The organism is Methylobacterium durans, assembly GCF_003173715.1.
GTDB lineage: Bacteria > Pseudomonadota > Alphaproteobacteria > Rhizobiales > Beijerinckiaceae > Methylobacterium > Methylobacterium durans.
This window is the reverse complement of record NZ_CP029550.1, coordinates 3,881,554-3,992,605: the sequence shown is the minus strand read 5'-3', so window position 1 is coordinate 3,992,605 and position 111,052 is coordinate 3,881,554. Positions and strand designations below refer to the sequence as shown.

Sequence of the window (111,052 nt, the reverse complement as noted above, 5' to 3'; positions counted from 1 at the left end):
ATGGACCTGCGGATCGGCCTCTTCCAGTGCCTCGCCATGATCCCGGGGGTCTCACGCTCGGGCGCCACCATCGTCGGCGCGATGCTGATGGGCGCCGACAAGCGGTCGGCGACCGAGTTCTCGTTCTACCTCGCGATGCCGACCATGGCGGGTGCCTTCGCCAAGGACCTCCTCGACAATTACAAGAACCTCTCGAAGGACGATGCCGGCCTGATCGTGATCGGCTTCGTGGTGGCGTTCTTCTCGGCGCTCTTCGTGGTGCGCACGGTGCTCGATTACGTCTCCCGCCACGGCTTCTGGTTGTTCGCGTGGTGGCGCATCATCGTGGGCTCGCTCGGCTTCGCGGGGCTGATCATCCTCGGTTGAGCGCGCGATCCGCCTTCATGGCGATTGCCTCGGCTGAAAGCTCGTGCCAGGGCTCTGCCCGAGACTTGGCAGGATGACATGGCGGGCGCGCTGTCACGCCCATGCGCCTGCCCCAGACCGCGCAGGGACTTTCGATGGAAGACAGACCGCTCGCCGACCTCTTCGAGCCCGCGACCCGCGAACGCTGGCTCGGCCTCGTCGAGGGCGTGCTCAAGGGCGCCGATTTTGAGAAGCGCCTCGTCGCCAAGACCGCGGACGGCATCCGGATCGATCCCCTCTACGAGCCGGCCAAGCCCACCGCGCAACCGACCCGCGCGCCCGGACCCTGGCGGATCGCGCAGCGCGTCGACCATCCCGACCCGGCGACTGCCAGCGGCCAGGCTCTCGCCGATCTCGAAGGGGGTGCCGACGCCCTCACCCTCGTCTTCGCGGGTGCGCCCGCTGCCCGCGGTTACGGCATCGCCGCGACGCGCGTCGAGGATCTCGACGCTGCGCTGACGGGCGTGATGCTGCCGCTGATCGGGCTGCGCATCGATGCCGGCGCCCGTGGCCTCGAAGCCGCCGCTCTCGTGAAGAGCCTTGCCGAACGCCGGGGAGACGCGCTCGCGGATCTCGACCTCGACCTCGGCATCGACCCGATCGGCACGCTCGCTGCCACCGGCACCCTCGGGGCGGTCTGGGGCGAGGTCGCGCCTAAGCTCGCGGCGACGCTAACGGATTTCGACGCCGCCGGCTTCAAAGGCCGCGCCCTCCTCGCCGACGGGCGCCCCTACCACGAGGCGGGCGCCAGCGAGGCCGCGGAGCTCGCCGCAACCCTCGCGACGGCGGTGGCCTACCTGCGCGCGCTGGAGGCAGGCGGCCACGAACTCGCACGGGCGCGCGACGCGATCGGCGTCCTGCTCGTGGCGGACGCAGACGAATTCCTGACGATCGCGAAGTTCCGCGCGATGCGGCGCCTCTGGGCTCGCGTCGAGGCGGCGTGCGGCCTGGAACCGAAGGCACTGCGCATCCATGCCGAGACGGCGTGGCGGAACATGACCCGCCGTGACCCCTTCGTGAACATTCTGCGGGTGTCGATGGCCACGTTCGCTGCCGGCATCGGCGGGGCCGATTCTGTGACCGCCCTTCCCTACACGCAGGCGCTCGGCCTGCCGGACGGGTTCGCCCGCCGGGTCGCCCGCAACAGCCAGATCGTGCTTATCGAGGAATCGAGCCTCGCCAAGGTTTCCGACCCGGCCGCCGGGGCCGGCGGCTTCGAAGCGCTGACCGCCGAACTGACCGAGGCAGCCTGGGCCGCCTTCCAGGCCATCGAGCGCGAGGGCGGCATCGTCGCCAGCCTCAGCCTTGGCAAGCTGCAGGGTCGGATCGAGGAGACGCGCGGGGCCCGGGTTCGCAACGTCGCGAACCGCCGCGAGGCGCTCACGGGAGCCACCGAGTTCCCCTTCCTGGCCGAGAAGCCGGTGACGGTCCTCGACGTGGCGCCGGTCGCTGCGCCGCCCGCCTCCGGATTTGGCGCGGGCGCTGCGGTCGCCTGCGAGGCCCTGCCCTCCGGCCGGCTCGCCGAGCCCTACGAGGCGTTGCGCGACGCCTCCGACGCCCATCTGGCGAAGACCGGGCGCCGCCCGGCCGTGTTCCTCGCCAATCTCGGCCCGCTCTCCGCGTTCAACACGCGCGCGACCTTCGCGGCGAATGCCTTCGCGGCGGGCGGCATCGAAGCGCTGGGCAATGACGGCTTTTCCGATGTGGACGCGTTGGCCGAGGCTTTCCGGGCATCCGGTACGTCTCTCGCCTGCCTCTGCTCGTCGGACAAAATCTACGCGGATCATGCCGTCGCTGCCGCCGAGGCGCTCTTACGGGTCGACGGTGCGACCATCTACGTGGCGGGCAAGCCGGGCGAACTCGTCGATCCCCTGAATGCCGCCGGCGTCCAGGCATTCGTGCACGCGGGCTGCGATCTCCAAACTCTGCTGAGCGAGGCGCTGAAGCGTGCGACGCGGGGGTGAAGCTCGGCGGGCAACTTCTCGGACGCTGACGAGTTTCTCAAACGTTCAGGCGTCACGCCGGGACGCACCGCGGCAGGGCAGTTCGCGGCAACGTATTTAAGCACGAACCGGGTGAGCGCCCGCGCCGCCCTCGGACATGGGGAATCATGAGAACAGCGATCTTCGCCGCGGCCGCCTTAGCCGTCGTGGCCGCCGGTATCGGTACGGCCGAGGCAGCCCGCAAGAAGGTGCAGGTGCCCAACCGCTACGACGGCAGCTGGAGCATCGAGGTCATCACGCTCGACGGCCCATGCGACCGGGCCTACCGCTACGGCGTCCAGATCGAGCGCGGCGAGGCCCGCTACGCCGGAGGCGACTTCCAGATCTCGGGCCGTGTCACCCCGAACGGCGCCGTGCGCGCGGTGATCGCGCGCGGCACCGATAGCGCCAGCGTGGTCGGTCGGCTCGGCCGCGACGGCTACGGCAACGGCACCTGGACGACGAATGGCGGCATCGCCTGCCGTGGCCAGTGGAATGCCGAACGCCGCGGCTGAGGCAGGCGACGACACGGAGCACTTAACGGAGGGTTTCGCCTGCCAAGGACACGGCGTCGCATGTGATCGTCCGGCGACAGAAGCGCACCAAACGTGATTGTGGTCTCGCTGCGCCGCGCAAAGCCCTGTTCGTGACGCAATCGGGTGGGAATACTGCCGACAGTCTGGTTCGCATCTCAGGCTCGTCCCCATGAAGGCACTCTTTCTCGGTCTCGTCGCAGCCATCGCCGCCTCGGCAACCTATGCCGAAGCGCGCCCGCACGCGCGCAGTCGTGCGGACGCGGCCCAGGTTCTCGCTCCTCTGGAGAAAGCAGCGACGGACTGCTTCGCCGAGACCGTGATGGCCAATCCCGGCGCGATGAACTTCGCGCGGGCGGGCCAGTGGTATCGGGCCGCGGGCGTCATCGGATTTCTCTGCCGACCCGAGGTCGACGCGATGACGGCGGCCCACGACCGCTTGTTCGGGCCGGGCTCCGGAACGCGCTATTTCAAGAGCGGATACGCCAAGCATCTCGACCGGACCCTCGCCGAACGCCTGCAACCGCTCCTGGAACGCAAGGCCGTGGCGAGCGCCGAGCCGGCCGCGGATCGGGCCGCTCCCGGAGAGGTGGAGCAGCACTGAACTCGGGCGTCAGGCCCCTTTGAACCCATCGCGGCGGCGCCTCTTGTCTTCAGGACGGGAGGAACCGCGATGGCCTACGAACTCCATTACTGGCCGATGCTCCAGGGACGCGGCGAGTTCGTGCGCCTCGCCCTTGAGGAGGCGGGCGCCCCCTACATCGACGTCGCGCGGGGCAAGGGCGACGACGGGAGCGGGCTGGAGGCGATGATGCGGATCCTGGAGGATTCGAGTCTCTGCCGCCCGCCCTTCGCCCCTCCCTTTCTGAAGGACGGCGCCGTCGTCGTGGCGCAGACCGCTGCGATCCTCCTCTATCTCGGTCCACGCCTCGGCCTCATCGGGACGACCGAGGCCGATCGGATCTGGGCTCATCAGATCCAGCTCACCATCGCGGACATGGTGACGGAGGTGCACGACACCCATCATCCGGTCGCCGTGAGCCTGACCTACGAGGAGCAGAAGCCGGAATCCGCGCGCCGGGCCGCGGACTTTCGCGCTCATCGGATCCCGAAATTCTTCGGTTGGTTCGAGCGCATCATCGGCCGCAACGGCGGACATCACCTCGTCGGCCGCACCGTCACCTACGCGGATCTGTCCCTCTTCCAGCTCCTCGACGGGCTCCTTTACGCCTTTCCGAACGCCACCCACGCCGCCCTGAAGGATCATCCGCGCCTGGAGGCCCTGCATCTAGCGATCCGCGAGCGCCCGCGGATCTTCGCCTATCTCGTCAGCGAACGGCGCATTCCCTTCAACGAGCAAGGCATCTTTCGACGATATCCCGAACTCGATGCCTGACGGAGGGGTGGCCGCGAGCCGTCACGCTGCCGCCGCTCTCCCCTCCGCCCGCGCCCGGTAGGAGAGCGCTTCGGCGAGATGCGCGCGCCGAACCTGTACCTCTCCGTCGAGGTCGGCCAGCGTGCGAGCGACCCGCAGGGTCCGGTGGAAACCGCGGGCCGACAGCCGCATGGTCTCGGCCGCGCCCCGAATCAGCGCCGCCCCCTCCGCATCCGGCGTAGCGACCTCTTCGATGACGGGGGCCGGACAGGTGGCATTCGTGGTCGCGGGCGCTAGACCGCGCGCGGCATAGCGCGCCGTCTGAACGCTTCGTGCCGCCGCGACCCGCGCCGCCACTTGCGCCGAGCCTTCGAGGGGCGGCGGCAGGATGAGATCGGCGGCCGTCACCGCCGCGACCTCGATGCGCAAGTCGATCCGGTCGAGGAGCGGACCCGAGATGCGGGCGCCGTACTGCGCCAGGCAACGCTCGTTCGGCCCCCTCCGGCAGGCATAGCCGGGCTCCAGCGCCTGTCCGCAGCGGCAGGGATTCATGGCGGCGACGAGCTGAAACCGGGCCGGGTAGGAGACCCGGTGGTTTGCCCGCGCGATCATCACTTCACCCGTCTCCATCGGTTGGCGGAGGGAATCGAGGGTCTGCGGGTTGAACTCGGGCAATTCGTCGAGGAACAGGACGCCGCCGTGGGCGAGGGAGATCTCGCCCGGCCGCGCGGCGATACCGCCTCCGACCAGGGCCGCCGTTGAGGCCGAATGGTGCGGCTGGCGGAACGGGCGCCGATTCGAGAGGGCGCCCTCCTTCAGTTCGCCCGCCACCGACTGGATCATCGATACGTCGAGGAGTTCGCGTGGCGACAGCGGCGGGAGGATCGAGGGGAGCCGCGCCGCGAGCATCGACTTGCCCGCACCGGGTGGCCCGTTCATCAGCAGGTTGTGGCCACCCGCCGCCGCGATCTCCAGGGCACGCTTGGCGCTCTCCTGGCCCTTGATGTCGCGCAGATCCGGCATTGCGCCGGACGGCGCGGCGAGTGCCGGCACAGGACGGGCCATCACCTGGGCGCCCTTGAAATGGTTTGCGAGCTGGATGAGCGAGCGCGGCGCCAGCACGTCGAGATCGCCGCCGGCCCAGGCCGCTTCGGGACCCGTCGCCGCGGGGCAGATCAGGCCGAGGCCGCGCGTATTCGCGGCCATGGCGGCCGGCAATACGCCGTTCACCGCGGTGATCGAGCCGTCGAGGGCGAGCTCGCCCAGCACGCAGTAACCGCCGAGCGCGTCGACCGGCAGCGCACCGATCGCCGCCATCACGCCGAGCGCGATCGGCAGGTCGTAATGCGAGCCCTCCTTCGGCAGGTCGGCGGGCGCGAGGTTCACGGTGATGCGCTTGGCCGGCAGCGCGAGGCCGGAGGCGATCAGCGCCCCGCGTACCCGGTCTCGCGATTCGGCGACCGCCTTGTCGGGCAGTCCGACGATGGTGAACGTGACGGAGCCCGGAACGATCTGCACCTGCACGTCCACGGCGCGCGCCTCGATCCCCTCGAAGGCGACGGTGGCGACGCGGGTGACCATGGGCGAACGTCCTCGGAAAGCGTCGCCGAAGGTAGGCAGCGTTCGTTGCGGACGCAACGACGGAACTGCGGTACGGCTGGGCGGTTCCTCGCCCGTCGATCAAGAAAGGATTCCGCCATGCGCCTCACTGCTGCTGCCCTCGCCCTCGGCTTCGCGACCGCCGTCTCGGGTGCGGTCCTCGCCGACGAGAAGCTGCCGCCCGACCAGCAGACCAAGGTCGAGGCTCTGCTGAAGCAGGAGGGCTTCACCAAGTGGAAGGAGATCGAGCTCGACGACGGGATGATCGAGGTCGACGATGCGATCGATGCCAACGGCAAGAAGTTCGACCTGAAGCTCGATCCGAAGACGCTGGCCATCGTGAAGCGCGAGGCCGAGTGAGGCTGCGGGCGCCGCTTGCGTTCGCCGCGGTGCCCGGCCATATAGGCGGCGGGAGGTTGGTGAGGGACGTTTCACTCGCCAACCGGGTCAGGTCCGGAAGGAAGCAGCCCTAACGAGACCGAGCGGGTCTTTGTCAGCCTCCCACCCGTTTTCACCGTCGATGCGTCGCGGCCGTGCCGTGACCGGACGGTCAACAGCCCCCAGCCAGACCGCATGGACGTGAGCACCGGCACGCAGGACGACGAGCCGGGTCTTCCGGGCTTTCCCGCCGTCGCAGCGCCCTCGCCCTATCGGGTGCTCGCCCGCAAGTACCGTCCCCAGACCTTCGACGACCTGATCGGCCAGGGCGCCATGGTGCGCACGTTGGCGAACGCCTTCGCGGCCAATCGCATCCCGCAAGCCTGGATGCTGACGGGCGTGCGCGGGGTCGGCAAGACGACGACGGCCCGCATCCTCGCCCGCGGCCTCAACTACGCGCGTAGCGGCGAGCCGGAGGGCGGCCCGACCATCTCGATGCCGGAGCTCGGCCTCCACTGCCAGGCGATCATGGAGTCCCGGCACATGGACGTGCTGGAGATGGACGCCGCCTCGCACACGGGCATCGACGACGTGCGCGGCATCATCGACGGCATTCGCTACGCTCCGGTCTCCGCCCGCTACAAGGTCTACATCGTGGACGAGGTCCACATGCTGTCGGAGAAGGCGTTCAACGCCTTCCTGAAGACGCTGGAGGAGCCGCCGCCCCACGCCAAGTTCGTGTTCGCGACGACCGAGATCCGCAAGGTCCCGGTCACGATTCTCTCCCGCTGCCAGCGCTTCGACCTGCGCCGCGTCGAAGCGGAGACTCTCTCGGCCCATCTCGCCCGGATCTGCGAAGCGGAAAGCGTGAGCACGGAGCCCGAGGCGCTTGCCGCCATCACCCGCGCCGCCGAGGGCTCGGTGCGCGACGCACTCTCCCTCCTCGATCAGGCGATCGCCCACGGGGCCGGTGCCGTGACCGCGGAGAGCGTGCGGGACATGCTCGGACTCGCCGACCGCGGGCGCATCGTCGACCTGTTCGAGGCGGTGATGCGCGGCGACATCCCGGCGACTTTCGCGGAACTGCGCGGCCAGTACGAGGCCGGCGCCGACCCGTCGATCGTGCTCGCCGATCTCGCCGGCTTCACCCATCTCGTCACGCGGCTGAAGCTCGTGCCCGAGGCGGCGGCCGCCGACCCCACGCTCAGCGAGGTCGAGCGGAGCCGTGGAGCCGCCTTTGCCGGCAAGCTGTCCGTACGGGCGCTCTCGCGGGCGTGGCAGATCCTGCTCAAAGCGGTTCCCGAGGTGCAGGCCGCCAGCCGACCGCTGGCCGCGGCCGAGATGGCGCTGGTGCGCCTCGCCTACGCGGCCGATTTGCCGACGCCGGACGAGGCCCTGCGGCAGCTGAGATCCGATGCGCTCGGCCGTTCCGAGGCACCGTCCCAGCCGTCCGTGCAGGCGGCCCCACCGCGTCCCGCCTCGTCGTTCGCTCAGGCCGTCGCCATGGAGCCCGTGTCCCGCGCCGCGCCGATTCCGGCACAAGCGCCCGCGATCGCGCCCGGACCGCGCCTCGCCCGCTTCGAGGATGTGGTGGCGCTCGCGGGCGAACGGCGCGACATCGCCCTCCAGATCGCCTTGCGGCGCGACGTGCATCTCGTGCGCTTCGAGGAAGGCCGGATCGAGTTCCGGCTCGCGGAGGGCGGGCGGCAGACGATCGCCAACGATCTCGCCCGCGCCCTCGACGCGTGGACCGGTCGGCGCTGGATCGTCGCCCTCTCGAAGGAGGGCGGCGCGCCGACGCTCGATGCCAGCGCGAAGGCGGCCACCGAGACGCGCCACCAGAACGCGGCAGCCCATCCGCTCGTGCGCGAGGTGCTGACCCGGTTTCCCGGCGCCCAGATCGTCGACGTCCGGGAGAAGGCGCACGAGGAGGCGGCCGCCGAGGTCGAGATCCTCGGGGTCGAGGACGCGGCACAGGCCGAGTCCGGTGAGGACGAGCCGTAGCGCTCGGCCCTCGCCCTGCCTACATCACGCGAGACCGACACTCGAACCGGGACCGATCCGATGCGCGACCTCATGGGCATCATGAAGCAGGCTCAGGCCATGCAGGAGAAGATGGCCAACCTGCAGAGCGAGCTCGACGCGGTCGAGGTCATGGGCGCCTCCGGCGGCGGTGCCGTGCGGGTGACGATGACGGCGAAGGGGCTCGTGAAGGGCGTCTCGATCGACCCGACGCTGATGGTCGCCGACGAGCGCGAGATCCTGGAGGATCTCGTCGTCGCCGCAATGAACGACGCCCGCGGCAAGGCCGAGCAGACGGCGCAGGAACGGATGGCCGAGCTGACCAAGGGATTGCCGCTGCCGCCGGGAATGAAGCTTCCCTTCTGACGGGATCTCGCCGACCCTCTTCAGGCCCGGATTGGTACGAAGTCCGGATCCAACGGATAATTCCGTCCGGTTCGTGCTGATTCGGTCATGTTGGACGCCCGCCATCCTCCCCCTCCTCAGGGCGCGGGCCCGAACGGCGCCGAGATGCGCCCGTTCAGTCTCGCTCCTCTCGTCGCGGGCTTCCTGCTCCTCGTCGCGGTGGTCGCCGCGACCGGCGGCCTCATCGCGATGCAGCGGGGCAACGTCGCCGATACTCGGCGCACGGTCGAGCTGCGCAGCTCGGTGCTCCGCCTGTTCTCGAACCTGCAGGACGCGGAGACGAGCCAGCGCGGTTACCTCCTGACCGGCGAGGACGCGTATCTCGGCCCGTTCCGCGAAACGGAAGGGCAGATCAGCGCCGCGCTCAATCAGATCGCCGCGAGTGCCGAGGCCGAACTTGGCTCGGCGCTACCCGATCTGCGCACCGTCGTGGCCGAGAAGCTCGTCGAGCTCCGGCGTACGATCGACCTGCGCCACTCCGGCGAGACCGAGGCGAGCCTCGCGGTCGTGCGGTCGGGTGAAGGCAAACGGCTGATGGACCGCGTGCGACGGATCATCGAGGGACTCGAGACCGAGATCGACGCGCGCCTCCGTACCCGCCAGGACAGTGCGGCCCGCACGGCCCGCTTCCTCCAGATCGCCATCGCGGCGGCCGTCCTGCTCGCCGTCTCGCTCGCGGCCTATGCCCTGTTCGATGCCGCGGCCCGCAATCGCCGGATCGCCGGCGCCCACAGGGAGCTCACGGGCGCCCACGAGGCGCTCCTGCGGGCTTCGGTCGCCCGCGAGCGGCTGGAGGACCAGTTGCGTCAATCCCAGAAGATGGAGGCGATGGGCCAGCTCACCGGGGGGCTGGCTCACGACTTCAACAACATGCTCGCCATCATCATGGGTAATCTCAACCTGCTGAAACGCCGGATCGAGCGCGGCGAGGGTCGGTTGGAGACCTACGTCCAGCAGGCGCTCGACGGCGGCGCACGAGCGGCGACCCTGACGCACCGCCTGCTCGCCTTCGCCCGCAAGCAACCGCTCAGCCCCGAAGCGATCGACTGCAACCGCCTCGTTCCCGGCATGTCCGAGATCCTGCGCCGCACCCTCGGTGAGCGCGTGCGCGTCGAGACGGTACTGGCCGGCGGCCTCTGGACGACGCGGGCCGACGCCAACCAGCTGGAGAACGCTCTCCTCAACCTCGCGGTGAACGCGCGCGATGCCATGCCGGAGGGCGGGCACCTGACGATCGAGACGGCCAACGCCCACCTCGATGACGCCTACGCGCAGGCGCATCCCGGGATTCCCGCCGGGCAGTACGTTCTGATCGCCGTCAGCGACACCGGCTCCGGCATGAGTCAGGAAATCGCAACCCGCGCCTTCGACCCGTTCTTCACCACGAAAGCGGTCGGACAGGGAACGGGCCTCGGCCTGAGCCAGGTCTACGGCTTCGTCCGGCAGACGGGCGGGCACGTGAAGATCTACACGGAGGCAGGACGCGGCACCTCGGTGAAGATCTATCTGCCGCGCCTCGTCGGCTCGGAGGCCGCACCGGCCCAGTCAGGGACCGTCGGCGCAAAGATCCCGGAGGGCGATCCGCGGGAGATCATCCTCGTCGTCGAGGACGAGGACGGGGTGCGGCGCATGGCGGTCGAGGCCTTGCGCGATCTGAGCTACACGGTCATCCACGCCACCGGCGGCACGCAGGCGCTACGCATCCTGGACGAGAACCCCGAGATCTCGCTCCTCTTCACTGACGTCGTGATGCCCGAGATGAGCGGCAAGGAACTGGCCGACGCGGCGCGCCTGCGCCGCCCGGACCTGCGCGTGCTCTACACGACGGGGTACACGCGCAACGCCATCGTCCACAACGGCGTCGTCGATGCCGACGTGCAACTCCTCGGCAAACCCTACACGCTGGAGCAACTCGCCCGAAAGGTCCGCCAGGTCATCGCCGCACAGGCGGCGTAAGCCCGGCCTCTCCCCTACCCGCAAGGGGAGAAGAGAGGCGAGACGGCCCTCAGGCCGCGATGGCTTGGTTCGTCGGCTCGGCGGCCTTCACGTCTGGCTCCACATGCGCCTCGAAGCGCTTGAAGTTCTCCTGGAACATGGTCACGAGCCGGGCCGCGGTCTCGGCGAAGGCGGTCTTGTTGTTCCAGGTCTTGACCGGCTCCAGCACATGCGGCTCGACGCCCGGCACCTCGACCGGGACCGCGAAGCCGAAATACGGGTCGCGGCGGAACTGGCCCTGGCTGAGCGTGCCGTCGAGGGCGGCCGCGAGCAGCCGGCGGGTAACGCGGATCGGCATCCGGCGCCCGGTGCCGACGCCGCCACCCGTCCAGCCCGTATTGACGAGCCAGCAATCAACCTCGTGCCCCGCGATGAGGTCGCGGAGCAGGTTGCCGTAGGTGCTCGGGTGGCGGGGCATGAAGGGGGCGCCGAAGCAGGTCGAGAAGGTCGCTTCCGGCGCCGTCAGGCCGCGCTCGGTCCCAGCGACCTTCGCGGTGTAGCCCGACAGGAAGTGGTACATCGCCTCCGCGCCCGAGAGCTTGGCGATCGGCGGCATCACGCCGAACGCGTCGCAGGTGAGCATCACGATGTTCTTCGGGTGCCCTGCCCGTCCCGTGGCGCTCGCATTTGCGATGAAATCGAGCGGGTAGGCGCAGCGGGTGTTCTCTGTGAGGGAGGCATCGTCGAAATCGGGCACCCGGGTCTCGGGGTTGATCACGACGTTCTCCATCACCGTGCCGAAGCGCTCGGTGGTGGCGTAGATCTCGGGTTCGGCGTTGCGCGAAAGCCGGATGGTCTTCGCGTAGCAGCCGCCCTCGAAGTTGAAGATTCCCTCCGGGCTCCAGCCATGCTCGTCGTCGCCGAGAAGCATCCGCGAGGAATCGTTCGACAGCGTCGTCTTGCCGGTGCCGGAGAGGCCGAAGAACAGGGCCGAGCCCCCCTCGGCATCGAGCGCGGCATTGGCCGAGCAGTGCATCGGCATGACGCCCTTCCTGGGCAGGATGTAGTTCAGATAGGTGAAGACCGACTTCTTCATCTCGCCCGCATAGGCCGAGCCGCCGATCAGAACGATCTTCCGGCTGAAGTCGATCGCGATAACCGTCTTCGAGCGGCATCCGTGCCGCGCCGGGTCCGCCTGGAAGCTCGGCAGGTCGATGATGGTGAGATCGGGCACGTAATCGGCGAGGTCGCCGCGCTCCGGCCGGATCAGCAGGTTGCGGATGAAGAGCGAGTGCCACGCGAGTTCCCCGAACACGCGGGCCTTGACCCGGTGGGCGGGGTCGGCGCCGCCGTACAGATCCTGCGCGAACAGCTCCCGGCCCTCGGCATGTTTCAGGAAGTCGCCGAGCAGCGTCTCGAATTGGTCGGGCGTGATGGCGCCGTTGTTCTCCCACCAGACCTCGTTCTCGGTGGAGGCGTCCCGCACCACGAACTTGTCCTTGGGCGAGCGGCCCGTATGGCTGCCCGTCGTCGCGACGAAGGCGCCGCCGCGGGCGAGCGTGCCCTCCCTCCGGGAGAGTGCCTCCTCGTAGAGACGCGGAGCCTCGAGGTTCCAGTGGACGGCCTTCAGGTTTCTCAGGCCGATCGCTTCGGCGCCGTGGCCCGCATTGAAATCACCGATGTTCGTCAAGAGCGTATCTCCCGGGCACCTGATCGCGCCGTTTTCCTCCACTCCGGCATCGGGCCGACGCCGGGCCTCGCGAGGCGACGTCCGTGCGGTCGTTCAGGCCCGCCGCACGCAGGTTCACCGCCTCTCGCGTAAGATCAATGTCGATAGGTGGCGAAGCTATCCCGTCAATCAGACTTGCGTACGATGTCGAGAAGGCACGCGAGGTTTGTCAGTCGCGACCAATGTTGGCGCGCCGCAAATGTCCGGTGGATGAACGGCCCTCGCAGCGGCCCAAGGCCGCGCGCGGGAGAAAAACCGGGTGCCGAGGCCCATCTTTACACGCGCGGACCCGATTTCCCGTTCGGCGTTTGCCCGCTATGCCCTGCGGGACCCGCCCGGACGCGCCCGCGTCCGGTCAGCCAATGGACGCACGATGCCCCAAGCCGTCGCCGGTCCCGAGATCGAGCGCCTGATCCAGCTCCTCGCCCGCATGCCGGGCCTCGGTCCGCGTTCGGCGCGCCGCGCCGCGTTGCAGCTCATCAAGAAGCGCGACACCCTGCTCGGCCCCCTCTCCGAGGCGATGCGGATCGCGGCCGAGCGCATCGTGGTCTGCCACGCCTGCGGCAACGTCGACACCAGCGATCCTTGCACGATCTGCCGGGACGCGAAGCGCGATCCGACCACCCTCGTCGTCGTCGAGGACGTCTCCGACCTCTGGGCGCTGGAGCGCTCGGGTGCCGTTCAGGCGCGCTACCACGTGCTCGGCGGCGTGCTCTCGGCCCTCGACGGGGTGCGGCCGGAGCACCTCAACATCGCGCGCCTCGTCGAGCGCGCCAGCGACCCGGCGGTCAAGGAGATCATCCTCGCGCTGAACGCCACCGTCGATGGCCAGACCACGGCCCATTACGTCACCGAGTCGCTCGCCCATCTCGGATTGACGATCACCCGCCTCGCCCACGGCGTGCCGGTGGGCGGGGAGCTCGACTATCTCGACGAGGGGACCCTGTCGGCGGCCATCCGGAGCCGGACGGCGTTCTGAGCCGTCAGTGCACGCAGAGCGTGCGCAGGTTGCCCTCGATCAGGTCGCGCATCAGGGCCATCACGTCGCGCTCATGGTCCGTGTAGACCTTTTCCACGAGATCGAGGACGCAGAGCGTGCCGAACAGGCTGCCGTCCGGCCAGCGGATCGGGTAGCCGAGATAGGTGAGCAGGCCGTGCTGCTCGAAGCACGGGTTGCCCGCCCAGGAACGGATGTCGGCATGGGCATTGCGCACGTAGAGATGCGTGCCCTGGCCGAGCACCGTCTCGCAGTAGATGCCCGAATCCTTGAGCACCCGGCGCTCCCCTAGCGCGTGCGGGTTCCGGGAATCGTCATTGGCAGCGATGACCTCGATCTCCGGACCGATCCACCCGCATGATCAGGCCGACCGGCACGTCGAGGCGCCGCGCGACCTCATTGACGATGTATTGCCAGCTCTCGACGACCTCTTCCGGAACCTCGGGCTTGACCGCCCGCGGGGTCGACGCACCGGCGCCGAGACCCTGCTCCACCATGTCGATCCCCCTTCCGCGTCCGGCGGCGTACTTAGGGCGGTGATCGAGCGAGTGCAATCTGAGGTAGAGTAAGCTTGGTCCGCCCGATGCCTGTGCGGAAGGTGCGCGACCCTGACGGGACGATTTGACCGGCCCCGTCCCACACCTTATCTGCGAAAATCTTTCGAGCGCCGCGGTTTGGCGCCGTCCTTCCCGGTTCCGCCATGGCCGTCAGACCCCTCGTCATCCTGCCCGATTCCCGCCTGCGCCTGAGGTCGGAGCCCGCCGGCCCCGTCACGGACGAGATCCGCAAGCTCGCCGCGGACATGCTGGAGACGATGTACGACGCGCCGGGCGTCGGCCTCGCCGCGATACAGATCGGCGTGCCGAAGCGTGTCGTGACGATCGACACCTCGAAGGACGAGAACGCCCGCGAGCCGCGGGTCTTCCTCGATCCCGAGATCGTGTGGTCGTCCGAGGAGAAGCGGGTCTACGACGAGGGCTGCCTCTCGATTCCTGAGTTCTACGGTGAGGTCGAGCGGCCGGATCGGGTGCGGGTGCGCTTTCGCGACCTCGACGGCAAGGAGCAGGAGATCGAGGCGGACGGGCTTCTCGCGACCTGCATCCAGCACGAGATCGACCACCTGAACGGCGTGCTGTTCATCGACCACCTGTCGAAGCTGAAGCGCGACCGGGTCGTGAAAAAATTCGCCAAGGCGGCCAAGCGCGGCGAGGCCGCCTGACGCCCCACGCCCGAGCGAGGGCCCAAGCTTGAGAATCGTCTTCATGGGCACCCCGGACTTCGCGGTGCCGACGCTGGCGCGCATCGCGCAGGACGGCCACACGGTGGCCGCCGTCTACACCCGCGCGCCCGCCAAAGCCGGCCGCGGCCTCGGCTTACGCCCCTCCCCCGTCCACGCGTTCGCCGAGGCGCTCGGCGTTCCGGTGCTGACGCCCGCTACGCTTCGCGACGCGGACGCCGCCGCGACGTTTCACCGGCACGCGGCCGACGTCGCGGTCGTGGTGGCCTATGGGCTCCTCCTGCCGCAGGCGATCCTCGACGCGCCGCGCCACGGCTGCCTAAACCTGCACGGCTCGCTGCTGCCGCGCTGGCGCGGCGCCGCGCCGATCCAGCGGGCGGTGATGGCGGGCGATGCGGAGAGCGGCGTCGGCGTGATGCGGATGGAGGCCGGCCTCGACACCGGCCCCGTCGCGATGGAGGCGAGGCTGCCGATCCGCCCCGGCATGACGGCGGGCGAGTTGCACGACGCGCTGATGCCACTCGGCGCCGACCTCATGGGTCGGGCGCTCGCCGAACTCGCCGTCGGCGGACTTGCCTTCACGCCGCAGCCGGAATCCGGCGTGGTCTACGCCCACAAGATCTCGAACGAAGAGGCGCGCATCGACTGGGCGCGCCCGGCCAGCGCGGTGGCGAACCATGTCAACGGGCTCTCGCCGTTTCCCGGTGCCTTCTTCGAGGCCGATCTCGGGAAGGGGCCGGAGCGCGTGAAGGTGCTGCGGGCCGAGCCCGCTGAAGGGTCGGGCGAGCCCGGCACGCTCCTCTCAGCGGACGGCCTCGTCGCCTGCGGCGCGGGCGCCGTGCGCCTGACCGAGCTTCGCCGGGCCGGGCGCGGCGGCACGGTCTCCGGCTCCGAGTTCCTGCGCGGCGCCCGGCTCGAGCCCGGCGCGCGCCTCCTCTGATGCCGCGCTACAAGCTCGTCATCGAGTACGACGGGGCTCCCTTCTGCGGCTGGCAGCGGCAGGCGGAGGATCTCACCGTCCAGGGCGCGATCGAGGCGGCGGTGACGCGTTTCACCGGTGAGGACGCCCGTCTCACCTGCGCAGGCCGCACGGATGCGGGCGTCCACGCCATTCATCAGGTTGCCCATCTCGACCTCACGAAGGATTGGCGAACGGACACGGTGCGCGACGCCCTGAACGCACATCTGCGCCCGCTGCCCGTGGCGATCCTCTCCGCCGAGATCGCGCGTGCCGGGTTCGACGCGCGTCATTCCGCGATCCGGCGCCATTACCGGTATCGGATCCTCAACCGGCGCAGTCCCGCGGCGTTGACGCGGGCGCATGTCTGGCACGTGCCCTGGGCGCTCGATCCCGATCTGATGCAGGCGGCCGCCCTACCCCTTCTCGGGCGGCACGACTTCACCGCCTTCCGCGCCGCCGAGTGCCAGGCGGCGAGCCCGGTGCGCACCCTGGAGCAGCTTGACGTCGCGCGGGTCTCGATGGGTCTGCACGAGGAGATCGTGATCGCGACTTCGGCCCGATCCTTCCTCCATCATCAGGTCCGCAGCATGGTCGGCACCCTGATGCTCGCGGGAAGCCGTCGCGTCACCGCCGACGACGTCGCCGACATCCTCGCCGCGCGCGACCGCAGCCGGTGCGGCCCGATGGCTCCGGCCTGCGGGCTGACCTTCGTCGGCGTGGATTACGCGGAGGGCGACGCCCCCGACGCTCCGGCCGGAAAATAGGCCTCCAGCACCCGCCTGTAGATCGCGGTCAGGCGCTCCAAGTCCGCCACCGGAACGCGTTCGTCCACCTGATGCATGGTCTCGCCGACGAGGCCGAACTCGACGACCGGGCAGGCGTCCTTGATGAAGCGCGCGTCGGAGGTGCCTCCGGTGGTGGAAAGCTCAGGGCGCAGGCCGGTCTCGGCCTCGATCGCGCCCGCGACGAGATCCACGAAGGCGTCGGGTCGCGTCAGGAAGGCGGGCGCGTTCGAGGGTTGCAGGTCCAGCGTGTAGCGCACCGTGTTGCCGGCCGCGACCTCCAGGCGCCGCCGGATCTCGGCGCCCAACGTCTCGGCGGACCAGCCCTCGTTGAAGCGGATGTTGAACACGGCCCGCGCGTCGGCGGGAATCACGTTGGTGGCCGCATTGCCGACGTCGATCGTCGTGAATTCGAGGTTCGAGGCGTCGAAATGCGCCGTGCCGCCGTCGATCGGCTCGGCGACGAGGGCCGAGGCGAGGCGCAGCATGCCCGGGATCGGATTCTCGGCCCGGTGCGGGTAGGCGACGTGACCCTGACGGCCGTGCACCGTGATCTTGCCCGTGAGCGAGCCGCGCCGGCCGATCTTGATCATCTCGCCGAGGCGGCTCGGGTTGGTCGGCTCGCCGAGCAGGCAATGGTCGAAGTGCTCGCCGCGCGCGCGCGCCCAGGTGAGGAGCTTCACCGTGCCGTTGACCGCAGGTCCCTCCTCGTCCCCGGTGATCAGGAACGCAATCGAGCCGCCGAAGGCCGGCCCCCGCGCGGCGAGGAGGTCGAGCGTCGCGGCCAGCAGGCAGGCGAGGCCGCCCTTCATGTCGACGGCGCCGCGCCCGTAGAGGATTCCGTCCGCCACGTCGCCCGCAAAGGGTTCGTGGCGCCACGCGCCCGTCTCTCCCGGGGGCACTACGTCCGTGTGCCCGGCGAGCAGCAGGCAGGGCCCCGCCGTCCCGATCCGCGCGTAGAGGTTGTGGATGTCGGGCGTACCCGCCTCGGAGAAGACCGGGCGCTCCACCGCGAACCCGGCCTCCGCGAGGATGCGACCCAAGAGGTCAAGTGCACCGCCCTCCTCCGGCGTCACGGAGGGGCAGCGGATCAGGGCCTGGGCGAGGTCGAGGGGCGAGTGCGGCACGGGGCAAGGCGGATCGGATGGCGGGGCGGCCACCCTAGTGAAGCTGCGCCGCGAACGGAACAGGGCCCCGGGGCTTCCGCCGACGCTGCCGCGGGTCTATGGGCCTCGCCATGGCCCTTTCCGCCGACGAAATCGAACGCTACGCCCGCCACCTCGTCCTGCGCGAGGTCGGCGGCCCCGGGCAGGCGCGCCTGAAGGCGGCACGCGTCCTGGTGATCGGCGCGGGCGGGCTCGGGGCGCCGCTGATCCAGTATCTCGCCGCCGCAGGCATCGGCACGATCGGCATCGTCGATGACGACACGGTCTCCCTCTCGAACCTGCAGCGACAGGTGATTCACGGCACGCCTGATATCGGCCGGCCGAAGGTCGAGAGCGCGGCGCAGGCGGTCGGGCGCCTCAACCCGCATGTCGAGGTTGTCGCGCACGCGACGCGGATCACCGCCGAGAACGCCCCCGGCCTCCTCGCAGCCTACGATCTCGTGGCGGACGGCTCGGACAATTTCTCCACCCGCTACGCCGTCTCCGACGCTTGCTTCCACGCGAAGCGCCCCCTCGTCACGGCCGCGCTCGGCCAGTTCGACGGCTCGCTCACGACGATCCGCGCGCACGAGACGGGGCCTGACGGGCGCCCGAACCCGACCTATCGCTGCCTGTTCCCGAGCCCGCCGCCGCCCGGCAGCGTGCCGCCCTGCGCCGAGGCCGGCGTGCTCGGCGCGCTCGCGGGCGTGATGGGATCGCTGATGGCGATGGAGGTGATCCGCGCGTTCGCCGGCTTCGGCGAGCCTCTCATCGGCCGTCTCCTCATGGTCGACGCCCGATCGATGCGCTTCGAGACCCTGTCCTACGGCTGGGACGAGACGAACCCGCTGAACGGACATGCGGCGACGGCCGATCTCGCGCAGCGCCCAGGCAGCACGTCCTGAAAGGTCCTCCTAGCCCCAAGGGCACGGAATGTTGCGGCCGACATCCCGTCGGGGTCGATCCCGGGCTCGCCAGCCTCTCGGCGTTTCGAACATTGCCCCCAAGCCGGGACCGTTCCGCAATGAGGATCGCTGATCAGAGAGCGCTCCGCTCAGACCATCGACGAAGGACGCCGCTCACCGTGAAGCCATCGTTGTGCATAAATTTTCAGCCTGTTTTCGTTCACACCATTGAAGCATCTCTGCCCACTCCGTTTGTTTCGACATCGTTCCTTCCGCGCATCTTGGTAACAATTTTGTCAGACCCGCGCGATTTTGTTGCCAATGGATCGTAATTGCTCATACAATTATCACAACTGAGCTATAATTGTTCTTAAATTTTGGGTTTAAAAGCGCAAACTGATGCAATATAGACCGAGACATCGCAATTTCGGTTCGTGATCAGACTCGAACGTCGTCACACCCCGCCAGGCGCCTCGATCGTAACGGGCGTCGCGGTACCTCGGACGATGGACGGCGCGGATCACGATATCGGCGCGCGCCGCCGCGTTGTCCGGAAATTGGGATGAACGCCCGCAATGGGTGATCGGCGCGATGGCAGCGCGACACATCGAGATCAGCTCATGCCGCACTTCTATCTTCACTTTCGGACACCGACGAACTTCCATCGCGACGAGGAAGGCTCGACCTTCGCCGACCTCGATCATGCTTATCTGGATGTGTGCGAGGCCATTCCGGACATCGCCGCCGACATGTGGCGTTCTTCCCTGGGGAGCCCTGGCGAGGATCACCTCGAATGCGCCTTCGAGATCGCGGATTCGGCGGGCCTGATCCTGATGAATGTGCCCTTCCTGGAGATCCTCGATCCCGCACGAAACCGATTTTGCTGGAAGCTGCGTCCGGATCTCTGCTGAGGACCGACGCGAAAGCCGGAGAGGGGCGCTTGTCGAGATGCCTGCATTCGGTCGCACCGGATGCGAGCCCGCTTTGTGGCATCACACTGGATGCCGCCATCCTCAAGCGTCCCGACCGACATCTGCAGCAGATCTACGAGCCGATCCTGCAGGGGTCCCGACGCGCCCATCGCGGCGGCGCTTCACAACCTGAAGGACCGCAATGAGATCGATCGAGTGCGGAACGTGCGGCGATGCGGCTCCGCGCTCGCGCGACCGGTCCGTGTCGCCTTCCGGACGTGAGGCGCCCGTCCCCGCATGCGGCGGCTGTCAGCCGCATCGGGACAGCCGGATCCTGCCGTGCCCGAAAATCGGCGCGTCAGGCGCCGAGGCAGCACTTCTTGAACTTCCGGCCGGAGCCGCAGGGGCAAGGATCGTTGCGGCCGACGTCCCGGTACGGGTTGTGCGCCGGCTCGCCCGCACCCTCTGCGGTCCAGGCGAGCGCTCCGATCGGATCGTCAAGGTAGGCGAGACCGCGCTCGTCGAGGTCGCTCGCGTCGTCCGGCCGTGCCTCGGCTCGGCGGAGCGCGCCGCGGAACCAGGCCGGATCGGAGAACTCGGCCGGCAGGCGCCCGTCCTTGCGGGCCGCCTCGACGCGGGGAGCGAGGTCGCGCAGTCCGGTCAGGGCGATCGCTTCTTCCCAGCCGACCCAACCGACGTCGCCCTCGACCGCCACGCGCTTGTCGTCGAAGCGCGTCAGCATTCCGGCGGCGGCCTCCGTCGAGATGCGCCGATCCCGGACGAGGAAGGCCGTCGCGGCCAGCGCCTCGTTGCGGATGAGGTCGTCGGTCGTGCTGTCGAGGATGAGCGCGAAGAGCGGCTCCGGCTCGCCGTCGTAGAGGCTGGCCAGCACCTGCGGCAGGGTCGTCGCGGCGGCATCTCCGAGAAGATCGTCGATCGTCTCACCGTCCTGCCGGAGGAGCTGCAGCAGCGGCAGGTAGGCGCGCGAATCGCGCGTGGCGGCGAGCACGTGGAGGCCCCAGAACAGGAGGTTCGCCTCCTCGTCCGTGAGCTCGACGCCAGCGCCCGCGGCTTCGAGGAGGCGCAGCACCGCGCCGGCGATCAGGTCCGGCGCCGCGATGGCCTCGCGCAGGGCCTCCTCGGGCAGAAACTCGGCCTGACCGAGGCGCGTCGCGAGGTCGGTGCCCGTCATGAGCGCAGCGTCGCGCCGGTCTTGCGCGCGACCTCGGCAACGATCCGGGCGCTCACCGCCTCGATCTCCGCGTCGGTCAGCGTCTTCTCGACGGGCTGCAACCGGACCGCGATCGCGACCGACTTCGAGCCCTCCGGGATCCCGGTCCCCTCGTAGATGTCGAACACGTCGATGCCGGCGATGAGCTTGCGCTCCGCAGCCTGCGCGGCCTTGACCACCTCGCCCGCGGCAACGTCGCGTCCCACCACGAAGGCGAAATCGCGGGAGACCGGCTGGAAATCCGAGAGGGCGAGGGCTGGCTTCACCTTGGTCGGTTTGAATTTCGGCAGCGGCAGCGCGTCCAGGACGATCTCGAAGGCGACGAGCGTGCCCTTGAGATCGAGCGCCTTCAGGATGCGCGGATGGATCTCACCGAAATGACCGACCGGGTTCTTCGGCCCGAACTGAAGGGTGCCGGAGCGGCCGGGATGCAGCCAGTCGGGGCCGCCCGCCGCCACCTGCAGGCCGCCGGTCGGTACGCCGAGGCCGGAAAGCAGCGCCAGCGCGTCGGCCTTCGCCTGGAAGACGTCGACCGGGCCTGCCGCGCCGTCCCAGTGGCGTCCGCCGCCGTCACGGCCCGCGCTGCCGCGACGCACGGCCGCTGCGCGGATGCTCTGCTCGTCCGGCTCGTCGCCCGCGAAGCATTGGCCGACCTCGAACAGGGCGACGTCGGGGTAGCCGCGGTCGGCGTTGCGCTGCGCCGCCCGGAGCAGGCCCGGCACGAGGCTCGGGCGCATGTCCGAGAGGTCGGCGGCGATGGGATTGGCGAGTGCCAGCGCGCTTCCGCCGCCACCGAACAGCACTGCGTCCTCGTGCGGGATGAAGGACCACGTCACGGCCTCCATCAGCCCTCGGCTCGCGAGCGCGCGCTTCGCCACCCGGGTCCGCTTCTGGATCACCGTCAGGACGGGCTTGGCTGCGCCCGCCACGAGACGCGGCAGGGGCTTGGGCTCGATCCGGTCGAGGCCGGCGATGCGCACGATCTCCTCGACGAGATCGGCCTTGCCCTCGATGTCGGGCCGCCAGGACGGCGCCAGCACCTTCACCCGGTCGCCGGTGCCGGCGACGTGGAAGCCCAGCGTCTCCAGCGTCACCTTCATCTCGGCGCGGGAGAGCTCGATTCCGGCGAGGCGCCGCACCTCGGTCCACGGGAAATCGATGACGTGGCCGGTCTCCGGCACCTCGCCCGCGATCGTCGCCTCGCTCGGGCTGCCGCCGCAGATGTCGAGGACGAGGCGGGTGGCGAGGTCGAGCCCGGGCAGGGCGAAGGCCGGGTCGACGCCGCGCTCGAAGCGGTAGCGGGCATCCGTGATGACGCCGAGGCGGCGCCCGGTCTGCGCAATGTTGGCCGGATCCCACAGGGCGGATTCGATGAGCACGTCGACCGTGCCCTCGTCGCAGCCCGACGCCTCGCCGCCGATGATGCCGCCGACCGATTCGACGCCGCGCTCGTCGGCGATCACGACCATGTCTTCCGTGAGTTGATGCGTGCGCCCGTCGAGGGCGAGCAGCGTCTCGCCGCTCCGCGCGCGGCGCACGGTGAGGCCGCCCGAGACCTTGGCCGCGTCGAAGACGTGGAGCGGGCGGCCGCGGTCGAAGGTCATGTAGTTCGTGATGTCGACGAGCGCGTTGATCGGCCGGAGGCCGATCGCCCGCAGCCGGGCCTGCATCCAGGCAGGCGACGGGCCGTTCTTCACGCCGCGCACGAGGCGCAGGGCGAAGAGCGGGCAGAGCTTGGCATCCTCGCCCGCGACGTCGAGGACGACGGGGACGGGGCACGCGCCCTCCCCACGCACGGGGGGCAGCGGCTCGCGCTTGAGGATGCCGATCCCGGTCGCCGCCAGATCGCGGGCGATGCCGTGGATCGAGGTGCAATCCGGCCGGTTCGGCGTGAGGTTGATCTCGACGACCGGGTCGTCCAGCCCGGCATAGAGGGCGTAGGGCTCGCCCACGGGCGCATCCTCGGGCAGGTCGAGGATGCCGTCATGGTCGTCGCCGAGGCCGAGCTCGGCGCCCGAGCAGAGCATGCCGCGGCTCTCGACGCCGCGGATGCTGCCGACCGACAGGGTGATGTTCTTGCCCGGGACGTAGGTGCCGGGCGGCGCGAAGACGGATTTCATGCCGGCGCGCGCGTTCGGCGCCCCGCAGACGACCTGCAGCGGCTGCCCGTCGCCCGTATCGACCATGCAGACACGCAGGCGATCCGCGTTCGGGTGCTGCTCTGCGGTCAGCACCCTGGCGACCACGTAGGGCTTCAGCGCGGTCGCCTTGTCCTCGATGCCCTCCACCTCCAGGCCGATGCGCGTCAGCGTCTCGGCGATCGTGTCGAGCGAGGCGTCGGTCTCGAGATGATCCTTGAGCCAGGAGAGGGTGAATTTCATCGGAGCCGTCCTTCGGCGCCGCTTCCCGCTCGAGCGGGGGGCGCCGGCCAGGATGAGGAAGCGACCCGGCCGTTGCCGGATCGCGGGAAAGCTCGGGTCAGCCGGTGAGCCCGCTCACGAGGCTCGGCACGTCGAGGGGGCGGAAGCCGTAATGGTCGAGCCAGCGGACATCCGCCTCGAAGAAGGGGCGCAGGTCCGGCATGCCGTATTTCAGCATGGCGATGCGGTCGATGCCGACGCCGAAGGCGAAGCCCTGCACGCTGTCCGGGTCGAGCCCGCAATTCCGAAGCACGTTCGGGTGGACCATGCCGCAGCCGAGGATCTCCAGCCAGTCGTCGCCCTCGCCGAAGCGGATCTCGCCGCCCTTGCGCGAGCACTGGATGTCGACCTCCGCCGACGGCTCGGTGAAGGGGAAGAACGAGGGCCGGAAGCGCATCTTCACGCCCTCCACCTCGAAGAATGCCTTGCAGAACTCCTCCAGCACCCATTTCAGGTTCGCGATGTTGGCCGAGCGGTCGATCACGAGCCCCTCGACCTGATGGAACATCGGCGTGTGGGTCTGGTCCGAATCGTGCCGGTAGGTCCGCCCCGGGATGATCACCCGGATCGGCGGCTCCTGGGCCCGCATCGTGCGGATCTGGACCGGCGAGGTGTGGGTGCGCAGCACCTTGCGCTGCCCGTTCCGGTCGGGCCGCAGGAAGAAGGTGTCGTGCATCTCACGGGCCGGATGGCCGGGCGGGAAGTTGAGGGCGGTGAAGTTGAGCTCGTCCGTCTCGATGTCCGGCCCTCGGCCACCGAGAATCCCATGTCGGCGAAGATCGCGGTGATCTCGTCGATCACTTGGCTGATCGGGTGGATGCGCCCGCGTGCCTCGGGCGCCTCGCGGACCGGCAACGTCACGTCGACGCGCTCCGCGGCGAGCCGAGCCTCCAGCGCTGCCTCGGCCAGCGCCTCGCGCCGGCTCGCCAGCGCGCCCTGCACCCGGTCGCGCAGGCCGTTGATGAGGGGGCCGCGCTCCTTGCGCTCCTCCGGGCTCATCGCGCCCAGCGTCTTCAGGAGGTCCGACACGCTGCCCTTCTTGCCGAGCGCCGCGACGCGCAGGCTTTCGAGCGCCGCCTCGTCGGAGGCTGCCTCCACTTTCGCGAGGAGATCGCGTTCGAGGGTGTCGAGATCGGTCATCGCTGTCCTCGGGCCGCCCGGACGGACGGGTCGGTGATGCGGGTGCTTGTTCCGGCTCGCACGCGCCGATGCAAGGGGCGTCGGTCGGGAGGGCCCGGAAATGACGAGGGCGCGGCGCCATCCGCGCCGCGCCCCTCGCCGGAACGTCCTGGTCTCGCGTGCGCCGAGGCGTCAGGCAGCCTTGGCGGTCGGGAGGGCGGCCTTGGCCTTCTCCACCACGGCCGCGAAGCTCGCGGGCTCGTGGATGGCGAGCTCGGAGAGCGCCTTGCGGTCCACCACGATGCCCGACTTGGCGAGCCCGTCGATGAAGCGGGAATAGGTCAGGCCGTGCTCGCGCACCGCCGCGTTGAGCCGCTGGATCCAAAGGGCGCGGAAGGTGCGCTTCTTGTTCTTGCGGTCGCGGTAGGCGTATTGCAGACCCTTCTCCACCGCCTGCTTGGCGATGCGGATCGTGTTCTTGCGCCGGCCGTAATAGCCGCGGGCGGCCTTGAGGACTTTCTTGTGCTTCGCGTGACTGGTCACGCCGCGCTTGACGCGGGCCATGGTCGATCTCCTGGACTAGTGAAAAGCAGTGTCGGCGACGTCGTGAAGGCTTACCGCGCGTTCGGCAGGAAGTACTTCTTCACGTTGGCGGCATCGCCCTCGAAGAGGGTCGTCGTGCCGCGCAAGTTGCGGATCTGCTTCGTGGTCCGCTTGATCATGCCGTGGCGTTTGCCGGCCTGGGCATACATGACCTTGCCGGTGCCGGTGATCTTGAAGCGCTTCTTGGCGCCCGACTTCGTCTTCAGCTTGGGCATTTGGCTCTCCTGTGCGCAAGGTCCGTCCGACCCGGATCGGGCCGGACCCCTCGCGTGCGATCGATGCTTCTGATGGAGCAACACGAACCGCCACGGCAGCCCTATCCGGCCGGGCGGTTCGACGCGCGGGGCTTATGACAGATCGGCGACGCCGTTTCAATGCTTCGCGGCGCACATCGCGACTTCCGCGCGAGCCATCTGCCGCTTCATGGCCTCGAACGTGCATCGGCGTGTCTAGCTGCCTTCGCACGACTCGCGCGCGGGGCCGAACAACAGGCGGGATAGTGGGGACATCTGGGAGCGCCCTGAAGATTTCGGTAACGCGGCCGCCCCACCGGAACCATAACCTTGGCTGTCAGTTTCGTTCATGTCCCACTCAGGCCGGATCGGGTTAGCTCTCCGAAACGCTCGTCCTCACAGGAGACTTTTTCGTGCGCATTGCCCAGATCGCCCCGCTCTCGGAGGCCGTGCCTCCGAAGTTCTACGGCGGCACAGAGCGCGTCGTGTCCTGGATCACCGAGGAACTCGTCCGGCAGGGACATGACGTGACGCTCTTCGCGAGCGGCGACTCGGAGACCTCGGCCAAGCTCGCGGCCTGCACGCCCGAGGGCCTGCGGCTGCTCGGTTACCGCGACCATACCGCAAGCCACCTCGCGATGCTGCATCACGTCCGCCGCCGGGCGCACGATTTCGACATCCTGCACTTCCACATTGATCTCCTGCAATATCCGATGTTCGAGGACATGAACCACAAGTGCATCACCACGATGCACGGCCGCCTCGACGTGCCGGACTTCATGCCGGTCTATCGGACCTTCACGGGCATGCCGCTGGTCTCGATCTCGGACAACCAGCGCGAGCCGATGCCGCCGAGCGTCAACTGGGCCTCGACGATTCATCACGGCCTGCCGGCGCAGAACTGCCCGTACTACCCGGAGGCGAAAGGCGGCTATCTCGCCTTCCTCGGCCGGATCTCCCCCGAGAAGCGCCCTGACCGCGCGATCGAGATGGCCAAGCGCTCCGGCGTGCCGCTGAAGATCGCCGCCAAGGTCGACAAGGCGGACCAGGAATATTGGGACGAGGTCATCGAGCCGATGATCCACCATCCGCTGATCGAGTATATCGGCGAGATCAACGAGGAGCAGAAGAAGGACTTCCTCGGCAACGCGCTCGCGCTCGCTTTCCCGATCGACTGGCCGGAGCCCTTCGGCCTCGTGATGATCGAGGCGATGTCGGCAGGCACGCCGGTGATCGCCTTCCGCAACGGCTCCGTGCCCGAGGTGATCGCCGACGGCGTCAGCGGCGTCCTGTGCGACAGCATGGACGAGGCGGTTGCGGCGGTCGACAGGGTCAAGAGCATGAGCCGCGCCGGCGTGCGCCGTCACTTCGAGGGACAGTTCACGGCCGAGTGCATGGTCCGCAAGTACGTGGCGGCCTACGAGCGGCTTCTCGCCGGCCAGCCGGACGTGATCAAGCTGCCGACCGCGGCGGCCTTCGCGCCGCATTACGGCGAGATGAACGGCTCCGCCCGCCCGTCGCTGTCGGCGGCCGCGATGCCGGCCTGAGCCTGCCCATCGGGCACCGCGCTTGCGAGGGTTAACAGGCCCTCGCGAGCGTCGTAAGATCGCCCAACTCAGACGGTCCCAAGGGCCGCCGCTTCGCAAGGACAGCGATTCGGCGGCCCTTTCGATTCGCGTCCCTCGACAATCCGGAGATGCCCAGCATGGCGGCGGAAGACATGACGGCGAAGGTGCATTCGCGCGAGGCCGAGGCGCAGCAGCGCGTCTACGGGTTCCAGGACGCCGACGAAGTTCTTCCGCAATACCACATTGAGGCCCAGACCTCCCTCGTCGAGCGTCCGCTGCGCTCGCTCAAGTACGGCGAGGCCTTCGCCGTCCTCGACAGCTACGGCGACGTCGGCGTCCTGCCCGGTCCCGAGGGGCTCTACTTTCAGGACACGCGCTACCTCTCGCGCCTGCATTTCACGATCGAGGATCAGCGCCCGCTCCTGCTGTCCTCGGTGATGCAGGACGACAACGGCGCGCTCAGCGTCGACATGACGACGCCCGACATCCGGATCGACGCGCATGACGACACCTCGATCCCGCGCGAGGTGATCGCGATCGAGCGCACCAAGTTCCTGTTCAAAGGCAGCTGCTACGACCGGATCGGCCTGCGCTCCTACGATTCGCGCAAGCGCACCTTCCGCATCACCATTACCTTCGACGCCGATTACCGCGACCTGTTCGAGGTGCGCGGCACCAACCGCACCCAGCGCGGCAAGCGCTCGGTGCAGGTGGCGAGCGAGCGCGAGGTGCAGTTTCGCTACGTCGGTCTCGACGAGGTGGTGCGCACCACCGCCGTGCATTTCGGCCCGAAGCCGCATCGGCTCGAAGCGGGCCGCGCCGAGTTCGAGGTGACGCTGGCGCCGGGTGAGCGCGCCTCCCTGTTCATCCGCATCGTCTGCGAATCGCACCGCGCCTTCACGAGCGCACCCGCCGCCGAGCGCGTCGGCGAGGAGGCCGCGGCCGGCCTCGCGGCCGCTGCCGGCAGCACGGGCGTTCGTCCGCCGAAGGGCCTCGGCGAAGGCGTCGTGTTCGCCCGCGCCTACCGGGACGCGCGGCGGGACCAGCGCCAGCTCACCGCCGGCATCACCACGATCATCTCCTCGAACGATCAGTTCAACGAGGCGGCCTGCCGCGCCACCGCCGATCTCTACATGCTGGCGAGCCGTACTCCCGAGGGCATCTACCCCTTCGCCGGCATTCCCTGGTACTCCACGGTTTTCGGCCGCGACGGCATCATCACGGCGATGATGGCCCTCTGGATCGACCCGAACTTCGCCAAGGGGGTTCTGCGCTACCTCGCCTCGACGCAGGCCAAGACCGTCGATCCGGCGGCCGACGCTCAGCCCGGCAAGGTGCTGCACGAGACGCGGCGCGGCGAGATGGCGATGCTCGGCGAGGTGCCGTTCCGGCACTATTACGGCACCATCGACGGCACGCCGCTCTTCGTGATGCTGGCCTCCGAATACTACGCCGTCACCGGCGACCGGGACACGATCGCGCGGATCTGGCCGGCGCTCGAACTCGCTCTCACCTGGATGAACGCGTACGGCGACCGGGACGGCGACGGCTTCGTCGAGTACGCCCGCGACACCGACAAGGGGCTGGAGAACCAGGGCTGGAAGGACAGCCACGATTCGATCTTCCACACGGACGGGCAGCTCGCGAAGGGGCCGATCGCGCTGTGCGAGGTGCAGGGCTACGTCTACGCCGCCAAGAATGGCATGGCGAAGCTCGCCGCCATGCTGGGTCACGATGAGCTCGCCGAATCCCTGAGCCACCAGGCCCGCCAACTGCGCGAAGCCTTCGACAAGGCGTTCTGGAACGACGGGATCGGCACCTACGTGCTGGCGCTGGACGGCGAGAAGCGGCAATGCGCGGTGCGCTCCTCGAATGCGGGCCACGCCCTGTTCACAGGGATTGCGCTGCCGGAGCGGGCTGCGAGCGTCGCCGCGCAGCTCCTCTCGAAGGACGGCTTCAACGGCTGGGGCGTGCGCACGATCGCCCGCGGCGAGGCGCGCTACAACCCGATGTCCTACCACAACGGCTCGATCTGGCCGCACGACAACGCCCTGATCGCGCTGGGGCTCGCCCGCTACGACCTGAAGCCCGAGGCGGCGCGCATCTTCCAGGGCATGTTCGACACCGCCCTCTACCAGGACCAGAAGCGGCTGCCGGAACTGTTCTGCGGCTTCATGCGGCGCCGCCAGCGCGGGCCGGTGGCCTACCCGGTGGCCTGCAGCCCGCAGGCCTGGGCGGCGGCCGCGCCCTTCGCCTTCCTGGCGGCCTGCCTCGGCCTCGAGATCGACCACGCCCGCAACCGGGTCCGCTTCCGCAACCCGACGCTGCCGGCCTTCCTCGACGGCGTCTCGATCTTCAACGTGAAGATCGGCACCTCGCGCATCGACCTGCGGATCCAGCGCCACGCCGACGACGTGACAGTCAACGTGCTCCGCCGGACCGGCGACGCGCAGATCGCGATGCTGAAGTAGCGGAAACGGGGGCCTCGCCCCAGCCTGCGCGACCGAGCCCCTCTCCCGGACGGGAGAGGGTTGGGGTGACGGGTTCGACGTCTCCGGAGAGGTCGTACCCCTCACCCGGTCGGCTCACACCGACTCGACCTCTCCCGGACGGGAGAGGTGGATGCCCACGCTCCTAGAACCCGAGCCGACGCCGGAGCCCCGCCAGGCCCCCTTGCGCCGAGAGCGCCTCCAGCCGCGCCAGCCGGTCCGGCGCGTAGGCGGCGATCAGATCCGTGTTGCAGCGATGGCGTGTCAGGTTGAGGTGCAGAAACTCGTAGACGCCGAGGCGGCGCACGTCGGTCAGGCGGCCGTCACGCCAGATGTGGAGTTGCGGGAAGGTGGCGAGCAGCCACTCCAGGAAACGCCGGGGACTCTTGTCGTAGGACGCGATCTGGCACCAGGAATTGAATTCCAGCATCACCACCGGCTGGAACCGGGCGAGGATACCGGCCGCCCCCGTCAGAGCCTCCTGCTCGAACCCCTCGATGTCGATCTTGATGACGTCGAGCCGGGAGAGTCCGACCTCGTCCGCGATGTCGTCGAGGCGGCGCATCGGCACGGACGTGCTCGGCACCGAGGTCATGTTCTCCCGCGCCACCACGTAGCCGAAGGCGGAATGGTCGAAGAAGGGCACGGAGCCGGTCTCGGGGCCGACCGCACAGTGGATCGGGCGGATGACCGAGGCGCCGTGCTCGAATACGTTGCGGGTCAGGGCGGCGAAATTCCGGGGTGCGGCCTCGATCGCGTAGATGCGGCCCCGCCGGGCGGTCTCGGCGGCGACGAGTGCCGTCAGGCCGATATTCGCGCCGATGTCGAGGGCGACGGAATCCGGCTCCAGCACGCCTTCGCAGAATTGCCGGAAGTGGCGGAAGCGCCCGCCCGTGTAGCGCGAGAAGGCGTCGTCGCCGAGCGGCGCGTAGATCAGGCGCATCCGTCCGGCGAGCGGCACCCGCCGCGAGAGGAAGGCATCGGTCGGGGCGTCGCTGGCCAACGGGTCCATCACAAAAAAAGGGGCGCCGCCCCCGGAGGAGGCGGCGCGCATTGGACACTCTGCGGGTGAGGCAGGCGGGTGGCCTTCACGCGCGTCAGCGCGGGGCGAGCACCATGATCATCTGGCGGCCTTCGAGCATCGGCTCGCTCTCCACTTTGGCGACCTCGGCAGTCTCGACCTTCACGCGCTCAAGGAGACGCAATCCGAGATCCTGGTGCGCCATCTCGCGGCCGCGGAAGCGCAACGTGATCTTGACCTTGTCGCCCTCCTCGAAGAAGCGCTGAACGGCCTTCATCTTCACGTCGTAATCGTGCTTGTCGATGCCGGGGCGGAGCTTGATCTCCTTCACCTCGACCGTCTTCTGCCGCTTGCGGGCCTCGTTCTGCTTCTTCTGTTCGTTGAAGCGGAAGCGCCCGTAATCGAGGAACTTGCAGACGGGAGGCGTGGAATTCGGAGCGATCTCGACGAGGTCGAGGCCAGCCTCTTCGGCAAGCTGAAGGGCATCGAAGAAGGGCACGATGCCACGGTTCTGGCCGGTGTCATCGATGAGCTGCACTTCGCGTACACCGCGGATATCCCGGTTCGCGCGCGGCCCGTCCTTCTGCGGGGCCGGCATGGCTCTCATAGGTCTACGAATGGCTGTAATCTCCTCAAGCAACGACGAAACGGCGGCCTGCGGCACCGAACCCGGGTGCCCCGACCACCGAACGCTCCGGCCTTTTCCGGACGCGACACCTTGGCCGATCCGCCTCACAAGTCAACATCTGAGACTTGTCAGGGTTCACAGGCGGTGACGGCCTGTCACGGGCGATCGGCAAGATCTCGCGCGACCTTCGTACGGTCGCGTATCGACCTTGAGATGCTGACGATCGTTCACGATCGCAAGAGGCGCGCATACACGTCGAGGGTGTCGGCGACCATGCGCTCCAGCGAGAAATGCGCCTCGACATGGGCGCGCCCCCGTCGAGCCAGGACGTCCCGGGCGCTCGCCCCCAAGGAGATCGCCTCCACGAGCGCCTTGGCGAGGGCGGCGGCGTCGCCCGCGGGCACCCGCCAGCCCGTGCGCTGGCCGGGCGCCACGTCCGGCGGGCTCAGCACCGTCTCCGGGACCGCGCCGAGATCCGAGACCACGACGGGCGTGCCCAGTGCCTGCGCCTCGACCGCGGAACGCCCGAACGCCTCGGGCTCGATCGAGGGCACGGCGACGACCGAGGCGGCGCGGAAGGCCGCCGGCATGTCGGTGCAGTGGCCGACGCGCCGCACGATGCCCGCAAGGCCGCGCGCGGCGATCAGCGCGTCGAGCTCGCGCTCGTAGGCCGCCCGTCCCTGCGGGTCGCCGGCCAGGACCACCGCGAAATCGGACAGGCCGCGGTCGCGCATCAGCGCAGCGGCCTCGATCAGCACGCGCTGGCCCTTCCAGGCCGTGAGCCGGGCGGCCAGCAGGATCACCCGCTCGTGCGGCGCGACGCCCCAGGCCCGGCGCAGGGCCTCGACGCGCGACGGCCCGACGGCGACCGGGTTGAAGCTCCCGAGATCGGTGCCCCGGTGAATGACCTCCACGCGGTCGCCCGCCTGCTCGGCGTGGAGCGAGCGGATCCGGTCCGCCGTGTAATTCGAGTTGGCGATGACGACGTCGCCCCGCGCCATCACCGAGTTGTAGAGCACCTTCACGCCCGTCCGGCCGGAATAGCTGCCGTGATAGGTCGTCACGAAGGGGATCTTCAGACGCCGCGCCGCGCCGAGCGCCACCCAGGCGGGCGCGCGGGAGCGCGCGTGGATGAGTTGCACGCCCTCGCGACGGCACAGGCTCATCAGGCGCCGGACGTTGAGGGCCATCGCCATCGGGTTCTTCGAGGCTGCCGGGAACGGCACCCAGATGCCGCCCTTGGCCTGCAGCTCGCCGACGAGGCGGCCGCCCTCCGTCGCGACGAGGGGACGCGCGCCCGCCGCCGCCAGGCCCGCGGCGACGTCGACGGCCGTGCGCTCCGCGCCGCCGGCCTCGAGTTCCGGGATGATCTGAAGGATGCAGGCGCCCGCGAGCGGGCCGGCCTCGACCGGGAAGGCTGGCCCGGGACGCACCTCGCCGTTCATCGAGCCTGCCCGGGCGCGGGTCGTGTGGGTGGCGTGCCGGGGCTCGGCCGCCCTCGATATGTCCGGTCATGACCGCAAGGTTCGCTCGCCCCCGTAACGTCCGGGTAAACGAAACCCTTGCGCGCCGCATCGACATTGGTGGATGCCCGCAATCAACAGCTCACCCTCGCCACGAGGAATTTCATGCCGAACGAGACCGGCCGCCCCGCCGAGTTCGCGCCCGAATTCATCACCGTCGAGACGGACGGAGCGTCGCGCCGCATCGCCGTGCGCGTCCGCGAGGGCGCGGGGCCCCCCGTCGTCTGGCTCGGGGGTTTCCGCTCGGACATGGGCGCCACCAAGGCGATGGCGGTCGATGCCTGGGCAGAATCGGCCGGGCGCAAGCTCGTCCGCTTCGACTATTCGGGTCACGGGGCGTCGGACGGCGCCTTCGCGGACGGCACCATCTCGGCTTGGCTCGCGGACGCCGAAGCCGTGATCGCGATCTACGCGGCGCAGGGTCCAATCATGATCGGTTCGTCGATGGGCGGATGGATCGCGTGCCTCGCCGCGCGCAACCGCCGCCGCCGCGGCGAGCCGCCGCCAGCGGGCCTCGTCCTGATCGCGCCGGCCCTCGATTTCACCGAATCGCTGATGTGGGACCGCTTCCCGCCGCAGGTCCGCGAGACGCTGCTGCGCGACCGGGTCTGGTACAGGCCGACCGACTACGCCCCGGTCCCGGACCCCATCACCCTCGACCTGATCGAGGACGGGCGGCGCCACAGGATGCTCGACGGACCGATCGATCTCGGCTGCCCGGTGCACATCCTTCAGGGCATGGAGGATCCGGACGTCCCGCACGCGCATGCCATCCGCCTCCTCGACCGGTTGCCGAAGGCCGGCGCGGTGCTCACGCTGATCGCGGACGGCGACCACCGCCTGTCGCGCTCGCAGGATATCCGCAGGCTCGTCGCGGCGGTGGCCGAGATGGGGTGAGGCGCATATCGGCGACCCGGCGAGGCCGGGCCGCGCGATCCTGCGGTCAGTGCAGGCTGACCGTGTGGAGGTCGTGCGCCATCGCGTTCGCCACGATGACATCCCGCGAATCCGCGAGGAGGATCGGGGCGCCGCTCGCCGACAGGAGGGCGAAGAGGTCGAGGCCGGGCGTCAGCTCAGGGGCCTGCGGGAAGAACCGCTTCACGTCGTCCGAGCGGATCGGCCGGACATAGGCGATGTGGCCCTCGCCGAGGGCCGCCAGATCGGCAGCGTTGAACTCCGTCGGGTCGAGATCGGCCGGGGTCAGGGGATTCTGGTTCAGTTCGGTCATGTCATGCCCTCCTTCAGAGGCAGAGCGATCGGTCGGCTTCAGGTCCCGTGGCGACATCCGACCGGGGGGATGCGACACCTCGCGTCAGTCGCGGGACGCGATGGCGATCTTGCGGACGACCCTTTCCGGCTCAGGCCGGGCGAGGTCGATCGACAGGAGGCCGTTCGACAGGTCGGCGCCGAGCACTTCCATCCCGTCGGCGAGCAGGAAGGCCCGCTGGAACTGGCGGGCGGCGATGCCGCGATGCAGGAACTGGCGCTCTCGCTCGTCGACCTGTCGACCCCGGACGACGAGCTGGTTCTCCTCCAGCATCACGTCGAGCTGGTCCCGGGTGAAACCCGCCACCGCGAGGGTGATGCGGAGCCGCTCCGGTTCCTGATCGGTGCGCGGGAGACGTTCGATGTTGTAGGGCGGATATCCGTCGTTCGCCGCCTTCGAGACCCGGTCGAGGGCCTGCTCGATCTCGTCGAAGCCGAGAAGGAACGGATGTCCGAACGGAGAGGGACGCGTCATCGTCGGTCGTGGTCCTTTCCGAAGCCCCAGCCTCTCGGCCGTGCGGGCACTTCGTGATGGGAGCCCGCGATCGCAGCGCTCCGGCCGGCGGATCCCCGTCGGTGCTCCCGATATGGAGGCCGCCCGAACGGCCATCAAGAGGCGACGATCCCGACCGCTCCCCTTCTCCACGACGCCGGACGGTTTCCCCTTTCCGGACAGGGAAAATTGGGACGATTGCGCAGAAGTGGCCAGGATTTTTCGGCAACGCGTTTCGACAACGAATCACAGTCTCGGGGTAACAGTTTGGAACTGCTCTGAAATTCAGGGCAGACCTTGATCCGGGACCGGGTCCTCGGATACTTCCGCCGGGAAGCGTTGTCCGGTGTCTTCAGCCATGGCCCTGCCGGCGAGCCCGCGCTTGACCGGAGGCCGCATGAGCGCGTCATCGATCCCGTCCGTGCACGACCGGATGCCGAAGGTAGCTGAGATCTGCGCCGATGACGCGGACGTGCTCGCCCTCTCGGTGGCCCGATTCGTGGCCTCGGGCTACATGACGAGCGACGTCGCCTGCTGGGATGCGGCCTTCGACGGGGCCGAGCGGCTGCTCGGCGCGGCCGAGGGCGGGCGCCTCGTGTCTGGCATCGTGGGGATCCTGCGCGCCCTTCGGGCCGAGCGCGAGGGGGATTGGAGTTTCATGCCCGCCACCTGCTGCCGGGTGACGGAGAACGAATGTGCCCTGGTCGCGCTGATCCGGCGCGGCCGGTGCCGGCATTGGGAGGCGCTGCGCCGGGACGCGGCGGCGCTGACCGGGCGCGCGGACGCGCCGCGGCTTGCCGCGGCGATCCGGGATGCCGCGGAGACGATCAACGCCGCTGCCTCGCGCTTGCAACCTGCGAGCGCGTCGCGGCCGCTGGGCGCTCCGCTTCACTGACGGGCCGAGACACGATGCGGGGCGGTGGGACGCCCGGACACAAGGGGGAAGCGAGCGTGACAGGTATCGAGCAGGTGGCGATGACGGGGCCGGGCCGGAACGGAAGGCGGAGCGATCGAGCAGGCGCCGCGCGCGTTCTCCTCGCTGCGGCCGCAATCCTCGCCCTGCCGCTCGCGGCGCCGGCCTCCGCGCAAGGTGAGAGCGGCGCGAAGGGCGCGCCGATCAAGCTGCAGCTCAACCGCCTGGAGGCGACGGGCGAGGCCTGCCGTACCTACCTCCTCGTCGACAACGGTCGCGGGCCCGCCCTCAAGTCTCTGAAGGTCGACCTCTTCGCCTTCGATACGGAGGGCGTCGCTCAGAAGCGGGTCGCGGTCGAACTCGGCCCGCTCGCCGAGAAGAAGACGAGCGTGAAGATCTTCGATTTCGCCGGGATCGCCTGCCCGAAGATCGGGCGCGTCCTGCTCAACGACGTCCTCGCTTGCGAGGGCGGTGAGGCCAGTCGCGAAGGCTGCCTTGAGCGGACCGAGACCGAGAGCAAGGCCAGCGTCCCGTTCGATCGCTGAGCCACACCATCATGTTCGCCCGACCCATCGGCCGGGCGCTCCGTGGGTTGCGTGCCCGCACTGGAAATTGAGAGTTCGAGGAGCCCGTAATGGATCCCACACCCGTTGCCGCCGAGGCGGTGCACGATTTCTCCTTCGTCGGCCTCTTCCTGCAGGCCGACCCGATCGTGAAGGGCGTCATGATCCTCCTGGTGGTCGCCTCGATCGCCTGTTGGACCGTCGTCTTCGAGAAGCTGGTACGGCTCGCCGCCGCCAAGCGTCAGGCCAAGGCCTTCGAGACGCTGGTCCGGTCCGGCGGCGCGCTGGAAGGCGGACGCAAGGGAATCTCCTCCCACATCGTCAACGCCGCCCTCGAAGCGTGGCGCGACCAGGATCCGACCGAGACGCGGGCTGAGCGGCGCGACCGCATCGAGCGCGCCATGCGCGCCGCCCTGGGCCTTGAGGTGAAGCGTCTGCAAGGCGGGCTGCCGCTCCTCGCGACCGCCGGATCCACGGCACCCTTCGTCGGCCTGTTCGGCACGGTCTGGGGCATCATGAACTCGTTCTCGTCGATCGCGAAGAGCCAGGACACCTCGCTCGCGGTGGTGGCGCCGGGCATCGCCGAGGCTTTGTTCGCCACCGCGATCGGCCTCGTCGTCGCGATTCCCGCGGTCATGGCCTACAACAAGCTGACGAACGACGTGGGCCGCATCCAGGGCGCGTTCGTCTCTTGCATCGGCGTCCTCGGAAACCGCCTCGCCCGCGATCGCGGCGTGCACGGCCGGGCCGCGGCCGCCGAGTAACGTCGGCAGAGCGAAGCCGAAAAATCTGACGGACCGGCCTCCGCTCGGGCGGGGGCGGACCGGCCTGTGAAGTGTTGCGGCGGGTCGTGAGCCGACGCCCGCCGTCCGAGCCCCGGAGGGCGAGTCATGGCTATGGGTTCGATCCGCGCGAGCGGCGGCGACGACGACGAGGACGGCCTCGACACGACGCCGATGTCGGAGATCAACGTCACGCCGATGGTCGACGTGATGCTCGTGCTGCTCATCATCTTCATGGTGGCGGCTCCGCTCATGACCACGGGCGTCCCAGTGCAGCTGCCGAAGACGAGCGCGGCGAAGGTCGCACAGGCGAAGAAGCCGTTCGAGGTGACGATCGACAAGGAAGGGAATCCGTCGATCGCCAAGGAGCTCTTCACGCAGGACACGCTGACGCCGCGCCTGCGCGCGCTCGCCGCCGAGGATCCGAGCCAGGTCGTGCTCGTTCGAGGCGACCGGGACGTGCCCTATGGAAAGATCATGGAGGTGATGGGCCTCGTCGGACAGGCGGGCTTCACGAAGGTCTCACTGATCGCCCAATCGCCGGGTGGGCCTCTCCCCGCCGCGCCATCGGCCAATGCGCCGGCCGCGCCCGCGGCACCGGCCAACGGAGCGGCGCGCTAGTCCCATGAGCGTCCTCGTTTCCAGCGGCGAGCCCGAGACCGGGCGGTCCCCGCTCGTCGCGGCTTTCCTCGTCGCGCTGGCGCTGCACGTTGCCGCGTTGATCGGGATCGCGCTCTACAGGCTGACCCCCCCGGCCCCGCCCGGCGAGCAGCAGATCTCGATCGATCTGGCACCGCAGATGACGGAGGCCGACGTCAGGGCGCCGAGCGAGACGCAGGCGAGCGAACTGGCGCCGCCTCCTCCGACCCCCGTCGAGACCCCGAACGAGACCGAGTCCGTGAAGCCGCCGGATGTGACCGAGGTCGCGCCGGAGGAGACGGTGGCGGAGAAGCCGCCGGAGGTCGCCGAGCAGCCGCCGGTCACGGCCCAGACCGAGCCGCCGCCGGACGCGATGCCCATGGAGCCCGAGAGCCAGGTCATCACCTCGACGGCTCCTCAGGCCGAGCCGCTGGCGCCACCGCCGCCCTTGCTGGCGCAGTCGCCGGAGCCGCCGAAGCCCGTCGAGCAGGCCAAGCCCAAACCCGACTTGGCCAAGATCGCGGCCGAGCGCGAGGCCAAGCTGAAGGCGATCCGCGACGCCAAGCGCCGGGCGGAGCTCGAAGAGCAGCGCCGTGAGGCCGTGCGCGAGGCGCGCGAGAAGGCCGCACGGGACGCGAAGGCGCGGGCCGCCCAGGCCAGCGCCGGTCGCGCCGAGCGCAGCTCTGCCTCCTCCTCGGCCCAGAATGCGGCCGGCCGAGCCGCGCAGGGCAACGATCCGAACGCGCTGCGCCAGTGGCAGGGCATGCTGAGCTCGGCCATCCACGGCCGCATGAATCGCAATGCGGCGGCCGGCACCGGCGGCGGCCTCGCCGTCGTGCGGTTCACCGTCACGCGCTCGGGTCAGGTGACCAGCGCGGGGCTCGCCAGCAGCAGCGGGATTGGGCCGATCGACAGCGCGGCGCTCTCTGCCGTGCGGGGCTCGCTGCCGGCGGCTCCGGCGGGTGTGACGGTGTCATCGCTCTCCGTCACGGTGCCGTTGCGTTTCAGCCCAGGCCGGTAAGGCGCCGATGACGCGTGGAGGTCGCCTCATCTTCGGAGGCGGCCTCGTCGCGGATGGGCGAGCATCCATCTTCAGCGGCTCGGCGTGAGTTGGGTACAGTACCCCGAAGATCCGAGATCGGGCTCTTCTCGGTATCCCGCCGCCTCGTCCAATCGAGGCTCTCTTGCTCAATCCGAGGCCAAGTCCGACCTTCGCGCCCGAAATCTACGTCTTCACAAAGAGTTTAATCCACGTCGCGGAACGCCATCGCCGGCGTTGTGATTGCAGCGATCGGAGGTGCGCGTCCGCGATTGGGCCGCCTTTTTCCGCGCGATAGGGGAAACGGCCATGTCGGATATTGGTGGTGTCGCTGCGGCGACCGATTCCGTGCGCGAGCCCTCCGCACGGGTCCTTCGTGGCCTCGACGCGCTCAACTTCTTCCTCGCCGACGTCCGTGACGGCCTGGGTCCGTACCTTGCGATCTATCTCCTCGCGGTGCGCGGGCCCGAACAGGGTTGGAACGAGGCGACGATCGGCATCGTCATGACGATCGCCGGCATCGCCGGTCTGATCGCGCAGACCCCGGCGGGCGCGCTGATCGATCGCACCCATCACAAACGTGCGATCGTGATCGCCGCAGCCGTGGCGGTGACCCTCAGCTGCCTGATCCTGCCGTTCGTCTCGAATTTCTACCTCGTGGCGGCCACCCAGTCGCTTGCCGGCATCGCCGGCGCCGTCTTCCCGCCGGCGCTCGCCGCGATCACGCTCGGCGTCGTCGGGCCGAAGATGTTCTCTAAGCGGATCGGCCGGAACGAGGGCTTCAACCACGCCGGCAATGCCACCTCGGCCGCCATCGCTGGCTCGACCGCCTATTTCTTCGGCCCGATCGTCGTGTTCTGGCTGATGGCGATCCTCGCCGCGGCCTCGATCGTCGCCATGCTGATGATTCCGGCCAAGGCGATCGACGACGACCTCGCACGCGGACTCGACTGCGCGCAGCACGAGACTTGCGAGCAACCCTCGGGGCTCACAGCCCTTCTCCAGAACAAGTATCTCCTTGTCTTCGCGGTTCTGTGCACGGCCTTCCATCTCGCCAACGCGGCGATGCTGCCGTCCGTGGGCCAACTCCTCACCAAGATCTCTGGCAAGGACCACGCGACCTCCCTGATCGCGGTCTGTATCGTGGCCGCCCAGTGCGTGATGGTCCCTGTCGCGGTCTTCGTCGGCGCCAAGGCCGATACGATCGGCCGAAAGCCGATCTTCCTCGTGGCCTTCGGCGTTCTGGCGGTGCGCGGCGTGCTCTACACCATGTCGGACAACCCGTTCTGGCTCGTCGCCGTGCAATGCCTCGACGGGATCGGGGCCGGCATCTACGGCGCGCTCTTCCCGATCGTCGTCGCCGACCTCACCCGCGGGACCGGGCGGTTCAACGTCGCGCAGGGCGCCGTAGCCACCGCACAGGGACTCGGCGCCTCCTTCAGCGCCACGCTGGCCGGGGTGATCATCGTCGCGGCCGGGTTCTCGACGGCCTTCCTGTCCCTCGCTGGCATCGCCGCGCTCGGCTTCGTCGGCTATCTATTCCTGATGCCGGAGAGCCGCGGCTTCGATGAGAGGGCGCGCACGGACGGCGACGCCGGACCGATCATGCCGACGCCCGCCACGGCATAGGGAAAGGCGGCGTCATATTTCGTGGTGAACGGATTGCACCACAATTCGCCTTGCCCGCTGCGTCCGTGCTACACAGGCCCATCCCGCCTGCATGCATCCGCGTGACGGGTGTGAGGACAGCACCGCCGGCCGCCCCATCCCTCCCCTCCAGGCCGGCGCGATCGAAGCCTCGTCCCCTCGGCCGCGCCGCGTGCATGCGCATGGCCGTCTCCCTCGACGAGGCATCGGAAAGGACATCGATGAGCCAGGACAGCGAAGTCCGCACCAAGGCCGAGGAGCGCGCCGAGCGCGCCCAGCGCATGGCCAAGGAGGGCGCGCAGGCGATGGCCGAGCACGTTGCGGCGATCAAGGCCGTGGATGAGCGGACCGTGAAGCTCCGCGCCCTGCGCCTCGCCAAGGAGGCGGCCGATGCCGAGGCTCGGGCAGCGGCGCCGCCCGCGCCGAAGAAGCGCAAGGGCAAGTGAGGCGATGGCGATGGACCGCAGCCGCCGGACCAGCGATCCGCGCAAGGCCGCCGAGGCCGCCTTCCGATCCGTGACGACGAAGCCGGCCGCATCGGAGCCGGCCGCGCCGCCCTCGCGGCCCGCCGTGCCGGGAGCGCGGGAGAGCGTGACGCTGCGCGTCGACAGCGCAGTGCTGCAGCACTTCCAGAAGGACGGTCCCGGTTGGCAGGACCGGATCAATGACGCCCTGAAGAAGCTCGCGGGGGTCTGAGCCAGGATGGCCGCCGGCAGCGTCTCAGCGGGCAGCGGCCCGCCGTAGTCGGTTCACCGCCTGGTCGAGAGCACCGAGATAGGCCGAGCGATCGCGTGCGGAGAAGGGCTTCGGCCCGCCTGTGACGAGGCCGCTCTCGCGAAGGTCTTGCATCAGGTTGCGCGTCGCGAGCGCGAGACCGATCGAGGCGTCGGTGAAGGGCTTGCCCGTCGGGGCGAGCACCGTGGCGCCGTCCCGCACGCAGCGGCTGGCGAGAGGGACGTCGGCCGTAATCACGATCGCGCCGGGGCCGGCGCGGGAGGCGATCCAGTCGTCCGCGGCGTCGAAGCCATCCCCGACGACGACCCGCTCGATCCAGGGCTCGCGCGGCAAGTTCAAGAAACTGTTCGCCACCACGTAGACACGCAGCCCGTAGCGGCCCGCGACCCGGTAGGTCTCGTCCTTCACCGGGCAGGCATCGGCGTCGATATAGATCGCGATCTCGGCGGCCATTCCTATCGTCCCCGTACTATCCGAGAGGCGAAGCCGAGAGTGATCAGCAGAATACCGAGGGCGAAATGCCCGCGCTCGATGGCGCCGCCAATCGAAGCGACGATGGCGCGGCCCACGATCACGATCCCGACGATCGGCAATCCGAAGCGGATCGCAAGGCGCAGCGGCGTGCGCCAGGTCATCCCGGCCGGGTCGACCATCATCTCGCGCTCGATGCAACACGCTGCGGAGAATCCGGTTTTGCCAGCGGTGCGACCGCCTCACGCGCGACCGCTGGCGCCGAGCGCTCCAGCGTCGCGACCGAGAGCGGTTGACCGCGCCCGCGCACGGTGTGGGCGCCGAGCGAGCGCGCCACGATGCCGGCCGGCAGCGAGCCGAGGCGGGCCAGCAGATCCTCCGAGATCAGGATCTCGGCGCCGAGCGGTCGGCAGAGAGACTCGATGCGGGACGTCACGTTCACCGCGTCGCCGAAATACGCGATCTTGTGCCGGTCGACACCGACTTCGGCCGTCACTACGGAGCCGCCGTGCAGAGCTGCCCGCAGGCGCGGCACCGTGCCGAACCGAGCCTTCCAGGCCTCAGCCTCGGCCTCGATGCGGTCGCGCACGTCGAAAACACAGGTGACGCAGCGCGCGTCCTTGAGGCCGCGCGCCATGGGCCACGTGATCATGGCAAGATCGCCGATATAGTCGTCGGTCGAGCCCGCGTTGCGGCGTACCGGCTCGGCAAGCGCCGCGAAGACCGCGCTGAGATAGGCCTGGGCGCGCAGATCGCCGTGCGTCTCCGCGAAGGCCGTCGAGCCCACCACGTCCAGGAACAGGAAGATGCGCTCCTCCCGCACGGGCTTGTGATAGCGCCCGACCAGGAAGTTCACGAAGACCTCGCCGCCGATCAGGTCGCGCATCCGCACCACGAAGACGAGAAGCGCCGAGACCGCGAGCGAGTAGGCGAGCACGCGGGGCGTGATCTTCACCGCCGTCTGCAGCGAATCGTCGGTGAGCCCGAAGCTCCAGACCACGAATCCGCCGAACGCGATGCCGAGCGCGATCATCAGCACGTAGGCGAGTTCAGCTGCGGGCACGTAGAGCATCGCGGGCAGGCGCCGCATCCGGGCCTGGAGACCGGCGAGGATCAGGCCGCGGTCGAAAGCGAGGCCAGCCGCGCCGACGCAGAGCCCGTAGGTGAGGCCCGCGAGCGGAGTCGCGCCGCCCGCGAACAGGATGTTGTAGAGAAGGCCCGCCCCGCCGCAGGCGAGGAGCATCAGGACCCAGAACCAGCGGTGCTGCGGCAGCATCAGCAGGCCCTCCACCGCGCGCCGCGGGCCGGCCGGACCGCGCAGGGATCGATCTGGCGTGCGGGGGAGACGGCGGGGAACACGGTACGTCCTTGGCCTAAAGTTATCGCCGCCGCGCGCCGATGCCCATTGCTCATTCCCGCATGATGGCGCGAATAAGGCGCGGGATGAAGCGCGGGGCGGCAGGAAGGACGCGGCGCGCCAGCCTGTCGGCGGCCGTACCGGCCCTTCCGGCGGATCCCGAGATCGGCGCGCGAGGAGGCAGGCATGGACACACGCGGCTTCGGCTCGACGGGACGGCAGGTGTCGGTGATCGGCCAGGGCACGTGGCGCATCGACGGCACCGCCTGGTCGGAGGCGGTCGCCGCGCTCCGCGCAGGCGTCGATGCCGGGCTCACGCACATCGACACAGCCGAAATGTACGGCGACGGCGAGGCGATCGTCGGCGAGGCGATCGACGGATTGCGGGAGGAGGTGTTCCTCGTCTCCAAGGTCGTTCCCGGGAATGCCACGCGCCGCGGGGTCGTGAGAGCCTGCGAGCAATCGCTCCGGCGGATGCGCACCGACCGGCTCGACTGCTACCTGCTGCATTGGCCCGGCAGCCACCCTCTGGAGGAGACGATCGCGGGGTTCGAGGATCTGAGGCGGGACGGAAAGATCCTCGCCTGGGGCGTCAGCAACTTCGACGTCGACGATCTCGACGAGGCTCTGCGCATCGCCGGCCCGTATCGGATCGCCTGCAATCAGGTGCTGTATCACCTGCGGGAGCGCTCGATCGAGCACGCGGTGATCCCCTGGTGCGCGGCGAACGGCGTCGCGATGGTCGGCTACTCACCCTTCGGCAGCGGCGATTTTCCGGATCCGGCGAGCACCGACGGGCGGGTGCTCGGCGGCATCGCGCAGGCGCATGAGACCACGCCGCACGCGGTGGCGCTCGCCTTCCTCACCCGCCTCGACAACACCTTCTCGATCCCGAAGACGGGCCGCGCCGAGCGCGCGGTCGAGAATGCGGCGGCGCGCGATCTCAAGCTTACGGAGGCCGAGATCGCGACCCTCGAGGCGCAATTTCCGCGGGGGCGGCGACCTCGGACGTTGCCGATGCTGTGAGGAGCGTCAGGCGCTGCGCGTCAGGGGCCTCGGATCGGCCAGCGCCTCGGAAAAGCGCACTCGGTTGCGGCCGCTGCGCTTCGCCTCGTAGAGCGCCGCGTCAGCCTCGCGAAAAAGCGTCTCCGGATTGTCGCTCAGGGCCGGCACCCGGGTGGCTCCGCCGATGCTGAGCGTCACCGCGCCGCCGACCTCGTCCGCGTGCGGGATCTGGCGGACCACCATCTCCCGGCGGATTCGCTCGGCGATGGCGCGTGCTTCGGCAGCGCCCGCGCCCGGCATGATGACCGCGAACTCCTCGCCGCCGACCCGGCAGGCGAGCGCTTCGAGCGGATCCACGTGCTGCATCAGGCAGGCCGCCACCGCTTTCAGCACGGCGTCGCCACGCTGGTGGCCGAACTGGTCATTGTAGAGCTTGAAGCGATCGGCATCGATCAGGATCAGCGAGAGCGGCGTTCGGGTGCGTCCTGACCGACGCATCTCCTTGGCGAGAAAATCGTCGTAGCGGCGCCGATTGGCCAAGCCGGTCAGGCTATCCGTCAGTGCAAGCGTCGCCAGTTCCTCCGTCGCGGCGCGCGAGGAGGCCTCGGCCGCCGCGCGCCGGACGATCTCGCGCTGCAGGAGCAGCGTGAGGCTCAGGGTCGCGGCGCTGAGGCCGAGCGTCAGGGCGATGACCATCTGCGCCCGCGGCCACCACGTGGCCCGGATGCTCTCGGCGCTGACCGCCACGTCGACGAGGAGCGGCAGGTTGGCGAGGTGGGCGAAGGCGTAGAGGCGCATCTGGCGGTCGATCGCCGAACGCTCGACGATGACGCCCCGCTCCGCCTGCTTGAACTGCCTGTACGTGGCGCCCCCCGCGATGCTGCGCCCGACGTTCTGAGGCTGGTACGGGTGCCGGACGATGAGCGTTCCGTCCGCCTGGAACAGGTTGATGGCGCTGCCCCGGCCGATATGCAGCCGCTCGAACAGGGCCCGGAAATACGAGAGATGAATGGCGCCGCTGACGACGCCGCCGAAGGAACCGTCCGGCTTGGTGATGCGCCGGCTCAGCGCCATGATCGGCGTGCCGCTCACCCGCGAGATGCGCGGGCCGCTGACCGCGAGGGTGAGGGCCGGATCCGCCTTCAGGGCCTTGAAATCCGGGTTCTCGGAGAGATTGGCCTGCAGCGAGGCCGAGGGATCGGACGCGATGAGGATGCGACCGGTCTCGTCGGCCACGATCATCATGCCGAGCCCGGACGCCGTCGCGGAGCGGTCGAACAGCGTGAGGCGGCGCAACTCCGGATCGAGTTCCGTGATCCGCGGATGCGTTGCACCCTCGGCGACCGCCCGCAGGGAGAGGTCGTACATCTCGACGTTGCGCGAGATGCTCTGCTCGATCAGGCTCAGCAGGTTCTGGGCATTCTGCTGGGCTTGGTGCCAGGCGCCGTCGCGCAAATCGCAGATCAGGTAGAAGCCGAGGGCGCAGAGCCCGGCGGTGACGCTGACGCCCAGGATCGCGATGAGCCGCGAGGCCCGGTCTTCCAGATGCGCCCTGGCGGCGTAGACCCAACGCACTCGCATGGAGCCTGCCCCACCCCTCCCCGCTGCTGGCGCCATTCAAACAACAACCAGTGAGCGAAGACCTACCGGGTTCCGATGCGTGTCGGAAAAGCCGCGCCTATGCTCAACGAGATCTGAACGCCCGAGACGAGGCGGACACTATTCGCCGAGGCCGAACAGTTTTTCCAGGAAGTTGCGATCGTCCTGGCTCGGGCCGCGCTGGCGCTGGCTCGTCTGCTGGCGCGGCGGCGGCGCAGGTTGTGTCTCCCCCAGGATGGTGCCGAGAATACCGCCCACCGGGCCGCCGGCGGCAGCAACCGTCGCCGTGGGCTCGGGTCCCTTCCGCCAGCGGTTCATGCCGGGGAGCGGGACCGGCGGTTGACCCTTTAGAGCGACCATCATGTAGGTCTTCCAGATCTCCACGGGCAGGTTGCCGCCGGACGCCTTCTTGGTCGGCTCGCCGTCGTCGTTGCCGAGCCAGACGCCCGTGACGAGGTTGCCGGAGTAGCCGATGAACCATGCGTCGCGGAAATCCTGGCTGGTGCCGGTCTTGCCGGCGAGATCCCAGCCCGGGATATCGCCCTTCTTTGCAGTGCCGATGACGAAGGTCTCGTGCATCATGGCGTTCATCATGCCGGCCGCGTTCGGTTCGATGACGCGCCCGAGGCCGCCCTCGCCGCGCTTGTAGAGCGGCTTGCCGTCCGTGCTCTTCACGCTCGTGACGACGTAGGGAATGACGCCCGTGCCGCCGTTGGCGAAGGCGCCATAGGCGCCGACCATCTCCAGCGGCGTTACCTCCGAGGTGCCGAGAGCGATCGAGCCGTTGGCCTGAAGCGGCGAGGTGATGCCGAGGCGCTGGGCCGTCTGAACCACCGCCTTCGGCCCGACTTCCTGCCCGAGCCGCACCGCCACGGTGTTGAGCGAGAGAGCCAGCGCATTGCGCAGGGTGACCGCGCCCTCGTACTGGTGGGAGTAATTCTCCGGCTGCCAGTTGCCGATGCGGATCGGCGCGTCCTCGCGGACCGTGTCGGGCGTGGCGCCCCGCTCGACGGCGGCGAGGTAGACGAAGGGCTTGAACGAGGAGCCCGGCTGGCGCTTGGCCGTCGTCGCCCGGTTGAATTGGCTCTGCGCGTAGTCGCGACCGCCGATCAGCGCCCGGATGGCGCCGTCCGGGCGCATCGAGACGAGGGCGCCCTGGCCGACATTGTAGCGGCCGCCCTTGGCGTTCAGTTCATCGACGAGCGCCTTCTCGGCCGCGGCCTGAAGGCCGGTGTCGACCGTCGTTTGCACGACGATGTCCGTGTCGAACTTCGGCACGTAATCGTCGAGGACGTCCATCACGAGGTCGGCGACGTAGTTCGCCGAGCCGCCGCCGCGGCTGCTCGCCGGCCGCGCCGGCTGCGCGAGCGCGACCTTGACGTCCTGCGGCTTGGCGAAGCCGAGATCCTGCATCGCGGCGAGCACCTGCGCCGCGCGGGCCTGCGCCGCCGGCAGGTTGCGGTTCGGCGCGAGCCGGGAGGGCGCCTGGACGAGGCCGCCGAGCATCGCAGCCTCGGCGAGGCTCACGCTCTTCGCAGGCTTCCCGAAATAGCGCTGCGCCGCCGCCTCCACGCCGTAGGCGCCGGCGCCGAAATAGACGCGGTTGAGATAGAGCTCGAGGATCTCATCCTTGCTGTACTTGTGCTCCAGCCAGAGGGCGAGGATCGCCTCCTGGATCTTGCGCGAGGCGGAGCGCTCGGGTGTCAGGAACAGGTTCTTCGCGAGCTGCTGCGTCAGGGTCGAGCCGCCCTGCGCGACGCCGCGACGGGTCAGGTTCTGCGCGACGGCGCGGGCGATGCCCACCGGGTCGACGCCTAGATGGCTGTAGAAGCGTCGATCCTCGATGGCGACGAAGGCGCGGGGCAGGTAGGGCGGCAATTCCTTGATGCCGACGACCCGGCCGCCCGTCTCGCCGCGGTTGGCCAGCAGGGAGCCGTCGCTCGCGAGAATCGCGATATTGGGCGGCCGCTTCGGCACGGCGAGCTGATCGATCGGCGGAAGCTGCGAGGCGTGATAGGCGACGAGCCCGGCAAGTCCGATCACCGCCCAGAGACCGAGGACGACGCAGGCATAGGTCAGACGCGCCAGGAACGAGCCGCGCCGCTTGGTCGCCTTCCGCGGCGCCGGAGCAGACCGACGGCCCGGAGGTACCGCTCCGCCCCGCCCGCGCTGAGCCTGCCCGTCCGTCCCGCGCTTCGCCGCCACGCCGCCCCCTGCCCGGTCGTCCCGCGAGAGGCGGAGGTCGAGGGAGCCCGGACTCGCGACCCGCCCTTCCGGCACGTCGAAGTTCGGCTCATCCCGGCCGGTCCGTCCACGTCCTCTCGCCATGCGTCCCGTCTTGTCCTGGGCTGACCTCGGACGGCGCCGCGCATCAGCGGCCCCGGCCCGAGCGGCCCCGGTTCCGCACGCTAAATACGGCGGGTTTAAGGGTCCTTAACCGGTCGGATTCGGATTCCGTTAACCGCGGAGCGGCCGCATCTGCGGCGTCACGTCGTGCCGAGCTACCGGAACGGGAACCAAGCCAGGCCGTTCCCGGAAGCTCGATGCGCCCGCGCCGGGCGGTCTTCTTTGAACCGGAAACGAAGCCGATGCTGCATTGTCTCGTCGCGGACGGGAACGCCCGCGACGGCCGCGAGAATCACGTCCGCGCGACGGGGAAGACCTCGGCGCAGGCGTACGCGGCCCTGCTCAAGACGCTCGCCACCGACCTCGCCTGCACACTCATCAATCCGGCCGATGCGGACGTTGCGCTGCCGAGTGGTTTGGATCTCGCGGGGTTCGATGCGTTGATCTTCACCGGCTCCGCGCTGCACGTGACCGAGGCTCGGCCCGAAGTGGGCCGTCAACGCGAACTCATGCGCGCGGCTCTCGACGCCGGGCTTCCCGTCTTCGGCTCGTGTTGGGGCGTGCAGGTGGCGGCGACCGTGGCGGGGGGCGACGCCGGCCGAAATCCGCGCGGACCGGAATACGGCTTTGCACGCGCGATCATGCCGACGCTTTCGGGCCGGCGGCATCCGCTGGTCTCGGGCCGCCCCGCCGCCTACGACGCACCGGCGATGCATCTCGACGCGGTGATCGCGCCGCCGCCGAACTCGGACGTTCTCGCCTCGAATGCGCTCCTCGATGTGCAGGCCATCGAGATCCGGCGCGGAGCAGGCGTGTTCTGGGGCACGCAGTATCATCCGGAACTCGATCTCGACGAGCTCGGCGCGATGCTGCGCCTCCAGGCCGAGGACGTGATCGAGGCCCGGTTCTGCCGCAACCGGGCGGATGTCGAGGCTTTCGCGGCTGATCTGGACGACCTGCACCGGGGACCGCGCGAGCGGACCGACCTCGCCTGGCGTCACGGCATCGGATCGGAGGTCCTCGACGCGTTGAGCCGCCGCCGAGAGATCGCGAATTTCCTCGACCATCTCGTTCGTCCGCGGGCGCGCCGCTGATCTTAGGCCGCGCGCAACGCGGGCGTCACGCGGCGTTGCTCCGGAACGATGTGGAAGGCGCTTGGCCGGCGGAACAGGACATCGAGCGCCGTTCCGCGGATCAACCGCTCAAACAAGAGGGGAAGGATGATGGCTACCGCCGTCACGATCACGCTCGCGAGACCCGCGTCGGTCACGAATCCGGTCTTGACGAGGAGGGTGCGCGTCGCGGCCATCGGCAGGAAGAAGGCGAGGTAGATGACGATCGAGCGGCGTCCGCAGGCGCGCAGGGCCGCGGTCAGTCGGCCGCCCGCCTGCGTGAGCAGCGCGGCGCCCGCCACGATGGCGAGCGCGCCAGCGCTGCCGAGGACGAGGCTGACGAACGGCAGGCTCGCGAGGGTCGGAAAGCCGGGCAGCGGCGACGGCGCGAAAGCGAGATAGGCGTTGGCGCAGGCCCAGAGGCCGAGTGCCGCGAGCGCGCGCCGGGGATGCGCACGCACGGCGTCGGCGAAGGCGAAGATCCGCCCGGCCAGCAGGTAACCCGCGAGGAAGTAAACGTAGCGCGCGCAGAATTCCTCGACGAGGTACGAATGGGTCGCGATCGGCACGATCTGGAGCAAGGCCGCGAAGCCGAGGAGCACGGGCGCGGGCACGCGCCTGAGGAGCTTCGTGAGGACGGAGAAGACGGCCAGGAGATAGATGAACCACAGCGTCGAGTAGGGCTCGACGAGCGCGTGGGCGAGATGGGCGAGGAAGGCGGACGGACCGGCCCCGTCCGTGATCTGCCCGTACTTGGCCGCCGACTGGATCAGGACCCAGAGCCCGTAGAAATAGGCGAAATGGACGAGACGGCGGTCGGCGAAGAGGCGCCAATCGCGGTCGATGACGCGGCCGAGGAACAGCCCCGAGAGCAGGAAGAAATCCGGGATCCGGAACGGCTTCGCGAAGGCGACGACCGGGTGCAGGAAACCCTCGCTGCCCATCGCCTCGCCGGTGCCGATCGTGGCGTGCATCATCACGACGAGCACGATGCAGAGGCCCTTGGCGACGTCGACCCAGGCGAGCCGCATCGCCTCGTCGGGCCGCCCCTTCGCCGTACCCTGCCACCCCATCTCGCCGCTCCGTCGCTCGCAAGTCTCGGAGCCTGTGCGCAGGAGCCTTAATGGAGGCTGCCACGCGCCGGGGCCGTCCAGCCACATGCGAAACGCGGGGTAAACGGCGCTAGCGGTCGCGCTTCGCGCCGCGACGATCGCGGGTCATCCGGGTAGCCGCGTGGAAATCGTCGGGTTTGCTGCGCACCCATTCGACGAAACGGCCGATCTCGGGATCCTGGCGGAGCGCGTCGACATCCGCGAGGCGGCGCGCGATCTCGGCCTCGCTGTAGCGGGCGTGGATGGCCGAGTGGCAGATCTGGTGCAGCCGCACCGTGCCCTTGTGGGTCCCGCCCTTCAGCTTCGGGGTGAGGTGATGCAGGCTCGATCGGGCCCGGGCCGGGATCGTGCGCTCGCACAGGGGACAGGTGACCGGGTCGGGCGAGCGGGGGCCGTGCGTCGTCGGATCGTCGTCGCGCCAGCGCCCGGCTCGTCGTCCCACCTGTCAGCCCCTCCTCGCTTCTCCCCCGTCATATGAGGCGCCGCGAGCCGATCGGGAGGCGCCGCGTCATTCCGCCGGGACGGACCGGCACGCGGCACCGATGCGATCGCGGAAGAGGGCTTCGGCCTCCGCGTCCCGGCTCCCGAGGATCGAGACGTGGTCGCCGGGCACGGCCTCGAACCGGACCGCCGGCCCGATGGCTGTCGCGAGCGAGCGCCCATTGGCGATCGGGATCACGGGGTCCGACAGGCCGTGGACGATGAAGACCGGCATCGTCGCCCCCGCGAGGCGCTCGTCGTTCGGGTAAGTGTCCCGGAGAAGCCAGGGCGGGGCCAAGGGAAAGCGCAGCCGCACCATCGCGCTCATCGAATCGAAGGGCGCCTCGAGATAGAGGCCGATTGCCGTGTGGGTGCGGGCGAGCGCCGCGACGATCGCCGTCCCGAGGGAGTGGCCGTGGAGCAGCACCGGCGCCCCGGGCGCACGACGGCTGATCTCCCGGTACGCCGCCTCCCCGTCCGCGATGAGGCCATCCTCGCTGGGGCTTCCCGTCGAGCCCGGGTAGCCCCGGTAGGCGATGGCGAGGACGCCCCAGCCGTTCCGTGCCCAAGCATCGGCCGAGAAGCGCTCCGCATGCGGCTCCGGGCGCGATCCGTTGCCGTGAAAGGTGAGCACGACGCCGCAACCAGGCCTAGGCGGACGCCAGAGCCCGTGCAGCGTCTCGCCGTCCGCAGTTGCCACCCTCACCGTCTGGGCTCCGGCGGGCGGTTCCACACTCGCGAGGGCACGGGGCGCGGTGAAGGCGCCCGGATAGATGAGGGTGCGCTGGAAGAATGCGAGCAGGCCAATGGCCAGAACGTAGAGGCCGGCGGCCGCGGCGAGGATCAGGCTGAGGATGCGCATGCGGATCGGCCGCACGGTGGCGCGGCCGGCTCTCCGAGCCAAGCCGAAACATCCGCGCATTGACAAAGGGCCGCGGCCCGTAAAGATTTGAACCGTTCCGAGGGGAGCCCCGAGACAGGGGGCTGAGATAGGACGCTACGTCCTGACCCTTGAACCTGATCCGGCTCATACCGGCGGAGGGACGGGAACTCGCGGCAAGACGACAAGGCGGCCGCGCCCATTCTGACCTGTGACGAGTTCGGATCGCTCCAACGCCAGGAGAGATCCACGATGAACGCACCCGTCCGACCCAAAGACCTCCCGAAGGGCAGCCCCGAGACCGTGACGACCGGTCCGGTCACCGGCTCGCGCAAAGTTTACGGCACCGTCGCGGGCCGCGACGACATCCGCGTGCCCTATCGCGAGATCGTGCTGACCGACCCCAAGGAGGCGCCGGTGCGCGTCTACGACGCGTCGGGCCCCTACACCGAGGCGGATGCGCGCATCGACCTCCATGCCGGCCTGCCGGGCGTGCGCGAGCCGTGGATCGCCAAGCGCGGCTACGCGGCGGTGGAGCCCCGCGCTGTCAAGCCCGAGGACAACGGCTTCGTCGGCGAGGACAAGCTCGTGGCCCCCTGCCCCGCCGAGCGCGTCGTGCGCCGGGCCGCGGCGGGCCAGATGGTGACGCAGTACGAGTTTGCGAGGGCAGGGATCATCACCGAGGAGATGATCTACGTCGCCCACCGCGAGAACCTCTGCCGCGAGGCGATGCTGGAGCAGGCCGAGGCCAAGCTCGCCGACGGCGAGAGCTTCGGCGCGGCGCTGCCGCCCTTCATCACGCCGGAATTCGTGCGGGACGAGGTCGCGCTCGGGCGGGCCATCATCCCGGCCAACATCAACCACACCGAGGTCGAGCCGATGGCGATCGGCCGGAACTTCCTCGTCAAGATCAACGCCAACATCGGCAATTCGGCCGTGACGTCGTCGGCGGCGGAGGAAGTCGAGAAGCTGGTCTGGGCGACCCGCTGGGGCGCCGACACGGTGATGGACCTGTCGACCGGCCGCAACATCCACAACATCCGCTCGTGGATCGTCCGCAACTCCCCCGTGCCGATCGGCACAGTGCCGATTTACCAAGCGCTGGAGAAGGTCGGCGGCGATCCACTCAAGCTCGACTGGGAGGTGTTCAAGGATACGCTCATCGAGCAGGCCGAGCAGGGGATCGATTACTTCACGATCCACGCGGGCGTCCGCCTGGCGCAAGTGCCGCTCACGGCCCGGCGGGTCACCGGCATCGTCTCCCGCGGCGGCTCGATCATGGCGCGCTGGTGCTTGGCCGGGCACCGGGAATCGTTCCTCTACGAGCGTTTCGACGAGATCTGCGACATCATGCGGGCCTACGACGTCTCGTTCTCGCTGGGCGACGGATTGCGGCCGGGCTCGATCGCGGACGCGAACGACGCGGCGCAGTTCGCGGAACTCGAGACGCTCGGCGAGCTGACGAAGATCGCCTGGGACAAGGGCTGCCAAGTCATGATCGAGGGCCCCGGCCATGTGCCGATGCACAAGATCAAGGTCAACATGGACAAACAGCTGCGCGAATGCGGCGAGGCGCCTTTCTATACTTTGGGTCCGCTGACGACGGACATCGCGCCGGGCTACGATCACATCACGTCGGGCATCGGTGCTGCGATGATCGGCTGGTTCGGCACGGCAATGCTTTGCTACGTGACGCCGAAGGAGCATCTCGGGCTGCCGAACCGGGACGACGTCAAGGTTGGCGTCATCACCTACAAGATCGCGGCCCACGCCGCCGATCTCGCCAAGGGACACCCGGCCGCGCAGGTGCGGGACGACGCCCTCTCCCGGGCGCGGTTCGACTTCCGCTGGGAGGACCAGTTCAACCTGTCCCTCGATCCGGATACGGCGCGCAGCTACCACGACGAGACCCTGCCGAAGGATGCCCACAAGGTCGCGCATTTCTGCTCGATGTGCGGGCCGAAATTCTGCTCGATGAAGATCACGCAAGATCTTCGCGCCGAGGTTCTGGCCATGGAGGAGGCCGGCGAGGTCATCCACACGGCCCCGGTGATGTCGAGCGCCGAGCGGGAGGCCGGAATGCGGGCGAAGTCGGAGGAATTCCTGGCGGAGGGCGGCAAACTCTACGTCGACGCCGCCGAATAGTCGCCTCCGACGATCGATGACATCGGCCAGCGGCCGGCCGGGAGCCCTCGGGCCCCGGGCCGGCCGTTTCCGTTCCGGCGCCGCCTTTCGCTGGCGGCGCGAGTATCCGCGAAATTGAAATCAGAAGATGTGCCGGGCCGAATCCGGCGCGCATTGCCTGCATCGGCCCGAATCTTCGGCTCGACCGAAGAGATGAGCGCGCATCCCGAGCGATCATCCGGCGACGCAGGAAACGTTGATCGCGATCATTGCTTGGTGCTGGCGAGCCGACCACGCAAATGAACCAAATGGGATCATCGATCTCCGGCGAATCCGGATTGCCTGTTGCCAAAAGTTGAATATCTATCCTTCGACCTGCCGCATATTTTCTTTTTTTCGCCGTTTGCGTTCAGCATTCTTTTACTCTTTTTCGAGTTCGGCGGAGCGGAGCGGCCGAATTTTACAGCGCGCTAACGGTGTTCGCGACTTGATGGGGCTCGTTTGCGTCCAGATGGGAGCAGGGCCATGGACATCAGAGCCGTCGCAACATCTCCGCCGGTCGCCGCGGCGACGCCCGTGACGGCGACGCCGCCGCGGCCGGACGCGCGCGCTGAGCCGCAGACGCCGCTCGCACCCGCCGTCTCGCTCTCGATCGGCGAGGCCGCCGAGGCGCGCGCCGGATCCGAGGCCGCGCAGCAGGGCGCGGGCCGTGGCGCCTACACCCGCGACGCCGAGAGCCAGACGCTGGTCTATCAGGTGGTCGATCCGGCGAGCGGCGACATCGTCATCCAGATTCCGGACGAGGTGGTGCTGCGCGCCCGCGTCTACGCCCGCGAGGCGAGCGAGGCGACGGTGCAGAAGCCCGGAGCCGCGGTCGAGCGCCGGGCCTGATCCCGACCGCGATCGGAGAAAAGTCGATGATCGTACAAATTTAACTGTCTCACTTAACGCGGCCGCAAGAGGCCCCGGTCCACAAAGACGATGTTCTCCATGAAGGAGAACAGAACCGCACAGGAAGCATCAATCATGGCCGCTGGTATCTCTCTCAACTCGTCGGTTCGTTCGAGCCTTCTGTCCCTTCAGGACACGGCCTCGCTTCAGGCGACGACGCAGAACCACCTCTCGACCGGCAAGAAGGTCGCGAGCGCCCTCGACAACCCGATCAACTTCTTCACCGCGGCCTCGCTGAACGACCGCTCGAACGCCCTCTCGGGCCTGCTCGACGGCATCTCGAACGGCGTCCAGACCATCCAGGCCGCCTCCAAGGGCATCGACGGCATCACCAAGCTCGTGCAGTCGCTCCAGTCGACCATCACGCAGGCCCAGAACGACGCCGCCGCTAACCGTCCCACCAAGACCGGCACGGCCCTGTCCGTCGCGGCCGAGGCCACCGCCACCGGCAAGGGCCTGAAGGACACGACGCTGGCCAAGAAGCTCGGCGGCGCCGACACCACCGCGGACGCGGCGACCGCCTCGGCCTCCGGCGACATCGGCATCGACACCTCGACCAACACGGCGCTGGCCTTCACCATCAACGCCGGCTCGACCACGTACACGGCCACCTTCACCGGCACGCAGACGGTGCAGGACCTCGTCAACGGCATCAACGCCTCGGGCATCGCGACCGCGAGCGTGGACGACAGCGGCAAGCTGACGGTCACGGGCACGGGCTCGAACACGCTCAAGATCGGCTTCGGCTCGGGCGCGACCGCCGCGGCGGCCACGACCGACTCGCAGTCGGGCACACTGAACGCCAAGCTCGGCCTTGCGGCGACGGACTACACGACCGGCGTCACCTCGTCGGGCAACTCGACGGTGCGCTCGAACCTGGTCAAGCAGTTCAACGACCTGACCACGCAGCTCGACCAGCTCGCCCGCGATTCCGGCTACAACGGCAAGAACCTCCTCGGCGGCGATACGCTGTCCGTGGTGTTCAACGAGAAGACCGGAAGCGCGCAATCGTCGCTGAGCGTCCAGGGCACCACCCTGAGCTCCGCGTCGCTCGGCATCGGGCAGGCTGCCAACGGCACGGGCGGACCGGCCGGCTCGTTCAACATCCAGGACGACACCGCGCTCTCGACGGCCAAGGACACGCTGACGAACGCGCTGACCTCGCTGCGCTCGCTGGCCTCGACCTTCGGCTCCAGCCTCTCGACCGTGCAGACCCGCCAGGACTTCACCAAGCAGCTCTCCAACGTGCTGACCACCGGTGCGGACAACCTGACGAACGCCGACCTGAACTTCGAGGCGGCGAACTACACGGCGCTGCAGACCCGCCAGTCGATCGCCCAGCAGACGCTGGGTCTGGCCAACCAGGCCAACCAGGGCGTCCTCCAGCTCCTGCGCTGAGCTTTCGGACTGCCGAACATCGAGAGGCCGGGACGAAAGTCCCGGCCTTTTTTCTGTTTTGGTTATTCGCGAGGCGCCAACAATAACCGGGCCTTAACCACCTCCGCGTGATCTTCCCGATCATGTGATCCAAGCGGGCGCGGAGTTAACGATCCGTCGTCCTCGCGCTGGCGGTTTGGAGGCCCGAGATGGCGAACGACATTACCTTAAGTTCCTCGATCCGTTCGAGCCTTCTGTCCCTTCAGGACACGGCCTCGCTTCAGGCGACGACGCAGAACCACCTCTCGACCGGCAAGAAGGTCGCGAGCGCCCTCGACAACCCGATCAACTTCTTCACCGCGGCCTCGCTGAACGACCGCTCGAACGCCCTCTCGGGCCTGCTCGACGGCATCTCGAACGGCATCCAGACCATCCAGGCCGCCTCCAAGGGCATCGACGGCATCACCAAGCTCGTGCAGTCGCTCCAGTCGACCATCACGCAGGCCCAGAACGACGCCGCCGCCAACCGTCCCACCAAGACCGGCACGGCCCTGTCCGTCGCGGCCGAGGCCACCGCCACCGGCAAGGGCCTGAAGGACACGACGCTGGCCAAGAAGCTCGGCGGCGCCGACACCACCGCGGACGCGGCGACCGCCTCGGCCTCCGGCGACATCGGCATCGACACCTCGACCAACACGGCGCTGGCCTTCACCATCAACGCCGGCTCGACCACGTACACGGCCACCTTCACCGGCACGCAGACGGTGCAGGACCTCGTCAACGGCATCAACGCCTCGGGCATCGCGACCGCGAGCGTGGACGACAGCGGCAAGCTGACGGTCACGGGCACGGGCTCGAACACGCTCAAGATCGGCTTCGGCTCGGGCGCGACCGCCGCGGCGGCCACGACCGACTCGCAGTCGGGCACACTGAACGCCAAGCTCGGCCTTGCGGCGACGGACTACACGACCGGCGTCACCTCGTCGGGCAACTCGACGGTGCGCTCGAACCTGGTCAAGCAGTTCAACGACCTGACCACGCAGCTCGACCAGCTCGCCCGCGATTCCGGCTACAACGGCAAGAACCTCCTCGGCGGCGATCTCCTGACCATTGTCTTCAACGAGAAGACCGGCAGCAACCAGACCAAGCTCGACGTGCAGGGCACGACGCTGAGCTCCGCGTCGCTCGGCATCACACAGGCGTTCAACGGCACGGGCGGACCGGCCGGCTCGTTCAACATCCAGGACGACACCGCGCTCACCACCGCCAAGGACACGCTGACGAACGCGCTGACCTCGCTGCGCTCGCTGGCCTCGACCTTCGGCTCCAGCCTCTCGACCGTGCAGACCCGCCAGGATTTCACCAAGCAGATCGCCAACGTGCTGACCACCGGTGCGGACAACCTGACGAACGCCGACCTGAACTTCGAGGCGGCGAACTACACGGCGCTGCAGACCCGCCAGTCGATCGCCCAGCAGACGCTGGGTCTGGCCAACCAAGCCAACCAGGGCGTCCTCCAGCTCCTGCGCTGAAGCGTACGCAGCCTCCGTGACGGACCGGAAACGGCGGGGCCCTGGCCCCGCCGTTTCCGTTTGGTTAACCGTTGCCCGCGAAGGTCGTTCGGGAACGGGCGCGCCGGCGCCCGCGCGATCGGAACGGGAGGCCAGGATGCCGCTGCGGATCGAGCTCAAGCCCGGAGAGCGGGTCATCATCGGCGATTGCGCGATCCGGAACGGGCCGCGACGCTCGGCCTTCCTCGTCGAGACGGGGCACAAGGTCCTGCGCGAATCGGAGATCGTGCGCGAATCGGAGGCCGACACCCCGGCCAAGCAGATCTGCGTCGCCCTGCAGCGGGCCTATCTCCTCGACGATCCGTTCGACGCCGAGACGCAGTTCATGGACCTCGCCAACGCCGTAATGCGGGCGGCGCCGAGCAGCAAGCCCTTCATCGCCGCGATCTACGAGAAGCTGGTGGCGGGCGACCATTACCGGGCGTTGAAGGCCGCGCGCGACCTCGTGGCGCACGAGGCCCGCCTCCTGGCGCTCGCAGAGGCGGACGCGCCGGTCACCGCCTGACGAAGGGCTCCCGCCTGAGCCGACGAGGCTCAGTTGCCGGAATCGCCCTGCAAGCCCGCGGCGATGTTGTGGTTGATCGAGATGAGGGCGTCGAGGGTCTCGGCCTTCGGCGTGATCATCATGTCGAGGGTGGAGCGGAAGACGAAGACGGCGAGCTTGCCGACATTCTGCTTCACGGCCTCCGGGAGCGGGTTCGAGGGCTCCGTGGCGTCGCCCGCGATCACGGTCCAGACCTTGCGGTTGAACGTCAGCGCGTCGTTGAGCTGCGCTTCCTGCTCGGGCCAGCCCGCGCGCACGTTCTGCAGGCGGTTGGCCGCCTTGATCAGGACGGCGGCCTCCGCCTCGCGCGGGGAGAGCACGCTGCGGGCGGTCTTGGCGTAGGCGTTGGCGGCATGCATCATCGGATGGCGTCCCCCTGTCCGGGCCGCGACCCGCGCGGCGGCAGGCTGACGGTGTCGCATGCCGAGCTTAAGACAAGGTGTGCGCGGCGCCCGCCCCATTGACGCCCGGATGCGGGGCAAGCACGTCGCCCGAGGGCGGCTCGCCGGAGCGGCGGGAAACAGGCGCGAGAATCCGTCGGGATGATGAACTTTCTCTTGGGGACCGTCGCGGGCGCGCTCATCGCCTGCATCGCCACCATCGCCGCCGCCCGTCACCCGGAGGTCCAGACCCGCCTCGGCCTGCGGCCCCCGGCGAGCACGGCGCTCACGCCGGCGGCGATGACCCGGGCGGAGGTGCCGTGCCGGCCCCAGGCCGGAACGGCGCCGCCGAAGGTGGGAGATCCCGAGATGCTTCTGTCGAAGCGGCGATTCTGGAACGTGGCGCCCTGAGGAACGTGGCGCCCCGAGAGCGGATGCCGGTCCAGTCCCAGCCGCGCCGGATGCGGGCGCGGGGACCCGGCGCCGTCGGACCCTGCTGCCGTCAGACGCTGCTGAGCAGGAACATCACCATCGTGGTCGCGACCGTGGTGCTGAGGAAGCCGCAGAGGGCCGCCGCGAAGGAGGGGCCGGTGGCGGGGAAGGCGTCGGAGCGGGTGGAGGTCTCGGTGTTCATGGTCTTCTTCCTCGCGCGACTCAGGCGCAGTGGCTGGAGTGACGTTGCCGTTCAGGCGTTCGAAAGGGTTTGCGTGCCCGCACAAGCTCAGTCGCAGCGGTTGACGCGCTTGGCGACGCGCAGCGCGCGCAACTCGCTGCGCAGATCGATGGCGACGACGCCCGCGCCGCAATCCTCGAACGCGTCGCGGGCGTCGTTGTAGCGGTCGCCCACCTCGTCGAGGGTGTCGCAGACGCGGCCGCGGTCGCCGAGGCGGGCCTCCTGGCGCGCCTGGAAACGCAGGGCGTTCGCCTCGTCCACTTTCCGTTGCGCCTCGAGACAGCGCGGAAGCGCGGCCGCCGGCACGCAAAAGGCAAGCAGGATCGATCCGGCCAGCGCGGAGAGAGTCAGGTTACGCATTGGGACACCGTGGGTTGTGACGGGAGCACGGCTCGCGTGCTCGATCGGAAGTTCAGCTTCGCTCGGTCATCGCCCGTTCAGGTGCTCAAACGGCGACGCTGCGGCGAAGGTTCCGCGTCCGGCGCGCTCTTCGAACGCCGCCGCGAGGCCAGGATCGCGGGGAGTGTCACGGGGGCGAACCCTTGCGCGTCCACGCCCACGTCGTACTGCTTCGGCATCGGCCGAAGCTGCCCGTGGCTATGCCCGTGCAGGTTGAGTGCACCCCGCCCGATCCCGTTCCACGTGCGGAATGCGTAGTGGCAGAGGACGAGGCGGCGCTCCTCCACCGTGACCTCCGCGTAATGCGCGACCGAGGCCCATCCGGGGGCTGCCAGGGTGCCCGGCCCATCGTTGTTGCCGCGGATCAGGTGCTTGATGCCCGCGAGGCCGCCGAGGATCTCGGCGACCCGCACGTCGGAGGGGCCGAGCGCGAAATCGCCGAGGTGCCAGACCGTGTCGTCGGCCGAGACGACCGCGTTCCAGTTGGTGATCAGGGCCGCGTCGTGGCTCGCGAGGTCCGGAAACGGGCGGCGATCGAGCCGGAGGATGCGGGGGTCGCCAAAATGCGTGTCGCTCGTGAAATATATCGCCATCGCCGGGTCGTCGCCCTCCCGCACCGTCACGCCTGACAATGCGGTCCGCGCGATTCGGATGCGGGCGCCTTCGCGTAAGCCCACGGCGAACGGCGCGGCATAGCCCGACATGGATCACGCGTGCGAAGGCCGTTGAGGACTTGGCGAGAGAGTCGAGGGCGCATCGGCGCGTCCGGCGCGCCGCAATCAAGTATAGATCAAGTTCAGACGGCCGATGCCCACCTCGCTCTCCGCGGGTAAATGCCTGCACGTCTATCGGGCATGTTTAATCCCATAAAATTTTCCTGCCATCACAGAACATTGCGATTGCCAAAGCTTGATCTAGAATAATAATGTATACACCGTTGTGATCAGCGCACTCGGGAAACGAAGTGGGCGGTTGCGGCGCCACGGCGCACGTGCGCCCAGTCCAAGCGATGAATCGAGACTGGTGTCGGCGGGCTGTGCAGTCGGTAGAGGAGACGACGCATGACATCATACGCCACTGCCAGTGAGGGGGCGAAGCCTGCCCCCAACCGCTGGCTTCAGATAGTATTGGGTGTGGCCTGCATGGTGGCGGCCGCCAACATTCAGTACGCCTGGACCCTGTTCGTTCCCGAGATCCAGAAGACCTTCGGCTGGGACCGCGCCGCCATCCAGGTCGCCTTCACCATCTTCGTCATCGTCCAGACCTGGCTCACCCCGATCGAGGGCTACTTCATCGACAAGTACGGCCCCAGCCGGGTCGTCATGTTCGGCGGCCTGATGACCGGCCTGGCCTGGGTCATCAACTCCTACGCCACCTCGCTGACCGGCTTCTACGCCGGGGCGGTCGTCGGCGGCATCGGCGTCGGCTGCGTCTACGCCACCTGCGTCAACAACGCCCTCAAGTGGTTCCCCGACAAGCGCGGCCTCGCGGTCGGCCTCACCGCCGGCGGCTACGGCGCCGGCTCGGCGCTCACCATCCTGCCCATCGCCAAGATGATCGACGCCGGCAGCTACGCCCAGGCCTTCTTCACCTTCGGCCTGATCCAGGGTGCCATCATCATGCTGGCCGCCGCCTTCATGCGCGCCCCGGCCAAGGACGAGGTCAAGTTCTCCACCAAGGTCCTGCAGTCGCGCCGCGACTACACCCTCGGTGAGGCCCTGCGCACCCCGGTCTTCTACGTCATGCTCCTGATGTTCACCTGCACGGTGACCGGCGGCCTGATGGCCGTGGCCCAGCTCGGCGTGATCGCCCAGGATCTCGGCGTGAAGAACTTCCAGGTGAACCTGTACTTCTTCGCGATGGCGGCCCTGCCCTTCGCGCTGATGCTCGACCGCATCATGAACGGCATCTCGCGGCCCCTGTTCGGCTGGGTCTCGGACCGGATCGGGCGCGAGAAGACGATGTTCATCGCCTTCGCCATGGAGGGCATCGGCATCGTGGCGCTGGGCTATTTCGGCTCGAACCCGTGGGCCTTCGTGATCCTGTCGGGCATCGTGTTCCTGGCCTGGGGCGAGGTCTACTCGCTGTTCTCCGCCACCGCGGCCGACACCTTCGGCTCCAAGCACATCGGCAAGATCTACGGCGTGCTCTACTGCGCCAAGGGCTTTGCCGCCCTGTTCGTGCCGGTGGGCAACCTGATCATGCAGGCCACCGGCACCTGGTCGACGGTGCTCTACACGGTCGCCACCATGGACCTGATCGCCGCAGCCCTCGCCGTCGCGGTTCTGCGCCCCATGCTCAAGCGCCACCACGCCGCAAACGGCGTCGTCGCCCAGGCCCCCGCCCTCGCGCACGCCTGACACAAAGCCTGAGCCTAAGCCTGCCCCGCCCAAAACGCGGGGCAGGTCTCGACATCGGACCGCCCGCCCCGCCTCGTCGGAGCGCGGTCGGGATCCGCGAAACCGAGGCCGGCCCCGCCACGCGCGAGGCCGGCCTCTTACGTTTCGTGAACCCTGCCGTGCGATGGTCGGGGCTCGATTCGTCGGCGTCCGGAGCGTGGCATGAACGAGGAAACCGAGAGCGTCGCGACGCGTCTCTGGCGCGACCGGGTTCAGGTGCGCGAGCAGGAGCGCAACGAGGCCCTGGCCCGCGCCCGCCTCGCCGAGGAGAAGCTCGCCCTCATGGTGGGCGAGAACGAGCGCCTGGAGACCGAGATCGCGCGGCTGCGCGCCCTCCTCGCGCCCGATGCCAGTCGCGCCCGGGCCGAGACCGAGGCGCAGATGGAGGCGCTGCGCGGCGCGCTCCTGCCGCTCCTCAGCCGCGCCGCCTGACGGCCGGCACCCGCCCCGCGACGGACCCGGAGCCCATGTCGAGCGCGATTCCCCAGAGCGCGGCCCGGCTGCGCTGCCGCCGCATCGTCGCGGACGACCGGCCGGCGCTCGCCGCGCTCCTCGCCCGCGGCTTTCCCGCGCGCAGCGTGGCGGAATGGGACGACGCCCTCGGGCGCCTCCTCGCCCACGCCGTCGAGACCGGCGCACCGCATGCGGGCCTCGTCCTCGACGCCGGCGGCGAGCTCGTCGGCGTGCTCCTGATGGTGTTCGGGATCGTCCCCGGCCGTCCGACGCGCTGCAACCTGTCGAGTTGGTTCGTCGACGACCGGTTCCGCGGATACGCCTCGCTCCTCGTCGCCTCGGCGACGCGGGACAAGGCCGTCACCTACATCAACATCTCGCCCGCTCCCACGACCCGCACGACGATCGAGGCGCAGGGCTTCCGGCGCTACGTGGCGGGCTTGCAGGTGGCCGTGCCGCTGCTGACGCGGGGCTCCGAGCCCGGCATGCGCCTCGTCGCGGGCGAGCCCCCGGCGGATGTCGAGGCCGACGCCGCGGATCGCGCGGTGATGCGCGCGCACGCGCGGATGGGCTGCCTGACCGTCTGGTGCGTCGCGGGCGGGCGGGCGCACGCCTTCGTCTTCCAGCGCCGCCGCATTGCCGGGCACCGGATCACCGTCGCCTACCTGCTCTACTGCTCGGCGGAGGGCGACCTCGCCCGCTTCGGCCGCGCGCTCGGCTGGTTTCTCCTGCGCCGGGGACTGCTGCTCGCGATGGTGGACGCCCCCGCTCCCGTGGCCGGTCTCGTCGGTCCCTATCTGCCCGGGCGGATGCCGAAACACGCCAAGGGGCCGCAGGCGCCGCATCTCGGCGACCTCGCCTTCACGGAGGCCGCCGTGCTCGGCGAGGCGTTCTGGCTCAAGCGGGATTGAGGCGGTCCGCCCGCCTCACCACCGCGCCCGCGAGGACGGCAGGTAGCGCGGCTCCGGCTCGCGCCAGACCCCGAGCGCGGCATTCTGCTGGACGGGCGTATCGAACTGCTCGCGCAGCAGGGCGAGTGCGAGGCCGAGCAGGAGCCCGACGACGAGGCCGCCCGCGATGATGGCGAGCTTCGAGATGCCGGCCTTCGCGACGGGGGCGGTCGCGAGCTTGATCGTGCGCGCGTTCGTGGTGTCGAGGTAGTAGCGCTGCTGCAAGTCCTTGGCGCGGTTCAGGAACGCCTCGTAAACGCCCCGGTTCGAGGCGGCCTCGCGCTCCAGCTCGCGCAATTGCACCTGCGCCTCGTTCGCCTTCGCGGCGTCCTTTTTGAGGGCGGCGATGCGCTGGTCGAGATTCGCTTCCGCCGAGCGGGCGCGCTCGTACTCGGTGGTCGCCGTGCGGGCAATGCGGCCGAGCTCGTCGTCGAGCTGCTGCCGGGCCGCGCGCACCCGCTGCGCCATGCCGGCATTGGCCGGGTGGCGGGGACCATAGACGAGCGCCGCGTCGGCCTCGGCGCGCTTCGCCTCGGCGAGCGTCGCGCGGAGCGCCGTCACCGCCGGGGACTGGACCGCCTCGGAGGTGGAATCCTGCAGGTCGCCCGAGCGGCGCACCTTCTGGATCTGCTCGACGCGCGCGGCCGTCTCGGCGGTCCGGGTCCGCGAGCGGGCGAGCTGGTTCGTCAGGTCGGTGAGCTGCTGCTCGCCGACGAGGCGCCCCGAGGCGCCGACGAGATCGTGGCTGCGCCGGTAGCGCTCGACCGCGGCCTCGCTCGTCTGGAGCCGCTCGCGCAGCTCGCCGAGGCGCGCTTCCAGCGCGCCGCTCGCCCGCTCGACCTCGTCGGTGCGCACGCGGGCGAGTTCCTTCAGGAAGGCGTCCCCGACGGCGTTGGCGATGCGGGCCGATTTCTCGGCCGATTCCGTCGAGAGGCCGATCTCGATCACGAATGTCTTGTCGGGCCGCCGGACCGCCACCGCCCGGTCGAGCGCCCGCAGCGCCCGCGCCTCGGGCGTCTCCGGCTCCGTCGCCTTGTCCGTCTGGGGCGGCCCGAGCAGCGAGGTCTTGAAGGCGGCGAGCAGACCGGGGCGCGGCGCCCCGAACTCCGGGTCGGTCGCGAGGTGCTCGGACTGGACGACGCTCGTCAGCACGCTGGTGGAACGGACGACCTGAAGCTGGCTCTCGCTGATGAGGGTCGCCTCCTCGCCGTTGCCGGCGGTCGGGTTGATGTCGTTCTGGAAGACCTGGAGGTTGCGCGGGTCGAGCAGGATCTTGGCCGTGGCGTCGTAGCGGGCCGGCATGGTCAGCGCCGCGCCGAGAGCCACGAAGGTCAGGGCCGCGACGGACCCCGCGATCCAGCGCCAGCGGCGCCGGAACGTCGTGAGGATGCCCCGGAAGTCGATCACGGCCGCGGGTGTGGATACGGGCTGAAAGGCGAAGTGCGGGTCGTTCACCGCGAATCTCTCCAGTCGAACCATCGCGCCCTCGCTGCGCAGGGCTGTTGCCACGCCGCGATCTGTCCCGGCTCGGGACGGACCGGGCAAGCCCGCGCTGCTGACAGAGAGATTTGCAAGGGAGGGACCATCGAACAGAGGTGCGGCGGCAAATGTCCGTGTCTAAGCGCGGACAGGGTTAAGGCTCATCCGGTTTCCCGCCGATGAATTGCCGCACGCTGTCCACAGGAACACGGTCGAACATTGTTCATCATGTTTCCCGACCGCGCGATGGATCCGCCGATGCGCTCAGGCGACCGAACCAATGCTGATGCGCGTCTCGGCCTCGCTCCCGCCGAGTGTACCGCACAGGACGAGCTCGTGGGCCGCGGCGAGGTGTCCGAAGCGGGGGGCGTAGACCGCCCCGCCATCGCGATCCGCTCGCCCGGCGGGCACGAGACGCGTCTCAAAGCCGGACGGTGCCACGAAACGGCACAGGAGGCCCGAGGCGTCGCCGATCGCGACGCCCTCGTCCGTTGCGCGGACCGCGAGGCCGGGATGGATCAGGAAGCGGATCTCGACGGCGTGGGCGCGCTCGCCCCCCGAAAGGGCGTCGGCCAGCACGAACCCGTCCGGCGTGCGGCCGACGCGGCGGCGATGCGTGACGCCGAAGCGGCGGCGATAGCCCTCGTGCGCCCCGGTGACGGCCTCGTCCGTCTCCGCGACGAGGCGGGCATCGGCCCGGCTCGCCCAGTGGAATCCGGCGGAGGCGAGGCTGTGCGAGGCGCCGGCGACGCTCAGGGTGTTGTGGGCGAGGCTCTCGCGCATCGCGACCCGGCGGCGGGCGCCGGCATGGTAGAGGTAGGTGCCGGCATCGATCAGCACCGGCCGTCCCTCGACCGACAGCCAGACCGCGAGCGCGTCGGCGTGGCCGTGCGCCGCGAGGCCGAGATAGCCGATCGGCCCATGGTCGAAGACGAGATGCACGGCCCGGCCCGAGACGCGCCCGTGCCAGATCGTGTAGCCGCCATCCCGGAAGGTCCGGCGACCCGCCTCGACCGGGCGCGGCTCGGCGGGGGCAGCGAAGATCGCGTCGCGCAGGTGCGGGTCCCGGGCCGGCGGGGCGAGGTCCGGCCGGTTCACGAGGCCGGCGATCGCGGCGGTGACCGAGGCCACGTAGCGCGGCTCGGGCCCGAGCCCGTCGCTCAGGATCCGGCCCTCGTCGTCGTCACCGATGGCGGGGCAGCGGCCGGTCCCGTCGAGCATCGCCCGCAGGAAGCCGGCCCCGCGGGCGAGGCGCCCGCTGACGGCGGGGCCGAGCGGCCGCCCGGCCTCGCGCGCCAGGACAACGCCGAGGCCCAGCATCTCCATGGTCCAGGCTTGGTAGGACAGTGACTGCTCGGCACCGACGCCGTCGGCCAGGATCTGGCGCTCGGCCTCTCCTTCCAGGATCGCGCGGCCCTCCCCTTCCCATCCTTCCGCCTCCGGACCCGCCATGACGAGGCCCGCGACGAGGAGGCCGAGCCCTTCCGCGATGCGGTGGTTGTTGGCCGAGGAATGCAGGGACGGGAAGGCCGCGATGGCGCGGGCATGGGCCGCGACGAGGCGGCGGAAGGCCGCCCGCTCGCCGGGCGGCAGGCCCTCGGGGCCCGCCGCCGCGGCGACGAGGAGGAGGCCGACGAGGCGCAGGGCCATCTCGATGCCGGAGAACCAGTGCACGCCGCCATAGGGCGGGTTCGTTGCCATGAAGCTCGCCAGGATCGCGCGCGCGTCCCGTGCGGCGCACGCATTCCCCGCCGCCCAGGCGGCGGCGAGCGGGTGCAGCATCTGCAGGCGGCCGGGCTCCCAGACGAACTTCACGTCCCCGAAGCGGCCGGTGCCGTCCGGCGCCTCGGCGGTCGAGCGCACGTCGACCTTGAGGGCGGCCGTCCCGGCGCCCGGCCAGGAGCCGCCGGTGATCGGATCGTGCAGCCAGAACGATGCGCCCGCGTCCGGATCCGCGAAATCCGGGACCGGCCAGTCCCGGCCGAAATAGTGGAACCGCGCGGCCCCGATCTCGGCGAGGCTGCGGCGCACGCCGGGCAGCTCGGCGCCGGCGGCGAGCGCCCGCCGAAGGTCGAGGAAATCCGGCAGCGGGGACGGATCGCCGGGCGGCAGCGCGTCCCAGCCGATCGGGCGCCGGGTCCAGGCGCGCTTGCGCGCCGCCTCCCCGAGCCGGTGGACGATCTCGGCCGGCCCCATTGAGCGGAGGCGGCCGAGATACCAGGCGAGCCGCGCGGCGCGCGCGCCCCCTTGTCGCGTGGATACGACCGTCGGTTGCTGTTGTGCGAAGGCGCGCGTACCGAACTCACCCACACCGGTATCCGAATGCTGCATGCCGAGTCCCGATTTGAGCCTTCCAAGTGCGCAGATCCCGTGAACGGGATCGTAAGAGTGTCAAAACACAACAATCGGACAGGTCGAACCGCTGGTTTCTATCTTGCTGACGTCACAACCGCAAAGATGAACGATCCATTTTCGTCCTGAGTCGGGAATGAGCAAGTCGATGAAGATTCTGTCGGTGTTCGGCACCCGGCCCGAGGCGATCAAGATGGCCCCCGTCGTCGCGATGCTGCAGCAGACGCCGGGCATCGCGTCGCGCGTGTGCTCGACGGGCCAGCACCGCAGCATGCTCGACAGCGTCCTCTCGACCTTCGACATCCGGCCCGACGACGACCTCGACGTGATGCGGGCCGACCAGAGCCTCACCGACGTGTTCGCCCGCGTGATGACCGGGCTCGACCGCATCCTCGCCGACTGGAAGCCGGACTACGTCCTCGTTCAGGGCGACACCGCGACGAGCACGGCCGCCGGCATGGCGGCCTTCTTCCGGCGCGTCGCGGTCGGCCATGTGGAGGCGGGCCTGCGCACCGGCAACGTCCTGAGCCCCTGGCCGGAAGAGGCGAACCGCCGCGTCACCGCCGTCGTCGCCGACCGCCACTACGCGCCGACGAGCCGGGCCCGCGCCGCGCTCCTGCAGGAGGGCTACCCCGCCGACCGCATCCTCGTCACCGGCAACACCGGCATCGACGCCCTGCTGCGCATGTCCGAGATCGTGCAGCGCCCCGGCGAGATCCGGGCGCGCCTCGACGAGCGGTTCGGCTGGATCGACCCGAATGCGCGTCTCGTCCTCGTGACGGGACATCGCCGCGAGAGCTTCGGCGAGGGCTTCCTCAACATCTGCAAGGCGCTCGGGGAACTCGCGCGCAAGCCCGGCATCCAGGTCGTCTACCCCGTCCATCTCAACCCGAACGTGCGCGGGCCGGTCTTCGAGCATCTCGGCGACAATCCCGGGATCCGGCTGATCGAGCCCCTCGACTACCCCGACTTCGTCTACCTGATGACCCGCGCCGCGCTGATCCTGACGGATTCCGGCGGGGTGCAGGAGGAGGCGCCGGTGCTGCGCAAGCCGGTCCTGGTAATGCGCGACACGAGCGAGCGCGCGGAGGCGATCGACGCCGGCGTCGCCCGCCTCGTCGGCACCGATCCCCGCACCATCGTGGCGAACGTCACGCGCCTCTTCGACGACGCCTCCGCCTACGCGACCATGGCCTCGGGCGCGAGCCCCTTCGGCGACGGGCATGCCAGCGCCCGCATCGTCGCCGATCTCGTCAACCAGTCGGAAACCGCCCCCGCGATCCGGCCGAACCTTCGGGTCTCCCGGGAGTTCGCCGCCGCGAGCCCGCGCATCCAGCGCATCGCCTGACATCCCGCCCGCAACGCATCTCCAGACCATCCGGAGCCGATCTTCCATGTCCCGTACCCGCCAGACCATCTCGGTGATCGGCCTCGGCTATGTCGGCCTGCCCACGGCCGCCACCTTCGCCTCCCGCGGCCTCTCCGTGATCGGCGTCGACATCCGCGAGCATGCCGTCGAGCGCATCCGCACGGGCCAGGCCCATTTCATCGAGCCCGATCTCGACATCGTGCTGCGGGCGGTCGTCACCGCCGGCAACCTCCGGGCGACGACGACGCCGGAGGCCGCCGACGCCTTCCTGATCGCGGTGCCTACTCCGATCCTCGACGACAAGACCGCCGATCTCCGGGCCGTGCGCTCGGCGCTGGCCTCGATCGCGCCGGTGCTGAAGCGGGGCGACCTCATCATCATCGAGTCGACCTGCCCGGTCGGAACCACGCAGGGTGCGGCCGAGCAGCTGCGCGGCCTGCGCCCGGACCTGACCTTCCCGGACACGGACCCGGAGAGTTCCGACATCCTCCTCGCCTACAGCCCGGAGCGGATCCTGCCCGGCCACACCCTGCGCGAGCTGATCGAGAATCCGCGCACCTACGGCGGCCTCGACCACCGCAGCGCCCTCGCCGCCCGCGAGCTCTATGGCGCCTTCGCGACGGGTCCGCAGCGGCTCACCACGGCGCCGACCGCCGAGTTGTCGAAGCTCGTCGAGAATGCCTACCGCGACGTCAATGTCGCCTTCGCCAACGAGCTGTCGCTGGTCTGCGACGCCCTCGGCCTCGATGTCTGGTCGGTGATCCGGCTCGCCAACCTCCACCCGCGCGTGAACATCCTGGCCCCGGGCGCCGGCGTCGGCGGGCATTGCATCCCGGTCGATCCCTGGTTCATCCACGAGGCGCTGCCGCAGCAGACGCCGCTGATCCGCGCCTCGCGCGAGGTCAACGACGGCAAGCCGCGCTTCCTCGCCGACAAGATCGCCGGCATCGCCTCGCGCTTCCGCGAGCCGAAGATCGCGCTGCTCGGCCTCACCTACAAGCCGAACGTCGACGACCTGCGCGAGAGCCCGGCGTTGCACATCGCCTGCGACCTCGCCGACCGGCGCCTCGGCCAGCTGATGATCGTCGAACCGCACGTGCCCGAATTGCCGGAGGGTCTGTCCGACCGGACCAACGTCGAGCTGATGACGTTGAACGATGCGGTCGCCGCCGCCGACGTGGTCGCCGTGCTCGTCGCGCACGACCGCTTCCGCAATCTCAACCGCGGGGCGGTCAGCGCGAAGATCGTGGTCGACGCCGTCGGCCTCCTCGCCCAGCCGCTCGAAGCGGCCTGAGACCCCGATCGAAGGCTTGAGCCGATGCGCGTCGAACTTCTCGGACTCCCCGTCGACATCCTCAGCTATGAGGCCACCCTCGGGCGGGCGCTCGCCGCCATGCGCGGCGAGGCCCCGCGCTGCCAGCACGTGGCGCTGAACGTCGCCAAGCTCGTCAACGCCCGGCGCGACCCCGAGCTCGACCGCGACATCCGCGACAGCGACCTCATCGGGATCGACGGAGCCGGCATCGTGCTGGCGCTGCGCCTCCTCGGCCAGCGGGATGTCGCGCGGGTCGCGGGCATCGACCTGTTCGAGAGCCTGATCGCGGCCTGCGCCGAGGAGGGCCTGCGCCCTTATCTCCTCGGGGCACGGCCCGACGTCGTCGCCGACACGGCGCGCGCCCTCACGCAGCGGCATCCGGGCCTCCAGCTTGCCGGCTACCACCACGGCTATTTCCGGCCGGAGCAGGAGGCCGAGATCTGCCGCCAGATCGAGATGAGCGGCGCCCATTGCCTGTTCATCGCGCTGCCGACCCCCCACAAGGAGCGCTTCATGCGCCGGCACCGCGACGCGCTGAACGTGCCCTTCCTGATGGGCGTCGGCGGCTCCTTCGACGTCGTGTCGGGCCGCGTGCAGCGGGCGCCGCGGCGCGTCCAGGCGCTCGGCGCGGAATGGTTCTACCGCCTCGCTCAGGAGCCCCGCCGGCTCGCCGGCCGCTACCTCAAGACCAACGCCGTCTTCGCCGGGCTCCTCCTCGGCGAGGCCGCCCGTCGCCTCGTGGCGCCGCAGACGGCGGGCCCCGTCGGGCGGGGGCGCGGGCGATGAGCCGCTCGGCCTACGCCCTCTACTTCCTGGCGAATCTCGCGCCGCGGGCGCTGATGTTCCTGCTGCTGCTCGTGCTCACCAGGCTGATGCCGATGGGCGAGTACGGCCTCTTCGTTCTCGTCGTCACGACCGGCGAGATCTTCGACATGGCGCTCTGCAACTGGGTGCGGATCTTCGCCCTGCGCAGCGAGGGCGCGAGCGCGACGATGCGGCCGCACCGCCTCGGGCGGCTGCTCCTGCTGACGGTCGTCACCACTACCCTCGCCTTCCTGCTCGCGGCCGCGAGCGGCCTGCTGCGCCAGGACCAGTCGCTCGCCTTCGCGGTTGCGGTCGCGGCGATGATCCTGGCCTTCGCGCCCTTGCGCCTCTCGTTGATGCTGCTGCAGGTGCAGCGCAAGCACTCGGCCTACGCCGCCGTCGAGGCGCTGCGCGCGGGCGGAACCTTCGCGGCCACGAGCGGGGCAATGCTGCTCCTCGAGCCGACCTTCCTCAACGCCGCCCTCGCCCTCTCGGCGGCGACCGCGCTGGCTGGCCTCGTCGGGATCTGGCAGGCGCTCGGCAAGGTCTCGCGGCCGCGCCGGGCGCGGGCCGGGTACGGCGCTGCCCTGGCCTTCGGCCTGCCGATCATGGTGGCGCAGATCCTCGTCTACGCGCTCGGCTACTTCGACCGCTACATCGTGGATTTCCTGCTCGGGCCGCACGCGGTCGCCGTCCTCGCCGCCGCCTACTCGCTGGGGCGCCAGCCGATCGAGCTGTTCATCGGCCCCCTGAACAACTACGCCTTCCCGCACCTCGTGAAGATCTACGAGCACGAGGGGCCGGAGGCCGCCGGGACCGCGCAGGCGGGATTGCTGGCGACGCTGATCACGGTCGGCAGCGCGATCGCGATGGGGCTGATCCTGCTCACCGAGCCGCTGCTGACGATCGCGCTGCCGGCGGATTATCACGCCGAGGCCGCGCTGCTCCTGCCCTGGATCGCGTTCGGCTCGCTGGCGCTGTTCGTCAAGTACTTCATCTTCGACAACGCCTTCCACCTCGCCAAGCGGACCTGGCTGCAGCCCGTTGCGATGCTGCCGCCCGCGATCTTCGGCCTCTGCGCCTGCTTCCTGCTCGTGCCGCGCCTCGGCATCGTTGGGGCCGGCATCTCCTTCGCGGTCGGCTCGGGGATCGCGGCCCTGACGACGGCCGTCGTCACAGCGCGCATCCTGCCCGTGCGCCTGCCCTGGGGGATGCTCGGCAAGATCGCCCTCGCGAACGCCTGCGCGAGCCTCGCCCTCGTCACGGTGCGGGGCTACGTCGAGCCCGCCGGGCCGCTGATCGAGCTCCTCGCCAGCACGCTCGCCTTCGTCGCGGTCTACGCGGCCGCGCTCAGCCTGATCGGCGTGTCGATCCGCCGGACCATCGAGACGCCGTGGGCCGCTGTCGCGCCGCAGCCGCGGCCGATGGTGCTGGAACCGGCGCTGCAGAAGCCCTGAGCCGCCGACGCGCCCGACGAGGGTTGGGGGACGGCTCAGGCCGTCCCTAGCCGGCGATCACGCGCTCGAACAGGTCGAGGTAGCGCTCCACGATCTGCGGCACGGCGTAGCTCGCGGCGCGCGCCACGCGAAAGGCCGGATCGCCCGGGTCGGCGAGCGCCGCGCCGAGGCCGGCAGCCAGCGCCGCGGAATCGCCGACCGGCACCAGCGTGCCGTAGCGCCCGCGGTCGAGGATCTCGCCGGGGCCGCCGCAATCGGTCGCGACGACGGGGAGCCCGGAGGCCAGCGCCTCGACCACGACGTTGCCGAACGATTCGCTGATCGAGGACAGGGCGAAGACCCGCGCCGCGCCGTAGGCGGGCCAGGGCTCGGCGAAGCCGGGCAGGCTAACCTGACCCGCCACGCCCGCCTCGTCCGCGGCGCGCTGCAGGGCGGGCCGCTCGGGCCCGTCGCCGAGGATGGTGAGGCGCACGTCGCCGGGCAGGAGCGTCAGGGCGCGGATGAGGCTGTCATAGCCCTTCTCGGGCACGAGACGGCCGACGGCGACGATCGTGGGCGGGCGCGTGGCGAGGTCGGCCGCGTCGGCCGCCGCGTGGGCGTGCTCCACCGGGATCGGATTCGGGATGCTCTCGATCCGCGCGGCGCTCGCGCGCCAATCCTCGACGAGGCGCCGCGCCAGCCCCTCCGAGACGCAGACGGTGCGGTCCGCGAAGCGGGTGAGCAGGAAGGCGAGCCGGAAGGCCGCGTTGCCGAGCCGCCCGCGCACGATGCCCGCGTGCCCGTGATAGGAGAGCACGATCCGGGTGCGTCCGCGGGCGAGCATCTTCGCGGCGGCGAGCTTCACGCTCGCCGGCGCGTCGATCGCCATCGCGATGTCCGGCCCGTTGGCGCGCAGCCAGCGGGCGAGCCGGCGCGTGTTGTCCGCGTGGCCGCCGCCGAGCACCACCATCGTAACGCCGGCTGCGACGAAGCCGCGGTTCTCCGGCCGCTCCGCATCGACGATCAGCGTCGTGGCGACGCCCGCCCTGTGGAGCCCGGTCGCCAGCACGGCGGCGACGCGCTCCGCGCCGCCCGCCTGGAGGCAGGGGACGTAGATCGCGACGGAGCGGACCTGCGCCACCTCAGGCGACTCGCGTCTCGGGCAGGCCGGCGCCGAGGTCGGGCCGGAAGGTGCGCAGGAAGAGTTCGAGGTTGGCCAGCGACCACAGCACCTTCTGGTGATCGCGGCGGCCGTCGAGATGCTCGGCGACGAGGCGGTCGATCTCCGGTGCGCGCAGGATTCGCCGGGTCTCGGACGCACCGGACAGGAGGAGATCGGAGAGGCGCTCGCGCATCGGGCCGCGGAACCACAGGCCGGTCGGCACGGTGAAGCCCACCTTCTTCCGGTTCAGGATCGAGGCCGGCAGCATCCGGGCGGTGGCGGCCCGCAGGACCGCCTTGCCCTTCGGGTGGCCGACGAGAAAGCGGTCCGGGAAGCGCGCGACGAGGCGGGCGAGTTCGACATCCATGAACGGCATGCGTCCCTCGATGCCGGCGGCCATCATCATGCGGTCGCCGCGCTCCAAAAGGTTGTCGGGCAGATAGGAGGTCTGATCGTAGAACTGCGTGCGCCGCACGCCCGAGCCCGTCGCGATCGAGAACGGGAAGGCGTCGATCTGGGCGGCGACGGCCCGGCCCGTCAGCGCCGCGCGCTCGGCCGAGGAGACGCCGCCGAACCAGCGCCGCATCCGCGCCGTCCGGTCGCGCTCGCCGAGCGCGTTGGCGAGCACCTTCACCCTCCGGGCGCCGTAGGGCATCGCGCCCACCGCCGGATGGACTACGCGGTCGTGCACGACGCCCGGAACCAGGGATTGGTAGAGGGCGAGCCAGCGCTCCGCCCGGTGCTTCGGGTAGCCGGCGAGCAGCTCGTCCGAGCCCTCGCCGGTCAGCACCATCTTCACGCTGGCGCTCGCCGCACGAGCGAGGAGCAGGATCGGGATGTCCGAGGTCTCGGTGACCGGCGCGCCGCGATGCGCCAGCGCGTCGGGCCAGGCCGCCAGGAAATCCTCGGGCGTGATCACGCATTCGGCGTGATCCGTGTCGAAGAGTTCCGCGACCGTGCGGGCGTGGTCGAGCTCGGAATAGGCGGCCTCCGCGAATCCGACCGAGAAGGTCTTCAGGCGGCCGCGGGCGTGGCGGGCCATCGCGGCAACGACGGCCGAGGAATCGAGGCCGCCCGACAGGAAGGCGCCGAAGGGCGCGTCGCTGCGCATGCGGATGCGCACCGCCTCGTCGAAGCCGGCCTCGAACAGGCGCACCGCCTCGCCGAAATCGGTGACGTCCGGCGCGGTCTCAGCGAAGGGCGGGGTGAAGTAGCGGCGGAGCTCGAGCTGCCCCTCGCGCCAGATTCCGAGGCAGCCCGGCGGCACTTTGCGGATGCCGGCGAAGAAGGTCGAGGGGCCCGGCACGTAGCGGTCGACGAGGTAGGCGTCGAGCGCGTCCCAGTCGAGCCGCCGGTCCGTGCCGGGGAGGCTCAGAAGCGCCGGGATCTCCGAGCCGAAGGCGATCCCCCGGGCGTCTCCGCGAGGAAGAGCGGCTTCTTGCCGAAGGCGTCGCGGGCGATCAGCACGCTCTGGCGCGCCCGGTCGAACAGGGCGAAGGCGAACATGCCGCGAAAGCGGGGCACGCAATCCTCACCCCAGGCGCGGTAGGCCTCGATCAGCACCTCAGTGTCGGATTCGGTCCGGAACGTGTGTCCGCGGGCACGCAGCTCGTCCCGCAGCTCCACGTAATTGTAGATCTCGCCGTTGAAGGTGACCGTGACGGTGCCGTCGCCCGACACCATCGGCTGATGGCCGCCGCCGAGATCGATGATCGAAAGGCGGCGGTGGCCGAAGGCGATCTCGTGGCGCCCGCTGGCCGTCAGTATCCGCCAGAGCCCGGAGCCGTCCGGGCCGCGGTGCCGGATGTCGTCGGCGAGGGCGGCGAGCGCCGCCTCGCCGGGCGCCCGCGACGCTTCGACCATCCAGCCCACGATGCCGCACATGCCGTTCCGTCCCGCTTCTGGTCAGCGCGCGTGGCTACGCGCGATCGCCTAACATAAGTTGCGTCGACGGTGCAGTTCGCGTGCCGGCATCGGCGGCCAGATCCGTGTAGATCTGGCACAGGCCCGCCTCGAAGGCAGCGATGGTGAAGCCATCGAGGAAATGGCGGCGTGAGGCCAACTGCATCGCGGCCAACCCGTCCACGTCGGCGATCAGATCGGCGATGGCGTCGGCGAAAGCGGCCGGCTCGCGGGGCAGGAGTTGCCCGTTCACGCCGTCGAGGACGATCTCGGGCGTGTTGCTCACATCGGTTGCAAGCAGCGCCGTCCCCGCGCAGGCGCCCTCGATCAGGCTGAGGGGCAGCGCCTCCGTCATTGACGGCAGCACTACGATGTCGGCCTCGACCATCAGCGCCTGCACGGCCTCCGAGCCGAGCCAGCCGGTGAAGCGGATCCGATCGCCGAGGCCCCTGTCGCGCGCGAGCGCCGCGTAGGTCTCGACGTCGCCGTCCCCCGCGACGGTGCAGCGCCAGCCGGTGATCCCTCTGCGCGCGAGGTGGGCGAGGGATTCGATCAGGATGTCGGCACCCTTGCGCTGGCCGACCCGGCCTGCGAGCAGGATCTCGACCGGCGCCCCGGGAGCCCGCCGCTTCGGCAGCACGACCTGCCCGGCGAAATCCGGGCTGCCGTTGAGAAGGACGCGGATCCGCTCCGGCCTCACGCCGTGGCGGGCGACGCGGTCGGCGGTGGCGCGCCCGAGCACGATCAGCCGGTCGACGCGCTGGCAGATCGCCAGGAACAGGCGCCCTTCGAGCGTCCGGTCTCGGATGCTCTCCTCCGGCACGCTGTCGTGAAGATGGGCTGCCACGCGCGCGCCCGCGAGCTTGGCGAGCCGCAGGATCGCGTATTTGCGCCAGCCGCTGCCGCGGTTGGCGAAGTTGATATGCACGATGTCCGGCCGGAAGCGGACGAGGAGCCAGGCGATCGCCGCCACATGCAGGGGAAAGGCGAGCGGCCAAAGGGCGCCCTCAATCCGCCCGCGCGAGGCCACGAAGCGCAGGTCGATGCCGTTCCAGCACGGCGCCCCGCCGACCCGCAGGTAGCTGTAGAGACGGTCGATGCCGCCGCGCCCTGCCGGGCCGGTCGGCGTCACGCAGAGGACGCGCAGGCGCCGGCTCATGCGCGCGCCTCCCCGGACGGCGCAAGGGTCGCGACCTGTCGGATCGATTCGATGGGCAGCACGACGTTCATCTCCGTCCTAAGATTATGCGGCGTTCGGGCAAAGAAATGTTTTCGTTCACCGGAATGAGTATGCTCGCGGATCGTGCGCCTTCAATCTAAAGATATGGAAGCATAATAATCGCTTTTCGCGGAGGAGGGTTCTGAACTGTGGATAAGCGGGAAGTCTTAACCTCTCCCTGTTTCTGTCGTGTTACCGGGCAGGAACACGATGCGGAGTGAGGGTGAGGGCGAAGCGGTGAGCGCCATCAGTTCGGCTGGCCTTGTACCGTACCGGACGCGGGCGACGCCGCTTCTGTCGGCCCTGTTCCTGGCATTCGCGGCCCTCGTCCTGGCCCGCGTGGTGCTCAATCCACTGCTCCTCGACCTCGTGATGAACTACACCGAGGAAGGCGGCTCGATCGTCGAGAAGATCCACCCGACCTTCTGGGGGTTCCTGGCGGTCGGAGCGATCGTCCTCGTCACGCAGCGGATCTACCTCACGGCCTGGGAGGTGCGGGTGGTGCGGGCGCTGCTCGCCTTCTGCGCCGCCTGCATCGGGCTCCTCGTCTTCGCGGCGGCGACGGGCCGGAGCGCGTCGGTCGGCTACGTCCTCGACACCTACGTGACCCTGGCGACCCTGGCGCTGATGTTCGCCTTCCCGGCCCCCTGGCGGCGCGCCCTCGGGCAGGCCCTGGTCAGCTACCTTCTCGCCTCGGCGGCACTCGGCATCGTCGAGTTCCTGCTCCGCTTCCGCACGATGCCCTTCGTCGAGAGCGAGGCGGTGTTCCGGCCGACCGGCCTCTCCGCACACCCGCTGGAACTCGGCATGTGGTGCGCGGCCGGCATCGGCTTCGCCGCCGCTGCCCCCTGGCCCGGCCGGCGGCGCGTCGCGGCCTGCGCCCTGCTGCTCGTCGGCTGCGTCGCGTCGGGCGCGCGCACCGCGACGCTGCTCGCGAGCGTCAGCGCGGTCATCCTGCTCGTCGCGGGCGTCGGCGCCGGGACACCGGCGCAGCGCCGCGGAGAACGGCGGATCCTCGTCGTGCTCGGCGTCCTGCTTCTCGGGCCACTCCTCCTCGGCGGGCTCGTCGCGGCCGGCGCCCTCGACCGCTTCTCGGAAGGGATGGCGGACGGCAATGCCAGGGCCCGCGTCGACGTCTACGGCGTGCTCTCGTATCTGTCCTGGAACGAGTTGCTCCTCGGCGGCGACATCGGCGCGGTGCGCAAGCTCGCCTGGGAGAAGTTCAAGCTGCCCTACATCGAGAGCTCGGTCGTCGTCCTCGTCGTCCAGTTCGGGTTGATCGGCGCGGCCGTCTTCGCGCTGATGCTCGGCCGCCTCGTGATGACGATCCTGCGCGGCGGCGGGCTGGGCGGCGTCGTACTCGGAACGGTGATCTTCTTCGCGGCGGCGCTCAGCAACAACGGGCTGTCGAGCAAGACGGCCTCGGTGTTCCTGCTCCTGTCCCTCGCGATCGCGTTCCATTCCGGCCCGGAGCCGGGCCCGGTCCGCCGCACGGCGAGGTCCCGGCCATGAGGGCGCTGCTGCTCGTCCTCCTCCTCCTCGCGGGCGTGATTCCGGCGGCGCAATCCGCGTCCCCCGAGCAGGCGTTCCGGCGTGGGGTCGGCGTCCATACGATGCTGAACTGGGGCCGGCTCGATCCCGCGGACCGTGCCCGCTACGCCGCCGACCCCTTCTCGGGCCCGACCTACGAGCTGCCGGAGGCGGTGATCCGCAACGTCGCGGCCGCGGGTTTCGACTTCGTCCGCCTCACGCTCGATCCCGGGCCCTTCCTGCAACTGGAGGGACCGGCCCGGGACGCGCTCGACGCGCGCCTCTCGGACACCGTGCGGCGCTTCCTCGCGGCCGGTCTCGCCGTCGTCGTCGATCTCCACCCCAACACCCAGGTGCCGCGCTACGACCCCGTCAACTGGCTGCGCTCGACGGAGGACCCGGTCTTCCTGCGCTACGTCGAGCTCGTGCGGCGCACGGCGCGCCTCCTCGGCGGGCTCGGGAGCGCGTCGGTCGCCTTCGAGCTGATGAACGAGCCGCCCTACGGTTACGACCAGACCTCGATCCGGCGCTGGCAGACGATGTGCGAGCGCCTGCACGCCACCGTCCGCGCGGTCGCGCCCGACCTCCTCGTCGTCCTGACGGGCGCCCATGGCGGCGACCGCTTCGGGCTGATGGCGCTCGATACCACGCCGTTCCGCGGCAGCCGCGTGCTCTACTCGTTCCACTATTACGAGCCCTACCCCTTCACCCATCAGGGCGTTGTCTCGGATTCGAAGGGGTCCGAGATGTGGCGCTACCTGTCCGAGATGCCCTACCCCGCCGCGAGCGTGCCGGCCCCGCTCGTCCTCGACGTGGTGCGCGCCAACGTCGAGGGCGACGCGAGCCTCGGCCCGGGCCGGCGCCGCGCGGCGCTGCGGGAGGCGCAGGCGCAGGCGCGAGCCTACATCGCCGAAGGGTTCGGCCGCGCCAGCATCGTGCAGGCCTTCGATCAGGTCGCGGATTGGGCTCGGCGCAACGCCGTCCCGGCGGACAGGATCTTCCTCGGCGAGTTCGGCGCGACCCGGACCTACGGGCGCTATCGCGCCTCCGACCCGCTCTCCTACGAGACGTGGCTGCGCGACATCCGCGAGCTTGCCGAACAGCGCTCGTTCGGCTGGGCGCTGTGGGCGCTCGGCGGCTATGGCGGGATGTCGCTCGTCGCCGAGGACGGCGGCAGCATCCTCGACCGCACGACCTTGCGGGCGCTCGGGCTCAAGGCCGATCCCGAGACCAGGGCAGGAGCGCCGCAATGATCGCGACCCGCATACCGGACCGGCGCGCCATTCCGCTCGCGGGCCGCGAGACGAGCCTGCGCATCCCGGGGCTCGACGGCTTCCGCGCCGTCAGCATCCTCCTCGTCATGGCCTCGCATTCCGGGCTTCAGGGCGTGATCCCGGGCGTCTTCGGGGTGACGATCTTCTTCTTCGTCAGCGGCTTCCTGATCACGAGTTTGCTCCTCGAGGAGCGGGCGCGCACCGGCGGCATCGCGATCTGGCCGTTCTACATGCGGCGCTTCCTGAGGCTCTATCCACCCCTCGTCGTGTTCATCGCCATCTCGGGGGGCGTCTGGCTCGCCGCGGGCAACGCGCTGCATCCCCTCGGGGTGCTCGGCGCGCTCGCCTACCTCGCGAACTACCTGTCGATCTTCCACAGGGAGTTGATGGCGGGCCTCGGCGGGCAGCTCTGGTCGCTCGCCGTCGAGGAGCATTTCTACCTCGTCTACCCGCTGCTGCTGCCGCTCCTCCTCGCCCGCCGCGCCCTCGCGGTGCCGGCCCTGCTCGCGCTCTGCGCGCTCTCGCTCGTCGTACGCATCGTCGTCTGCCTGGCCTATCCCGAGATCGCCACCGCCTATACCGGCATGGCAACCGAGTGCCGGATCGACGCCATCCTGTTCGGTGCCGTCACCGCGCTCGCCTGGCGCTCGCCCCAGGGCGCGCGCCTCGTCGCGGCCGCGACGCGGCCCGCTATCGTCGTGGCCGCCCTCTGCGCGATCCTGGCGAGCCTCCTGATCCGCGACGAGCTGTTCCGGAACACGCTGCGCTACACGATCCAGGAGATCGCCCTCGTGCCACTGGTGCTCGCGGGCAGCGTCTCGCCCGGCTGGAACGGCCTCAAGGCACTGCTCGAAAGTCCCGTCGCCCTTTGCATCGGACGGCTCTCCTACGCGCTCTACCTCTGGCACCTCGCGGGGCTGACGGCCGGGGAAGCGCTCGTCCCGGGGCACGGTTGGCATTTCGCGGCCGCGATGAGCGTCGGCTGGCTTCTCTCCTTCGGCTTCGCCGAACTGTCGTATCGCTTCGTCGAGCGGCCGTTCTTCGCCCTGCGGCGGCGGTTCGGCTCGCACGTGACCGCGCAGGAGGATCGTGGCGCGGATCCGGCTTCCGAACCGGTCCTGAACCGAGGCGCGGTGTGAGGACACGTCTCGGCCGCGGCCACGGAGGGGCTGAACTTGGACAAGGGCTCGATGAAGAAGCGGCGACAGACCGGGGCCATCGACGCCCGAGGGGATGGATGATGTCGCGAGAGGAGTTGTTCGGGGAGGATGGCGGGAACGGCACGGCCGGACGGGCGGCTGAGCCGGGCGAGAGCGTCGGCGCCGCGCCTGCGAACGGAAGCCCTCCGCGCGGTCGGCTCGTCGTGCGCCTCGATCCGAACCGGATTTGGCGCTGGCACCTGTGGCTGCTCGCGGAGATCGACGCGACCGGCCGCTACCACGTCGCCGTCGATCTCTCCCCGGCGGGCCCTCCCCTGCCCGCGGGCCTGCGCCTGCTCCTCGACCTCGAACGCCTCGTGTTCCGCCTGCGCGGCGAGCAGGCGGCGGAGCCGCTCGCAGCCGCGGCGATCCGCCATGCCGTCCCGCTCGCGCGCGCATCCGATCCCTCCGATCTCGTGCTGGATCTGTCCGGATCGGCCTCGCAGGTGGGCGGCGCGGTCCTGCGCCCGCTCTTCGACGGCGCGGCCTCGGAGAATGTCCTGCTGGAACGCGTGATGGAACCCGCCCTCCTCACCCTGACGATCGACGGGTCCGCCCGAGCGGAGGTGGCGCGGCCTGAGATCGCGGGCCGGCCGGTGCTCACGGAGCGGCTGAACAACGCCTTCTGCACGCTCCTCGGCCTCTGCCTGAGGGCTCTGCGCGACGGGCCCGCGCCGGAAGCGGGCGGCACCGCTCCGAGCCTTCGTGCCCTCGGCAACAGCGAGCTCACCGCCTTCGCGGCGCGGGCGGCGCAGGCGAAGGTCACGCGCTGGCTGACCAAGATCACGCGGGACGCACCGCGCTGGCGCGTCGGATCGCGCCGCGCCCGGAGCGAGGATCTGCTCGCGCGCACCCTAAAATTTCCGGCGGACGGCTACCATCTCCTGCCCGACGACGGGCGCCGCTTCTACGCCGATCCCTTCCTCCTCCACGCCGAGGGCACGACCTACGTCTTCGTCGAGGAATTTCCCTTCGACACGCAGAAGGGCATCATCTCGGTGGGGACGCTCGACGAAGCGGGCCGCATCTCGCGATTGCGACCCGTGCTGGAGGAGGCGCACCACCTCTCCTACCCGCACATCGTCGAGCATGACGGCACCGCCTGGATGATCCCGGAGAGCTGCAACAGCGGCCAGATCTGCCTCTACCGGGCGGTGCGGCTGCCCGACATCTGGGAGAAGGTGGCGGTTCTCGTGGACGGGCTCGACGCCTCCGACGCGACCCTGCATCGGCAGGACGGGACGTGGTGGATGTTCGCCGCAATCCGGGAGCGGCAGGGCTCGCGGAACGACACGCTCCGCCTGTTCACCGCGCCTGAACTCCGCGGTCCCTGGACGCCCGCGCCACGCGAACCGGCGCTCGTCGATGCCACCTCGGCGCGCCCGGCGGGCAACCTGTTCCGGATGGACGGCAAGCTCTGGCGCCCGGCGCAGGATTGCTCCCGGAGCTACGGGGGCGCGCTGTCGCTCTGCACGGTCGACCGACTCTCGGCCGAGGCGTACGGCCAGACGCGGGTCACGACGATCGAGCCGCGGACGCCGCTCCCCGGGCTCGGCCTGCACACGCTGAACTTCGGTCAGGGCTGCGAAGTGATCGACGTGGTGATGTGACGATCACCGCGCTCGTGCGGGCGTCCGATCGCGAGGCCAGGACCGCGCACTTCGTGCGGCCATCCTCGCGCGGAGCCTACTGGACGCCCTCGAAAAATTTCAGGTCGAGCGCCGAGAGGGCGAGAAGGGGCGCGGGCATCGGGATGCCGGCCACCCGCATCTGGCGGGCGGCGTCGCGGCAGGCGGCGATATTGTTGTCGCGGGCCGCCGCGTCGACGCGCTCGATCATCTCCGGCGTCGGCTTCAGGGGCGGCGGCGGCGCGGGCGTCGCGGGCGCGGCGGGGGGCGGAGCGGCGGGCTTCGCCTCGGCCTGGGCGGTGCCCTGGGGACCGGCCGCGCCGGGTCCGGATTGCGGGACCGGCCCGCTGAGCCCGGATTTCTGCTGCGTCTCGCCGGCGGCCGGCGAGGCACCGGCAGACGGCTGACCGGGCTGCGGCGCCTGCACCGCAGGGGCCGGCTGACCGCCTGGCGCAGCAGACTGACCGGACGCCGCAGCAGGCTGACCGCCCGGAGCGGCCGGCTGACCGGCCGGCGCAGCCGCGGCCGGCGGCGGTGCGGGCGGATGAACGTAGGCGACGAGTTCCTTGCAGAGATTCGCCGGCTTGCCGGACCCGGCCTGCGCCGAGGCGGCGCCGGGCACGAGGATCGCAGCGGCCGCGAGCGCGGCGATGGGCAGGCCCTTCATGGTCTTCGCGTCCCTTCTGGCTCTCGTCATGCGGCGCGACATCAGGAGCGCTTCGGCGCCGGGTGCTCGCCCGCCACCTCGTCGTGCGGACCCTTCACGTCGCCGGTCCAGCGGGGGCCGACGAGGTTCGTGCCCGGCTGCGAGACCCGGGTCGACGAGGTCGAGAAGGCCTGCCACGCGAAGCGCTGGCTGCCCGACAGGATGTACGCGGCGGCGATGCCGATCGCCACGGCGCAGATGACGGCGACAGCGAACGCTTTCATGGTTTCCTCCCGGTCCCGGCCTCGAGGCCGGCATGCGAATGCGCGGTCTCGGTCACTCGGCCGGCGCCTGATGCGCCCGCAATTGCGGCCCGCTCGCAGTGCGGGCTTGCTCCTTCTCGACCCAGAGGTCGTGGTGCGCGCGCGCCCAGGCGAGATCGACCTTGCCGCTGCCCATCGCGTCGTAAGCGCCCTCCATGCCGAGCGAGCCGATGTAGATGTGCGCCAGGATCGCGGCGATGAACGCGACGCCGATCAGCGAGTGGATCCCCTGCATCCACTGCATCCCGTTGATGTCGGTCGCAGCGAAGGGGAACAGCATCATCAGGCCGGTGACGCCCATAGCCGTGCCGAAGCCCGCGACCATCCAGAAGACGACCTTCTGGCCCGCGTTGAAGCGCTCGGCATGGGGGTGGCCCTTGCCGATGAAGCCGCCGCCGGCCTTGATCCACTGCAGGTCGATCCGGTTCGGGATGTTGTCGCGCAGCCAGACCACGAACATGAAGACGATGCCGAGCATGAACGGCCACGCGAGGTAGACGTGGGCGTATTTCGCCCATTGCGAGAGCGTCGCGAAGGCGTCCGGCCCGATCACCGGCATCAGGAGGCGCTTGCCGAAGATGTAGTTGAGGCCCGACAGCGCCAGGATGATGAAGCAGGTCGCCGTCATCCAGTGCGTGAAGCGCTCGAAGCCGTTGAAGCGCAGGATCTTGCGGCCCGATTCCTCGCTGTGCTCCATACGGATGCGGCCGCGGCTGAAGTAGAACAGCCCGAGCAGCACCACCATGCCGAGGATCGCGGCGGCGCCGATCCAGGGCATCCAGGTCTCGTGGAAGCCGCGCCATTCCCGGCCCTGCGGCTGGATCAGATTGGCGGCCTTCCGATCGGGGATCGAGATGCGGCCGCCGATCGTCGAGCCCTGCTTGAACAGCAGATCCTCGTTGACCGAATCCGCGGTCGGGTTCGGGGCCGTCGTCGGTGCGGTGGTCGGCGGGGCCGTCTGCGCGAGCGCCGGCAGAGCGGCCGTGCCCGCGAGGCCCGCGAGCATCGCCGCCGCGACGAATGTCCTGATCCGCGTCGTTCCCCGCCGCATGATGCGTTCCCTTTCCTCGTCCTCGCGCTGTGAAGCCGACCGGGCGTGCCCGGTCAGATCGCCACGGTCTCGCGGTAGGCCGTCTTCCAGCCCCACGCACCCGAGCCGTAGCCGCGCTTGATCACGCGCTCCTTGTAGATCTGGGCGATCATCTCGCCGTCGCCGGCGAGCAGCGCCTTGGTCGAGCACATCTCGGCGCAGAGCGGCAGCTTGCCCTCGGCGAGGCGGTTCGAACCGTACTTCTCGTACTCGATGGTCGAGAGGTCGGGCTCGGGCCCTCCCGCGCAGTAGGTGCACTTGTCCATCTTGCCGCGCGAGCCGAAATTCCCGACCCGCGGATATTGCGGCGCTCCGAACGGGCAGGCGTAGAAGCAGTAGCCGCAGCCGATGCAGAGGTCCTTGGAATGCAGCACCACGGCATCCGCCGTGGTGTAGAAGCAGTTGACCGGGCAGACGGAGGCGCAGGGCGCGTCCGTGCAGTGCATGCAGGCCATCGAGACCGAGCGCTCGCCCGGTTTGCCGTCGTTGAGCGTGACCACGCGGCGGCGGTTGATGCCCCACGGCACCTCGTGCTCGTTCTTGCAGGCGGTGACGCAGGCGTTGCACTCGATGCAGCGGTCCGCGTCGCAGAGAAACTTCATGCGTGCCATGGCGATGTCGTCCTCTTACGCCGCCCGGATCTGACAGAGGGTGGCTTTCGGCTCCTGCATGCCGGTCACAGGATCGAAACCGTAGGTGGTGATCGTGTTCACGCTCTCGCCGAGGACCACGGGATCGGTGCCCGCCGGGTAGTACTGGCGCATGTCCTTGCCCTGGTACCAGCCGGAGAAGTGGAAGGGCATGAAGGCCACGCCCTTGCCGACGCGGTCCGTCACGAGGGCCTTCACCTTGGTCTGCGTGCCGTCCTCCGGCCCGGACACCCAGACCCACTGGCCGTCCTTGATGCCGCGTTCTGCCGCGTCCTTGGTGTTGATCTCGACGAACATCTCCTGCTGGAGCTCGGCGAGCCACGGGTTCGAGCGGGTCTCCTCGCCGCCGCCCTCGTACTCGACGAGCCGGCCCGAGGTGAGGATGATCGGGAAGTTCTTGGCGACCTCCCGGTCGACAGCCGCCTTCTGCACCGAGAAGCCGATATTGGGCATCCGGAACTGGCGGTCGTCCGGCCGGGTCGGGTACTTCGCCACGAGGTCGGGCCGGGGCGTGTAGATCGGCTCGCGGTGGACCGGCACCGGGTCGGGCAGGTTCCAGGCATTCGCCCGGGCCTTGCCGTTGCCGTAGGGCACGACCCCGTGATCGAGGCAAACGCGCTGGATGCCGCCCGACAGGTCGGTCGCCCAGCTCACCGCATCGATGTTGTTGCCGCCGATCTTCGTGATGACCGCCATCTCCTCGGCCGTGAGGTCCTTGTCCCAGCCGAGCTTCTTGAAGACGCCCATCGTGAACTCGGGATACCCGTCGGTCAGGTCCGAGCCCTTGCTGAAGGAATCCTCCGCCAGCAGCGTCTGGCCGTTGCGCTCGACGCCGAAGCGGGCGCGGAAGCAGCCGCCGCCGTCCTTTACGTGCAGGTTGGTGTTGTAGAGGATGTGGGATCCCGGATGGCGGATCTCCGGCTTGCCCCAGCAGGGCCAGGGCAGGCCGTAATAGTCGCCGCCGACCTCAGGGTCGTCCTTCGGGGCGCGCAGCGTCACGAGGTCGAACTTGTGCTGGTTCTTCATGTGCGCCTTGAGGCGCTCGGGCGATTGCCCGCAATAGCCCGTCGACCAGCCGCCGCGGTTGATCTCGCGGAGGATGTCCTCGGCCACCGGCACGCTGTTCTCGACCTTGATGCCCTTGAACATCTTCTCGCCGAAGCCGAGCTTCGTCGCGAGCCGGTACATGACCTCGTAGTCGGTCTTCGACTCGAAGGCCGGCTTGACGATCGTCTCGCCCCACTGGATCGAACGGTTCGAGGCCGTGCGCGAGCCGTCGCATTCGAGCGTCGTGCAGATCGGCAGCAGATAGGTGTTGTCCTGCCGGGCATCGAGCGCCGCGAACGTGGTCGGATGCGGATCGGCGACCACGAGGAGTTCGAGCTTGTTCATGCCGGCGATGGCGTCCGGCAGGCGGGTGACGGTGTTGCCGCCGTGGCCGAACACCATCATCGCCTTGATCGGGCTTCTCTGGTCGATCTGGTCGTCGGGCAGGTTCACCGCGTCGAACCAGCGCGTCGAGGTGATGCCCGGCGCCTCCATGTTCTCCTTGCGGGTGCGGGCCTTGCGGCCGCCCTTGGCCGGGATCTCATCGAAGCGCGATTGCAGCCACTCGTACTCGACGTCCCAGACGCGGGCCCAGTGCTTCCAGGCGCCCTCGACGAGGCCGTAATAGAGCGGCAGCGTCGTCACATCGAGGCCGAGATCGGTGGCGCCCTGCACGTTGGTGTGGCCGCGGAAGATGTTGGCGCCGGTGCCCGGCTTGCCGACGTTGCCGGTGGCAAGGCAGAGGATGCAGAAGGCGCGCACGTTCGCGGTGCCGACCGTGTGCTGGGTCGCGCCCATGCACCAGATCAGGGTCGCGGGCTTCTCCTTCGAGAAGATCTCGGCGACGCGCTTCAGTTGCTCGCCCGGCACGCCGGTGACGCGCTCGACCTCGTCGGGCGTCCACTTGGCGACTTCCTTGCGAACGTCGTCCATCGCGTAGACGCGCTGGCGGATGAATTCCTTGTCCTCCCAGCCGTTCTGGAAGATGTGCCAGAGCATGCCCCAGATCACCGGGATGTCGGTGCCGGAGCGGATGCGCACGTACTCGGTGGCGTGCGCGGCCGTGCGGGTGAAGCGCGGATCGATGACGATCATGTTGGCGCGGTTGATCTCCTTGCCCGACAGCACGTGCTGCAGGGAGACCGGGTGCGCCTCCGCCGGATTGCCGCCCATGATGATCATGGTCTTGGCGTTGCGGATGTCGTTGTAGGAATTGGTCTGGGCGCCGTAGCCCCAGGTGTTGGCCACGCCCGCCACCGTGGTCGAGTGGCAGATGCGTGCCTGGTGGTCGACCGAGTTGGTGCCCCAGAAGGCGCCGAGCTTGCGGAACAGGTACGAGGCCTCGTTCGTGAACTTGGCCGAGCCGAGCCAGTAGACGGAATCGGAGCCCGACTTCTCACGGATGGCGGTGATCTTGTCGCCGATCTCGTCGATCGCCTGATCCCAGGAGATCTTGGTCCACTGGCCGCCGACGAGCTTCATCGGGTATTTGAGCCGCCGCTCGCCGTGGACGAGCTCGCGGATCGCCGCGCCCTTGGCGCAGTGCGTGCCGCGGTTGATCGGGCTCGCGTAGGAGGGCTCCTGCCCGACCCAGACGCCGTTGACGACCTCGGCCGTCACCGTGCAGCCGACCGAGCAGTGGGTGCAGATGTTCTTCCTCACCGTCACCTCGGACCCGCTCACGGCGGAGCCAGCGGCCTGGGCTTTCCGCACCGAGCCGAGCTGGATCGAGCCGGCGACGGCGAGGCCGCCCGCCGCGAGGCCGGATTTCCGCAGGAAGGAGCGGCGATCGAGGACGCCGGCGGCGAGACCGGCGGCGATGGCCTGATGTTTCGTGCGGCTCGCCTCGCCGCTCTTGCGCTTGATCAGCATCGCGATCTCACTTCTTCAGCGTCTCGTAGCCGTTCGTCCGGTAGAAGGCCTTGACATGGTCGGTCTCCCGATACCGCGCCTTGGTCTCCTCGGACCCCGGATCGTAGGCTTGGGCCTCGTTCGTCGAGATCGGCGACAGCAGGCCCGCCGCCGCGACCGCCGAGCCGCCGCCGAGCGTGCGGAAGAACTGGCGGCGACCGATCTCGCCTTTCTTCTCCTGAGCCATCCTCGTCACTCCCGACTGGTCAAATCCGTTTCACTCGCCCGGACGTCCCGTTCCCGGTCCGTCAGGCGTCCAGGGCGAAGGCTTCGACCTCAATCTCCAGGAAGGCCTGGCCGAGGGCACCGACCGCCCGAAAGAAATCCGTGTCCGCCTGCTCCGCGAGATCCGCGAAGAACCGCGGCGCCCAGGGCTGCAGGTGCCGTGCGAAGAAGCGCGCCTCGGCGCCCGGCTCCGCGTCGATCCGGCCAGAGGCGAGCCCTGCCATCACCTCCAGGAGGATCGCGACGTGATCCTCCGGCTCGCTGACGGCGTCGCTACGCTCGATCCCGAGCGCGTCGAAATCCGCCCGCACCCGGGCGAGCGGCCGCTCGTTCAGGAAGCCCGTAAGGTAGTAGGAGGCGTAAGGAAGGAGACGGCCGCGCCCGACCCCGACGAAGGTCTCGAAATGATCGCGCTCGATCGCCAGCGGGTCGGCATTCCGCGCGGCGATGCCGAGCCTGCCCAGCGCCTGCCCGAGCGGCGTTCCGTCCCCCTCAAGCCCTGCGACCTGCGCGAGCACGTGCCCGCAGGGGACGCGCCCGAGCAGGGTCGCGAGCAGGTCGTACTGGCGCGAACGCAGCAGATCGACCTCGTCGACCGTTGCAGCCATGCCGACTCCCCCTTCGGCAACGCCCTGACCCAACGCACCCGACAGCATCTTGCTCCTCAACCCGCAGGCGCCCCCCGCGGACCGAATTCATTGTGCACACTATAAACGCGTTCCGGCGGCCCGCAATCTCACTTTTGAGCAGTTCAAATCGGAATCGCACCCCCATGGCGTCGCACCCGCGTGAGAGATTGGGGATTCTGTCTCACGGCAGCGGCTTCCGCGGGTGGTTCGGGGGCTTGCGCGTGCCCGGCGAGCGACGCGGGCTGGTTTTCGGAGCTAGATGCAACTTCCGCTGCGGGCAGGTCTTCGGGCTCCGCGACGGGGACCGAATCGGGGGAAGTGGACGCGGTCTCGACAGCGTCCGATGCGGTCTCCGGCGTCCCTGACATCTCAGGTGGATCGTCGGGCGCGTCTCCGAAGATGCGGCCGACCATCGCGCGGACGTCGTCGGTCGGCAGGAGCGGGCCGGTGCCCGGAACGCCACCGACGACGTTCCAGTCGTAGGCGTATTCGCGCGCCTCGCTCACGTAGTCCCGGATCGCCGGATCGAGCGACCACATCCGCCGCAGGGCCGCGTTGCGCAGCAGGGCGGGGACGCCCTTGCGCAGGAAGGGCGTCAGATCGGTACCGGAGGTCAGCGTATCGAGGGGAGGAAGCGCCGCGATCTCCTCCTCGGTGATCGCCGCCTCGGCCCCAGGCTCGGGTGCCTCGGCCGCATCGTCCGGCAGGATCCCGGCCTTCGCCTCGGCAGGCGGCGCCTGCGTCTCCCGCTTCCGGCGCGACCAGCGCGCCAGGAAATCGCCGCCGCTCATTCGGAGCCTCCTCCGCGCTCGGCCGCGATGTTGCGGCGCCCAAGGGCTTCCGGGTCGGCGCGGTCGCGCTTGCGCTTCTCGAAGGTGCGCTCGACGTGGAAGGCGTCAACGAACGCGGCGACGGCGGCCTGGATCGACTCCGGCATCGGCACCGCCTCGACGATCTCGCCGATGCCCTCTGCCAGCGCCTCGCCCTCGTAGGGATCGGCCGTGACCGTCGCGACCTCGTACGCGTCGCCCGCGACCGGCCGCAGGGCGACCCAGAGCGACGGCCGTCCCGAGACGAGGTTGTCGCGGTAATGCCCGGTCTCGCTGATGTGCAGGCCGACCTCATGGGCGCCGGCATAGAACCGGTCCTCGCCTTCAATAGACGCGAGAAGGGTCCAGGGCGCCGTCTCGGGAATGTCCGGCAGGGCGCCGACCGGCAGCCACTGGTGATCCGCCCAGGGGCTCCTAAGCCTGCGCCGGGCCACGATCACGCCGACCGGGAAACGATCCTTCGGCATTCGACCTTCTCCTCCGCCTCAGGCCGCGGCGCCGACGAGCGGCAGACCCGCGACGAGGTTCTGGGGCTTCAGGGTCACGCGCTTGTCCGGGCTCATCGCCAGCAAGAGATAGATAGGGTGGCCGGCGATCGTCCGCTCGATCCGTCCGGCGTCGGCTACCGTCATGCGGAACAACGCGACGACCCGGGTCAGGGCTTCCGGCTCGACCGCGTCGCCGCGCCAGAGCGCGTTTCCGATCCGGGTCGCCTCCGCGTCGAGGCCCACGAACCAGCGCCAGTCCCGCTCCTCGATTCGCGCGAGCGGCTCGACCGTCGTCTCCAGCGCCAGGAGGTGGCGCAGCCACGCCTCGATCGCGCGGGCGAGGCCGTCGCGGCTCCGCGGATTCTCCGAGAGATTGAGCGCCATCGTGAAGGCGTCGGACCGGCTCCAGTAGGTCCAGGCGTTCTCGTCCGTCATCACGTCGAGTTCCGCCGCGGGCTCGGCGCCGAACATCGCCATCAGCGGCGAGGCCGAGGCGCCGGCCTCCCGCGCCTCGATGATCTCGGCATCGGCGAGGAGTGTCGCCCCGCCCGAGAGCGATACCCGCTGCGGCCGGAAGAACAGTTCGGCGGCGCGCAGGGTGTAGGGGTCCTCGCAGCCGTCGAGGGCGTTGCGCAGGATGAGGTGCACGAGCTGGTTGAGGAAGAGGCCGGGCGTGCCCGCGAGGCCGCCCCGCACGAGGTCGAGATAGGCCGCCTCGATCGAACGTGCGCTCAGGAGCCTGTCGCGGAAGGCGAGGATCACCTGCCAGTTCTCGACCGCGTCCGGATCGTTGAGCGCGCGCACCTGCGCGGGCGGCACGGGCCGGCGCGGATCGGTGAGGAGTGCGGCGTGGAGCGCCCGCTCGGCGTCGCACGCCTCGGGCGGCGGCAACAGTTCCGGCCGGGCGAGATAGGCGAGGAGCAGCTCGTCCGTCACCGCGAGGCCGCCGGCCTCCGTGCGGCCGGCGAGATGATGGCCGCTGGACACCCAGAACTCGGTCATCGCGGATTCGTCCCCATCAGCCCGACGAGATCGACGCTCTCCTCGGGCTCGTCATCGGTCTCGACGAAGGTGAAGGCGCGAGAATGGGCGTGGAGCCGGTCGGCGCCGGGCACGCCCTCCCGGCGCTGCAGCGTCCGGAATCGCTCTCTCAGCTCTCCGCCTTCGATGCTGCGGGTGAGCGCGATCACCGTCCCGACCGGGGGGCCGCAGAGGGAGGCCGCCACCGCGATCTCCTCCTCGGCGGCCGCCAGCGCGACCTCAGCGCTCGGCGCGCCGAGCTTGTCCAGGATGTGCCGCGCCAGCGCCGAGACCGCCTGCTCGCGCTCCGCCTCGCTCGCCTCGCTGACGACGACGAGCGTCGAGAAGCCGAACGAGGCGGTCCCGAGGAATCCCGAGCGGAAGGCGGCCCGCTCCTTCGGGGACAGGGCGTCCGAATCCACGTCGAAGAACAGGAACGAGCCCGTCACCGCCCACTCGCCGGGCTCGGCGGCGTTGGCGAACACGAAGGTGTCGGAAGGGTCGAGGCGAAGCGTCCGCGGCAGCTTGGTCGCGCTCACAATCGGGGCCTCCCGTTCTTCGCGTCGAGCCAGGAGACCGCGCCGAGGGTGACCGCGAGGCTGTCGCGGCGGATCCCGCCGGGTGCGCCCGTATCCTCCGTCAGGAGATCGCCCGTCGCGTCCACGTGCTGGCCGGCGCCGGACAGGTCCGGGACCAACTGGTCCGAGAAGGCTGCGGCGACAGCCTCGAACCCGAGCCCGTTCCAGGTCTCGACCGCCCGCATCAGGTAGCGGGCGAAGCTCTCGACGAGAACGCCGCGATCCGCGATCTCGAAGCCCTCCTCCTCCAGCGAACTCGTCTCCGGTGTCAGGCCGGGATCGCCGGCATCCCGCTTCGTGCCGATCAGCATGGCCGAGAAGACGAGCCAGGCCGGCGCCTCGTGCTCCGGGCAATCGGAGGGCCAGGACAGGCGGCCGCCGCCGATTCGCGCCTCGTTGAACAGGAGTGCGTCGGGGTAGGCGAACCGCACCGCCCGTTCCGGCGGCGCGTGTGCGCCGACCGCCTCGCCAAGCGCCACCATGGCGGCGATGAAGGCGCGCCGCGCGGTCGCCAGGGGTTCGTCCGGCGCCAGCACCACCGCGAAGGCCGGGCAGTCGCCGGACAACGCGTGCACGATCGTGCCCGCCGCCTCGGGTGCCGCCATCCCGCACGCCTCGGCGTGGACGCGCTCGCTCCGCTCGGCGGTGATCGCCGTGAACAGCGGCGGCAGGTCGAGCGGCCTGCCCTGTGACATCGCGGCGTGGTTCGTCATCGTGGCGTCGCGCAAGCCTCGCGCCCATCTGTTCAATCGCAGTTTGGACCTATTCGAGTATAAGAAGCCGCTGCAAGCGCGCGGAGGCCACGGGCCTCCGGAATTGGGGATGACACAGTGTCCGACCGTTCAGTGATCGCCTGTTCCTGCGAGAAGACGATGTCGCTCGACGGGGCCGCCCTCGCCAAGGGCTGCGGCGGCACGCTCGCCACCGCGGACCAGCTCTGCGGGCGCGACCTCGACCGCTACCGCCGCACCCTGGAGACGGGCAGCCCGGTGACCGTCGCCTGCACCCTCCAGGCGCCGCTCTTCGAGGAGATCGCCGAAGAGGCCGGCGCCGCCGATCGCGTCGTCTTCGCCAACATCCGCGAGATGGCCGGATGGTCGGTCGACGGCGCGGCCGCCGGCCCGAAGATGGCCGCGCTTCTCGCCGCAGCGGCCGAGCCGCGGCCGGAGGCGGCCCTCGTCACGATGGAGAGCGCGGGCGTCGCCCTGGTCTACGGGCGGGACGAGACCGCGATCGACGCGGCGCGGCGGCTCGCGGACCATCTCGACATCACCGTGCTCCTGTCCCGCCCCGGCCCGGTGGCACCGCCCCTGCGGGCCGACTTCCCGGTGCTGCAGGGGACGATCACGACGGCAAAGGGCCATCTCGGCGCCTTCGAACTGCGTATCGACGATTACGCGCTGCCGGCCCCGTCCTCGCGCTCGGCGCTCGTGTTCGGCCCAGCGCGCAACGGCGCGACCTCGACCTGCGACCTCGTGATCGACCTCACCGGCGGCGTGCCGCTGTTTCCCGCGCACGAGACCCGCAGCGGCTACCTGCGGGCGGACCCGCGCGACCCGAAGGCCGTCGAGGCGCTGCTCTTCGAGGCGTCGCACCTCGTCGGCACCTTCGACAAGGCGCGCTTCATCGACTTCAGGGCGGAACTCTGCGCGCATTCCCGCTCGCGCATCACCGGCTGCACCCGCTGCCTCGACGTCTGCCCGACCGGCGCCATCAGCCCGAACGGCGATCACGTCGCCATCGACCCCTATGTCTGCGCGGGCTGCGGCTCCTGCGCCGCCCTCTGCCCCACGGGAGCCGCCTCCTACGCCCTGCCGCCGGCCGATGCTCTGCTGCGGCGCCTGCGCACCCTGATGGGCGCCTACCAGGCAGCCGGCGGTTTCGACGGGATCGTGCTGTTCCACGACGGCGACCACGGCGAGCCGCTGATCCACGCACTCTCCCGCGACGGCGAGGGCCTGCCGGCAAACGTCCTGCCCGTCCGGGTGAACGAGGTCACGCAACTCGGGCCCGAGGTCTTCGCGTCGTTGTTCGCCTACGGCGCGGTGGGCGCGCGGCTTCTTCTCAGGGCGCGGCCGAAGCACGATCTCGCGAGCCTGCAGGCGACTCTCGACCTCACGAACACCCTCCTCGGGGCCCTCGGCTACGATCCTGCCGGGGCCGGTCTCGTCGCGACGGTCGAGACCGATGACCCGGACGCCCTCGGCGAGGCCCTGCGCGCGGCTCCCCGCGGCACGCCCGCGCCGACCCCGGCCCGCTTCATGCCGGCAGGCGACAAGCGCGGCGTGCTGCGCACGAGCGTCCGCGAATTGCAAGTCGCGGCGCCGAGCCCGGTCTCCACTGTCCCTCTCGCGGCCGGCGCGCCCTTCGGCGGCCTCGCCTTCCGCACGGAAGCGTGCACGCTCTGCCTCGCCTGCGTCAGCGCCTGCCCGACGAGCGCGCTCTCGGACAGCGCGGACCGGCCGCTCCTGGCCTTCGAGGAAAGCCTCTGCGTCCAGTGCGGCCTCTGCGCTGCGACCTGCCCGGAGAACGTGATCACGCTCCAGCCCCGGATCGACTTCGCGGCCTGGGCCGAGCCGCGGCGGATCGTGAAGGAGGAGGAGCCCTTCGACTGCATCGCCTGCGGCAAGGGCTTCGGCACGCGCAGCACCATCGAGCGCGTCATCGAGAAGCTGCGCGGCAACCACTGGATGTTCGCGGGCGCGGCCGGCGAGGCGCGAATCCGCTCGCTGATGATGTGCGAGGATTGTCGCGTCGAGGCGGCCCTCAACCAGGGCTTCGACCCGCACGCCGCGCCGGAGCGCGCCAGGACCCGCACCAGCGAGGATTACCTGCGTGAGCGCGCGGCGCGGGATGGGCAGAGCGTGTAGGCCGGACCGAAGCGCGGACCCGCCGGTCCGCCGCTGAGCGGCGACGGCCTCAGCGCGCCTGGGTCGCCTTCTCCAGAAAGCGCACCAGCGCCTCGCGGTCGGCCGCGCTGCTGACGATCTGCTCAGGCATCTTCGTGCCCGACGTATACCGGGCGGGGCCGACCTCGAAGAGCTTGCCGATGGTCTCGGCGTTCCAGACGATGTCGAGCTTCCTGAGCGCCTCGGAGAAATTGTAGCCGTCTGCCGTGGCGATGCGCCGGCCGAAGACGCCGCTGAGCGTCGGGCCCGCGCGGTTGCCCCCGTCCGGCGTCAGGCTGTGGCAGGCGGTGCAGGCCCGGAACACCTCCGCGCCCCGGTCGCCCGCGTAGGCCGCGAGTTCGTCGTGGGGGCGACTCATCGCCAGCGAGCCGATCGGCTCGCCGCTGCGCATGTCCCAGCGCCGGATCAGCCGGTCGCCGCCGCCTGTCACGAGCTCGGCCTCGGAGCGGAAAGCGAGCGACCAGACCGGCAGCCCGGGGCCGACGAGGTTGAACAGGGGCTTGGCCGCCCGGCGGTCGATCACCGCCACGGCGCCGGCGACGGTCGCCGCGGCGACGCGGGTCCCGTCCGGGGAGAGCGCGAGCGCGATGATCGGGCTCGGGCCGATCTCGATCGCGGCTCGCTCGACGCCCTCGGCCGAGAACAGGCGGACGATGCTGTCGGCCCCGCCCGCCACGATCTCGCCGTCGGGCGCCGCCGCGACCGCGTTGAGGGGAGTCGGCAACGTCACGATTCGGGTCGGATCCGAGCCGTCGCGAAGCCAGATGCGCAGGGTGGCGTCGTAGCCCGCCGTGACGAGCCGGCCGTCGGGCGTGAAGGCGACGCCGTTCACGTTGCCCTTGTGCCCCTCGAAGACGCGCGCCTCGCCGCCGGCGAGCGGGCGCAGCCGCGCCGTGCCATCCCAGGAGGCGGAAGCGAGCTCGGCCCCGTCCGGGGAGAGCGCGAGCCCGACGACGGGGCCCTGGTGCTCCGTGAAGGTCGCGACGGGACGAGTCTGCCCGGGCTGCCAGAGGGCGATCCGCCCGTCCTCGCCGCCCGTCGCCAGGCGCCCGTCCGCGAGCGCCAGGACGGCGTTCACCGCGCCCTCGTGGTAGCGCAGCACCTGCCGGGCGGTGCCCTCGTCCAGCGACCACAGGATCGCCGACTGGTCGAAGCTCCCGGACAGCGCCGTCCGCCCGTCCTGCGCGATCGCGAGGGCGCGGACCGGGCCGCCGTGACCGCGCAGCTGCGCGTCGGCGGGGCCGGCGAGGCTGCAGGAGAGAAGCGACAGGGCGAGAAGGGAGGCGGCGCGTCTCAAGGGCTCATCGCGGCGGCTGGCGGCTGGACGCGCGACCATAAGCGCCGCTCCCCCGCCTGTCTCCCGTGCCGGATCGGCGCAGGGCCTTGATCGCGGCGGCGCGATCGGCGACGTCAGGGGCCCATCCGCAGCCGGGAACAGCGACATGCGCGGGCCAATATGCGGGCCAACCCGCCGGACGGCCGGGACGCGTCCTTCGGGCCGACCATGACAGGACGCACCGCCTCGACGGCCCTGATGCCGCTCGTGGAGGCATTGCCCCTCCTGCTGCGCGGTGTCGCGCCCGTGGCGGCGACCGGCCTGCCGCCCGCCGAGGCGATCGGCCGGGTGGCCGCCGAGGACATCCGCGCGGACGCCGACCGGCCGGTCACGCGGATCGCCCTGCGGGACGGCTGGGCGGTGCGCGGGGCGGAGGTGGTGGGCGCCTCGCCCTACGCGCCGGTGCCGCTTGCCGGTCCGCCCGTCTGGGTCGAGGCCGGCTGCGCCCTGCCCGCGGGGACCGACACGATCCTGACCGCGGAGGCGATCGAGAAGTCCGGCCCGCTCGTTGAGATTGTCGCGGATGCGCCCACCGGAGACGGCACTCGGGCACCCGCCGGCGATCTCGCTGCCGGTGGCCGCCTCGTCGCGGCCGGAACGCGCATCGGCCCGTTGCAGGCGCTGGCACTCGCCGGGCTGGAGCGCGTGCCCGTATGCCTGCCGCGCGTCGGCATCCTGCTGACGGGTCCGGCGCGCTGGGGAGGGTCGGATGCCCGATCGTCCGTCCTGCGTCATCTCGTCGGACAGGCCGGAGGGTGCGTGTCGGCCGTCGCGACGGCGCCGGAGGGACGGGACGCCATCGCGGCCGCGCTCGCTGCGGACGAGGCCGATCTCACCCTCGTCGTCGGCGGCACCGGCTTCGGTCGTGAGGACCACAGCGCCGCGGCGCTCGCGCAGGCCGGCAGCCTTGCGGCCCACGGCATCGCCCTCCGTCCCGGCGAAGGCGCGGGATTCGGCGACGCGCAAGGCCGCCCGGTGCTGCTCCTGCCCGGCGCGCCGGAGGCAATGCTCGCCGTCTTCCTGGCGCTGGCGCGCCCGCTCCTGCAGGCGCTCGCCGGCGAGGCGGCGGCGCCCGCGCGGACAGCCCCCCTGCGCCGCAAGGTGTCCTCGGTGATCGGTCTGTCCGAGATCGTCTTCGTCGCCGAGGCCGGGGACGGCGTCGAGCCCCTGGGCTCGGCCGAGCTTGCCCTGCACCGCCTTCTCCTGGCACGAGGCGCCATCCTGGTCCCGCCCGAGCGGGAGGGCTATCCGGAGGGGACCTCCGTCGAGATCATGCCGCTGTGAGTGATGCGTCGCAGAACGAAACCCGGGCCGGGTTCCTGGAGCGCCTGTCCGAGGTCGCCCGCCAGGAGCAGTTCCTCAGCGTGCTCTCCCGCGAGGAGGCGGCCGCGCGCTTTCGCGCCGCCGTGCCCCACGCCACCCTGCCCGCCGAGACCGTGCTGCTTGCCGAGGCTCTCGGGCGGGTGCTCGCCGAGGACATCGCCTCTCCGATCGACGTGCCGCCCTTCGACCGCTCGCTGGTCGACGGGTTCGCCGTGCGGGCCGCCGATACCGAGAGCGCGCGCGAGGGCAGCCCCGTCCGCCTCGGCCTGAACGCCGAGATCCTGGCCTGCGGCACCGCACCGAACCTCGCCGTCGCGCCCGGCACCGCCACGCCGATCGCCACCGGCGGAGTCATTCCGCGCGGCGCCGACGCCGTCGTGATGGTCGAGGCGACGGAGTTCCTGGGCGACGCGGCCGGCCCCGCCATCGAGGTCGCGCGGGCGTCGAATCCCGGCCAGTTCGTCGGCTACACGGGCGCGGACATGGCGCTCGGCGAGACGGTGCTTCGCCGGGGCGTCCGCTTCACCGCCCGGGAAATCGGCATGCTCGCCGCCTGTGGGCTGGACCGTGTGCCGGTCGTGCGGCGCCCCCGCGTCGCCGTGCTCTCGACGGGCGACGAGCTGATGGCGCCCGGCGCACTGCTGAGGCCCGGCGCGATCTACGATTCGAACGGCGCCATCGTCGCCGCATCCGTCGCCGAGAACGGCGGCGTCGCGTTGCCCGGCGGGATCGTGGCGGACGACGAGGCGAGCCTCGAGACCGCAATCCGCGAGAGCCTCGAGACGGCCGATCTCGTCGTACTCTCGGGCGGCACCTCCAAAGGGGCGGGCGACGTCTCGCACCGCATCCTCTCGCGCCTCGGCGAGCCGGGGATCCTCGTCCACGGTGTCGCCTTGAAACCCGGCAAGCCGCTCTGCCTCGCCGCGGTCGGCACGAAGGCGATCGTGGTGCTGCCGGGATTCCCGACATCGGCGATGTTCACCTTCCACGAGTTCGTGGTGCCGCTGGTGCGGGCGCTCGCCGGCCTGCCGCCGCGCGAGGAGGCAAGCGTCGAGGCCCGCGTGCCGCAGCGCGTGCCGTCCGAACTCGGCCGCATGGAGTTCGTGATGGCCTCGCTTTCGCGGACCGGGGACGGCCTCGTCGCGCTCCCCCTGCCGAAGGGCTCGGGCTCGGTGACGGCCTTCTCGCAGGCCGACGGCTTCTTCCCCGTCCCAGCCAACCGGGCCGGGCTGGAGGCGGGCGAGGCCGTGACCGTGAGCCGCCTCGGCGCGGGCGTGAAGCCGCCCGACCTCACCATCGTCGGCAGCCATTGCCTCGGGCTCGACCGGGTGGTCGGACTGCTCGCCGACCGCGGCTACCGCGCCCGCACCATCTGGGTCGGCTCGGCCGGCGGGCTCGCCGCTCTCAAGCGGGGCGAGTGCGACCTCACCGCGATGCACCTCCTCGATCCGGAGAGCGGCCGCTACAATGCGCCCTTCCTCGCGCCCGAGATGAGACTCGCGCCGGGCTGGCGGCGGATGCAGGGCGTGGTGTTCCGTGCGGGCGATCCTCGCTTCGCCGGGCGCCGGGCGGCAGAGGCCGTCGCGGCGCTCGCCGGGGATGCCGAGACCGTGATGGTCAACCGCAACACGGGCTCGGGCACCCGCCTCCTGATCGACGGGCTCCTCGAGGGCGGGCGCCCGGCGGGCTACTGGAACCAGCCGCGCTCGCACAACGCCGTGGCCGCCGCGGTCGCGCAGGGGCGGGCCGATTGGGGTGTGGCGATCGAAGGGGTGGCGCGGGCCTACGGGCTAGGGTTCCTGCCGCTCACGGAGGAGCACTACGACCTGGCCTACCGCGCGGAACGGGCGAACGAGCCCGGGCTCGCCGTCTTCCTCGCCCTGCTCGCCGAGCCCGAGACGAGGGTGGCCCTGCGGGAGCTCGGCTTCGCGACAGGGGCAGGCGACTGATGCCGGAGCTAAACATGCGCGTGATCGGCCTCGCCGGCTGGAGCGGGGCCGGGAAGACGACGCTGCTCACGAAGCTGATCCCGGCCCTCACCCGGAGGGGGCTTCGGGTCGCGACCCTCAAGCACGCCCACCACGCCTTCGAGATCGACCGGCCCGGCAAGGATTCCTTCGTCCATCGCGAGGTCGGAGCGGGCGAGGTGATCATCGCCTCATCCCGGCGCTGGGCGCAGATCCACGAGCTCGGCGACGCGCCGGAGGCGAGCCTCGGCGACCTGCTGCGGCGCCTGAGCCCCTGCGACGTGGTGCTGGTGGAAGGCTTCAAGCGCGAGAGCCACCCGAAGCTCGAAGTCTTCCGCGCGGCCAACGGGCGAGATCCCCTTCACCCGCACGATCCCCGCATCGTGGCGGTCGCGAGCGATGTCTCTTTCCCGGAGGCCGGCCGGCCGGTGGTCCCGCTCGACGATGCCGAGGCGATCGCCGATCTCGTCCTGCGCTTGGCCGAGCCGATCGGCGCGGTCCTGGAGAGGCTGGAATGTCATGGCGCAGCTGACTGACGATTGCTTCGCCTTCGGCGGCCCGCTCATGACGATCGAGGACGCGGTCGCCCTCATCACCGGGCGCCTGCCGGCGATCGAAGCCTGCGAGACGATCCCGCTGATTGACGCCGATGGCCGCATCGCGGCCGAGGACCTGACGGCGCGGGTCGACCTGCCGCCCTTCCGGAACTCGGCGGTCGACGGCTACGCGGTGCGTCACGCCGACCTCGCCCCCGAGGGCGAGACGCGGCTCCCGCTGCGGGGCCGCCTCGCGGCGGGCGCATCGGCGGAGGCGGTCATGGCGCGGGGCGCGGCCGTGCGGATCTTCACCGGCGCGCCAATGCCGGGCGACGCCGACACCGTGTTCATGCAGGAGGACGTGCGGCTCGAGCACGACCACGTCGTGCTGCCCGCGGGACTGAAGCCGGGCGCGAACAGCCGCCCGGCCGGGGAGGACCTCGCCAGCGGCGGCCTCGCGATCCCGGCGGGCCGGCGCCTGACGCCGCAGGATCTGGCGCTCGCCGCGGCGACGGGCCACCGCGAGATCCGCGTCCGGCGGCGCCTGCGGGTCGCCCTGTTCTCGACCGGGAACGAGCTGAGCGAGCCGGGCACCCACCTGAATCCCGGCGCGATCCACGATTCGAACCGGGTGATGCTGGCGGCCCTGCTGCGGCGCCTCGGGGTCGAGGTCGATGATCTCGGGATCCTCCGCGACGACGCCGGCACGTTGATCGCGCACATCGCGCGAGCGGCGGAGAGTCACGATCTCATCCTCACCTCGGGCGGCGTCTCGACGGGCGAGGAGGACCACGTCAAGAATGCCGTCGAGGCCGCGGGCCGCCTCGTGCTCTGGCGACTCGCGATCAAGCCCGGCCGCCCCGTCGCCATGGGCGTCGTCGGGGGAACGCCCTTCGTCGGGCTGCCCGGCAACCCGGTCGCCGTCTACGTGACGTTGCTCTTCGTCGTGCGCCCCCTCCTCGCCCGGCTCGGCGGCGGCCGCTACACGCCGCCCCTCGGAGTGCCGGTGCGGGCGGCCTTCGCCTACCGGAAGAAGACGGGCCGGCGCGAGTTCGTCCGCGTCTGCCTGAAGCGGGCCGAGGACGGAACGGTCGAGGCCGTCAAATTCGCCCAGGACGGGGCCGGCATCATCACCTCGCTCACCGGCAGCGACGGCCTCGCGGAACTTCCCGACGACGCGACGGGCGTTCAGGCGGGCGACACGATCCTGTTCCACCCGCATGCCGCACTCTGGTAGGGCCGGTCAGCGCGCGGGCTCGGCCGGCGCGTAGCCGACCTCCTGCCGCGACCGCTCGCCGATGGCGGCGCGGACGCCTGCCAGAGCCGGATGGTCCGGGCCGGCGCGGGTCGCGAGGAAGTAGGTCTCCTCGCCGAGCGGCAGGAAATCGAGGCCGAAGCGGGCGGCGACCGCCCGTGTGCCCATCCCGACATCGGCCGCGCCGGACGAGATGATCGCGGCGACCGCCTGGTGGGTGAACTCCTCCGTGTCGAATCCCCGGATATCGGCTGGGCCGAGGCCCGCCTCGCCGCACAGGCGCTCGAACCACAGGCGGGTCCCGGCCCCCCGCTGGCGGTTGACGTAGCGCGCGCCGGAGGCCGCGATGTCGGCCACGCTCCGCAGCCCGTGCGGATTGCCGCGCGCGAACATCAGCCCCTGCTCGCGCAGGAAGAGGCGCACCACGGACAGGCCCGTGTCACGGAACACGTCGGCGAAGGGCGAGCCCGGACGGGGCTCGCGCGCGCCGAAATGGAAGCCCGCCCCGTCGACCGCACCGGCCGCGAGCTTCGCCAGGGCCTCGGCGCTGCCGGCCACCGTGACCTCGACGTCGACGCGGCCGGCGAACACGGCCGATAGCAGGGTGTCGTGGCTCACGGCGAGGCGGAGCCGCGCGGGTGCGAGGAGCGCGCCGACGCGTTCATCGAGATGCGCCCTGGCCAGTTCGATAGGGCCCTGCGTCGCGGCTCGCGCCTCCGAGAGCGCCGCGCGCAGGTCCGCGCCGAACGCGGTCAGGACGGTGCCGTGACCCTTCGTCTTCGTCGCGACGGGCCGCCCGCACGCGGCTTCGAGCGCCGCGATCCGTCCCCAGGCCGACCGGTAGGAGATGCCGAGCCGGCGCGCGGCGCCCTGGACCGATCGCTCGTCGGCGAGCGCGGCGAGCAATTCGAGCGCGCCGTCGAAGGAGTGCGTGCCGTGTCCGAGATCGAGGCAGCCCGAGAGGCGCAGCACCGCTCTCATATGAAACCGCTTTCCTATTGAATTTGCGCCGGCACCCTTAGCATGAGGTGAGGGAGCGTGCAGCACCGCCGATGTCCGAGACCCTGTCCGACACCTTCTCGCGCCTTGCGGGCCTCGACCGCGAGGTCTTCGCCATCGCGTGGCTGTCCCTGCGCGTGAGCCTGTCCGCCGTGCTGATCGGCTGCGTGGTCGGCATCCCCCTCGGGGCGCTCGTCGCCGTGCTCCGCTTTCCCGGACGACAGGGCATCGTCGGCCTGCTCAACGCCTCGATGGGGCTGCCGCCGGTCATCGTCGGCCTCGTGATCTACCTGCTGCTCTCCCGCTCCGGGCCCTTCGGCCCATTCGGCCTCCTCTTCACTCCCGCCGCGATCGTGGCGGCCCAGAGCGTCCTGGTGACACCCCTGATCGCGGCGCTGACCCGCCAGATCGTGGCCGATGCGGAGGCGCATCTCGGCGAGCAGCTCCGCTCGCTGCGGCTGCCCGCGTGGCGGCGGGCCGGAATCCTGATCTTCGACGTGCGCTTCTCGCTCTCGACGGCGGTGCTCGCCGCCTTCGGGCGGGCGATCTCGGAGATCGGCGCCGTGCTCGTCGTCGGCGGCAACATCGACGGCTTCACCCGGACCATGACGACGGCGATCTCGCTGGAGACGCAGAAGGGCGACCTCGCCCTGGCGCTGGCGCTCGGCCTCGTCCTGATCGCGCTCGTCGTCGCGGTGAACGCCGCCGCCTCGCTCCTGCGGGCCTACGCGGCGAGGGCCTACGGATGAGCCCGGCGCTTCCGATCCGCCTCGACGGGCTCGGCTACCGCGCTGGCGGCCGCATCATCCTCGACCGCCTCGACGCCACCATCGCGGCGCCCGGCATCACCGCCCTGATCGGACCGAACGGCGCCGGCAAGAGCGTGACGCTTCGCCTGATCGACGGCCTCCTCGCCCCGAGCGAGGGCGCGGTCCGCATCGGCGCGGACGGTTCGGCCCGGCGCGCCTTCGTGTTCCAGCGCCCGGCCCTGGTGCGCGCCAGCGTCGCCCGCAATCTCGGCCTCGCCCTCGAACCCCTGCGGCTCGGGCGGGCGGAGCGGAACGCCCGCGTCGCGGCGGCGCTCGACCGGGTCGGCCTCGGCGCGCGGGCCGGCGACCCAGCGACGAAGCTGTCGGGCGGCGAGCAGCAGCGCCTCGCGCTGGCCCGCGCCTGGGCGACGGAGCCGCAGCTTCTCCTCCTCGACGAGCCGACCGCGAGCCTCGACCCGGCCGCGACCGAGACGATCGAGGCGCTCGTCGCCGAGATGGCCCGGGCCGGCACCAAGGTACTGATCGTCTCGCACAATCTCGGTCAGGTCGCGCGGCTCGCGGACGACGTGATCGTGATGTCGGGGGGCCGCGCCGTCGAGCACGGTCCGACCCGGCAGGTTCTTTTCTCACCCCGCACCGCGGACGCCCGCGCCTACATCAAGGGAGAACTCCCATGGACATCCTTCGCCGCAGCCTCCTGAGCCTCGGCCTCGCGGCCCTCCTCGCCGGGCCCGCGGCGGCCGAGCCGCAGACCGCCATCACGGTGGCCTCGACGACCTCCACCGAGCAGTCGGGCCTGTTCAAGCACCTGCTGCCGCGCTTCACCGAGAAGACCGGGATCGGCGTGAAGGTGGTGGCGCTCGGCACCGGCCAGGCCCTCGACGTCGGCCGCCGCGGCGACGCGGACGTGGTTTTCGTCCACGACAGGGCCGCTGAGGAGAAGTTCGTCGCGGAGGGCTTCGCCCCGAAGCGACACGCCGTCATGTACAACGATTTCGTGGTGGTCGGCCCGAAGGCGGATCCGGCCGGCGCCAAAAGCAGCGACGTGACGGCGGCGTTCGCCCGGATCGCCGCCGCGAAGGCGCCCTTCGTGTCGCGCGGGGACCGGTCCGGCACCCATGCGGCGGAGCTGCGCTACTGGAAGGATGCCGGTCTCGACCTCGGCGCCGTGAAGGGCGAGTGGTACAAGGATGTCGGGCAGGGCATGGGCCCGGCGCTGAACACCGCCTCGGCCGCGAACGCCTACATCCTCGCCGACCGCGGCACTTGGCTCGCGTTCAAGAACAGGGGCGACCTAGCGATCCTGGTCCAGGGCGACAAGCGCCTGTTCAACCAGTACGGCGTCATGCTGGTGAACCCGGAGAAGCACCCGCAGGTGAAGGCGAAGGAGGGTCAGGCCTTCGTCGACTGGCTGATCTCCCCCGAGGGGCAGCGGACCATCGCCGACTACCGGATCGAGGGCGAGCAGCTGTTCTTCCCGAATGCCGACAGCAGCAAATCGTGATCGGGCGGGGCCCGGTCCGATTCCTGCGACGCTTCTGCGGCTCTGCTAGGCTCGACCCGAGCCCCTGAGTCGACCGGAGGACCCGATGGAGACCGAAGCGGCACCGCAGGGCGCGCAGACGCCGGACATGCCCGACACGCTCGCCGTCTCGACCGTGCGGACGGTCGAGATGGAGAGCACCCGCACCCGCTCGGAGCACGACCTCCTCGGCTACGCCGACGTGCCGGCGGACGCCCTCTGGGGCATCCACACCAAGCGGGCGGTGGCGAATTTCCCGATCACGGGCGTGCCGGTCGGTCACTTCCCCGAACTCGTTCGGGCGCTGGCCCTGGTGAAGCAGGCGGCGGCCCGCGCCAACCGGCGCCTCGGGTACCTCGCGCCGGAGAAGGCCGACGCGATCGAGCGGGCCTGCGCCCTCGTCGCGAGCGAGAAATCCTACGCCGAGGCCTTCGTGGTCGACGCCATCCAGGGTGGCGCCGGCACCTCGACCAACATGAACGCCAACGAGGTGATCGCGAACGTCGCCCTGCAGCTGATGGGGCGCCCGCTCGGCGATTACGCGGCGCTCCACCCGAACGACGACGTCAACATGGCGCAGTCCACGAACGACGCCTATCCGACGGCGCTCCGCCTCGCCGTCATTTTCGCGACCCAGCCGCTGGTGCGCGCCCTCGATGACCTCGCCTACGCCTGCAAGGGCAAGGCGGTGGAGTTCGCCGACGTCCTCAAGATGGGACGGACCCAGCTCCAGGACGCCGTGCCGATGACGCTCGGCCAGGAATTCGACAGCTTCCACACCACGATCAAGGAGGATGTCGCCCGCATCACCGAGATCGTCGGGCTGTTCCGCGAGGTCAATCTCGGCGCCACCGCCATCGGCACCGGCATCAACGCCGATCCCCGCTACGCGGCGCTCGCCGTCGAGGAGCTGTCGCGGGCCTCCGGCCAGCCGATGATCCTCGCCTCGAACCTGATCGAGGCGACCTCGGACCTCGGCGCCTTCGTGCTGTTCTCAGGGGTCCTGAAGCGCGTCGCCGTGAAGCTCTCGAAGCTCTGCAACGACCTGCGGCTGCTCTCCTCTGGGCCGCGCACGGGCTTCGGCGAGATCCGCCTGCCGCCGGTCCAGGCGGGCTCCTCGATCATGCCCGGCAAGGTCAACCCGGTGATCCCGGAGGTGGTGAACCAAGTGGCCTTCCTAGTGATAGGCCAGGATCTCACCGTGACCCTCTGCGCCGAGGGCGGGCAGCTTCAGCTCAACGCCTTCGAGCCGACGATCGGCTACTGCGTACTCTCCTCGATCCGGATGCTGACCTCGGGCGTCGAGACGCTGACGCGGCGCTGCGTCGAGGGGATCGAGGCCGACCGCGAGCGCTGCCGCAGCCTCGTTCACGGCAGCATCGGCCTCGTCACCGCGCTCGTGCCGGCGCTCGGCTACGAGAATTGCTCCCGCGTCGCCCAGCGCGCGCTGGCCGAGAACCGCCCCGTCGCCGATCTCGTGCTGGAGGAAGGGCTGCTGACCGAGGAGCAGCTCCACGAATTGCTGGAGCTCGAGGCGATGACGCGGCCCTCGCGGGGCCGCAAGATCACCAAGCCGGCCTGAGAAGCGCGACCTCTCCCGTTCGGGAGAGGGAGTCCGTCGCGCCCTCAGTTCCGCGCGCTGCGGAACGTGTCGCAGGCCTTGGTCTGGCCGCTCTTGTAGCCGGTCATGAACCAGCGCATCCGCTGCTCGGACGAGCCGTGCGTGAAGGAATCGGGCACCGCGTAGCCCTGGCTGCGCTCCTGCAGCTTGTCGTCGCCGATGGCACTCGCCGCCTGCAGGGCCTCCTCGATGTCGCCCTGCTCCAGGGAATTGAAGCGGTCGTCCGAGTTCTTTGCCCAGACACCGGCGAGGCAGTCGGCCATCAGCTCGACCCGCACGGAGAGTTGGTTCGACTCGACCTTGCTCGAAGCCTGCTGGCGCTGCTGCACCTTGCCGAGGATGCCGAGCACGTCCTGGACGTGGTGGCCGACCTCGTGCGCGATCACGTAGGCGTAGGCGAAGTCGCCCTTCACGCGGAACTTCTGGCCCATCTCCTGGAAGAAGGAGGTGTCGAGGTAGATCTTCTTGTCGAGCGGGCAGTAGAACGGGCCCATCGCCGCCTGGGCCGAGCCGCAGCCGCTGCGGGTGCCGCCCTTGTAGAGGACGAGCCGCGTCGGCGGGTATTGCTTGCCGGTCTGGTTCGGCAGCACCGTGCTCCACACATCCTCGGTGTTGCCGAGGATCTTGGCGGCGAATTGCCCGCTCTGGTCGGTCGGGGGCGTCTTGCGGCGCTGCTGCGCCTGCGGGTCGACCTGCTCCTGGCTCTCGCGCCCGCGGGTCATCTGCTCGGCGCCGCCGATCAGGATCGCCGGGTTGATGCCGGTGACCCAGCCGATGATCATCAGGATGACGATGGTGCCGATGCCGAGGCCACCGGCCCCGCCACCGGGAAAGCCGAAGCCGCCGCCGCCGCCCTCGCCGCGCCGGTCCTCGACGTTGTCGGAACTGCGGAAGTCTTCCCAGCGCATGGCCGCACCACCCGTTACAGATCACCCACCGGCAACCGCCCATTCAATGGCCGCGCCGGAGCTACGGTTCCGCTTGGGCCAAGGTCGCGTCCGTTTCAAGCCTTCCCGTCGAGGGCCGCGCGCACCAGCCGGAAATCCCGCCACCCGAGCCGCTTCTGCACCGGCTGGCGCAGCAGGTAGGCCGGGTGCAGCGTCGCGAGCGCGCGCACCTCGCGGTTGGCCAACCGGTAGGGATAGAAGCGGCCGCGCGCCTTCAGGATGCCGTCCTTCGTGCCCGTCAGCGTCTGCGTCGCCGGGCTGCCGAGACAGACGATCAGGTCCGGGTCGGCGAGCTCGATCTGCCGCTCGATGAAGGGCTTGCAGACCGACACCTCCTGGGGCGTCGGGTTGCGGTTGCCGGGCGGGCGCCAGGGCACGATGTTGGCGATGTAGGCGCTCGATCGGTCGAGGCCGATCGCCGCCATCATCCGGTCGAGGAGCTGGCCGGACCGCCCCATGAAGGGCTTGCCGACCCGGTCCTCGTCGGCACCCGGCGCCTCCCCCACGAACATGACCCGCGCGGCCGGGTTGCCGTCGGCGAAGACGAGGTTCTTGGCCGTGAACTTGAGCGGGCAGCCGTCGAATCCGGCGAGCAGCGCCTCCAGTTCCTCCAGCGTCGCCGTCTCGGCGGCCCGCGCGCGGGCATCGCCCGCCGCCTCGCCGGGCTTGGCCGCGGCGGACTGCCCGAAGGTGCTCTGCGGAGGCGGCGGACGCGACGGCGCGCGGGCAGGCGCGGGCTCCGCGCGGGGGACGGACGGCCGACGTTCGGGCTGGCGTTCTTCCGCCTCGCCGAAGCGGTCGTGCGGGCGCTCGTCGAGTGCCGCGTCGGCGCCGGCCTCGACGTGGAAGTCGAGGAGCGAGATCAGATCGCGGTCGTAGTCTGCGGGCGAAGTCATCGGACGAGATGTGGTGCCGCGCAAGCCTGTGGACAACGTGCGCGCGGCATCCCGGCCGAGGGATGCGACCGTGTGCCGAGCCTGTCCCTTCGCACTTGCGTTCCTACCTTGGAACGGGTTGAGAGAGACATCAACAAGACAGGCCGGCTCTGCGCGGATGACGCCGCGGGCACGGCGGCAGGAGGACACGGAATGGCGCTTCCCGAACGCGAGGGAATGGATTTCGACGTGGTCATCGTGGGCGCCGGTCCCGCGGGCCTCGCCGCCGCGATCCGCCTGCGCCAGATCGCCGCCGAACGCGGCGAGGAGATCAGCGTGGTCGTCGTCGAGAAGGGCTCCGAGGTCGGCGCCCATATCCTGTCCGGCGCGGTGGTCGATCCGCTCGGCCTCGACACGCTTCTGCCGGAGTGGCGGGATGATCCGGATCGCCCGCTCAAGACCGCCGTCGAGCGCGACGAGTTCATGTTCCTCACCAAGAACAGCGGCATCGGCCTGCCAAACGTGTTCTTTCCGCGTCTGATGTCGAACCACGGTAACTTCGTGGGCTCGCTGTCGAACGTCACGAAGTATCTCGGCCGCAAGGCGGAGGAGCTCGGCGTCGAGATCTATCCCGGCTTCCCGGCCTCTGAGGTGCTCTACGACGAGCGCGGTGCCGTGGTCGGCATCGCCACGGGCGATCTCGGCATCGGCCGCTCCGGCGAGGCGCGGGACGACTTCACCCGCGGAATGGAGCTGCGCGCCAAGTATACGATCTTCGGCGAGGGCGCCCGCGGCTCGCTGACCAAGACGCTGGTCGACCGGTTCGGCCTGAACCGGGACCGCGACCACCAGAAGTACGGGATCGGCGTCAAGGAGCTGTGGCAGCTCGCACCCGGCAAGTTCCAGCCCGGCCTCGTCCAGCACACGATGGGCTGGCCGCTGCCGAACAAGGCCGGCGGCGGGTCGTGGCTCTACCATTTCGACGACCACCTGCTCTCGGTCGGCTTCGTCACGCACCTCAACTACGAGAACCCGACCCTCTCCCCCTTCGAGGAGTTCCAGCGCTTCAAGACGCACCCGATGATCCGGGAGGTGTTCGAGGGCGGCAAGCGGATCGGCTATGGGGCGCGGGCCATCATGGAGGGCGGCTGGCAATCCGTGCCGAGGCTCGTCTTCCCGGGCGGCTGCCTCGTCGGGGATTCCGCCGGCTTCGTGAACGTGCCGCGCATCAAGGGCTCGCACAACGCGGTGCTCTCCGGCATGCAGGCGGCCGACGCCATCGCGGCGGCGCTCGCCGCCGGTCGCCAGGGCGACGAACTGACCGATTACGAGAGCGGCTGGCGCGACAGCCCGATCGGGCGCGACCTGAAGGCCGTGCGCAACGTCAAGCCGCTCTGGTCGAAATACGGCACGCTCGTCGGCGTGGGTCTCGGCGGCATCGACATGTGGTCGACCACCATCTTCAACGCCTCGCTCTTCGGGACGCTCAAGCACGGCAAGCCGGACCATGCCTGCCTGAAGCCGCTCTCGGAGGTGACGCCGATCGTCTACCCCAAGCCGGACGGCAAGCTGACCTTCGACCGGCTCTCCTCCGTGTATCTCTCCAACACGAACCACGAGGAGGACCAGCCACCTCACCTCCAGGTGAAGGACATGGGCCTGCAGAAATCGTCCGAGCACGACGTGTTCGGCGGTCCCTCGGCGCGCTACTGTCCAGCCGGCGTCTACGAGTGGGTGGAGGATGCCTCGGCCGGCGACGGCGTGCGCTACCAGATCAACGCGCAGAACTGCGTCCACTGCAAGACGTGCGACATCAAGGACCCGAACCAGAACATCAACTGGGTGACCCCGGAGGGTCCCGGCGGGCCGAATTACCCCAACATGTGACGGGCTCCGGCGCGGCTCCGGAGCGCGGCCGCGGCGTCATCCTTTCGCCTTGCGGGTATGGCGGGAAGAGTCCACTGTCCCCGCCACATCGGCGCCGGCCCTCCACGCTGGGTCGGCGCGCGCAGGAGCCGTGACTGGTGCCCACACTCGGAAAAGCTTCCCGCCGCACCGCGTCGGTGCTCGCCCTCGCGCTGAGCGGCACCCTGCCGTTCACGGTCTCCGCGCTCGCCGCGCAGCCCCGCGAGTCGACCCCGATCCTGGAATACGAGCCGGCGGAATCGCTTGAGGGCAACTTCCTCTCGGCCTACATCGCCGGCGTCTCCCGTGACACCGCGGCGGCAGCGAATTTCTATCGGGAAGCCGTGAAGGCCGACCCGCGCAACGCCGAGCTTCTGGAACGGGCCTTCGTCTCGATGCTGGCCGACGGCGCGCTGCCCGACGCCTTCCGCGCCGCCGAGCGCCTCACGACCAAGGACGGTGCGAACGGCCTCGCCCAGCTCGCGCTCGGCGTCCGCCAGATGAAGGCCGGCCAGTGGGCCGGCGCGCGGCAGAACCTCGCCCGCAGCGGCCGGGGGCGGCCGCCGACCTCACCGCGACCCTGCTGACGGCCTGGGCGTATGCCGGCGCGGGCGACGGCAAGCGCGCGCTGGAGACCGTCTCGAAGCTCCGGGGCGAGCGCTATTACAACACCTTCCGCGACTACCATGCCGGGCTGATCGCGAGCCTCGTGGGCGATCAGGCCGAGGCCGAGCGGCGCCTGAAGGCCGCCTACGACACCGACCGCAACACGCTCCGCATCGTCGATGCCTATGCCCGCTTCGAGGCGAATGCGGGCCGCACCGATCTCGCCATCCAGGCCTACACCGAGTTCGACAACGTCCTGCCGCGCCACCCCATCATCCGCGACGCCCTCGACAAGCTGAAGTCGGGCAAGCCGCTGCCGCGCCTGATTAACTCCGCTCAGGAGGGGGCCGCCGAGGTGCTCTATGGCCTCGGCTCCGCCGGTTCGACGCAGGGCGACGAGCTGCCGGCCGTGGTCTACCTGCGGCTCGCACTCTACCTTGCCCCCGAGCACGCGCTCGCCCGGCTGACGCTCGCCGACACCCTCGACCGGATGAAGCAGCCCGAGCGCGCCAACGACGCCTACGCGCAGATCCCGGCCAGCTCGCCCCTCAAGCTCAATGCCGACATCCAGATCGGCCTGAACCTTGAGCAGATGGGCAAGGGCGACGAGGCGCTCGCGCATCTCGACGCGGCGATGAAGGCCCATCCCGACGACATCGACGTGATCACGGCGCTCGGCAACGTGCAGCGCTCGCGAAAGAAGTATGAGGACGCGGCCGCGACCTACAGCCGGGCCATCGAGCTGATCGGCGACCGGCCGATCCAGAATTACTGGACGACCTTCTACTTCCGCGGCACCGCCTACGAGCGGGCCAAGCAATGGCCGAAGGCGGAGGCCGACCTCAAGAAGGCGCTGGAGCTCGTGCCGCCGAGCCAGCTCAGCGCCAAGGCGCAAGTGCTGAACTACCTCGCCTATTCCTGGGTCGACCAGAACATGAACATCGACCAGGCTTTCACGATGCTGAAGCAGGCGGTCGATGCGAGCCCACGCGACGGCATGATCATCGACAGCCTGGGCTGGGCCTATTACCGGCTCGGACGCTGGGACGATGCGGTGCGCGAGCTGGAGAAGGCCGTCGAGCTGAAGCCCGGCGACCCGACCATCAACGACCACCTCGGCGATGCCTATTGGCGGGCGGGTCGGCGCCTCGAGGGCAAGTTCCAGTGGCAGCACGCCAAGGACCTGAACCCCGAGCCGGACGAGCTCGAGAAGATCAACGAGAAGCTGAAGAACGGCCTGCCGGACGTCGAGAAGCCGACGGCGACGGCTGAGAACCCGCCGGCGCCGGTTGCCGCTCCGCACAACCCCGAGAACCCCGAACTGCCGAAGGGCGCCCCCGCCCCGAGTGAGCCGCCTGGCGCCGCCGACAAGGCGAAGAAGAAGGGCGGCAGCTAAGGGCCGCCGTCGCTCGCTCGTCACACCCTCCTGATCCGGCACAGCCGCCCTCAATCGGCCGACACGTCGCTCCTCCGCCCTTCGCGGTGACGGAGGTTCGTGCGGCGTACGGCGCAGCGGGGGCCTCCGAACCATCCTCCCCCCTCCCCGCACGGGAAGGGAAAACGCGACCGGTCAGCCGCCTCTCCCATGCCAAGCCTCGCCACCCGCGCCCCGGCGAAGATCAACCTCACGCTGCACGTGCTCGGCCGGCGGCAGGCGGACGGGTATCATGCCCTTGAGAGCCTCGTCGCCTTCGCGGGCGTCGGCGACCACCTGACGCTGGAGCCTGCCGACGGGCTCGCTCTGGCGATCGAGGGCCCGACGGCCGGTCCGGCCGGCCCGACCGAGGACAACCTCGTGCTGCGCGCCGCGCGCCATCTCGCCGGGTGCGTGCCCGGCCTGCGCATGGGGGCGTTCCGCCTCGTGAAGCGCCTGCCCGTGGCGGCCGGCATCGGGGGCGGCTCGTCGGACGCCGCGGCGGCGCTGCGGCTCCTGGCAGATCTCAACGGGCTCGGCCTCGATCATCCGGCCGTGGTGGAGT

Annotated in this window: 104 protein-coding genes, 1 other RNA gene, 2 pseudogenes and 1 riboswitch (2 of these 108 running past the window's edge); of the genes and pseudogenes, 58 read left to right on the top strand and 49 right to left on the bottom strand. The window is 70.1% G+C overall.

What is annotated here, in order from left to right; all coding sequences use genetic code 11:
• The 5 genes from DK389_RS18275 to DK389_RS18255 form a co-directional block, all read left to right on the top strand.
• Window positions 1-366, top strand: the 3' end of a protein-coding gene (locus tag DK389_RS18275) for an undecaprenyl-diphosphate phosphatase (RefSeq protein ID WP_109896546.1). Its footprint begins 438 nt before the window's first position; 366 of the gene's 804 nt are visible here — the last part of the coding sequence; the start codon falls outside the window, past its left edge; its stop codon occupies window positions 364-366.
• A gap of 134 nt (window positions 367-500) precedes the next feature.
• Window positions 501-2,369 (top strand): methylmalonyl-CoA mutase subunit beta, encoded by a 1,869-nt coding sequence (locus DK389_RS18270; protein ID WP_109896544.1) that lies wholly within the window; start codon window positions 501-503, stop codon window positions 2,367-2,369.
• A gap of 146 nt (window positions 2,370-2,515) precedes the next feature.
• Complete coding sequence (locus tag DK389_RS18265; RefSeq protein ID WP_109891625.1) at window positions 2,516-2,902, top strand: hypothetical protein; 387 nt, start codon at window positions 2,516-2,518, stop codon at window positions 2,900-2,902.
• Window positions 2,903-3,092: 190 nt separating this feature from the next.
• Window positions 3,093-3,524: a hypothetical protein gene (locus DK389_RS18260; protein ID WP_109891623.1), complete on the top strand. Its 432-nt coding sequence runs from the start codon at window positions 3,093-3,095 to the stop codon at window positions 3,522-3,524.
• A gap of 69 nt (window positions 3,525-3,593) precedes the next feature.
• Window positions 3,594-4,316 (top strand): glutathione S-transferase, encoded by a 723-nt coding sequence (locus DK389_RS18255; protein ID WP_109891621.1) that lies wholly within the window; start codon window positions 3,594-3,596, stop codon window positions 4,314-4,316.
• Between the two features lie 21 nt (window positions 4,317-4,337).
• Here DK389_RS18255 and DK389_RS18250 read toward each other — a convergent pair whose 3' ends face one another.
• A complete protein-coding gene (locus tag DK389_RS18250) occupies window positions 4,338-5,876 on the bottom strand; it encodes a YifB family Mg chelatase-like AAA ATPase (protein WP_109891619.1) in 1,539 nt (512 codons plus the stop codon).
• A 117-nt stretch (window positions 5,877-5,993) separates the two neighbouring features.
• Between DK389_RS18250 and DK389_RS18245 the strand changes: the two genes are divergently transcribed.
• The 5 genes from DK389_RS18245 (at window position 5,994) to DK389_RS18225 (ending at window position 10,655) form a co-directional block, all read left to right on the top strand.
• Window positions 5,994-6,254 (top strand): PepSY domain-containing protein, encoded by a 261-nt coding sequence (locus DK389_RS18245; RefSeq protein ID WP_109891617.1) that lies wholly within the window; start codon window positions 5,994-5,996, stop codon window positions 6,252-6,254.
• Window positions 6,255-6,304: 50 nt separating this feature from the next.
• Window positions 6,305-6,400: signal recognition particle sRNA small type (gene ffs / locus DK389_RS18240), an RNA gene on the top strand.
• A gap of 67 nt (window positions 6,401-6,467) precedes the next feature.
• Window positions 6,468-8,276 (top strand): DNA polymerase III subunit gamma/tau, encoded by a 1,809-nt coding sequence (locus DK389_RS18235; RefSeq protein ID WP_109891614.1) that lies wholly within the window; start codon window positions 6,468-6,470, stop codon window positions 8,274-8,276.
• A 60-nt stretch (window positions 8,277-8,336) separates the two neighbouring features.
• Window positions 8,337-8,660, top strand: a complete 324-nt coding sequence (locus DK389_RS18230) for a YbaB/EbfC family nucleoid-associated protein (RefSeq protein WP_109891612.1) — start codon at window positions 8,337-8,339, stop codon at window positions 8,658-8,660.
• Window positions 8,661-8,747: 87 nt separating this feature from the next.
• Window positions 8,748-10,655 (top strand): CHASE3 domain-containing protein, encoded by a 1,908-nt coding sequence (locus DK389_RS18225; protein ID WP_236960160.1) that lies wholly within the window; start codon window positions 8,748-8,750, stop codon window positions 10,653-10,655.
• 49 nt (window positions 10,656-10,704) lie between these two features.
• Here the strand turns inward: DK389_RS18225 and DK389_RS18220 are convergent, their stop codons facing one another.
• The gene (locus tag DK389_RS18220) at window positions 10,705-12,324 is read right to left on the bottom strand and encodes a phosphoenolpyruvate carboxykinase (protein WP_109891608.1); all 1,620 of its coding nucleotides are present in this window, start codon (window positions 12,322-12,324) and stop codon (window positions 10,705-10,707) included.
• A 412-nt stretch (window positions 12,325-12,736) separates the two neighbouring features.
• Here DK389_RS18220 and recR point away from each other — a divergent pair, with 412 nt between their 5' ends.
• Window positions 12,737-13,342, top strand: coding sequence for a recombination mediator RecR (gene recR, locus DK389_RS18215; protein ID WP_109891606.1), 606 nt, complete (start codon window positions 12,737-12,739; stop codon window positions 13,340-13,342).
• 4 nt (window positions 13,343-13,346) lie between these two features.
• On the opposite strand, the gene DK389_RS18210 is transcribed toward recR, so the two are convergent.
• Entirely contained in the window at window positions 13,347-13,637 is a 291-nt protein-coding gene (locus DK389_RS18210; RefSeq protein WP_162560719.1) for a GAF domain-containing protein, read from the bottom strand.
• A gap of 37 nt (window positions 13,638-13,674) precedes the next feature.
• On the bottom strand, window positions 13,675-13,857 hold the full coding sequence (locus DK389_RS18205) for a hypothetical protein (RefSeq protein WP_109891603.1): 183 nt from the start codon (window positions 13,855-13,857) through the stop codon (window positions 13,675-13,677).
• A 203-nt stretch (window positions 13,858-14,060) separates the two neighbouring features.
• On the opposite strand from DK389_RS18205, the gene DK389_RS18200 reads away from it, so the two are divergent.
• From DK389_RS18200 to truA, 3 genes are read left to right on the top strand one after another with little or no spacing between them, the layout of a single operon-like run.
• On the top strand, window positions 14,061-14,579 hold the full coding sequence (locus DK389_RS18200; RefSeq protein WP_109891602.1) for a peptide deformylase: 519 nt from the start codon (window positions 14,061-14,063) through the stop codon (window positions 14,577-14,579).
• Between the two features lie 28 nt (window positions 14,580-14,607).
• Window positions 14,608-15,537: a methionyl-tRNA formyltransferase gene (gene fmt, locus DK389_RS18195; RefSeq protein ID WP_109891601.1), complete on the top strand. Its 930-nt coding sequence runs from the start codon at window positions 14,608-14,610 to the stop codon at window positions 15,535-15,537.
• A complete protein-coding gene (gene truA / locus DK389_RS18190; protein WP_109891600.1) occupies window positions 15,537-16,322 on the top strand; it encodes a tRNA pseudouridine(38-40) synthase TruA in 786 nt (261 codons plus the stop codon). The genes fmt and truA overlap by 1 nt, the downstream gene beginning before the upstream one ends.
• Here the strand turns inward: truA and dapE are convergent.
• Window positions 16,280-17,467: a succinyl-diaminopimelate desuccinylase gene (gene dapE, locus DK389_RS18185; protein ID WP_109891599.1), complete on the bottom strand. Its 1,188-nt coding sequence runs from the start codon at window positions 17,465-17,467 to the stop codon at window positions 16,280-16,282. The two genes, truA and dapE, sit on opposite strands and share 43 nt — an antisense overlap.
• A 110-nt stretch (window positions 17,468-17,577) precedes the next feature.
• Between dapE and DK389_RS18180 the strand changes: the two genes are divergently transcribed.
• Both DK389_RS18180 and DK389_RS18175 read left to right on the top strand, forming a co-directional pair.
• Window positions 17,578-18,390, top strand: a complete 813-nt coding sequence (locus DK389_RS18180) for a HesA/MoeB/ThiF family protein (protein WP_109896542.1) — start codon at window positions 17,578-17,580, stop codon at window positions 18,388-18,390.
• A 575-nt stretch (window positions 18,391-18,965) separates the two neighbouring features.
• Entirely contained in the window at window positions 18,966-19,301 is a 336-nt protein-coding gene (locus DK389_RS18175; RefSeq protein ID WP_162560718.1) for a DUF6894 family protein, read from the top strand.
• Window positions 19,302-19,659: 358 nt separating this feature from the next.
• Here the strand turns inward: DK389_RS18175 and DK389_RS18170 are convergent, their stop codons facing one another.
• The 5 genes and pseudogenes from DK389_RS18170 to rpmI all read right to left on the bottom strand — a co-directional run bounded on the left by DK389_RS18170 (window position 19,660) and on the right by rpmI (window position 24,889).
• Window positions 19,660-20,493: a DUF1186 domain-containing protein gene (locus tag DK389_RS18170; protein WP_109891597.1), complete on the bottom strand. Its 834-nt coding sequence runs from the start codon at window positions 20,491-20,493 to the stop codon at window positions 19,660-19,662.
• Window positions 20,490-22,913, bottom strand: a complete 2,424-nt coding sequence (gene pheT, locus DK389_RS18165) for a phenylalanine--tRNA ligase subunit beta (protein WP_109891596.1) — start codon at window positions 22,911-22,913, stop codon at window positions 20,490-20,492. The genes DK389_RS18170 and pheT overlap by 4 nt, the downstream gene beginning before the upstream one ends.
• Window positions 22,914-23,010: 97 nt before the next feature.
• Window positions 23,011-24,092: pseudogene (gene pheS, locus DK389_RS18160) on the bottom strand (phenylalanine--tRNA ligase subunit alpha).
• Window positions 24,093-24,263: 171 nt separating this feature from the next.
• Window positions 24,264-24,635, bottom strand: coding sequence for a 50S ribosomal protein L20 (gene rplT / locus DK389_RS18155; protein ID WP_109891595.1), 372 nt, complete (start codon window positions 24,633-24,635; stop codon window positions 24,264-24,266).
• Window positions 24,636-24,685: 50 nt separating this feature from the next.
• Window positions 24,686-24,889, bottom strand: a complete 204-nt coding sequence (rpmI, locus tag DK389_RS18150; protein WP_007561407.1) for a 50S ribosomal protein L35 — start codon at window positions 24,887-24,889, stop codon at window positions 24,686-24,688.
• Between the two features lie 431 nt (window positions 24,890-25,320).
• On the opposite strand from rpmI, the gene DK389_RS18145 reads away from it, so the two are divergent.
• Together DK389_RS18145 and DK389_RS18140 are read left to right on the top strand one after the other, a co-directional pair.
• Window positions 25,321-26,454, top strand: coding sequence for a glycosyltransferase family 4 protein (locus tag DK389_RS18145; protein ID WP_109891594.1), 1,134 nt, complete (start codon window positions 25,321-25,323; stop codon window positions 26,452-26,454).
• A gap of 158 nt (window positions 26,455-26,612) precedes the next feature.
• On the top strand, window positions 26,613-28,946 hold the full coding sequence (locus DK389_RS18140; protein ID WP_109891593.1) for an amylo-alpha-1,6-glucosidase: 2,334 nt from the start codon (window positions 26,613-26,615) through the stop codon (window positions 28,944-28,946).
• Window positions 28,947-29,109: 163 nt separating this feature from the next.
• Here DK389_RS18140 and DK389_RS18135 read toward each other — a convergent pair whose 3' ends face one another.
• The 3 genes from DK389_RS18135 to DK389_RS18125 all read right to left on the bottom strand — a co-directional run bounded on the left by DK389_RS18135 (window position 29,110) and on the right by DK389_RS18125 (window position 32,058).
• Entirely contained in the window at window positions 29,110-29,967 is an 858-nt protein-coding gene (locus DK389_RS18135) for an FkbM family methyltransferase (protein ID WP_162560717.1), read from the bottom strand.
• A gap of 94 nt (window positions 29,968-30,061) precedes the next feature.
• The gene (infC, locus tag DK389_RS18130; RefSeq protein ID WP_236960159.1) at window positions 30,062-30,583 is read right to left on the bottom strand and encodes a translation initiation factor IF-3; all 522 of its coding nucleotides are present in this window, start codon (window positions 30,581-30,583) and stop codon (window positions 30,062-30,064) included.
• A 257-nt stretch (window positions 30,584-30,840) separates the two neighbouring features.
• A complete protein-coding gene (locus DK389_RS18125; RefSeq protein WP_109891590.1) occupies window positions 30,841-32,058 on the bottom strand; it encodes a glycosyltransferase family 4 protein in 1,218 nt (405 codons plus the stop codon).
• Window positions 32,059-32,241: 183 nt separating this feature from the next.
• Between DK389_RS18125 and DK389_RS18120 the strand changes: the two genes are divergently transcribed.
• The gene (locus DK389_RS18120) at window positions 32,242-33,033 is read left to right on the top strand and encodes an alpha/beta hydrolase (RefSeq protein ID WP_109896540.1); all 792 of its coding nucleotides are present in this window, start codon (window positions 32,242-32,244) and stop codon (window positions 33,031-33,033) included.
• 46 nt (window positions 33,034-33,079) lie between these two features.
• Here the strand turns inward: DK389_RS18120 and DK389_RS18115 are convergent, their stop codons facing one another.
• Window positions 33,080-33,364, bottom strand: coding sequence for a BQ00720 family protein (locus DK389_RS18115; RefSeq protein WP_109891589.1), 285 nt, complete (start codon window positions 33,362-33,364; stop codon window positions 33,080-33,082).
• An 84-nt stretch (window positions 33,365-33,448) separates the two neighbouring features.
• Window positions 33,449-33,877: an Hsp20 family protein gene (locus tag DK389_RS18110; protein WP_109891588.1), complete on the bottom strand. Its 429-nt coding sequence runs from the start codon at window positions 33,875-33,877 to the stop codon at window positions 33,449-33,451.
• A gap of 415 nt (window positions 33,878-34,292) precedes the next feature.
• Here DK389_RS18110 and DK389_RS18105 point away from each other — a divergent pair, with 415 nt between their 5' ends.
• The 8 genes from DK389_RS18105 (at window position 34,293) to DK389_RS18070 (ending at window position 40,174) form a co-directional block, all read left to right on the top strand.
• Entirely contained in the window at window positions 34,293-34,790 is a 498-nt protein-coding gene (locus DK389_RS18105) for a hypothetical protein (protein ID WP_109896538.1), read from the top strand.
• Between the two features lie 74 nt (window positions 34,791-34,864).
• Window positions 34,865-35,353, top strand: a complete 489-nt coding sequence (locus DK389_RS18100; protein WP_418292066.1) for a Tat pathway signal protein — start codon at window positions 34,865-34,867, stop codon at window positions 35,351-35,353.
• Between the two features lie 89 nt (window positions 35,354-35,442).
• On the top strand, window positions 35,443-36,135 hold the full coding sequence (locus DK389_RS18095; RefSeq protein ID WP_109891586.1) for a MotA/TolQ/ExbB proton channel family protein: 693 nt from the start codon (window positions 35,443-35,445) through the stop codon (window positions 36,133-36,135).
• 126 nt (window positions 36,136-36,261) lie between these two features.
• A complete protein-coding gene (tolR, locus tag DK389_RS18090) occupies window positions 36,262-36,774 on the top strand; it encodes a protein TolR (RefSeq protein ID WP_109891585.1) in 513 nt (170 codons plus the stop codon).
• 4 nt (window positions 36,775-36,778) lie between these two features.
• Window positions 36,779-37,813, top strand: coding sequence for an energy transducer TonB family protein (locus DK389_RS18085; RefSeq protein ID WP_109891584.1), 1,035 nt, complete (start codon window positions 36,779-36,781; stop codon window positions 37,811-37,813).
• 327 nt (window positions 37,814-38,140) lie between these two features.
• Window positions 38,141-39,460 carry an MFS transporter gene (locus DK389_RS18080; protein ID WP_109891583.1) on the top strand — a complete coding sequence of 440 codons (1,320 nt, stop codon included), beginning with the start codon at window positions 38,141-38,143 and terminating at the stop codon, window positions 39,458-39,460.
• Window positions 39,461-39,699: 239 nt separating this feature from the next.
• Window positions 39,700-39,924 (top strand): hypothetical protein, encoded by a 225-nt coding sequence (locus DK389_RS18075; RefSeq protein WP_109896536.1) that lies wholly within the window; start codon window positions 39,700-39,702, stop codon window positions 39,922-39,924.
• A gap of 4 nt (window positions 39,925-39,928) precedes the next feature.
• Complete coding sequence (locus DK389_RS18070; protein ID WP_109891582.1) at window positions 39,929-40,174, top strand: BrnA antitoxin family protein; 246 nt, start codon at window positions 39,929-39,931, stop codon at window positions 40,172-40,174.
• A gap of 24 nt (window positions 40,175-40,198) precedes the next feature.
• Here the strand turns inward: DK389_RS18070 and DK389_RS18065 are convergent, their stop codons facing one another.
• From DK389_RS18065 to DK389_RS18055, 3 genes are read right to left on the bottom strand one after another with little or no spacing between them, the layout of a single operon-like run.
• Window positions 40,199-40,666, bottom strand: a complete 468-nt coding sequence (locus DK389_RS18065; protein WP_109891581.1) for a YaiI/YqxD family protein — start codon at window positions 40,664-40,666, stop codon at window positions 40,199-40,201.
• 2 nt (window positions 40,667-40,668) lie between these two features.
• On the bottom strand, window positions 40,669-40,869 hold the full coding sequence (locus DK389_RS18060) for a hypothetical protein (RefSeq protein ID WP_109891580.1): 201 nt from the start codon (window positions 40,867-40,869) through the stop codon (window positions 40,669-40,671).
• Complete coding sequence (locus tag DK389_RS18055) at window positions 40,866-41,960, bottom strand: adenylate/guanylate cyclase domain-containing protein (protein WP_109896534.1); 1,095 nt, start codon at window positions 41,958-41,960, stop codon at window positions 40,866-40,868. Before DK389_RS18055 ends, DK389_RS18060 begins: the two co-directional genes overlap by 4 nt.
• A gap of 267 nt (window positions 41,961-42,227) precedes the next feature.
• Here DK389_RS18055 and DK389_RS18050 point away from each other — a divergent pair, with 267 nt between their 5' ends.
• On the top strand, window positions 42,228-43,067 hold the full coding sequence (locus DK389_RS18050) for an aldo/keto reductase (protein ID WP_109891579.1): 840 nt from the start codon (window positions 42,228-42,230) through the stop codon (window positions 43,065-43,067).
• 6 nt (window positions 43,068-43,073) lie between these two features.
• Here the strand turns inward: DK389_RS18050 and DK389_RS18045 are convergent, their stop codons facing one another.
• Entirely contained in the window at window positions 43,074-44,627 is a 1,554-nt protein-coding gene (locus tag DK389_RS18045; protein WP_162560716.1) for a GGDEF domain-containing protein, read from the bottom strand.
• Window positions 44,628-44,765: 138 nt separating this feature from the next.
• Window positions 44,766-46,973: a transglycosylase domain-containing protein gene (locus DK389_RS18040; protein ID WP_109891577.1), complete on the bottom strand. Its 2,208-nt coding sequence runs from the start codon at window positions 46,971-46,973 to the stop codon at window positions 44,766-44,768.
• 260 nt (window positions 46,974-47,233) lie between these two features.
• Here DK389_RS18040 and DK389_RS18035 point away from each other — a divergent pair, with 260 nt between their 5' ends.
• On the top strand, window positions 47,234-48,085 hold the full coding sequence (locus tag DK389_RS18035) for a type 1 glutamine amidotransferase (RefSeq protein WP_109896532.1): 852 nt from the start codon (window positions 47,234-47,236) through the stop codon (window positions 48,083-48,085).
• Window positions 48,086-48,087: 2 nt separating this feature from the next.
• Here the strand turns inward: DK389_RS18035 and DK389_RS18030 are convergent, their stop codons facing one another.
• The 3 genes from DK389_RS18030 to DK389_RS18020 all read right to left on the bottom strand — a co-directional run bounded on the left by DK389_RS18030 (window position 48,088) and on the right by DK389_RS18020 (window position 50,599).
• Window positions 48,088-49,176, bottom strand: a complete 1,089-nt coding sequence (locus DK389_RS18030; RefSeq protein WP_109891576.1) for an acyltransferase family protein — start codon at window positions 49,174-49,176, stop codon at window positions 48,088-48,090.
• Window positions 49,177-49,285: 109 nt separating this feature from the next.
• On the bottom strand, window positions 49,286-49,657 hold the full coding sequence (locus DK389_RS18025; protein WP_109891575.1) for a restriction endonuclease: 372 nt from the start codon (window positions 49,655-49,657) through the stop codon (window positions 49,286-49,288).
• 66 nt (window positions 49,658-49,723) lie between these two features.
• Entirely contained in the window at window positions 49,724-50,599 is an 876-nt protein-coding gene (locus tag DK389_RS18020) for an alpha/beta hydrolase (protein ID WP_335645477.1), read from the bottom strand.
• Window positions 50,600-50,647: 48 nt separating this feature from the next.
• Window positions 50,648-50,756, top strand: a riboswitch (TPP riboswitch).
• Between the two features lie 71 nt (window positions 50,757-50,827).
• Here DK389_RS18020 and thiC point away from each other — a divergent pair.
• The 5 genes from thiC to DK389_RS17995 all read left to right on the top strand — a co-directional run bounded on the left by thiC (window position 50,828) and on the right by DK389_RS17995 (window position 57,103).
• On the top strand, window positions 50,828-52,720 hold the full coding sequence (thiC, locus tag DK389_RS18015; RefSeq protein ID WP_109896530.1) for a phosphomethylpyrimidine synthase ThiC: 1,893 nt from the start codon (window positions 50,828-50,830) through the stop codon (window positions 52,718-52,720).
• Between the two features lie 504 nt (window positions 52,721-53,224).
• A complete protein-coding gene (locus DK389_RS18010) occupies window positions 53,225-53,590 on the top strand; it encodes a hypothetical protein (RefSeq protein WP_109891573.1) in 366 nt (121 codons plus the stop codon).
• Window positions 53,591-53,725: 135 nt separating this feature from the next.
• Window positions 53,726-55,048, top strand: coding sequence for a flagellin N-terminal helical domain-containing protein (locus DK389_RS18005; protein ID WP_109891572.1), 1,323 nt, complete (start codon window positions 53,726-53,728; stop codon window positions 55,046-55,048).
• A 188-nt stretch (window positions 55,049-55,236) separates the two neighbouring features.
• A complete protein-coding gene (locus DK389_RS18000) occupies window positions 55,237-56,559 on the top strand; it encodes a flagellin N-terminal helical domain-containing protein (protein WP_109891571.1) in 1,323 nt (440 codons plus the stop codon).
• 136 nt (window positions 56,560-56,695) lie between these two features.
• Window positions 56,696-57,103, top strand: a complete 408-nt coding sequence (locus tag DK389_RS17995) for a flagellar biosynthesis repressor FlbT (protein WP_109891570.1) — start codon at window positions 56,696-56,698, stop codon at window positions 57,101-57,103.
• Window positions 57,104-57,132: 29 nt separating this feature from the next.
• Here DK389_RS17995 and flaF read toward each other — a convergent pair whose 3' ends face one another.
• A complete protein-coding gene (gene flaF, locus DK389_RS17990; protein WP_109891569.1) occupies window positions 57,133-57,504 on the bottom strand; it encodes a flagellar biosynthesis regulator FlaF in 372 nt (123 codons plus the stop codon).
• Window positions 57,505-57,684: 180 nt separating this feature from the next.
• Between flaF and DK389_RS17985 the strand changes: the two genes are divergently transcribed.
• Window positions 57,685-57,933, top strand: coding sequence for a hypothetical protein (locus DK389_RS17985; RefSeq protein WP_109891568.1), 249 nt, complete (start codon window positions 57,685-57,687; stop codon window positions 57,931-57,933).
• A gap of 91 nt (window positions 57,934-58,024) precedes the next feature.
• Here DK389_RS17985 and DK389_RS35005 read toward each other — a convergent pair whose 3' ends face one another.
• The 3 genes from DK389_RS35005 to DK389_RS17975 all read right to left on the bottom strand — a co-directional run bounded on the left by DK389_RS35005 (window position 58,025) and on the right by DK389_RS17975 (window position 59,187).
• Window positions 58,025-58,156 carry a hypothetical protein gene (locus tag DK389_RS35005; RefSeq protein ID WP_257791900.1) on the bottom strand — a complete coding sequence of 44 codons (132 nt, stop codon included), beginning with the start codon at window positions 58,154-58,156 and terminating at the stop codon, window positions 58,025-58,027.
• A gap of 87 nt (window positions 58,157-58,243) precedes the next feature.
• On the bottom strand, window positions 58,244-58,555 hold the full coding sequence (locus DK389_RS17980; protein WP_109891567.1) for a hypothetical protein: 312 nt from the start codon (window positions 58,553-58,555) through the stop codon (window positions 58,244-58,246).
• 77 nt (window positions 58,556-58,632) lie between these two features.
• On the bottom strand, window positions 58,633-59,187 hold the full coding sequence (locus DK389_RS17975; RefSeq protein ID WP_109896528.1) for a metallophosphoesterase family protein: 555 nt from the start codon (window positions 59,185-59,187) through the stop codon (window positions 58,633-58,635).
• 468 nt (window positions 59,188-59,655) lie between these two features.
• Here DK389_RS17975 and oxlT point away from each other — a divergent pair, with 468 nt between their 5' ends.
• From oxlT to DK389_RS17960, 3 genes are all read left to right on the top strand, one after another.
• The gene (gene oxlT, locus DK389_RS17970) at window positions 59,656-60,954 is read left to right on the top strand and encodes an oxalate/formate MFS antiporter (RefSeq protein WP_109891566.1); all 1,299 of its coding nucleotides are present in this window, start codon (window positions 59,656-59,658) and stop codon (window positions 60,952-60,954) included.
• A 201-nt stretch (window positions 60,955-61,155) separates the two neighbouring features.
• Complete coding sequence (locus DK389_RS17965; protein WP_109891565.1) at window positions 61,156-61,425, top strand: hypothetical protein; 270 nt, start codon at window positions 61,156-61,158, stop codon at window positions 61,423-61,425.
• 35 nt (window positions 61,426-61,460) lie between these two features.
• Complete coding sequence (locus tag DK389_RS17960; RefSeq protein ID WP_109891564.1) at window positions 61,461-62,357, top strand: GNAT family N-acetyltransferase; 897 nt, start codon at window positions 61,461-61,463, stop codon at window positions 62,355-62,357.
• Window positions 62,358-62,372: 15 nt separating this feature from the next.
• On the opposite strand, the gene DK389_RS17955 is transcribed toward DK389_RS17960, so the two are convergent.
• The gene (locus tag DK389_RS17955; RefSeq protein WP_162560715.1) at window positions 62,373-63,905 is read right to left on the bottom strand and encodes a GumC family protein; all 1,533 of its coding nucleotides are present in this window, start codon (window positions 63,903-63,905) and stop codon (window positions 62,373-62,375) included.
• Between the two features lie 234 nt (window positions 63,906-64,139).
• Entirely contained in the window at window positions 64,140-66,206 is a 2,067-nt protein-coding gene (locus DK389_RS17950) for a heparinase II/III family protein (protein ID WP_109891562.1), read from the bottom strand.
• Between the two features lie 169 nt (window positions 66,207-66,375).
• Here DK389_RS17950 and wecB point away from each other — a divergent pair, with 169 nt between their 5' ends.
• From wecB to DK389_RS17930, 4 genes are read left to right on the top strand one after another with little or no spacing between them, the layout of a single operon-like run.
• Complete coding sequence (wecB, locus tag DK389_RS17945; protein ID WP_109896526.1) at window positions 66,376-67,575, top strand: non-hydrolyzing UDP-N-acetylglucosamine 2-epimerase; 1,200 nt, start codon at window positions 66,376-66,378, stop codon at window positions 67,573-67,575.
• Window positions 67,576-67,621: 46 nt separating this feature from the next.
• Window positions 67,622-68,890 (top strand): UDP-N-acetyl-D-mannosamine dehydrogenase, encoded by a 1,269-nt coding sequence (gene wecC / locus DK389_RS17940; RefSeq protein ID WP_109891561.1) that lies wholly within the window; start codon window positions 67,622-67,624, stop codon window positions 68,888-68,890.
• Window positions 68,891-68,914: 24 nt separating this feature from the next.
• Window positions 68,915-69,697, top strand: a complete 783-nt coding sequence (locus DK389_RS17935; protein ID WP_109891560.1) for a WecB/TagA/CpsF family glycosyltransferase — start codon at window positions 68,915-68,917, stop codon at window positions 69,695-69,697.
• Entirely contained in the window at window positions 69,694-71,172 is a 1,479-nt protein-coding gene (locus DK389_RS17930; protein ID WP_109891559.1) for a lipopolysaccharide biosynthesis protein, read from the top strand. Before DK389_RS17935 ends, DK389_RS17930 begins: the two co-directional genes overlap by 4 nt.
• 46 nt (window positions 71,173-71,218) lie before the next feature.
• Here DK389_RS17930 and DK389_RS17925 read toward each other — a convergent pair whose 3' ends face one another.
• The 4 genes from DK389_RS17925 to DK389_RS17915 form a co-directional block, all read right to left on the bottom strand.
• Window positions 71,219-72,292, bottom strand: coding sequence for a glycosyltransferase (locus DK389_RS17925; RefSeq protein ID WP_162560714.1), 1,074 nt, complete (start codon window positions 72,290-72,292; stop codon window positions 71,219-71,221).
• Window position 72,293: 1 nt separating this feature from the next.
• Window positions 72,294-73,619, bottom strand: a complete 1,326-nt coding sequence (locus DK389_RS17920; protein ID WP_236960156.1) for an asparagine synthetase B family protein — start codon at window positions 73,617-73,619, stop codon at window positions 72,294-72,296.
• Window positions 73,620-73,684: 65 nt separating this feature from the next.
• Window positions 73,685-74,197, bottom strand: coding sequence for a class II glutamine amidotransferase domain-containing protein (locus DK389_RS34375; RefSeq protein ID WP_236960154.1), 513 nt, complete (start codon window positions 74,195-74,197; stop codon window positions 73,685-73,687).
• 34 nt (window positions 74,198-74,231) lie between these two features.
• A complete protein-coding gene (locus DK389_RS17915) occupies window positions 74,232-75,374 on the bottom strand; it encodes a glycosyltransferase family 4 protein (protein ID WP_109891557.1) in 1,143 nt (380 codons plus the stop codon).
• Between the two features lie 297 nt (window positions 75,375-75,671).
• Here DK389_RS17915 and DK389_RS17910 point away from each other — a divergent pair, with 297 nt between their 5' ends.
• The 4 genes from DK389_RS17910 (at window position 75,672) to DK389_RS17895 (ending at window position 81,047) form a co-directional block, all read left to right on the top strand.
• Complete coding sequence (locus tag DK389_RS17910) at window positions 75,672-76,946, top strand: VpsF family polysaccharide biosynthesis protein (protein ID WP_162560713.1); 1,275 nt, start codon at window positions 75,672-75,674, stop codon at window positions 76,944-76,946.
• Window positions 76,943-78,217, top strand: coding sequence for a glycoside hydrolase family 5 protein (locus tag DK389_RS17905; protein WP_109891555.1), 1,275 nt, complete (start codon window positions 76,943-76,945; stop codon window positions 78,215-78,217). Before DK389_RS17910 ends, DK389_RS17905 begins: the two co-directional genes overlap by 4 nt.
• A complete protein-coding gene (locus DK389_RS17900) occupies window positions 78,214-79,377 on the top strand; it encodes an acyltransferase family protein (protein ID WP_109891554.1) in 1,164 nt (387 codons plus the stop codon). Before DK389_RS17905 ends, DK389_RS17900 begins: the two co-directional genes overlap by 4 nt.
• A 98-nt stretch (window positions 79,378-79,475) precedes the next feature.
• Complete coding sequence (locus tag DK389_RS17895) at window positions 79,476-81,047, top strand: glucosamine inositolphosphorylceramide transferase family protein (protein ID WP_109891553.1); 1,572 nt, start codon at window positions 79,476-79,478, stop codon at window positions 81,045-81,047.
• A 76-nt stretch (window positions 81,048-81,123) separates the two neighbouring features.
• On the opposite strand, the gene DK389_RS17890 is transcribed toward DK389_RS17895, so the two are convergent.
• The 12 genes from DK389_RS17890 to DK389_RS17835 form a co-directional block, all read right to left on the bottom strand.
• Window positions 81,124-81,762, bottom strand: coding sequence for a hypothetical protein (locus DK389_RS17890; protein ID WP_236960152.1), 639 nt, complete (start codon window positions 81,760-81,762; stop codon window positions 81,124-81,126).
• An 11-nt stretch (window positions 81,763-81,773) separates the two neighbouring features.
• A complete protein-coding gene (locus DK389_RS17885; RefSeq protein ID WP_109891551.1) occupies window positions 81,774-81,995 on the bottom strand; it encodes a hypothetical protein in 222 nt (73 codons plus the stop codon).
• A 52-nt stretch (window positions 81,996-82,047) separates the two neighbouring features.
• Entirely contained in the window at window positions 82,048-83,085 is a 1,038-nt protein-coding gene (locus tag DK389_RS17880) for a formate dehydrogenase subunit gamma (protein ID WP_109891550.1), read from the bottom strand.
• A 53-nt stretch (window positions 83,086-83,138) separates the two neighbouring features.
• Entirely contained in the window at window positions 83,139-83,735 is a 597-nt protein-coding gene (gene fdh3B, locus DK389_RS17875; RefSeq protein WP_109891549.1) for a formate dehydrogenase FDH3 subunit beta, read from the bottom strand.
• Window positions 83,736-83,750: 15 nt separating this feature from the next.
• On the bottom strand, window positions 83,751-86,693 hold the full coding sequence (locus tag DK389_RS17870; protein ID WP_109891548.1) for a formate dehydrogenase subunit alpha: 2,943 nt from the start codon (window positions 86,691-86,693) through the stop codon (window positions 83,751-83,753).
• 7 nt (window positions 86,694-86,700) lie between these two features.
• A complete protein-coding gene (locus tag DK389_RS17865; RefSeq protein WP_109891547.1) occupies window positions 86,701-86,919 on the bottom strand; it encodes a formate dehydrogenase in 219 nt (72 codons plus the stop codon).
• A gap of 61 nt (window positions 86,920-86,980) precedes the next feature.
• Window positions 86,981-87,565 carry a TorD/DmsD family molecular chaperone gene (locus tag DK389_RS17860; protein WP_109891546.1) on the bottom strand — a complete coding sequence of 195 codons (585 nt, stop codon included), beginning with the start codon at window positions 87,563-87,565 and terminating at the stop codon, window positions 86,981-86,983.
• Window positions 87,566-87,708: 143 nt separating this feature from the next.
• Window positions 87,709-88,377 carry a DUF3306 domain-containing protein gene (locus DK389_RS17855; RefSeq protein WP_109891545.1) on the bottom strand — a complete coding sequence of 223 codons (669 nt, stop codon included), beginning with the start codon at window positions 88,375-88,377 and terminating at the stop codon, window positions 87,709-87,711.
• Window positions 88,374-88,883, bottom strand: a complete 510-nt coding sequence (locus DK389_RS17850; RefSeq protein ID WP_109891544.1) for a DUF3305 domain-containing protein — start codon at window positions 88,881-88,883, stop codon at window positions 88,374-88,376. Before DK389_RS17850 ends, DK389_RS17855 begins: the two co-directional genes overlap by 4 nt.
• A gap of 18 nt (window positions 88,884-88,901) precedes the next feature.
• Window positions 88,902-89,906 carry a DUF6352 family protein gene (locus tag DK389_RS17845; RefSeq protein WP_109891543.1) on the bottom strand — a complete coding sequence of 335 codons (1,005 nt, stop codon included), beginning with the start codon at window positions 89,904-89,906 and terminating at the stop codon, window positions 88,902-88,904.
• A complete protein-coding gene (locus tag DK389_RS17840) occupies window positions 89,903-90,463 on the bottom strand; it encodes a DUF6505 family protein (RefSeq protein ID WP_109891542.1) in 561 nt (186 codons plus the stop codon). Before DK389_RS17840 ends, DK389_RS17845 begins: the two co-directional genes overlap by 4 nt.
• Entirely contained in the window at window positions 90,460-91,215 is a 756-nt protein-coding gene (locus tag DK389_RS17835; RefSeq protein ID WP_162560712.1) for a biotin/lipoate--protein ligase family protein, read from the bottom strand. The genes DK389_RS17840 and DK389_RS17835 overlap by 4 nt, the downstream gene beginning before the upstream one ends.
• 159 nt (window positions 91,216-91,374) lie before the next feature.
• On the opposite strand from DK389_RS17835, the gene DK389_RS17830 reads away from it, so the two are divergent.
• The gene (locus tag DK389_RS17830) at window positions 91,375-93,372 is read left to right on the top strand and encodes a 4Fe-4S binding protein (protein WP_109891540.1); all 1,998 of its coding nucleotides are present in this window, start codon (window positions 91,375-91,377) and stop codon (window positions 93,370-93,372) included.
• Between the two features lie 49 nt (window positions 93,373-93,421).
• Here DK389_RS17830 and DK389_RS17825 read toward each other — a convergent pair whose 3' ends face one another.
• Window positions 93,422-94,747, bottom strand: coding sequence for a c-type cytochrome (locus DK389_RS17825; RefSeq protein WP_109891539.1), 1,326 nt, complete (start codon window positions 94,745-94,747; stop codon window positions 93,422-93,424).
• Between the two features lie 168 nt (window positions 94,748-94,915).
• Here DK389_RS17825 and DK389_RS17820 point away from each other — a divergent pair, with 168 nt between their 5' ends.
• From DK389_RS17820 to DK389_RS17805, 4 genes are read left to right on the top strand one after another with little or no spacing between them, the layout of a single operon-like run.
• Window positions 94,916-96,031, top strand: a complete 1,116-nt coding sequence (locus tag DK389_RS17820; RefSeq protein WP_109896524.1) for a molybdopterin-binding protein — start codon at window positions 94,916-94,918, stop codon at window positions 96,029-96,031.
• Window positions 96,028-98,019: a molybdopterin biosynthesis protein gene (locus DK389_RS17815; RefSeq protein ID WP_236960150.1), complete on the top strand. Its 1,992-nt coding sequence runs from the start codon at window positions 96,028-96,030 to the stop codon at window positions 98,017-98,019. The genes DK389_RS17820 and DK389_RS17815 overlap by 4 nt, the downstream gene beginning before the upstream one ends.
• 14 nt (window positions 98,020-98,033) lie before the next feature.
• Window positions 98,034-98,573, top strand: coding sequence for a molybdopterin-guanine dinucleotide biosynthesis protein B (gene mobB / locus DK389_RS17810; protein WP_109891538.1), 540 nt, complete (start codon window positions 98,034-98,036; stop codon window positions 98,571-98,573).
• Complete coding sequence (locus DK389_RS17805; protein ID WP_109891537.1) at window positions 98,557-99,810, top strand: molybdopterin molybdotransferase MoeA; 1,254 nt, start codon at window positions 98,557-98,559, stop codon at window positions 99,808-99,810. The genes mobB and DK389_RS17805 overlap by 17 nt, the downstream gene beginning before the upstream one ends.
• A gap of 6 nt (window positions 99,811-99,816) precedes the next feature.
• On the opposite strand, the gene DK389_RS17800 is transcribed toward DK389_RS17805, so the two are convergent.
• Window positions 99,817-100,809 carry a substrate-binding domain-containing protein gene (locus DK389_RS17800; RefSeq protein ID WP_109891536.1) on the bottom strand — a complete coding sequence of 331 codons (993 nt, stop codon included), beginning with the start codon at window positions 100,807-100,809 and terminating at the stop codon, window positions 99,817-99,819.
• Between the two features lie 71 nt (window positions 100,810-100,880).
• Here DK389_RS17800 and DK389_RS17795 point away from each other — a divergent pair, with 71 nt between their 5' ends.
• The 4 genes from DK389_RS17795 (at window position 100,881) to DK389_RS17780 (ending at window position 104,701) form a co-directional block, all read left to right on the top strand.
• Window positions 100,881-101,576 carry an ABC transporter permease gene (locus tag DK389_RS17795; protein ID WP_109891535.1) on the top strand — a complete coding sequence of 232 codons (696 nt, stop codon included), beginning with the start codon at window positions 100,881-100,883 and terminating at the stop codon, window positions 101,574-101,576.
• A complete protein-coding gene (locus DK389_RS17790; protein ID WP_109891534.1) occupies window positions 101,573-102,298 on the top strand; it encodes an ABC transporter ATP-binding protein in 726 nt (241 codons plus the stop codon). Before DK389_RS17795 ends, DK389_RS17790 begins: the two co-directional genes overlap by 4 nt.
• The gene (locus DK389_RS17785; protein WP_109891533.1) at window positions 102,271-103,101 is read left to right on the top strand and encodes an ABC transporter substrate-binding protein; all 831 of its coding nucleotides are present in this window, start codon (window positions 102,271-102,273) and stop codon (window positions 103,099-103,101) included. The genes DK389_RS17790 and DK389_RS17785 overlap by 28 nt, the downstream gene beginning before the upstream one ends.
• 85 nt (window positions 103,102-103,186) lie before the next feature.
• Complete coding sequence (locus DK389_RS17780) at window positions 103,187-104,701, top strand: aspartate ammonia-lyase (protein WP_109891532.1); 1,515 nt, start codon at window positions 103,187-103,189, stop codon at window positions 104,699-104,701.
• A 44-nt stretch (window positions 104,702-104,745) separates the two neighbouring features.
• Here the strand turns inward: DK389_RS17780 and ypfJ are convergent, their stop codons facing one another.
• Window positions 104,746-105,648 carry a KPN_02809 family neutral zinc metallopeptidase gene (gene ypfJ, locus DK389_RS17775; protein ID WP_109891531.1) on the bottom strand — a complete coding sequence of 301 codons (903 nt, stop codon included), beginning with the start codon at window positions 105,646-105,648 and terminating at the stop codon, window positions 104,746-104,748.
• Window positions 105,649-105,743: 95 nt separating this feature from the next.
• On the bottom strand, window positions 105,744-106,583 hold the full coding sequence (locus tag DK389_RS17770) for a uracil-DNA glycosylase (RefSeq protein ID WP_109896520.1): 840 nt from the start codon (window positions 106,581-106,583) through the stop codon (window positions 105,744-105,746).
• Between the two features lie 192 nt (window positions 106,584-106,775).
• Between DK389_RS17770 and DK389_RS17765 the strand changes: the two genes are divergently transcribed.
• From DK389_RS17765 to DK389_RS17755, 3 genes and pseudogenes are all read left to right on the top strand, one after another.
• Window positions 106,776-108,449: an electron transfer flavoprotein-ubiquinone oxidoreductase gene (locus DK389_RS17765; RefSeq protein WP_109891530.1), complete on the top strand. Its 1,674-nt coding sequence runs from the start codon at window positions 106,776-106,778 to the stop codon at window positions 108,447-108,449.
• Window positions 108,450-108,586: 137 nt separating this feature from the next.
• A pseudogene (locus tag DK389_RS17760) lies at window positions 108,587-110,469 on the top strand (tetratricopeptide repeat protein).
• A 189-nt stretch (window positions 110,470-110,658) separates the two neighbouring features.
• Window positions 110,659-111,052 carry the 5' portion of a 4-(cytidine 5'-diphospho)-2-C-methyl-D-erythritol kinase gene (locus DK389_RS17755; RefSeq protein WP_109891529.1) on the top strand. It continues 482 nt past the right edge of the window, so the window shows 394 of its 876 coding nt (coding positions 1-394); its start codon is at window positions 110,659-110,661; its stop codon lies off the right edge, out of view.

What these genes read in the sequence shown, in the direction of transcription:
- DK389_RS18265 (WP_109891625.1), top strand. Translation starts at nt 2,516, where the DNA reads ATGAGAACAGCGATCTTCGCCGCGGCCGCCTTAGCCGTCGTGGCCGCC.
- DK389_RS18175 (WP_162560718.1), top strand. Translation starts at nt 18,966, where the DNA reads ATGGGTGATCGGCGCGATGGCAGCGCGACACATCGAGATCAGCTCATG.
- DK389_RS18010 (WP_109891573.1), top strand. Translation starts at nt 53,225, where the DNA reads ATGGACATCAGAGCCGTCGCAACATCTCCGCCGGTCGCCGCGGCGACG.
- DK389_RS18205 (WP_109891603.1), bottom strand. Translation starts at nt 13,857, where the DNA reads ATGGTGGAGCAGGGTCTCGGCGCCGGTGCGTCGACCCCGCGGGCGGTC.
- DK389_RS17850 (WP_109891544.1), bottom strand. Translation starts at nt 88,883, where the DNA reads ATGCCGAAGGATCGTTTCCCGGTCGGCGTGATCGTGGCCCGGCGCAGG.
- DK389_RS18115 (WP_109891589.1), bottom strand. Translation starts at nt 33,364, where the DNA reads ATGACCGAACTGAACCAGAATCCCCTGACCCCGGCCGATCTCGACCCG.
- DK389_RS18225 (WP_236960160.1), top strand. Translation starts at nt 8,748, where the DNA reads ATGTTGGACGCCCGCCATCCTCCCCCTCCTCAGGGCGCGGGCCCGAAC.
- DK389_RS18230 (WP_109891612.1), top strand. Translation starts at nt 8,337, where the DNA reads ATGCGCGACCTCATGGGCATCATGAAGCAGGCTCAGGCCATGCAGGAG.
- DK389_RS17905 (WP_109891555.1), top strand. Translation starts at nt 76,943, where the DNA reads ATGAGGGCGCTGCTGCTCGTCCTCCTCCTCCTCGCGGGCGTGATTCCG.
- pheT (WP_109891596.1), bottom strand. Translation starts at nt 22,913, where the DNA reads ATGAAATTCACCCTCTCCTGGCTCAAGGATCATCTCGAGACCGACGCC.
- DK389_RS18170 (WP_109891597.1), bottom strand. Translation starts at nt 20,493, where the DNA reads ATGACGGGCACCGACCTCGCGACGCGCCTCGGTCAGGCCGAGTTTCTG.
- DK389_RS17870 (WP_109891548.1), bottom strand. Translation starts at nt 86,693, where the DNA reads ATGCTGATCAAGCGCAAGAGCGGCGAGGCGAGCCGCACGAAACATCAG.
- DK389_RS17860 (WP_109891546.1), bottom strand. Translation starts at nt 87,565, where the DNA reads ATGGCTGCAACGGTCGACGAGGTCGATCTGCTGCGTTCGCGCCAGTAC.
- DK389_RS35005 (WP_257791900.1), bottom strand. Translation starts at nt 58,156, where the DNA reads ATGAACACCGAGACCTCCACCCGCTCCGACGCCTTCCCCGCCACCGGC.
- DK389_RS18255 (WP_109891621.1), top strand. Translation starts at nt 3,594, where the DNA reads ATGGCCTACGAACTCCATTACTGGCCGATGCTCCAGGGACGCGGCGAG.
- DK389_RS17780 (WP_109891532.1), top strand. Translation starts at nt 103,187, where the DNA reads ATGGAGACCGAAGCGGCACCGCAGGGCGCGCAGACGCCGGACATGCCC.
- DK389_RS18045 (WP_162560716.1), bottom strand. Translation starts at nt 44,627, where the DNA reads ATGCGAGTGCGTTGGGTCTACGCCGCCAGGGCGCATCTGGAAGACCGG.
- DK389_RS18270 (WP_109896544.1), top strand. Translation starts at nt 501, where the DNA reads ATGGAAGACAGACCGCTCGCCGACCTCTTCGAGCCCGCGACCCGCGAA.
- DK389_RS17995 (WP_109891570.1), top strand. Translation starts at nt 56,696, where the DNA reads ATGCCGCTGCGGATCGAGCTCAAGCCCGGAGAGCGGGTCATCATCGGC.
- DK389_RS18075 (WP_109896536.1), top strand. Translation starts at nt 39,700, where the DNA reads ATGAGCCAGGACAGCGAAGTCCGCACCAAGGCCGAGGAGCGCGCCGAG.
- rplT (WP_109891595.1), bottom strand. Translation starts at nt 24,635, where the DNA reads ATGGCCCGCGTCAAGCGCGGCGTGACCAGTCACGCGAAGCACAAGAAA.
- DK389_RS17950 (WP_109891562.1), bottom strand. Translation starts at nt 66,206, where the DNA reads ATGCAGCATTCGGATACCGGTGTGGGTGAGTTCGGTACGCGCGCCTTC.
- DK389_RS17965 (WP_109891565.1), top strand. Translation starts at nt 61,156, where the DNA reads ATGAACGAGGAAACCGAGAGCGTCGCGACGCGTCTCTGGCGCGACCGG.
- DK389_RS17805 (WP_109891537.1), top strand. Translation starts at nt 98,557, where the DNA reads ATGGCGCAGCTGACTGACGATTGCTTCGCCTTCGGCGGCCCGCTCATG.
- DK389_RS18065 (WP_109891581.1), bottom strand. Translation starts at nt 40,666, where the DNA reads ATGGCCGCCGAGATCGCGATCTATATCGACGCCGATGCCTGCCCGGTG.
- DK389_RS17800 (WP_109891536.1), bottom strand. Translation starts at nt 100,809, where the DNA reads ATGAGAGCGGTGCTGCGCCTCTCGGGCTGCCTCGATCTCGGACACGGC.
- DK389_RS17845 (WP_109891543.1), bottom strand. Translation starts at nt 89,906, where the DNA reads ATGACCGAGTTCTGGGTGTCCAGCGGCCATCATCTCGCCGGCCGCACG.
- DK389_RS17820 (WP_109896524.1), top strand. Translation starts at nt 94,916, where the DNA reads ATGACAGGACGCACCGCCTCGACGGCCCTGATGCCGCTCGTGGAGGCA.
- DK389_RS18250 (WP_109891619.1), bottom strand. Translation starts at nt 5,876, where the DNA reads ATGGTCACCCGCGTCGCCACCGTCGCCTTCGAGGGGATCGAGGCGCGC.
- DK389_RS18055 (WP_109896534.1), bottom strand. Translation starts at nt 41,960, where the DNA reads ATGCTGCCGCAGCACCGCTGGTTCTGGGTCCTGATGCTCCTCGCCTGC.
- DK389_RS17975 (WP_109896528.1), bottom strand. Translation starts at nt 59,187, where the DNA reads ATGGCGATATATTTCACGAGCGACACGCATTTTGGCGACCCCCGCATC.
- DK389_RS18080 (WP_109891583.1), top strand. Translation starts at nt 38,141, where the DNA reads ATGTCGGATATTGGTGGTGTCGCTGCGGCGACCGATTCCGTGCGCGAG.
- DK389_RS17930 (WP_109891559.1), top strand. Translation starts at nt 69,694, where the DNA reads ATGAGCCGCTCGGCCTACGCCCTCTACTTCCTGGCGAATCTCGCGCCG.
- DK389_RS18005 (WP_109891572.1), top strand. Translation starts at nt 53,726, where the DNA reads ATGGCCGCTGGTATCTCTCTCAACTCGTCGGTTCGTTCGAGCCTTCTG.
- wecB (WP_109896526.1), top strand. Translation starts at nt 66,376, where the DNA reads ATGAAGATTCTGTCGGTGTTCGGCACCCGGCCCGAGGCGATCAAGATG.
- rpmI (WP_007561407.1), bottom strand. Translation starts at nt 24,889, where the DNA reads ATGCCCAAGCTGAAGACGAAGTCGGGCGCCAAGAAGCGCTTCAAGATC.
- DK389_RS18095 (WP_109891586.1), top strand. Translation starts at nt 35,443, where the DNA reads ATGGATCCCACACCCGTTGCCGCCGAGGCGGTGCACGATTTCTCCTTC.
- oxlT (WP_109891566.1), top strand. Translation starts at nt 59,656, where the DNA reads ATGACATCATACGCCACTGCCAGTGAGGGGGCGAAGCCTGCCCCCAAC.
- DK389_RS17790 (WP_109891534.1), top strand. Translation starts at nt 101,573, where the DNA reads ATGAGCCCGGCGCTTCCGATCCGCCTCGACGGGCTCGGCTACCGCGCT.
- tolR (WP_109891585.1), top strand. Translation starts at nt 36,262, where the DNA reads ATGGCTATGGGTTCGATCCGCGCGAGCGGCGGCGACGACGACGAGGAC.
- DK389_RS17765 (WP_109891530.1), top strand. Translation starts at nt 106,776, where the DNA reads ATGGCGCTTCCCGAACGCGAGGGAATGGATTTCGACGTGGTCATCGTG.
- DK389_RS17915 (WP_109891557.1), bottom strand. Translation starts at nt 75,374, where the DNA reads ATGAGCCGGCGCCTGCGCGTCCTCTGCGTGACGCCGACCGGCCCGGCA.
- DK389_RS17795 (WP_109891535.1), top strand. Translation starts at nt 100,881, where the DNA reads ATGTCCGAGACCCTGTCCGACACCTTCTCGCGCCTTGCGGGCCTCGAC.
- DK389_RS18125 (WP_109891590.1), bottom strand. Translation starts at nt 32,058, where the DNA reads ATGAACGGCGAGGTGCGTCCCGGGCCAGCCTTCCCGGTCGAGGCCGGC.
- DK389_RS17865 (WP_109891547.1), bottom strand. Translation starts at nt 86,919, where the DNA reads ATGGCTCAGGAGAAGAAAGGCGAGATCGGTCGCCGCCAGTTCTTCCGC.
- DK389_RS17895 (WP_109891553.1), top strand. Translation starts at nt 79,476, where the DNA reads ATGATGTCGCGAGAGGAGTTGTTCGGGGAGGATGGCGGGAACGGCACG.
- flaF (WP_109891569.1), bottom strand. Translation starts at nt 57,504, where the DNA reads ATGATGCATGCCGCCAACGCCTACGCCAAGACCGCCCGCAGCGTGCTC.
- recR (WP_109891606.1), top strand. Translation starts at nt 12,737, where the DNA reads ATGCCCCAAGCCGTCGCCGGTCCCGAGATCGAGCGCCTGATCCAGCTC.
- DK389_RS17980 (WP_109891567.1), bottom strand. Translation starts at nt 58,555, where the DNA reads ATGCGTAACCTGACTCTCTCCGCGCTGGCCGGATCGATCCTGCTTGCC.
- DK389_RS18140 (WP_109891593.1), top strand. Translation starts at nt 26,613, where the DNA reads ATGGCGGCGGAAGACATGACGGCGAAGGTGCATTCGCGCGAGGCCGAG.
- DK389_RS18105 (WP_109896538.1), top strand. Translation starts at nt 34,293, where the DNA reads ATGAGCGCGTCATCGATCCCGTCCGTGCACGACCGGATGCCGAAGGTA.
- DK389_RS18050 (WP_109891579.1), top strand. Translation starts at nt 42,228, where the DNA reads ATGGACACACGCGGCTTCGGCTCGACGGGACGGCAGGTGTCGGTGATC.
- DK389_RS18070 (WP_109891582.1), top strand. Translation starts at nt 39,929, where the DNA reads ATGGCGATGGACCGCAGCCGCCGGACCAGCGATCCGCGCAAGGCCGCC.
- DK389_RS18035 (WP_109896532.1), top strand. Translation starts at nt 47,234, where the DNA reads ATGCTGCATTGTCTCGTCGCGGACGGGAACGCCCGCGACGGCCGCGAG.
- DK389_RS17770 (WP_109896520.1), bottom strand. Translation starts at nt 106,583, where the DNA reads ATGACTTCGCCCGCAGACTACGACCGCGATCTGATCTCGCTCCTCGAC.
- DK389_RS18060 (WP_109891580.1), bottom strand. Translation starts at nt 40,869, where the DNA reads ATGATGGTCGACCCGGCCGGGATGACCTGGCGCACGCCGCTGCGCCTT.
- DK389_RS18235 (WP_109891614.1), top strand. Translation starts at nt 6,468, where the DNA reads ATGGACGTGAGCACCGGCACGCAGGACGACGAGCCGGGTCTTCCGGGC.
- DK389_RS18120 (WP_109896540.1), top strand. Translation starts at nt 32,242, where the DNA reads ATGCCGAACGAGACCGGCCGCCCCGCCGAGTTCGCGCCCGAATTCATC.
- DK389_RS17835 (WP_162560712.1), bottom strand. Translation starts at nt 91,215, where the DNA reads ATGACGAACCACGCCGCGATGTCACAGGGCAGGCCGCTCGACCTGCCG.
- DK389_RS18245 (WP_109891617.1), top strand. Translation starts at nt 5,994, where the DNA reads ATGCGCCTCACTGCTGCTGCCCTCGCCCTCGGCTTCGCGACCGCCGTC.
- DK389_RS17985 (WP_109891568.1), top strand. Translation starts at nt 57,685, where the DNA reads ATGATGAACTTTCTCTTGGGGACCGTCGCGGGCGCGCTCATCGCCTGC.
- DK389_RS18260 (WP_109891623.1), top strand. Translation starts at nt 3,093, where the DNA reads ATGAAGGCACTCTTTCTCGGTCTCGTCGCAGCCATCGCCGCCTCGGCA.
- DK389_RS17885 (WP_109891551.1), bottom strand. Translation starts at nt 81,995, where the DNA reads ATGAAAGCGTTCGCTGTCGCCGTCATCTGCGCCGTGGCGATCGGCATC.
- DK389_RS17785 (WP_109891533.1), top strand. Translation starts at nt 102,271, where the DNA reads ATGGACATCCTTCGCCGCAGCCTCCTGAGCCTCGGCCTCGCGGCCCTC.
- DK389_RS18030 (WP_109891576.1), bottom strand. Translation starts at nt 49,176, where the DNA reads ATGGGGTGGCAGGGTACGGCGAAGGGGCGGCCCGACGAGGCGATGCGG.
- DK389_RS34375 (WP_236960154.1), bottom strand. Translation starts at nt 74,197, where the DNA reads ATGTGCGGCATCGTGGGCTGGATGGTCGAAGCGTCGCGGGCGCCCGGC.
- ypfJ (WP_109891531.1), bottom strand. Translation starts at nt 105,648, where the DNA reads ATGCGCTGGGAAGACTTCCGCAGTTCCGACAACGTCGAGGACCGGCGC.
- mobB (WP_109891538.1), top strand. Translation starts at nt 98,034, where the DNA reads ATGCGCGTGATCGGCCTCGCCGGCTGGAGCGGGGCCGGGAAGACGACG.
- thiC (WP_109896530.1), top strand. Translation starts at nt 50,828, where the DNA reads ATGAACGCACCCGTCCGACCCAAAGACCTCCCGAAGGGCAGCCCCGAG.
- DK389_RS18180 (WP_109896542.1), top strand. Translation starts at nt 17,578, where the DNA reads ATGGCCCTTTCCGCCGACGAAATCGAACGCTACGCCCGCCACCTCGTC.
- DK389_RS18040 (WP_109891577.1), bottom strand. Translation starts at nt 46,973, where the DNA reads ATGGCGAGAGGACGTGGACGGACCGGCCGGGATGAGCCGAACTTCGAC.
- DK389_RS17855 (WP_109891545.1), bottom strand. Translation starts at nt 88,377, where the DNA reads ATGAGCGGCGGCGATTTCCTGGCGCGCTGGTCGCGCCGGAAGCGGGAG.
- DK389_RS17935 (WP_109891560.1), top strand. Translation starts at nt 68,915, where the DNA reads ATGCGCGTCGAACTTCTCGGACTCCCCGTCGACATCCTCAGCTATGAG.
- DK389_RS17880 (WP_109891550.1), bottom strand. Translation starts at nt 83,085, where the DNA reads ATGCGGCGGGGAACGACGCGGATCAGGACATTCGTCGCGGCGGCGATG.
- wecC (WP_109891561.1), top strand. Translation starts at nt 67,622, where the DNA reads ATGTCCCGTACCCGCCAGACCATCTCGGTGATCGGCCTCGGCTATGTC.
- DK389_RS18000 (WP_109891571.1), top strand. Translation starts at nt 55,237, where the DNA reads ATGGCGAACGACATTACCTTAAGTTCCTCGATCCGTTCGAGCCTTCTG.
- DK389_RS17960 (WP_109891564.1), top strand. Translation starts at nt 61,461, where the DNA reads ATGTCGAGCGCGATTCCCCAGAGCGCGGCCCGGCTGCGCTGCCGCCGC.
- DK389_RS18200 (WP_109891602.1), top strand. Translation starts at nt 14,061, where the DNA reads ATGGCCGTCAGACCCCTCGTCATCCTGCCCGATTCCCGCCTGCGCCTG.
- DK389_RS17825 (WP_109891539.1), bottom strand. Translation starts at nt 94,747, where the DNA reads ATGGTCGCGCGTCCAGCCGCCAGCCGCCGCGATGAGCCCTTGAGACGC.
- DK389_RS18085 (WP_109891584.1), top strand. Translation starts at nt 36,779, where the DNA reads ATGAGCGTCCTCGTTTCCAGCGGCGAGCCCGAGACCGGGCGGTCCCCG.
- truA (WP_109891600.1), top strand. Translation starts at nt 15,537, where the DNA reads ATGCCGCGCTACAAGCTCGTCATCGAGTACGACGGGGCTCCCTTCTGC.
- DK389_RS18110 (WP_109891588.1), bottom strand. Translation starts at nt 33,877, where the DNA reads ATGACGCGTCCCTCTCCGTTCGGACATCCGTTCCTTCTCGGCTTCGAC.
- DK389_RS17890 (WP_236960152.1), bottom strand. Translation starts at nt 81,762, where the DNA reads ATGACGAGAGCCAGAAGGGACGCGAAGACCATGAAGGGCCTGCCCATC.
- fdh3B (WP_109891549.1), bottom strand. Translation starts at nt 83,735, where the DNA reads ATGGCACGCATGAAGTTTCTCTGCGACGCGGACCGCTGCATCGAGTGC.
- DK389_RS17830 (WP_109891540.1), top strand. Translation starts at nt 91,375, where the DNA reads ATGTCGCTCGACGGGGCCGCCCTCGCCAAGGGCTGCGGCGGCACGCTC.
- DK389_RS17900 (WP_109891554.1), top strand. Translation starts at nt 78,214, where the DNA reads ATGATCGCGACCCGCATACCGGACCGGCGCGCCATTCCGCTCGCGGGC.
- infC (WP_236960159.1), bottom strand. Translation starts at nt 30,583, where the DNA reads ATGCCGGCCCCGCAGAAGGACGGGCCGCGCGCGAACCGGGATATCCGC.